Source organism: Streptomyces sp. NPDC033270 (assembly GCF_055576575.1).
In genome coordinates this window covers 288088-377685 of record NZ_JBVIRA010000002.1, presented here as the reverse complement: position 1 = coordinate 377685, position 89598 = coordinate 288088, and the positions used below count along the sequence as shown (strand labels likewise).

Below are 89598 nucleotides of genomic sequence, written 5' to 3'. Positions count from 1 at the left end.
GAGCCCTCAAGGGCGTGGGTAGGGTCGTTAGGAAAAAGTTCTCCTTTGCACTCTTTGTTGGCACGCTCTCCGTGCGGGCCCCCCCTACACCCCCGCCCCCCGGCGCCGCGGAGGCCGAACGGGCCGTGAGCCCGGGGCCGTTGGTCCCGGGCTCACCGTCTGCATGCCTGTTCTTCTCCCTCCTTTCGCGAAATCACGAGGAAAATCCGGTGATTCGCGAGAAATAAGGTGGCCCACGGCAGATGGCAGCCGCCCCTCCTCCGTGAAGGGGGCACTTCTCGACGGCAGGACGGACGACACATCCCATGGACATGAGCGCGGGCGAGCGCAAGGGGCTCAGCCTCTTCGCCCTCATCATGATCGGCATAGGCTCGATCTTCGGCTCCGGCTGGCTCTTCGGCGCCGGTGCCGCCGCCCAGGTGGCGGGCCCCGCGGCGCTGGTCGCATGGGTGATCGGCGCCGTCTTCATCGGCATGATCGCGATGTCCTACGCGGAGGTCGGCTCGGCCTACCCGATCCCCGGCGGCATGGCCCGCTACGGCCATCTCTCCCACGGGCCGGTGCTCGGCTTCCTCACCGGCTGGGCCGTGTGGATCGCGGTCGCCTCGCTCATCCCGATCGAGTCGATCGCCGCCACCCAGTACATGACGTCCTGGAGCTTCGACTGGGCGAAGGGGCTGGTCGACCCGGCCACCCATCAGCTCACCCTCTCCGGCATCTGCACGGCACTGGCGCTGACCGTCGCCCTCTGGCTGACCTGCTACTGGTCGGTCCAGCTGCTGGCCCGTGCCAACACCGTGCTCACCCTGGTCAAGTTCGCCATCCCGGTGCTCGCCGTGCTGGCACTGATCGGTTCGGGCTTCCACACCTCGAACTTCACCTCGCAGGGCGGGTTCGCCCCGTACGGCTGGCCGGCCGTGCTCACCGCCGTCACCACCTGCGGCGTGATCTTCGCCTTCAACGGCTTCCAGGCCGTGGTCAACCTCGGCGGGGCCGCCAGGAACCCGGGCCGGGCCATCCCGATCGCCCTGGTCGGCGCGCTCGCGCTGGGCCTGGTGATCTATCTGGCGCTGCAGACCGCCTACCTCGGCTCCGTACCTCCCGAGCAGCTCCAGCAAGCCGGCGGCTGGCAGGGCTTGAACCTCAGCTCGCCGTTCGCCGACCTCGCCAAGCTGCTGATGCTGCACTGGGTGGTCACGCTGCTGCAGTTCGGCGCCTTCATCTCGCCGGCCGGCTCCAACATCGCCAATGTCGCCTCGGCCGCGTACATGGTGACCAATCTCGCCGAGACCGGCTTCTTCCCCAGGAAGCTGGCGGCCGTGCACCCGCGCTACGGCACCGCACGCCCCGCGATGTGGCTCAACCTCGGCTTCTCCGTCCTGCTGCTGCTCACCGTCGGCCGCAGCTGGCAGGCGCTGGCCGGGGTGGTCTCGGCGGCCATGGTCATCTCGTATCTGATCGGCCCGATCGCGGTGGGCGTCCTGCGGCGGACCGAGCCGGCCCTGCCGCGCCCCTTCCGGCTCCCCGCCGCCGGGTTCCTGTGCCCCCTCACCTTCACCTTCGCCGCCTGCGCCCTGTACTGGTCGAAGTGGCCGGACACCGGCAAGGTCGCCGTGCTGACGCTGGTGTCGGTGCCGATCGCGGCGCTGGTGCTGCGGCGCAAGGGCGAGACGCGGCTGGCCCGGCAGTTCGCCCCGGCCTGGTGGATGGTCCTCTTCCTGGTCTGGATGGCGGCGCTGTCGGCGCTGGGCAGTCCGGACTTCGGCGGCCGTGGCATCATCCCCGGCGGCCTGGACATCGCCCTGGTCGCGCTCTCGGCCCCGGCCTTCTACTTCTGGGCCGTACGCGCCGGAGTCGGGGCGCGGGCGGCGGGCCTGACCGGCTCGTTCTCCGGCACCGTATCCGCTCCGACACCCACTGTTACGCCCGAGGACCAACGCCTGACGGCTTCCGTCTGACGGCACCGCGCCGGGTCCGGGTTACGCTCGACAAACGGCGCAGAAACGCACCTCCTGCCCCATTGCTCCACCGTCCACCACGAGCAGACAAGGGAGTCCGCCACCGTGGCCATCTCCGTCTTCGACCTCTTCTCCATCGGCATCGGCCCCTCCAGCTCCCACACCGTCGGCCCCATGCGCGCCGCCCGGATGTTCGTCGGACGCCTCAAGAAGGACGGCCTGCTCGCCCAGACGGTCAAGGTGCGCGCCGAACTCTTCGGCTCCCTCGGCGCCACCGGCCACGGCCACGGCACCCCCAAGGCCGTCCTGCTCGGCCTTGAGGGCCACTCCCCGCGCAGCGTGGATGTGGAGAGCGCCGACGACGAGGTGGAGCGCATCCGCACCACCAAGCGGCTGCGGCTGCTGGGCGCCGAGATAGGCACCGCGCACGAGATCGACTTCGACGAGTCGACCGAACTGATCCTGCACCGCCGCCGCGCCCTGCCGTACCACGCCAACGGCATGACCCTCTACGCCTACGACGCCGCGGGCGCCCCGCTGCTGGAGAAGACGTACTACTCGGTGGGCGGCGGCTTCGTCGTGGACGAGGACGCGGTCGGCGAGGACCGCATCAAGCTCGACGACACCGTGCTGAAGTACCCCTTCCGCACCGGCGACGAGCTGCTGCGCCTGGCCCAGGAGACCGGCCTGTCGATCTCCGCGCTGATGCTGGAGAACGAGAAGGCCTGGCGCACCGAAGCGGAGATCCGCGACGGGCTGCTGGAGATCTGGCAGGTCATGCAGGCCTGTGTGGCCCGCGGGATGTCCCGCGAGGGCATCCTGCCCGGCGGGCTGAAGGTCCGCCGCCGGGCCGCCACCGCCGCCCGCGCACTGCGCGCCGAAGGCGATGCGCCGGCCCACGCCATGGAATGGGTCACCCTCTACGCCATGGCCGTCAACGAGGAGAACGCCGCCGGCGGCCGGGTCGTGACCGCCCCCACCAACGGCGCCGCCGGCATCATCCCTGCCGTCCTGCACTACTACCTCAACTTCGTGCCCGGCGCGGACGAGGACGGCATCGTCCGCTTCCTGCTCGCCGCCGGCGCCATCGGCATGCTCTTCAAGGAGAACGCCTCCATCTCCGGCGCCGAGGTCGGCTGCCAGGGCGAGGTCGGCTCCGCCTGCTCCATGGCCGCCGGCGGCCTGGCCGAGGTCCTCGGCGGCTCGGTGGAACAGGTCGAGAACGCCGCCGAGATCGGCATGGAACACAACCTCGGCCTGACCTGCGACCCCGTCGGCGGCCTCGTCCAGATCCCCTGCATCGAACGCAACGGCATGGCCTCGGTCAAGGCCGTCACCGCCGCCCGCATGGCCCTGCGCGGCGACGGCCGCCACCACGTCTCCCTCGACAAGGTCATCAAGACCATGAAGGACACCGGCGCCGACATGAGCGTCAAGTACAAGGAGACGGCACGGGGCGGGCTGGCCGTCAACATCATCGAGTGCTGAGGATCTAGGCGGACACCCCCTACCTAGGCCCTGACCAGTGCGTTCGTGTCTTTCAGCGCGGTCAGGGCCTTCCTTGCTTATGCGGCGGAAAGTCCCCGGAAAGTCCCTGGGACAGGCGTGAAAGTCCCTGAGAAGTCCCTGGGGAATCCTTCGTGGATCGGCGTCTGACCTGGGGGTTCGTCGCACCTGCTCGACGACGGCCCCTTCCTCTGGCACCCTTCGAACAGCTCTGCAGTGACGACTAGGTAGGCGCCGCCTGCACGGAGGACCGGGCACGGTAGCCACGGTTAGCGACCCCTCAATAACAAGAGTTTTGTTAAAGTGGGTCCATGGCCACCTCCCCCGCTCCCGGCGAAGGCCCCGTCCGTCCAGTCTCCGTCTCCCTCCACGAAGGCACCATCGCCGCCCTCAAGGCACGTACCGGCAAGCGGGGCATGTCCGCCTACGTCGAAGCTCTCATCGAGCGCCAGCTGGAGAGGGACCGGCTGCGTGAACTCATCGAAGACGCCGAAGCCGAACACGGCCCGGTGGATCAGGTAGCGGTCGAGACCAAGCGGGCCATCCTGCGCGGTGACACGACCGGCTCGGCAGACGCCGCGTGAGCGGGACACTCGTCCTGGACTGCGAGGGGCTGTCCAAACTCGTACGACGCTCCCCTGAGCTCACCGAGTGGCTGGCTGCGGCCGAGGCCGAGGACATCCGCGTGGTCTCCAGCTCCGTCACGCTGGTCGAAGCACGCGATCCCAAGGTCAACCAAGCCCGCTTCGACTACGCAGTTTCCCGCGTGATCATCGTCCCGCCCACCGAAGCCATCGCCCGCCACGCCAGCAAACTCCTCGCCGCTGCCGGCCTGCACGGGCACAAGTACGCCCTCGACGCCATCGTGACCGCCACCGCACTCGCCTCGCCCGCCCCTGTGACCGTCTTGACGTCGGACCCCGAGGACCTCCTCATGCTGTGCGGACCCGGCGTCCGCGTCGTCAAGGTGTGACCGCGAGGCCACGGCTCAACGGAGCGCGGGTATCCCTGCGTGTGGAGCGAGCCGCGCACAGCCCGCAGCCCGTCTTCGTCCCATCTTTCGGCCACGGCCCCGATGGCGCGCCACCGAGGACGTACGACGCCGGGACACCATCGGCTTCCCACTGCCCGTCTCCGTGCACAGGCGCCGGTCTCACCCGGCGCCGGCGGGGTGGACGATGTTGTTCCGCTCAGCGGCGCCGCTGGCGGCCGTTCTTGCCTGCGGGGCGCTTGGGCTTCCGGGTGCGGCCGAGGCGGGCGCCAGGGGTACCCAGTGCCCGTGCCGCCAGTTGCCTGAGCTCGTCGAGTCCGGACCGATCCGGGTGCGCGGAGTCCAGTGCGGCGGCAATCGCGCCCCTGGCCTCGATGCCCTGGGCGCGCAGCGCCTCCTCGGCGCCGCCCCGGCCGACCGCCAGCTCTACGAGCTGGAGCAGGCTCTCGGCGAGCACCAGCAGATGCTCTGCATCGGTCAAGTCCTCCGGCGAGAGCAGTTGACGGTGTGCCAGTTCGCTCAGCGCGAGCGGCGCGAGCTGAACATCGCCACGCAACTGGCGCAGCAGCCGTTCGCCCTCGCCGTCCGGCAACGCCGCCAGAAGTACAGCGAGCATCGCCTCCGCACGCACCCGGAAAGGCATGGAACCTACGGCTTCGACGAGTTGGCGCAGTGCGGCATCCCGCTCGCCGCGTGCCGAAATCCAGCCGGCCAGCTCCGCGCGGGCGGTGTCCGGGGGGGGTAGTCGTCGGCCAGCACGCCCAGCAGGCCGGCCGCCGAGGCATGGGTCAGTTCGCCGACCAGCGGCGCGTCCCGGCCGACCGCCAGGAGCCGCTGCCGTACCGCCCGGGTGCCCAGGTCAGTGAGGCGGAAAAGCTCGACCGGCCCGGCGGTCAGCTCCTCACGCTGGGCGCGCGCACGCTCCTGCGCCGTCGGTTCCGCGGCCGCCCCGGCGACGCCCAGCAGCTCCGCGAGTTCCGGTGGCATGTCCGCGGGCAGCTCGTCTCCGGCGTCGGAGAGGTCGGTATCGAGGAACACCGGATCGGCCATCCCCCGATCGCGCTTGATCGCGCCCAGGTTGACCAGCACGTCGAGCGCCGTGCGCAGGTCCTGGTCGGCGTGCTCGAACCACATCCGGTGCGCGGCGTCTGACCCGCCGTCCAGCTGGAACTGGGCCCGGTAGCCCAGGTATACGGAGTCACGCAGCCGCGGCCAGGGCATCGGGTACGGCAGCTGTAGAGCGTGTTCAGTACGTCCTCCAGCACGTCCTCGTAGAATGCGAAGAGAATCGACTCCAGATGCCAGCCGCTGCGCGCACCGTTCAGGGCCTGCCGCAGCTCGAAGCACGCGTCGAAGGCGCGCAGCCACAGCTGAAGCGGGTCGGCCAGCACCGGCCGGGCCTTGACCACCGCGCAGACCGTCCCTTGACCGCCCGGACCAGCCGCGCCTTCTTCGCCCACTCCACGAGCAACCCCAGCCGGGGCAGGTTGGCCGAGGAGCGTACTCCCTCGGCGTTGTCGCCGGTGCCCAGCACGTCCACCAGCTCGCGGGCATCGGCCATCCGCAGCCGCCCAGCCGCCGTCACCACACGGCCGTCCCGCCCCGCCCACTCGGCGAGCCCGCGCAACTGCGCCACGATCGCTGACTCCTCGGCCCGTCGGCGCAGTTCGCCGTCCGGAGGGAGTGCCACAGGCAGCTGTGGCTCTGCACGGGCCGCGTCGGACAGCGCACAGCCGGTCATCCGCCGTTCCATGATCGCGCCGAGGGCCTGCTCGTCGTAGGCGACCTCCCCTCGCTGGGCCCGCTCCGCGAATCGCTGCAACGCCGCCCCGTTTCGGACGTCCACGCCCTGCTCGGCAGCCGTCGTCGCCCAGAACTTCGCCAGACCCCAACGGCTACGGTCCGCCATCGCCACCGGGTACTGCTCCGCTGCCACGTCGACCGCTGCGAGGGAGTCCTGAAGTGCGGGACCGCGCGGGTCCGCCAGTTGCGCGGCGTGCAGATAGCGCAGCAGCATGCGCAACGTGCCCGGGGCGTCGCCGCGTTCCTCCCCGGGGAGTTCGGTGACCGTCTGCGGCAGCCAGAAGAGCACCAACTCCTCCACATGCCGCGGCTCCCACAGCCCCAGCCGACCGTCGGCACCGGTAGTCCAGCGCCGCCTCGGCCAGGAACTCGTCCACCGGCAGCCCCTGCTCGCCGGCCCACCGGACCAGCCGGTCGACCAGCAACCCGCGCGCCGCCTCGTACTCCTCCTCGGCGCCGGCTTCGAACCGCATCCACATGAGCCCACCCAACGTGTCCGCAGCACTCCTTGCCACGCAACGCTATGGCCCAGCCGCGCCGCGCAACGCAGCCGAGGGCAAGGGGCCCGCTACCCCATGGGCAGCACATAGTGCTAGTTGCTCTCGCCGACCGCGGCTTCGAGCGTCCGGATGACGACAGACCGGGCCTCGTCGTACGGATCTGCGACACAGAACGGCACGCCGTCCCGGCCGAACTCGATCGGCACCGCGCCGCGTGCGACGACCGTAACCTGGTACCGGGACAATGCACATCCTGGTGGCGGGCGTGCATCCCTTGAGCAGGCCCGTTCACCAAGTGCCGGCAGCCAAGCCGCGGGCCTATCCGCCCGCGACCACCACCCGCACCGGAAAGTCCGGACTGGCACTACTCATCCCTTCCTCGAATCCGCGCGGATTATCAATGCGGCGGGCGGGATCGTAAATGACGGCGAACAAGCCGGCGGCTTCCGGGTGGTGTCGATATCCGAAAATGTCGGCCACAAGCTGATCCCGAATCTTCTTGGCGCCCAGCGACGACGAGGCCATTTTCGCTTCCACCGCCACTCTCTCCCTCTTGAGGAGAAAGTCGATGCGATAGAAGCCGCCGGCCCAGCTGGGGGTGGATTCCTCCGGGCGGACATCCACAAAGTACAGTACGAGCAGCGCATGGAGAAAACGCTGTAGGTCGTACTCATCTTCGAGACGAAGTCCAGGTCGCCCCCGGCTCTCGCGCCGGACGATCGCCAGCCCCTGCGCCAACCGCTCCGACATGCCAGCAAGACGCTCCAGCGTCCCCAGCACCCCGGCCTCTGCAGCCACCCGCCCAAGCACCAGCACCAGCACCAGAATCCGCTTCTGCTCCCGAAGCGGCTCGAGGAAGCTGCTGTCGACGGGATACTGTCATGGGCCGTGACCCTTCAAGAATCTTGGAACCTTCGTGTATAGCACCCGCTTCTCGCGGGGATTTTTCATGAAATGCTTGATCTTCGGCCGGATCGGGGAACTTCCTTCATACTCCCCCTGAAACCGCGCACGCAATTCACTCGGCAATGCACCGAGGGCCGCCGCATACCACCGCATATAGCGCTCTTGCAGCTCGCGGACAATTAATTCCACTTCCTCCGCCTGCTCGCCCTGCGACAGTCGCCCGAGCTCCTCCAGCCGCTGCACCTCTTCCACCAGAGAACCGAGCTGGTGGACGCCACCGGGAGATTCCATACAGCGAGGTTACCGCCGGCCACCAGGAGCCCCTCGGGCCAAGTGAACCCGCACCGTCTCCCCCCTTCGGCCTGACGCAGCCATACAACCCCGCACACCATGCACGCCCGCCCCAACGCAACGAACCGGCCAACCCACGCCGCTCCAGATTCGGCCCGGGCGCAGCGCTCACCGCAGCCAACACGCCGTGTTCACGGTTGAGTTACGCGCTTCCTCCGTCCGGTCTCAAGCGATGAGTTTCAGACACCTTGGAATCTCTCCCCGAGAGCCGACAGTCGTGGCCCCTAATCTGGGTCGCCACATCGCGCCCTCCGGGGCGCTGGCGCCACGTGTCAACGGGGGAAGGGACTCCACGGTCATGGAGCCGATCACAGCAACTGCCCTCGCGGCAGCAGCTCTTGTCGCCAAGGGCGCCCTTGAGTCAGCGGGTGGCGAGGCAGGTAGGAGCACGTGGCAGGGAGTGACGCGGCTGGTCGAGCGGATCAGGCAGCGCTTCGGTGGCGACGCGGATGCCACGGCCGCGCTCGGATTTGCCCTCGACAGGCCGGACGATGAACAGGCGGTGGACGCACTGAGGCGCCTCGTCCACGCGTACATGCTGAGGGACCCGCAGTTCGAGGCCGACGTCACGACGATGGTCGACGCGTCCGTGGCGGCCCAAGCCTCCAAGGGGACGGGTTCGGTGAACGCCGCGGTCATCAAGAACGCGACAACCTTCAACGAGAAGGTTGAGTTCCAGGGCGACTTCAACATCAACTGACCGCGGCGTAGTCGACGCCGCGCCTCTCCCACCTCATTTTGCCCCTCAGCGACTTTTGCCTGTCCGCGGGGACACAAGGCCGGAAGGTAGTACATCGATGACCGGCTCCACCGGCACTGAGCCCGGAGCGTCCGAGGAGCGTGATCGTGAGGACGGCGCCCCGGGGCCCGGTGCCGAAGGCGCCTCGAAGGCCGCCTCGGACGCCAGCCTCACCACCAAGGCCACCGAACCCGCCGATGGGGACGGTCCGGTCGACGAGGCCGATGCCTTGCGTCTGCTGACGTCGGGCAGCGAGGACGCGGCCGAACGTGCCGAAGCGGCTCAGGCGGCCTCTCTCGCCGACCTGATCACCGAACGTCTGCAGAAGGACGCGTCCGGCCTCCGCATCGGCACGCTCGCGCTCTTCCAGGACACGGTCTCGTTCGGCGGAGGATTCACCGTGGGTGGTGGGCTTCGCGGCAGCGGTCCCTCCGCCGTCGAGTGTGTCCCTATTGAGGAGGACCAACAAGACGCCCACATCACGGACTTCGTGCCACCCGCCCATTACACCGCGATGCTGGAGTCCTTGCGCGCGTCGCGTCTGCTGATCCTTGCCGTTCCCCCGGGAACGGGGCGTGAGGCCTGCGCGGTCAACCTGCTCGCGGAGGCGCTCGCCGAAGACGGAGCGTGCACCGAGACCACGTGCCACCGCGTCACCGACCCCGTCGCCGTCCTGAGCACCGGCTGGAAGCCGCATCGCAAGTACGCCGGCTATGTGACCGCCCTCGACGAGACGGATATGGAGGCGACCCGTGCGCTGGACCTCAACCAGCTCACCTCCACCGCCGCCGCGCTGAAATCCGCCGACTGCTTCATGGTGGTGGTGACAGGCCCGCCACGGGGCGCCCTCGCAAGGGCCGCCGACCGGTCCTCGTATGTCTGGCGGGAGCTGGGCGCCCTCGACCCGTACCGGATCGTGGAGCGTCGCGTCCTGGGGGCGTCGCCCGACGAGTCGGCAATCGAAGAACTCCAGCACGCCCTGGCCTCATCGGGCGCACGGGATCTTCTGCGCGAGCAGCCTCAGCCCGACATCGCGGCGCGCGTGTCCTCCGCTCTACGCGCCGGCCGGGACCTGGCCGCAGAGGTGGCCCGGATGCGTGATCCCAGCGATCAGGTGCACCAGTGGTTCGTACGGCACGACGACCCGGCCGCGATCTGCTTCGCTCTGGCGGCGGCGGTACTGGAAGGCTCCGGCTATCTGACCGTCGCCGACGCCGCGTGGAAGCTGTACGCGGCGGTGGCCACGGGTCTGGGAGCCTCGCCCGCGCCGTCCCCGGTCGCCCTGCGCTTCAGCGACCGGCTGGCCCATGAACAGCCGTGGATCATCGTGGACCCGCCGGCAGCGGGGAAGGGCTGGCCGCCACAGGTCAGATTCCGCAGCCCGCTGCTGCGGCAGACAGTCCTCACCTATGCCTGGACCTCTCTCGACGGCTACCGGGGGCTCGTCGTGGACTGGCTGCGCCAACTTCTGTTCCGTGGGCGGGACACGGAGGTGCGGGCGAAGGCCGCCGTCGCGGCCGGTGTCCTCGCCTGGAGCGACCCGCAGCACGCGCTCCACCGCTACCTCAGATCCTGGGCGGGAAGTCAGTCGTGGCCCTTGCGGCAGGGCGCCGCCACCGCCCTTTCCGTCGTCGCAGGCCGGCCGGAACACTCCGCATGGGCCTGGGACCTGCTCGACGAGTGGGTGACCCCCGGCGGCTCGGCGGCCGACCGCCGGCTCGCCAAGACCGCGGCGACCGCGGTCGGCGGCCTGCTCGGCAGGCAGGATCCCCGGCGGGCCATGGACGTCTTGCGCACCGCCCTCGGCTGGCGGGACGACTGGGCCAATCTCCTGCCCGTCGCGTGGAGCGCGGTGCATCTGATCGACCAGGGGTGTGGCCGGGACGTCCTGTCGGCCTTCCTGCAGTGGTCGGCTCCGCAGGACCGGTCGCCCATGGTGTCCAAGACCCTCTCGGCGTTCTTGTTCACCGCACTTCAACCGGGTTCGGACACGGGGGCCTCCGGCGCACGGCGCTCCGAGCCGCTGCCGTATCTCCTCGCGCGGTGCTCGCACTTCCAACCGCAGCTCGAGGAACTCTGGTCCCGGTCTCTTGCCCGTAGGCCTGTCCAGGACAGGGCGCTCGAAGCGCTGCGGACATGGGTCACCACGTACGGAAACGGCGACCGGGACGTGCTTGCTTCGCTGCGCCCGTTGGTCACCGGAGTCGCCAGAAGGCCGGGCAAGCACCGTGACCGGCTCGACTACTACCTCGGCCAATGGGCCGCCGACCCCGACCGGCCGTCACCGGCCGCGGCGGAACTCCTGCACGCCGTACGCCGTCTCCCCTGAATTCCGGCCCCCGTTCGCATCCCGACCTCGCCGCCTCTCTCTGCCGGTCCAGCCCCGTCCGGAGGACACCGTGCAACAGACCACCTACGATCCGATCCTGGAGACCGAGGACCTGTCGGCCTTCCGGCTGCTCAGCCCCCTGCGGCCGCCGGCGCCCGGCCGCGCCTTGGTCCTTGTCCCCCACAGCGGACCGGCGCTCACGGTACGGCCTGGTGAGGCCATCCCGTCATCCCGCTTCGGCGCCTACCAGACCGCCTACACCGTCGACACCGGGGACCACCGGCTTGTGCTCGACCTTCCGCTGCTGAGCCGGGACGCCACCTTCGCCTTCCAGAGCTCGGTCGCCCTGACCTGCCGGGTGACCGACCCGGCGGCCGTGGTCGCCCGAGGCATCCGCGATATGAGCGCCGCCCTGGTCGAGCACATGCGCCGCATGCTGCGGCAGGTCTCGCGGCGCTACGACATCGCGGAGTTCCACGAGGCCGAGGAGGCGCTCAACGAGGCAGTGCGGGACTTCAAAGGGGACGATGCCGTCCGGCTCTCCTCCCTCCATGTCGAACTGCTGGTCGATGCAGATGAAGTGTCCTCCAGCGGACGGCAGTTCCGGGATGTCGTACGCGAATCCCGCCTCGCCGGGATGCGGCGCCAGCGTCACTTGGACATGATGCGCGCGGACGGCGTCGAGGGCCTGATCGCCGAGATCCTGGAAAAGGACGGCGCGGCGGCCGCGATGGCATACATCGAGAAGGCGGAGGCCGCCGAACGCGCGGAGCTGCGCGACACCCTGCGCATGATTCTGGAGCGCGGGGACAAGGACCGGGAGCCCTTCGAGATCGCCGAGGCCGAACGGGCCGTACTGGGCCGGGTCCTTGGCGGGTCGGAGGCACCGTTTGGCGGAACGCGGCGAAGCAGGGTCCGGGGCGCCCTGCTGCCATCCGACCCCCCGTCGTCATCCGTCCCGCGGGCGCATGAGTACGCCGCGGAGCCAGAGGTGCCGGCCACGTATCTCCCCGAGCCCGACGAGCCGGGCCACACAAGTGCCGGGGCTCCGGCAGACAGCGTGCACGACGGCGGAACGTACGGGTCGCACGAGGGCCCTCATACGGTCACCGCGCCGCCCAAGGACGGACCGCCCGAGGATGAGCCCATCGGTGCACCACCGGAAGCGGACACGGGCGACGGTTATGGGAAGACGCCGGTCGGCCGCCGCTATGATCCGCGTCGCCGCCCCGGCACGGACGATGCGCCCATGGACGCCGGTGCCGCCCCCGCGGAATCGGGAGGCACGTCAGGCGCCACGGCTCCACCGGCCAGCCGGGTACGCGGCATCCATCGCGGGAGCGGCCGATGACGCTGCCACTGACCCACCATGCTGCCCGGCGCCCGGTCAGCTCCCACACCGAGCCGGGACTCATGGCCTTGGGAGTCTGGACCGAGCGGCGGCCCGGCCAGGGAGAGGACGCCGACCCGCTTCTTCTGCACCACCGCCCCACCCGCTGCGGTGTGCTCGGCGTCTTCGACGGCCTGGGCGGCGCGGGCTCGTCGATTGCGTGGCACGACGCCGACGGCAACGCCCGGACCGACGCCTGGGTGGCCTCGCGCATGGCTCGCCTCGCCACGGAGTCCTGGTTCGCCGGAGAGATGGACGACCGTACGGCCTGGGACAGCGAAACGCAGGCTCCCGATACCTACACCGACCTGGGCGCACACCTTCGGCAGCTGTTCGCGGGCTTCCGGCCGACCGGGCGGCGCAGCAAGGTGGTCGGTACCATGCGCCGCCGGCTCCCCACCACCGTGGCCACTCTCCGGTACACGGCACGCGATTCCGACGTCGTATGCGAGGCGCTGTGGGCGGGTGACTCCCGCGCGTACGTCCTGACGCCTGATGCCGGACTGCAGGCGCTGACCCGTGATCACGCCGACGATCCGGATGTGCTCAGCCAGCTCGTCCAGGACCCGCAGATGACGAACATGGTCAGCGCGGACCGGGAGTTCTTCGTCCAGCGCCAGCCATACGGCCGCATTCCGCTGCCGTGTGTGCTGCTCTGTGCGACGGATGGCTTCTTCGGCTACGTACAGACTCCTGGCGACTTTGAACACGTGCTGCTGAACACGCTGTGCCGGTCCACGGACCTCGACGACTGGGCCGCGCGCCTGACCTCAACCGTTGTCTCGTACACGGGAGACGACGCCTCGCTGGCTCTCGTCGCGCTCGGCTTCCGTACCTTTGATGAGCTGCGTGCGGGGTGCGCGGAGCGCTTCGCATGGCTCGACCGGGACGCGTCGGCCATGCCGGATCCCCACGGCACCGAGGCGATGCGGCACTGGCGCGCTCGGGCCTGGGAACGCTACCAGCCCGGCTATGAAGCGCGGCTGCCGCCTCCGCTCACGTCAGACGCCAGGTCACAGGGACGGACACGGGATGAGGGAGGGACAGCGTGAAGCAAGGGGAGGTCGTCGGCGGTTACCGCATTACCACCCGGCCCACCAATGCGGGCGGCGGTAAGTGCATGTGGGCGTTCGCGGAAAAGAGCGGTGAAGAGTTTTTCATCAAGCAGTTCCTGGCGCCCAAACGTCCACGCCCGGGCGGCGGCAGCGCGCACAGCCGGGAAGCGCGACTGCGGCTGTGCGAGCAGTTCGAGGAGCGGCACCGGTCGATCATGGAGCGGCTCCGACCGAATATGCACGGCGGCGGCCACCTCGTCCTTGCCACGGACTTCTTTGCACACGAGTCGACGTACTACAAGGTCACGGCCCGCATTGACACCTCCACCCTCGAAAAGCCGCAGCTGCTCGCCCCCCGCCACAAGGCGGTGCTGCTCAAGACACTCGCAGTCAGTCTGAACCTGCTGCACGGCATCGACATCGTGCACAGCGATCTCAAGCCGGCCAATGTGTTGGTGCAGAAATACGGGGGCAACGCCTTCCATATTGCGAAGCTGATCGACTTCGACGACTCCTACCTGAGTGGGAATCCGCCTGACCGTGACGTCATCGCGGGTGACTCGCTGTACGGTGCTCCGGAGTGGCGCCGCTATGTGCAGGAGGACGAGAAGGTCCAGCCGCGACATCTCACCACTGCCGTGGATGTGTTCGCGCTCGGCCTGATGATGCACCACTACCTCACGGGCGCGCTGCCGCGCCACAACGACCGCTTCGGCTCGCCGGCCGACGCGGTCAATGCCCGTGAGGAACTCGCGCTCGACAGCCGCCTGACCGACGCAATGCGCAACCTGATGCGGGTGATGCTGTCACGCACCCCCTCAAGCCGCCCCCGCATCTCGACGGTGATCTCGGCGCTTAAGGACCCGGACGTGTGTGCACTGCGACACCGCCGGCCGGGAACGAGCGTGGCGACACCGCCCTCGGCGCCGGAGCCGCCGCTGTCGCGGACGGAGACCCGGGCGGCCACGGAATCGAAGGACTCATCAGCCGCGGACGGCACCCCATTGCGCACCAGTCGTCTGCGCACCAATCTTCCCCGGTCGCAACCGGCCGGAGCCGATCCGCGGCCAGCACCTCCCGAAGGCACCCCCCGGGTGTCGCGCGTCCGCATCAACCTCGGCGGCCGCACGTCAGGAACCCCTGCAACCAACCCTTCCCCGACAAGCAAGGAGAAGAAGAACCCATGAGCTCAACCGCCGGCCAGTACCAGGGCAACCTCCAGTACGCCGTGGACATCGTGCTGTGCATAGACGCGACCGCCAGCATGACCCCGGTACTGGACTCCGTGAAGGAGAGTGCACTCACCTTCCAGCAGCGCCTGGAGGCTGTAATGCACGAAAAGGGCAAGGCCATCAGCCAACTGCGTGTACGCTCGGTCGTCTTCCGCGATTTTGGCGACAACGAGGACGACGCCATTGAGTCGACGGACTTTCTGACCCTGCCCGACCAAGCTGAGAAATTCCGCACGTTCCTCAACAGCGTCGAGGCCCAGGGCGGTGGCGACCGTCCCGAGTCCGGGCTCGAAGCGCTCGCGCTCGCCGTGGATTCTCCCTGGGAGACAGGCCTCGACCGGCGGCGCCACGTGATCGTCATGTTCACGGATGCTCCCGCCCACCCGCTCGGTGGGCCGCACTCGGCACTGCAGTCCTACCCTGCCGCCGTGCCGCGGAGCGCGGATGAGCTGTTCGAGCGATGGGGTTACTCCGGCAGTCAGTTGTCCGTGATGGAGCAGTCCGCAAAGCGGCTGGTGCTGTTCGCTCCGGACGAGGAACCGTGGAACGACATGCAGCAGGACTGGGACATGACGCTCCACTTCCCGTCCAAGGCCGGGCATGGCCTTCAGGAGTTCGAGATGGACGAAATCATCGACACGATTGCGAACAGCCTGTAGCCCATGGGGGATTCAGGAGACACTAACGCGGTCGACACCGGGGACGGGCCAGGCGGCCACCTTGCGGTGTGCACGGGGGCCACTCTCGCCCTGCGCGGTGGATCGCTCCAGGTGGCATGGGCGGACGGCGGTCACCTCGCCCTGCCTGTCACCTGGTGCCGGACCGCAGAGGCCCAGCACGTCGGGGAAGAGACGGGCGCAGGAGTTCAGATCGTCTTGCGATTCGCCCCGCCTCGGACGGCGGGAGGGACGGGCGTCGAGGGCCTGATCGCGGTACGTCTTTCCGCCGACCGGGAACAGGCCCTGGACGCCCACGAGTTCCTCGAGATTCTCCGGATCCGGGCCGGGCTCAAAGCCGCTGCGTACCCCGCCCCCGCACCCCACGAGGGCGAAGCGGGAGCCGAAGCCACAGACGAGGAAGAGGGCGCGTCCGGCAGGGCCGTCGCCATCCCCGGCCCCTCATCGCCGATGCGGCCCGGCATGCGCCGTGCACCGCGTTCCCACCCGGACTGGCTCGTCTTCAACGCGGCCGACAATGCGGAGGCCCTGTACCAGGATGTGCAACGGCAGTTGTCCATGAACGGCGAAGGGTGAGCGCGTAGTGCCGAGCCCGACATGGAAGTGCACCGACTGCGCCACGCACAACTCTCCGAGCCGGCGCACCTGCCTGGTGTGCGACGCGCCGAAGTCCGTGCGACCCAAGGCATCTACCACCATCAGAGCCTGGGACTGCCCCGACTGCAAAACACACAACAAGGCGGGCACTACAGCCTGCGTGGTCTGCGACGCTTCATGGAAGAAGGCGGCAGGAGCCAAGAAGTCTCCCGGACCGAAGGAGTCCGCCGGTCCGAAGACGTCACCCGGCACGTCGCGGCCCGCTGGTCCGCGGGACTCCTCTGGGGCGAAGAAGTCTGCCGGCCCGGCGGGCGGCATGTCCACGGGTCGGCCCGGCAGGCCATCGGCCGACCGGTCCGGCACCTCGGCGAAGCGCACGGGGGGCGGGGCGTCGGGCGGCTCATCGGGCGGATCCTCCACCACCGGGTCCGGGAAGCCGGGCACACCGCGGCGCCCCGCCGGTGCCCGCCCTGCCGGTACGCGGAAGACACCCGCAGGCTCCCGTACCTCACGCCCGCGGAGCAGTGCACCACGCCCCCGCCCGTCCGAGCCCGCCCCGCTCTTCTTCCCTCCCCCAGCGACCCCGGAACCGCCGGCTCCGCCCCCACCACCAACTGCCTATGCAAGGCCGACACCGCCGCCGTACACCGCCGCCCCGCGCCGGCCCGCATCCAACGGATCGACGGGGGTCGGCTGCCTCAAAGCGCTGGGCATCGCGGCCGCCGTGCTCTTCCTCGGTCCCAAACTGCTGAGCGGCTGCGCGTCCATTTTCGACTCGGCCACCACCCCCGACCCGTCGTCCACCACGACCTCGCCCTCCGGGCCGTCCTGCCCCTCACGTATCGCGGCCAAGCTCCCCGACGGCGAGGGCGCCACCCTCGTCCGTGCCTACCGCACGCACAACAAGCAGATCACGCTGTGCCGCACACCCGGTCAACACCTCTACTACTACGGAGAGTTCACCGGCCGCTCCGGCACCGGCATCGCCATGCGGGCCAAGAAGACCAGTGACGGCTACATCGCCTGGAACAAGCCCTATGAGTACGAGATCAATGGGGAAACCGTCACCGTGACCGAGAACGGCCGACGCATAGGCAAGGAGCATCTGCAACGCGTCGCGTCTCCGCACTGACGGCGCTCGGCGCCAGGCGCCATCGCGAGGGATGGTTGAAGGTGGACATGCCCACATCCCGCCTCCATGAAGACTGCTCTGCAGAGCACGTCCGAGACCACGGCCACGGAGACAGCGCGGCGACGGCGCCGCACCGCCACACCCACTGATCCAAACAGCCCCCGCTTAGAGACTTCCTGAGCTGGGGCTTCGCATAGCCGCCTTCGGGATTCGAACCCGAGACCTACGCATTACGAGCACAGCGACCCGATGAACTAATCGAACATCCGCATGGGCGCCAAAGATCCGACCCGTACAGGTATGCCACACGCCGGTCGGATACCTTGTAGACAATTGTCGGCAAGAAGTCCCTGCAAAATCCCTGACGTGACGCAAGGCACGCTCGCCGCGCCAAATTCGCAGGTCAGAGTCATGATCAAAAGCGGCCGACATGAGCGTCAAGTACAAGGAGACGGCACGGGGCGGGCTGGCCGTCAACATCGTCGAGCGCTAGGGAAGCAGGCCCTGACCAGCGTGTTCGCTTTACCCGGGCTACCCCCAGCCCCTGCAGCAGCCCCGACAGCCCCAGCCCGGCCAGTAGCCGACGCCCGCGACCGGCGGCGCGGCCTCAGTCCTCGCCGCGCACTCGCTCGTACAGCGTGGTCATCCGCTCCCGGGTGGCCTCGTCCGACGGTGTGTACGTCACCAGCTGCGGTCCGATGCGCGGGCTCAGCCACAGCCGGGTGTAGTCGAAGGTCATCAGGCCCAGGTCGGTGGTGAGGAACTTGGTGGTGGGCTGGTCCGGCTGCAGCACCTCGTGCCGGTCCCACACCTCGCAGAACTCCGGCGACTCCCGCTGCAGCCGCGCCACCAGGCCCTTCCACAGCGGGTCGGTCATGTGCTCGACCATCGCCGCGCGGTACTTCGCCACCACCTTGGTCACCGTCTTGGTCACCGCCTCCTGGTCGACGAAGCCCTTGCGCCAGGCAGGGTAGAGGAAGCTGAGCACCAGTAAGTTACGGCCCTCCAGCGGGACTTGGTCGAGGTCGATGATGAGACTGCCGTACGTGCGGTTGTACGCCAGCACGTCGAAGCGGCTGTTGAGCACCGCTGCCGGACAGGGCTCGAGCTGGCGCAGCATCGTCTCGATCGCGGGAGAAAGCGCCGGACACTGCGGGTCGGCATGCGGATCGGCCACACCGGCGAGCGCGAACAGATGGGTGCGCTCGGCCGAGTCGAGGAGCAGCGCCCTGGCGATCGAGTCGGCGACCTGTCCGGAGACCTGGATGTCCCGGGCCTGCTCGAGCCAGGTGTACCAGGTGACCCCGACCACGGCGAGCTGGGCGACCTCCTCGCGGCGCAGCCCCGGTGTGCGGCGCCTGCGGCCCGGCGGCAGGCCCACCTGCTCCGGGGTGATGCGCTCGCGACGGCTTCGCAGGAAGGACGCCAACTCGGCCCTGCGGACGGCGGGTTCAGACGCTTCGACCTCGGCACCCGGCCCGCTCCCGCTGGCCCGAGGGCTGCGCGCAGCGCCCTGGGACACGCTCACCGGACTGGGCGTCACCGTCGTCATACTGCCAGGGTGTCGTACGCCTCAGCCCGTTGCCAGGTACTTCTTATACCAGGATGATGACACTCTGGAGACACTCTGGTACCAGGCTAACGAGGCGAGGATCGTAGAGTCGTGAGTGAATCGACCGCGTCGCCCCGTCCTCCCGTCTCCCTTCCCACTACCGCTGTCCGTCCGCATGAACACACCTCCGCAGCGCCCGAGTTGAGCCCACTCGGGCTGTTCACCGTGCTGCTCGGCGCCGCGCTGCCGCTCATCGACTTCTTCATCGTCAACGTCGCCCTGCCCGCGATCGACCAGGATCTCCAGGCGGGCCCCGCCCTGCTCGAACTCGTCGTCGCGGGCTATGGCGTCGCGTACGCCGTACTCCTCGTCCTGGGCGGCCGCCTCGGCGACACGGTCGGACGCCGCCGGCTCTTCCTGACCGGCATGGCCGCCTTCGGCCTCACCTCGCTCGCCTGCGGTCTGGCCCCCGACGCCTGGACGCTGGTCGGGGCGCGGTTCGCCCAGGGCGCCGCGGCCGCGCTGATGCTGCCGCAGGTGCTCGCCACCATCCAGTCCACCACCCAAGGTCCGCGCAGAGCACGGGCGATGGGCTTTTACGGTGCCACGACCGGGCTCTCCATGGTGGCCGGGCAGATCCTCGGCGGTGTACTCGTCGCGGCCGACATCGCGGGCATGAGCTGGCGTTCGGTGTTCCTGGTGAACGTGCCGGTCGCCCTGCTCGGTCTGATCCTCGCGGCGCGCTCCGTCCCGGAGAGCCGCAGCGCACAGCCCGCGTCGGTGGACGTACCGGGCACGCTGCTGCTCGCCGCCTCCCTGATCACCCTGCTGCTGCCGCTGACCGAGGGCCGGGCGGCGGGGTGGCCGGTGTGGACCTGGGTCATGCTGGCGCTGTTCCCGGTCTCCGTGGCCGCCTTCTGCCGGGTCGAGCTGCGCGCCGACCGGGCGGGCCGGACCCCGCTGGTACCGCCGAGCCTGTTCCAATCGGTACCGCTGCGCAGGGGACTTGGGCTGCTCCTGCCGCTCATGCTCGGCTTCAGCGGCTTTATGTTCATGTTCGCCGTGGTGCTGCAGCAGGGGCTGCGGATGGGGCCCGTCGAGGCGGGGCTCGCCCTGATGCCGATGGCGGTGTTCTTCTTCTTCGGCTCCCTCGCGGGACCGCGGCTGACCGCACGGTTCGGCAGCCGGGTCGTGTCGGCCGGCGGGCTGATCCAGGCGGTGGGCGTCGCGCTGGTCGCGGGGGCGGTCTGGCGGAACTGGCCGGGGCTCGGCATCGCGGACCTGGCCCCCGGGGCCGCGCTCGCCGGACTCGGCACGTCACTGCAACAGCCGACGCTCTTCCGCATCGTGCTCTCGGACGTGCCCGCGCACCGGGCCGGTGTGGGCAGCGGCGTCATGATCACCACCCAGCAGTCGGCCCTGGCGCTCGGGGTGGCGACGCTCGGCTCGCTCTTCCTCGCGCTGCTGCCCGGCTCGGGCATGCGGGACGCCCTGCTGATCACGCTGCTCGTCCAGCTGGGCACGGTCGCGCTGACGGTCCTGCTGAGCCTGCGACTGCCGCGCAAGGCGGTCTGAGGGCGCCGGGCCCGCAGACGGGCGGACAGGGTGAAGGCCCGCAACTCCCCGAGGAGTTGCGGGCCTTCACCTCTTGCGCCTTGTCTTCCGCTAGGACGCCATGTCTCGCTCTACGACGCCTTGCCTTGCCCTACGCCTTGTCTTCCTCGTCGGCCTTCTGCTTGCCGAGCGCGCGCTCGCGCATCTTGGCCGCCAGGTCCTGCTTGCGGTCGTCGGCCGCCTTACGGTCTGCCGTGCGTGCGGCGCCGGGGCCCAGCTGGTCGGCGCGGGACGCCTTCTTGCGCTGCCCGCCCACGCCGAGGAGGTTGTTGGAGCTCTTGGTCATGGCTCGGACGATACAGCGCCCTTCGGCGTGCGGCCGCTCCTTTTCTGCTCACGTCCTGTTCCACCCACGTCCTCCCGTTGACCTGCTGGGGCTGTGCGTGCCAGAAGTTGGCCACTCCGAGGTCGAAGGACCTCGCCAACTCGTAGCCGCTCAACTCCCCTTCGAGCAACGCCGCCAGCACCACATGCCGTAGCGCCCTCGGCCGCCCTGCTCCACCGGTCCACTGATTCGGAACCCTGCGCTCCTCTGTTGCCGGACCCTGCGGGGATGTTATTGATGATCAGGAGTAGTCATATTCATGGGTAATACGCGTCCGTACGTGGAGGATCAGCCGTGACCGCCAAGACCACCGCCGAGCGTTTCCGAGCCGCCATCGAACAGGGCGAACTCGCGGCCCTGGACGACCTGTTCGCCGACGACTGCCTCCTCTACAGCCTCGCGAAGCTCAAGCCCCTCGAGGACAAGCAGATGATCCTCGGCCTCTTCGACGTCCTGCTGCGCACCTTCGAGGACTTCCGTTACGTCGCCCAGTACACCGGCGCCGCTGAGACGAGCGCCGATGGCACCGAGGCTCCCTCGGAGGTGCTGGTCTTCCGCGGCACCGTGAACGGCCAGGAGATCCACGGGATCGATCAGCTGCACTTCGGGGACGACGGCCGGATCAAGGAGTTCAGCGTCTTCGTCCGACCGCTGTCCGCCGCGCAGGCGCTGAGCGAGGCGGTGCTCGCCAGGCTGGCGGAGGCGGGGCTCGTGCCGGCGCCGGCCGCCCAGTAGCGCGGGATCGACCGCAGGCCGGTGCGGCGCCGGGCGCGCCAGACTGGCCGGTCCGGCGTACGAGGCCCGGTCCCACACCGGTCACCGCGGCACCCTGTTCAGCTCCGAGCCCACGCTCGGATTCACACCTGCCCGGTTGTTCGACATGACGACCGACATCAACGGTGGCGCTGACCGAAGGGGCGATCAATGCCCACCAAAAAGCTATGGACCCTGGGTTCTCCCCACCACCGTCCTGTACGACATGACATCGCAGGCAAGGAACGGGCCCGGCAGATCGCGGCGGCCCTGCACGCCGCTCTCCACGGCGACCTGGACCCGCTGTCCCGCGCGGTGCCCGCCTCCTGACATCGATGGGGCCCTGGCTGTCGCCCGCCACCGGCCGTACGGTCCGCTCATGGACGACAGCACCGCAGGGCTGCGCTGCTGCCGGTGGCGCGGCGAGCCGCTCGGCGAAGGCTCCGTGAGGCGACGGTACTGCCCGCGGCCGCGGCTGTGCCGGGACAAGGCATACCGGGCCGGATACAGCCTCCAGGAACAGCTGGCGGCACTGCGCGAAGTCCTGCTCCAGGCGGTCTGGCAGGAAGACACCTGGCACGGCGTCTTCGCGCTGGCCGCCGCGGGCATCGAACGCCGCACCGAGGACCTGGTCCGCGTCTGCGTCATCCAGGAACGCGCAGCCGGCGCCTCCTGGGCGGCCATCGGCGAACCGTTCGGCCTCTCGGCGGACGCGGCCCGTAAGAGGTGGGCCCGCTGGGAACTCGCCCCCGCCCCGCACGAAGACGCCGGGCCGTGAAACCGGCGCCCGGACCGTCGGGCGGAACGCCTGCGCAGGTGCGTGTGCCAGGTCCTGGGAGAAACCGCCCGCAGCTGCACCGGCCGCTCACCTGACCGGCAGGGTGAGGGGACCTCCTGCTCCGGGACGGGTCGGGGAGAGCCGGGGTGGCGGCGGTTCCATGCACGGGAGGGCCGCCACCCGGATGCCCCGCAGAGGGCGAAGACGACGAGACCACGCGAGGCAGCCGCCGTGGATGACTTCGAGACCGACGACATCGCGGCCATGCGCGAGCAGGGCGACCTGCCGGCGTTCCTGCGCCTGCAGACCCCGCCCGGTGAGGGCCCCCGTCCAGGTCGTGGCGCTGTGGCAGAGATTTTCGGGGCCCGCAGGACACAAACCCGGCGCCTGGCCGTCCGCCGAGCGACTCAAAGAGGACTACCGACTACCGGCGAGCCCCGGACGCTCGGCGAGGTCGGCCAGGCTGCCTTTCATCGTCGACCAGACCTTCTCGACCAGGTTGAGCTCGGGCGCGTAGGCGGGTAGCTGGTAGACCCGCAGCGGGCGGCGATCGCCGAGCGGATCGCGGGAGTCCTGTGCAGCGACCGGCGGTCCCAGATCAGCGCGATCGGTGCCCGTAGCTGCTGGTGAGCGGGTCCAGCAACCGGATCAGCTCCGGCTCGCGGAACCCTTTCGGTTCGCCTTTACGGCCTCGGTGGAGCAGGGTGCGGTAGATCAGCCGGGAGCGGTCGCCGGGCCGATAGCAGCACAGCCCGGCGACCGACACCCCTACCGTCCCCGCGCAGGTAACCCTGGACCCGGGCCAGGTAGCGCTCGAACATACCGAGCGGTACGGGGGCAAGGCCGAGGAACGCGAGAGCCGAGTCGCCTCGGCCGATGCCGAGCACGGCCCGCGCCCAGACCGCCGCGGCCCCCTGGCAACGTTCTGCGCGCCGCCGCCCATCTGGCCGCCGACCACGGCCTCTTCGATCTGGTCGTGTTCCTCCCTGACGCGCGCCGGTCGTCAGTCGAGGCCTTCGATGATCCGGAAGTCGCGCTCGACGGCGTCACCAAGTACGACCAGCGCCTCCTGGTAGGCCGCACTCTCGCGTGCGGCGACCGCCTGTTCGAAGCTGTCGAACTCGATCAGGACGGTGCGCTCGGCGATTCCGGCGTCGTGTGCGACGACCCGGCTGCCGAGGGAGAGCGTCCGCCCGCCCGCAGCATCGATGGCTGGACCGGTCAGCTTGTCGTAGGCAGCCACCTTCTCGGGGTCTGCGATGGTGCGGTAGACGCTGACCCAGTAGCCCTTGGCCACGGTACCTCCTGTGTTCGGAATGGATGATCAGAAGCATGCTCAGATCCATGGCCGGCGCGCTGTGGGTCAGCGAGCCGACGGAGACGGCGTCGAAGTCGGACGGCTTCGACCAACCGGCTGGGGCTGCGATCGGATGGGTCTCGGGTGAGCGTCGGCGGGCGAGGACGAGCCGGATTCCCGAAGCGGTCGACGATGCTAGCGTGTCGGAATTCGAAGCGTCAATCCTGGAGAGCTGGACATCCCGACATGGCAACACCCAGACCTGGCAATCCTGTTCGCGGCTCGACCACCGGCCGCCCCCTCATGGCCGCACTCGATCTGTTCGGGCGGCGGTGGAGTCTGCGCATCCTGTGGGAGCTTCGCGCGGGTCCGCTTGGATTCCGCCCCTTGCAGAAGCGGTGCGACGACATGTCCTCCAGCGTGATGCGGCAGCGCCTGACCGAACTGCTGGAGGCCCAGGTGATTCACCAACTACCGGACAGCCGCTACGAACTCACCCCGCTGGGACAGGAGGCGCGCCACACCCTGAACCCCCTCGCCCGCTGGGCGGAACGCTGGGCGGCCACGATCGACTCGCAAGGGGCGGACCACGCCGACGACCAGTCCGCCAGCCGCGTCCCACATCCGGACACCGAGGGCGACGGGACGCCGAAGAGGGACTCCGCGGACTGACGCCCCGCCTCGGATCGGAGGCGGGGTGGGACACCACATGGTCACCCCGCGACGCGGCAACGGGGCTCTACCGCCCCATCCACCCAGCGCGACAACTCAGCTAACCCATTGCCGGACAGCCTGACGTCAACAGCACGAGGACCCCGAGGCATGAAAACAGGCCACAGACTTAAGCCCGCGAATTCTGGCGCATCACACTGGCCTCAAGCCGTCTGGAGGAAGGGGTAGTCGGTGTAGCCCTCAGGGCCCTGTGTGTAGAACAGTTCCGGCCGCAGCTCGTTCTCGGGATGCCCGCCCTGCCAGCGCTCGACCAGGTCGGGGTTGGCTATCAGGGCCCGGCCCACGACCACGGCGTCGGCGTGGTCGGCCTCGATCCGCTGCATCGCCTCCTCACGGGTGGTCTGCCAGAGGAAGGCGCTGTTGACGATCAGCTTGCCGTCGAAGCGCTGTCGCAGCTCCTGCACCAGCTCGCCGCCCGGCTCTTTGTGCAGGACGGACAGGTAGGCCAGGCCCAGCGGGCGCAGCTGGTCCACCAGGGTGCCGTAGGTGGCCAGGACGTCGTCCCGGTCGGTCTCGAAGACACCCTGGCGGAGCCTCTCGGAGGTCATCTCCGGCGAGATCCGCAGCCCGACCCGCTCGGCGCCCACGGCCTCGGCGACCGCCGTGACCACCTCGACGACGAAGCGAGCCCGGTTCTCGGGGGAGCCGCCGTACTCATCGGTGCGCTGGTTGGCCCCCGGGTAGAGGAACTGGTGCAGCAGATAGCCGTTAGCGCCGTGGAGTTCCACGCCGTCCGCTCCCGCCTCGACGGCCCGGCGGGCCGCTGCGACGAAGCCCTCCAGGGCCTCCCGGGTCTCGGCGGTGGTCATCGCTTCCGGCACGGGGAAGGGCTGCTCGCCCTTCCCCGTGTACGGAATGTTGGCGTCGACGGCGATCGCGCTGGGGGCGAGGATGCGGCGGCCGCCGTTGATGTCGGGGTGTGTGGCGCGGCCGGCGTGCTGGATCTGCATGACGATGCAGCCGCCCTCGGCGTGCACCGCCTCGAACACCTTCTGCCAGCCGGCCGCCTGCTCGTCGGTGGCGATGCCCGGCCCGCCGACCCATCCCTGCGACGCATGGTCGGGGAAGGTGCCCTCGGTGATGATCATTCCGACGCTCGCCCGCTGCCGGTAGTACTCGACCATCAGGTCCCCGGGGATGCCGGAGGAACCGGCCCGCACCCGGGTCAGCGGTGCCATGACGATGCGGTTGGCGAGCGCCATCTTCCCGAGGGAGACCGGGGAGAAAAGCGAAGGGGCGGGCGAAAGTTCCGAGGTACTGACAGACATGGGTCTTCTTTCATGACTCGGTGGACAACGGGATGAAGGCCATCCCTTCCTCCATAGGAGCGGGTCGCGCGCACGTCACGCAGCAGGCTCGGTGCGAAGACCAGGAACAGGGCGATGACGGGCAGGTTGATCAGGAAGACCGAGCCCCACCAGAACCGTTCGAGCAGGAATCCCCCGGTCGAGGGACTGGTCTCGCGCGGCTCACCGGGGCGGCCCAGGCTCACCGATGCCCCATTCGCCGTTCTGGAATGCGAGGCGGCCGAGGGGTTCGCGTGCGTGGTCGGGTGCGCGTGCGTGGTCAGGTCAGAGGCTGATTGCGGGTGCGGTCCTTCGCAGCCACAGGTCGAGCGAGAGGACGAGCTCGATGGCTGAGCGTCCGGTGTTCGCGTGCTCGCCCTCGGGTGGGGAAACGGCGCGGCGGACGGCGTCCCGGTCGAGGAGCTGATGCACCGGGGCCGTGGAGTCGGAGACGACGTCCGCAAGGGTCCGGCGGAGTTCCGACATGTAGGCGGGGCTCTGCGTGACGGCGTAACTGGCCTTCTTGCGCTGGATGATGGCGTCGGGCACCAAGTCCCGTGCGGCCAGGCGGAGCAGGCTCTTCTCGCGCCCGTCGAAGGTCTTCATCGACCAGGGGATGTTGAACGCGTACTGCACGAGCCGGTGGTCGCAGAACGGCACGCGCACTTCGAGGCCGACGGCCATGCTCATCCTGTCCTTCCGGTCGAGCATCTCCGGAAGCCAGCGGGTGACGTGCATATGGCCGATCTCCCGCATTCTGCGTTCCAGGCCGCTTTCGCCCGGCAACCTGGGCACCTCGGCCAGCGCCTCTTGGTAGGCGTTCTTGGCGTGCGCTTCCATGTCGAGGTCGGCCCGCAGCTCCGGCGAGAGCAGGGTGAGGCGACTGGTGGCGGGATCCGCCAGGCTGAAGGTTTCGAGGCCCGCCCACGGGAACTGCGCGGCGTTCACGGCCTCGGGCCGGTGGAACCACGGGTAACCGCCGAAGAATTCGTCGGCGCCCTCGCCGGAGAGGGCGACGGTCGACTTGCCCCGGATGGCTCGGAACAGCAGGTACAGGGAGGTGTCGAGATCGCCCCAGCCGGCCGGGAGGTCGCGGGCGGCCGCGACGGCCTCACGGGTGCGCGGGTCCATTAACTCGGCGTCTTTCAGGACGAGGTCTGCATGGTCCGTGCCGACCTGGGCGGCGAGCAGCCGGGCGTACGGAAGGTCGGGCTCTCCGCGCAGTTCCGAGGCCTCGAACTCCGCCTCGCTTTCGAAGTCCACAGCGAAGGACGGGATACGGGCGCCCTGCGCCTGCATCGCGCGGGCCGCGATGGCCGTGATGAGACTGGAGTCCAGGCCGCCGGAGAGCAGGACGCACTGCGGTACGTCCGCGACGAGCTGCCTGCGGGTGGCGTCCTCCAGAAGGTCGCGGACCGTTGCGACCGTGGCGTCCAGGCTGTCGGTGTGTTCCTGTGCGGTGAGCGACCAGTACCGGTGGACCCGGCTCCCGTTGTCGCGAATGCGTACGAACGTGCCCGGTTCGACCTCGTGCAGATGTGCGTACGGGGTCCTTCCCGGCGTCCTGGTCAGCGAGAAGATCTCGCGCAGGCCGTCGATGCCGACGTCGCGACGGACGTCGGGGTGCGCGAGGATGGCTTTGGGCTCGGAGCCGAACAGCGCGCCCGCCGGGGTCGGTTGCCAGTAGAGGGGCTTGACTCCGAGCCGGTCGCGCACCAGCAGCAGTTCTTCCGTCCGCCCGTCCCACAGGGCGAAGGCGAACATGCCGTTGAGACGTTCGACGAAGGCGTCACCCCACTGTAGATACGCGCACAGGACGACTTCGGTGTCGCTCTTCGTCTCGAAACGATGTCCCTGCTGTGTGAGCTCGGTGCGCAGTTCCTGAAAGTTGTAGATCTCGCCGCTGTACGAGAGCGCGACCGTGGCCGCGGCGCCGTGGCCGGCGACGTCGCGCCGCATGGGCTGACGGCCACCGGGCAGATCGATGATCGCCAGGCGCCGGTGCCCCAGGAGGGCGTGCCGGCCCTGCCAGATGTCACCGGCGTCCGGCCCCCGGCAGCTCATCGTCTCGGTCATCGCGGCCACGGCCGTCCGATCCGCCGCGCCGAGGTCCCGGTCGAATCGAACTAACCCGGCAACACCACACATGACTTGTCCTTCGGTAGAGCGAGTACTAGATCCTGAAGAGGTTGTTCTGTGGACGGTGGTCGCGTCGCTCAACGACGCCAGGCCGACACGACTGCCACGGCCTGGTCGATGTTGAGGCGCGGGTCGCAGAGGGTGGTGTAGCCCAGCGGGTCGAGGAGGTCGTCGAGATGCGACTCGTCCGCCACACATTCACCGACGTTCTCCGGCGTGGCTTCCAGGTGCAGCCCCCCTGCGACCACGTGCTCTGCGGCGGCCACCTCTTGGAAGAGCTCCACTTCGCGCTTGATGCTGGTCAGCAGGCGGGTCTTGCGGCCCAACGGGCCGAGCTGAGTGTTGCCGTGCATCGGATCGCACAGCCAGATGACCGGATGCCCCGCGTCGCGGACAGCGGCCATCAACGGTGGCAGCCACTCCGCGACCCGATCCGCGCCCATCCGGGAGATGAGCGTCAGTCGGCCGGGCGTACGAGCCGGGTCCAGGACCGAACAGAGTTGAGTCAGCTCGGCGGGTGTCATCGTCGGACCGACCTTGCATGCCACCGGATTCTGGACCCGGGCCAGCAGCTGCACGTGTGCACCGTCCAGCTGGCGGGTGCGGTCCCCAATCCACGGCCAGTGCGTCGAGGACAGCAGCATGCCTCGCCGGCCCTGACGCAGCAACGGCAGCTCATAGTCCAGCACGAGGGCCTCGTGACTCGTCCACACAGGTGCCGCGGCCGGCAGACCCCAGGCGCCGCCGAGTCGGCGCAGGAATTCCGTTCCGGCGTGAGCGGCCCGGTAGCCGCTGAGCAGGCGCGCCGGATCCGGCTGGCGCAGCTGCGGATCGGGCTGCGGATCGTTGACCAAGTGGCCGCGGAACACCGGTATCTCGAGCTCTCCGTGCCGCTCCAGGTCGGCGGAGCGGGGCTTGGCGAACTGACCCGCGATCCGACCCACCCGCACCACGGACAGGCCGGTTCGGGCTTGCATCGCCCCGGCCAGCGCGTTGAGCATGCCAGCCTTGCGGCTGAGCACCTCGGGAACGCAATCCGCGGGGTCCTCGGCGCAGTCGCCCGCCTGCAGGATCTGCAGTCCGCCGGCCGCGACCTCGGCGAGGAGCAGCCGCAGATGGCGCACCTCGTCCCAGGTCACCAGGCCGGGCAATTCACTGAGTTCGCTGCTGAGCCGTTCAGCCAGACCGTGGTCCTTCCACCGCGGTTGCTGATGGGCCGGCAGAGTGCGAAGCCATTGACTCTCGCGCTCCGGATCCGAAGTGAAATCGGTTTCAACTGACGGTGTGAGGGTGAGAGGCGTAGTCACGAATTTGATCCCCCGGTTGGGAAGCTCGTCGCTCCGAAGTTGCGGACATTCCGCCGATGGCCAACCGGCACCTAGCCTGTTCCGGAAGGCGAAGGCGGACAGCTACTCAGGCGAACAGGAGGTCGCACACCAGATCGATGGGAACGGTCATACCGCGCGCCGATCTCCCGCTTCGAGGGGATCAGCGTGATCGATCCGGTATTTTCAATCGTAGGCGTTTCCAGCCATCTTGCGCTTGAATTCATCGCTGTGCTGGACGTACTCGGCGATCGTTCCGTCCGGACTCATGGCGCGCAAGTTGCGCCCTGAAGGAACGACCTTGATATCGTCGATGATCTTGACCCCAGTCTGGATGAAGTATGCGCGCACGGCGTCCAGGTCATCCACCAGACAGGTCAACTTGGTAGCCTCGAACCGCTCAGTGTCAGCCTTGTCTCCCGCGAGCAAGAGAACACTTCCGATCCCTACGATATCGAGCCTAAACTCCTCGTAATGAAATTCGTGGTGTGGACGGTCCACTCCCTGGAGTGCCATGTAGAACTTTTTACATGCTTCGAGTTCCGTCTTTCGAAGGTACGTCCTGTAAAAAGTTTTGACGATCTTCATGGCTACTCCCGACTCAAGCTATTGCTTGTTTCTTGTGTTGCATTTCACCGTCCTGACGGAGCACCGATCCAGGGTGGAAATGAACCGGACGTCACGGTGTCGCGCGAACAGGCGGGCGGCAAAGGCCCCTGGGCACGCGGAATCTGCTCACGCTCCAGGAAAGGACGCGACCGGGTCACCGCACCGCGGACGAGGCGGTGACTGGACCAACGCAGTGCCGCGCGGTGGGGCCGGCGACCGGCTGCCGTCGAGGGTCATGCCGAATTGGCGGCCCACAGCCACACATAGGTCGAGGGCCGCGGTGCGGGCCGGGTCCTGGTGATCGCTCTGGCTGACGCGCGCCGAAGCCACGTTCTTGTTCCGTAGGCGCAGGTCCACGGGAGCAACGATCCCAGCGCACGCTCAGTCAGCATCGTCCGCGCATGCACGATCGTCCCCGCCTCGGAGCAACGCGTCTGTCAGCGACGGGAGACGCTTCCACGTGCAAGACAACATGACGAATCTTTATCTTTCCCTACCGCCGCTGCGTCAGGAAATGGAACGCCTTACCGTTGAGAGTAATGGTCATGTGCATTCCCGATCCTTCTGTGGCCGCCCCCTGCGAGACGAGGTATGGCATGTGCCACTGGTACTGCACGAGGGTTCCCTTTTCCGGAAGGAAGTCCGACCCGTCGTACCGCGAGACGTCGCCGTAGTTGTTGACGCCGAATCGACGGGGGTGCGTGCCTATCCACGGAAACACATCCGCGCCGGCTCGTGCGAAGTCCTCCGGCGTCTCCAACTCCGCGACGGCCTTCTCCGCTTCGACCGCCAGCTCCTTGTAGTAGTCGCGAATCTGATTACCACTGCTCCGTCCGACCGCCTCGCGCGGAACGAACAGGAACATGAGATGGTTTCCGAAGGGAAGGCTTGCGCCGTACGAGGCGTTCTTCATCACGAGAAGGTTCTCGCTGGACCTCTTCTGGAACTCCGCCTTGACCATGTCGAGAAATGAACCGATCTTCCCAGCGGGCTCGACGGTCTCTCGAAGCGTCCAGGGCATGAGCCGCACCGTTTCGTTCTCATCAACGGACGGCTTCCTCGGGGGGAGGTACTGCTCCAGGTCAGCGGTCTGCAGTTGAAGCTCCACTATTGTCTCCGCGATGTGGAACCGGTCCTCGCCCGCCTTCATGGTGCTCATCAACGCCTGGTGGAAGCGGAAGCACCTGTAGCCGTCCTGTATCGACATGGGGAAGGCTGTAAAAATCCCCTGGATGTTGGGGTTCGACTTGTACGTGACGGACATCAACAGGAAGCCGTCGTAGTAATTGGGGTACTCGTCGAGCACGATCCCCTGAAAGGATTCGACCGAGAATTCTTCCGGACTTTCGAACTCCCGCTCGATCAAATGACACTTCGAAAAGAGCGGGTTCTCGTCGAAGAAGTGACCGACTGCGTCTCGAAAATCGTCGAGCGAAAAAGGCTGCTCGACGCTGTACGTTGAAAGCGCCGGGTAGAACTGCGCCACATTAAGAGGGCGCGGGAAAGCCATCAGGTTGAGACGGATCATTTTGTCGGCCATCGACAAAGGCATGCCTGATCACTCCGATAGACAGGTGCGAGGGGTGCTGGAAGACGTTTCGGTCCGGGGGTCCGGCGAAGTCGCGAAAAAATGTCCGAGTCGGTGGCGCCGCTGAACGCCATTCTCGGCCCACCGGCGGGGAGCTGTACTGCTGTTCCATCAGCAGCTCGTCCGCGGTGCGGTCACCCGGCCGCGTCCTCCCCCGGAGCGTGAGCAGATTCCGCGCGCCAGGTGCACCCGTCGCCCGCCTGTTCGCACGACACCGTAACGTCCGGTTCCACGTAGCGGGTGGCGATGGCGGTGTGGAGTTTCTGGCAGTACCCGCACGGTGACTTGAACGTCAGGACGACGCCGGCGCGGGCAGCCTTTTTGCGGTACCGGAGGATCCCGCAGTCGGCGTTACGCAGGACGGTGCCCGAGGGCTGAGGCTCGGTGGACACCGCCGAGTCGTACAGCAAGAGCTGACGTTGCATCCGGTTCATGAAGTGATCGGTAGCCGATACCCCGTCGGGCCGTTGCGCTCGCAGCAGGTCCGCGGTGATGCGGGAGTTCGCCTCTATCCATCCGGCCAGGCCTTCTTCGCCGTGCTCTCCCAGGACGAACTCTTCCGCGGCCGCCTGGGCCTCGAAGTACCGCTGGCGCCACAGGTCGACCTTCTCCGCCGGGTCGAGAGGAGACGTTTCATCGGTCATGGTCCGCGTCCTTCCCGGTGGCGTTGTCCAACTCGGCGAAGACCTCCTGGGCGACGCGCAGTCCGTTGTTGGCGACCGGCCAGCCGCCGTAGTAGGCGAGCTGAATGATCACTTCGACGATCTTCTCCCGCGACATCCCGAGGTTGAGGGAGGCACCGATGTGGCCCCGCAACTCCCAATCGGTCCGCGCCAGCGCGACCGCGGTCAGTGCGACCAGTTCGCGCTCCTCGAGGCTCAGGTGCGGGCGGGCCCAGATCTCACCGAACAAATGCTCGACGGTGATCTGCAGGAACTCCGGGTAGTTACCCGGGCGCGGTTCGCGGCCGAAGACCTCCTTGAAGACGGCTTCGCCCCGCTCGCGCCGGACAGACGGCTCATTCATCGGTCAACTCCTCCATATTGGGGCGCCACGGCTGGCTGCTGTCCTCGGCCCATCACAGGACGATGCTGATCTTGCCGTGCTCGTACAACGTCTCGTGGTCGAGCACCACGACCCGCCTCCGGATCCGGAACGACTCGCCGTCGGGGACGAGTTCGAACCGATACTTTCCGACGTAAGCGTCGGAGCGCCCGTGTCCGAAGCGGTATACGACGACATTCGCCGCCACCTCGAGGTAGCTGCCCTGATCAGCCAGGATCTCCACATTGCTGATCATGCGATTCGTTCGCGACCGCGGGTCCTCGCACCACACCTCACCATTGAGGATCTGCTCGATCCGCTGGCGAAGCCGGGCAGCATCGTCGGCGATGAGCCCGAGCGCGTCGGCCGACTCGCCGCGGACGTCGGTAGCCGGCACCACGTAGCGGACGTCGTCGGTCAGCATCTCGTCGTACCACTCGCGCAGACGCCACTCGTCGAGCAGCCGAGCCTCACGGAAAAGGAACTGGCTCACCCGGTGGTACAGCCTCACCTGGGCTGCATCGTCGACTATCAGTTCGCTGGTCATTTCTTTTCTGCCCCTTGCAACTCGGCCTGGTGAGCGACCTCGAAGTGACCGTCGTCGCCGTGCATCATCCGGTCCCACTGCCGCCAGAATTCGCGGGCAGGGAGCTCGTCGGTCGTCTCGGGGATCTCCTTGTTCATACCGCGTGACAGATCCGAGTAGCGCACCGTGCGATTGAGATAACCTCGCTGGCACGACTCGACGATCTCGATGTCGTCGGGAGTGGCGAAGCCGGCGGGACCGAGGAACGTCAGGTAGTGACTCTTGCGGAGTTCCCTGATCTCCGGATCTTCGTCCTTGGGGGCCAGCGCAACCGAGGTGATGGACATCCGGTCGACGCCGACCGGGTCGATCTTGCGAATCGTGAGCGCAATCGCGTCGATGATCATCAAGTTGGGGAAGATCATCAACGCGCGATTCATGCCGGTGATCCGTTCGGCGCGTTCGGCGCCGAACTTCTCCACGAAACGTGCGGCGGTCGCCTCCATCCGCGGCCGGAGCTCGGGATCGAACATCGGCGTCCAGTGGGCGAGCGGGCGGGCTGCGGCCGGCGGCAGCTCGTTGGCTCCATGACCGAGGCCGAGGGCGCGGCCGAAGCCACCTCGTCGTCGTGGTGGCACCGACCCGAGCGACTGCATGTAGCTGACGTAACGCTTGTGCAGTGCCCGGAAGTGGTAGATGTCGACGCTGTTCTCCATCATGAGCTTCCAGTTGGCCTGAGCCCCGTGGAGTTGCGCGCCTTGGATCACCTCCATCCCGGTCTCGGACTGGTCGGCGACCAGATCGATGTACTCCGTGGCTCCCGCCAGGTACTCGGTCAGGGTGCGCGGCTGCTCCGGATCGAAGGTGACGAAGACGAAACCGCGGTAACTGTCACTACGGTGCTTCGCCAGGCCGAAGTCCGCCTTCCGGAAGCCCGGCCCGTACCCGTCCGGAATCGGAACCCCGGTCAGTTCGCCCTTGTTGGAGAACGTCCAGTCGTGATACGGGCACCGGAACGATTTGACCTGCCCGGCTGGCTGCGAGCAGAGCAGAGCCCCGCGGTGAGTGCAGCTGTTGGCGAACACCCGGATCACCCCGTCGGACCCGTGCGACATGACCACCGGGCGCCCGCCGACGTCGCGTGCCACGAAGGAGCCCGGCTCGGGCACCTCCGATTCGTGCCCGACGTACAACCAGCAGCGATCGAAGATCTTGGCCATCTCCTGCGCGGCCACGTCGTCGTCGGTGTAGGCACGGCGATCCACCCGGAACGAGAGGCGCTCGAGATCATCGACGACAATCGGGTCGTCCACCGGCCGCTGTAGTTCGGTCGTCACTGCTCCCTCTTTCGCTGTAATTTCTGGGCGGTTCTGACGACCACCTCGGCCGTGCGTGCGGCGGCATCGCCTCACTCCGACGGCACGGCGCACACCCGGCCCCGACGTGTGTCTGACCAAATGCACCAGTGCGGGGATGTAAAAACCAACCACCGGGGGCCGTTCACAACTCTGCAGCCCTCCTGAGTGGCGGATTGCAACCACGGGAAGATTGTCAGATCGTCAAGTCGGCCGTACATAGGCCTTAAGACCCATCGCTGGCTGTCGCTATGCTTCGACGCCCGCCGACAGCCCCATAAGCACGGTTTTTGCCGAGGCGCCGACGAAGGCCAGGTCACGAACGTAATCGGCCGCCTATAAAGCCCGGATCCTGCAGGAGTACGCGTCACTCAACAAGGCAGGTAGGGGCGTTCTGCTGCGCCGCGAGGGCCTCTGCACGTCGCTGATCGCGGCGTGGCGTTCCCGGCGTGACGCGGGGGCTCGTGAGGCTCTGGCCAAGCCGGTCGGGCGGTGATCGAGGTGCAGGGAAAACTCTCCGCGCTGCTGGGGCAACTCGCGACCGGCAGCCCGAGCAGCGGGAGCGAGCCGACACCGTGATCGACGAGGCGATCACCGAGCTGACCGGGCTGCTCGGCTCGGTCCGGGGCGCCTGGCACACTCCACATGACGTCCACCACGGACACACCCACGCCGTCGACGCCGTCCGCGCCGAGGTCCTGACCGCCGCCGGGAACAACCCACCCAGCCGCGACCAGCAAGAACGCCGACTCAAAGATTCTCGGACCAACTGCCGCCAAAATCTTGGCAGCTACCTGCCTAATCTTGATAGCTACCCCCCTCTCCCGAGTTCGATCTCGATACAGTCGGCGTGGTTACTACCGGGCCTGGGGCCTCCTCTCGGAGCCGACCGGGCGCGGAACCGTCCATTCGACCACGGGGGAAAGAAGACACGGATGGCTGCGCAAAATAGCGACCGCACACACCCTCTGACCGAACAGCAGACAGATATCCTCGTCGCTCAGGACTCGACGGCGACGCGCCCGCGTCCGCGACGAGCAGAGGCTCGTACCACCCGCGCTCCTCAGGGGAGAGTGACGATCGATCGCGGCGGTGAACCGGCTGGCGAGAAGTCTCCCTCCAGCGCCCTGACACCGCGCCAGCTCGAAGTTCTCGCCCTGCTGACCGACGGCATGACGGACCGCCACATAGCTCGGGCACTCGGTATCACGGAGAAGACCGTCAAGAACCACATGCAAGCGATCTTCGCCCGGCTCAACGTGTCCGGTCGGACCCAGGCCGCGGTCTACGCGGTTCGGCACAACCAAGCGGCATGACGGCTGCTGCCCGGCCGTCACCGCGCCGGGCAGCAGTGGCACCATCGCGCCCGTTCCCTACGGCGCTGGTCAGGGCCGATGCATGCCTCGCGGCGTCGGCCTACAGTTCGAGATGGCCGCGGCGCGAGCCGGCCGGACGGCGCCGATCAGCAGGGAAGGAACGGTTCGAGGCATGGCGCAGCGCGTTCTCGTCACCGGCGGGGCCGGTTTCATCGGATCGAACTATGTGCGCTCGCTCCTGGGCGGGGCGTATCCGGGGTGGGAGGACGCCGAGGTCACCGTCCTGGACAAGCTCACCTACGCGGGGAACCCGGCCAACCTGGCGCCGGTCGGGGGCCGGCACACGTTCGTACGCGGCGACATCTGCGACGCCGGACTGCTCGCCTCGCTGGTCCCCGGCCACCGGGTGGTGCTCAACTTCGCGGCGGAGTCGCATGTCGACCGCTCCATCGCCCGTGCGGACGAGTTCGTGCGGACCAATGTGCAGGGTGTCCAGACGCTGATGCAGGCGTGTCTGGACGCGGGCGTGGAACGGGTCGTCCAGGTATCGACCGACGAGGTGTACGGGAGCATCGACGAGGGCTCCTGGGAGGAGTCGGCACCGCTCGCGCCCAACTCGCCCTATGCGGCCGCCAAGGCGGGCGGCGACCTGATCGCCCTCGCCTACGCCCGCACCCACGGCCTGCCGGTGTCGATCACGCGCTGCGGCAACAACTACGGGCCGTACCAGTATCCGGAGAAGATCATCCCGTTCTTCGTGACCACCCTGCTCGACGGGGGTTCGGTGCCGCTCTACGGGGACGGGCGAAACGTCCGCGACTGGATCCATGTGGACGACCACTGCCGAGGCATCCACACCGTCGTCGAGCACGGCCGGCCCGGGGAGGTCTACCACATCGCGGGCACCGCCGAGCTGACCAACAACACGCTGACCGAGCGCCTGCTGAAGGCGGTGGGTGCCGACTGGGGCCGCGTCGAGCGGGTCGCCGACCGGCCGGGCCACGACCGCCGCTACTCCCTGTCGGACGCCAGGCTGCGCGGCCTCGGCTACGCGCCCGGCATCTCGTTCGAGGACGGTCTCGCCGCCACCGTCCAGTGGTACGTCGACCGGCGCGACTGGTGGGAGCCGCTCAGGACACCCCGCACCGACGCCGTGGCGTAAGCGGGCGACACACAAGCCATGATCGCCGTTCAACGCCGTTGATATCGTGGGCAGTTGATGCTGTGATCACGAACGACCGCAGGCGAGGGACAGAACCGACCTATGGCATCGAGCACGTTCAGCATCGGCGGCGAGCGCACCGTTCGGCGGCTGGGGTTCGGGGCGATGCGCCTGCCCACCGCTCCCGGACCGGCCCGGGAGACCTCCCTCGCCGTGGCCCGGCGCGCCGTCGAGCTGGGTGTCACGCTGATCGACACCGCGCATCTGTACGGGTGGGGTGCCAACGAGGAGCTGCTCGCCGAGGCGCTGTACCCCTACCCGGACGACCTGCTCGTCGCGACGAAGGTCGGGATCGCACCGCCGACCGCCGACCGCGAAGCGGCGGCCCACGGCCGGCCGGAGTTCCTGCGGGAGCAGGTCGAGGAGGGCCTGCGCCGGCTGCGGGTCGAGCGCCTCGAACTCCTCCAGCTCCATCGCATCGATCCGCAGGTGCCGCTCGCCGACCAGCTCGGGGCGCTGCGGGAACTCCAGCTCCAGGGGAAGATCGGCCATCTCGGGCTGTCCGAGGTCACCGTCTCCGAGCTCGAAGCGGCCCGGAAGATCATCGACGTGGTGAGCGTGCAGAACCGCTACAGCATGCTCGATCGCGAGCACGAGGCCGTGCTCGACGCCTGTGCCGCGGCGGGCATCGCCTTCCTGCCCTGGCGGCCGGTCCACCCCTCGACGACCTCGGCGGCCGACGAGATCGCCGCCGTGGCGGCCGAACTCGGCGCCACGGCGGCACAGGTCTCGCTCGCCTGGCTGCTCGACCGCTCGCCGGTCGTGCTGCCGATCCCCGGCACCGGCTCGATCGACCACCTGGAGGAGAACGTCGCCGCGGCGGACCTGCGGATGACCAAGGATCAGTGGCAGCGGCTCGACCGGCTCCAGCCGCAGTGAGCAACGCCGCGCCGGCCCTCCGGCCCAGGGCCCGTCCGACCTTGACCCATCGGACCGGCCCTAGGCCGGTCTACCTGCCGATCTCCCAGGCGAAGGGCGGGAGTTCACGGGCCCTGGAGTAGATGTCCAGGGCGTGGTGCGCGGGGACGAAGGGGTGGACGCGGGCGCCTTCGAGGCCGGCCAGGAGGCGGGCGCAGTGCTGGACGCAGCCGGCGACCTCCTTTCCGTGCCGGTCGACGATGGTGGCGGCGTCGTGCGGCCCCTCGCACGGGGCGGGGTCCTTGGCGGCGGCGGCCGGGCAGCGGCGGTGGCGGCGTGCCGGCGGCGCGGCGCTCTCGCCGGCCGGCGGGTGCGGGATGGCGGCGTCGAACGGCTGGTTCATGCGCATGTCCCCCTGGTGCGGCGGTACGGGCCGTAGCGGTGCCGGTGGCTCGATCGCGTCGGTCCCGGCTCCCAGGACAGTGGTGCTCGGTGCGGGCGACGTCCATGCCGCCTTGGGGAAGACCTGGACCGATCGTCAGCTGTTCATGGGAATGGCGGGCGGCTTCGGGTCCGGGCGGGGGACGGCGTACGGCTCCAGGAGCAGGGCGAGGGCAAGCAGGGCGGCGGCCAGGAACCAGCCGGCGAGGACGTCGACGGGCCAGTGGACGCCCAGGTAGACGCGGGTGAGGCCGACCCCGGCGGCCCAGACGGCGAGCACCGCGCACCAGGTGCGGGCGACCGCGGGGCGGGCGCGGCGCGCGATGCCCCAGGCCAGGATCCCGGCCACCAGCGCCGCGGTGGTGGCGTGGCCCGAGGGGAAGGCGTAACCGGAAGCGGCCTGGGCCCAGTCGGTGACCGGTGGGCGGGGGCGGATGAGCAGCCGCATCAGGCCGAAACGGATCGCCTGGCCCACGGCGAGGACGACGACGGCGCAGGCGACCGCGCGGATCCGGCCGAGCGTGCCCCGGCCGGCCAGCAGCCCCCCGAGCGCGGCCGCCAGATACGGGATCGGGCCGCTCCCGGTGTCCGTCAGCGCACGGGCCAGCGACAGCGCCGGCTCCCCGTGGTGCGCCACGGACCAGCGGACGGCGGCCCGTTCGGGGGCGAAGGGGGCGCCGTGACGTACGGAGACGATGACGGCCGCGGCGGCGAAGAGCGCCGCGCAGACCGCGGCGACGGCGAGCAGCGGGCCGGTACCGGGGCGCGGGCCCGGTACCGGACGCGGCTGCGGCTCCGCCACCGGACCCTGCCCCGGCGCCGTCACCGCGGGGCCGCCTGGGGGTGCGGCCGAGTGGTGCGGACGGTGGGGCCGGCGGGCGGATTCAGGGCGCCGCAGGGCGCGGGCGGCGCGCCGGCGCCGAGGCCGCCGACGGACCGGGCGGCGCCCGTGAGCGGGCCCCTCACCTGCGCGGATGTGGCGGCTGCGGCCATGTCGGTGGCCCCTCCCATAATGGGTTGCGGGCCTGTCGAGCGGCCGGCCCGACCGACTACAGCCCCGTAGACGGTCTACGGCACTGTAGACGACGAACCGGTGAAGGGCCTTCCATGTCGGAGACATCACCCGCCCAGCGGCGCCCCTCGGGCGAGCTGGAGGCGAGCGTGCTCGCGGCGCTCTGGGCGGCCGAGGGGCCGCTGAGCCCCACCGAGGTGCAGAGCGCTCTGGGCGGCCGGCTGGCCCGCACGACCGTGACGACGATCCTGACCCGGCTGCACGACAAGGGTGCGGTCTCCCGCTCCCGGGTCGGCCGCGGCTTCGCGTACTCGCCCATACAGGACTCCGCGGGGCTGACCGCCCGGCGGATGCGCAGCGAGCTGGACAAGCAGGACGACCGCGGCACCGCGCTCGCCCGCTTCGTCTCCCAATTGACCGATGAGGACGAGCAGTTGCTGCGCTCCCTGCTGGAGGGGGCCAAGGACGCCGGTCCGGCGGGCCCGGGTGCCGGGTCCGGGTCGGGCCCCGGGGGCGCGCCGTGATCGTCGCCGTGTGGATTCCGCTGCTGGTGCCGCTGGTCGCGGTGCCGGCCGCCCGCCGGCTGGCCGAGTCGCTGCCGCCGCGCACCGCGGCCTGGCTGCTGGCCGGCTGCTCCCTCGCCCTGGCCGGCTGCACGACCGTGGCACTGGGCCTGCTGCTGGCCGCCGGAGCGCTGCGGCTGCCCCCGGTCGCCGCCCTGGGCCATCTCTCCCTGCCGCTGCTCGGCGGCGATCCCGCCGTGTCGATCCCCGCGGCCTGCCTCGCCGGCGCGCTGCTCGCCCTCTGCGCGATCGCCGTCGCGGACCGCGCCCGCCGGCACCACACCGAGCTGCGCACGGCCCGGCGGGCCACCGACGCCCACCCCGTCCGCGGCGACCTGTGCGTGCTCCCGGACGCCGCGCCCGACGCGTACGCCCTGCCGGGCCGGCCGGGCCGGGTGGTGGTCACCGACGGCATGCTGCGGGCGCTGGAACCCGCCGAGCGGGAGGCGCTGCTGGCCCATGAGCGCGCCCATCTCGCGGGGCGGCACCATCTCTTCCTGCTCACGGCCGCGCTCGCCGCGGCCTGCCATCCGCTGCTCCGCTCGCTGCGCGCACCGCTCGGCTATGCGCTGGAGCGCTGGGCGGACGAGTCGGCGGCCCAGGTGGGCGACCGCCGGGTCACCGCCCGCGCCATCGGCCGCGCCGCCCTCGCCGCCCGTCCCTACGCCCCGGCGCCGCACCGCCCCCGCACGCTCCTCGCCGCCACGGCCGGCCCCGTGCCGCGCCGGGTCGCCGCCCTGCTGGCCCCCGGCCGCCCGCCCGGCCACCCTCCGATACGGACCGGCCCGCGCGGCCGCCGGCTGATCGCCGCGGCCCTGCTCGTCTGCGTCTCCCTGTCCGCGGCCGCCGCCCTGGACGCCGCCGCCGACCTGCACGAGACGGTGGAGGTGGCCCAGGCCCAGCCGGCCCAGGGGCAGTCGGCCCAGGGGCAGTCGACGGCGCGCTGAGCGGCGACCGGGGCACAGCCCGCTGCCCGGTCGCTCCGACACCCGGTCACCTCCGGATGCTCCGCGCCGCCGGCGGCGGACCGGTCCGGGGGCGCGCGCCCGCGCCGACCCCCGTGCCCGCCCCCTTCCCTCTGCCCACCGTGAAGCCCAGGACGGCGCCGCCGCCCGGGCGGTGGGTGACGAAGGCATGGCCGCCGTGGGCGGTGGCGATCTCGTGGACGATGGCCAGGCCCAGACCGGAGCCGGGCAGGCCGCGTGCGGCCGGAGACCGGTAGAAGCGGTCGAAGACCCGGGTCAGGTCGGCCTCCGCGATGCCGGGGCCGCGGTCGAGGACCTCGATACGGGCGCCGGTGACCACGACCTCGATCGGCTCCGTCCCGCCCGCGTCGAACTTCGCGGCGTTCTCCAGCAGATTGCTCAGCGCCCGGTTCAGCGCGGCGGACCGCCCCTCCACCACCGCCGGACGCAGGCTCCGTACGGTGATCTCGCGGCCGGTGCGACGACGGGCCGAGGCCGCCGCCTTGTGCGCGACCTCGGCCAGGCACACCTCGGACAGCGGATCGTCGGCGCGCTGTCCGGCCGCCAGGTCGACCAGTTCGTTGACCAGACCGCTCAGCTCCCTGGCCTCGCCCGCCAGGTCGGTGAGCAGCTCCTCTCGGGCGTCCGGCGGCAGCTCGTCGAACCGCTTGAGCAGCGAGATGTTGGTGCACAGCGAGGTCAGCGGGGTGCGCAGCTCATGGCCGGCGTCCTGGACGAGCCGCTGCTGGTCCTGCACGGCGCCGGCCAGCCGCCCGAGCATGTCGTCGAAGGCCCGCCCCAGCCGGGCCACCTCGTCGCGCCCCGCCACCGGCACCGGGACGTCCAGCCGCCCGTGCTCGGCCACGCTCTCGGCGACCGAGGTCAACCGCACCAGCCGGCCGGTGATCCGGCGTGCCAGCCACCAGCCGGCCGCACCGGACAGCGCGATGACCGCGGCCGCCAGCAGGGCGGTGCGGTGCTGGAGCGCGGAGAGCAGTTCCTCGGTCCCACTGGACTTCCGGGCGACCTGGACGGCCCCGCGGCCGCCGCCGAGCGCGACGGTCGCGACGTGGTACTCCCCGTCGCCGAGGTCCGCCTCGCGCCCGGTGTGCGCGCCGGCCCGCTCGTCCATGGCGATCCGGCGCTCCGCGGCGCCGACGGGCAGGGCCGGGCTCCCCGGCTCCACGATCCGGCCGCCGGCGCCCAGGATCTGCACCTCCGTACGGGTGGGCCGGGTGAGGTCGTCGCGCGGCCCGTCGCGGTCGGGGCGGGAGCCGGCGTAGTCGCCGGGCCCGTACGGCTTCTCCCGGACCTGTGTGCGCAGATCCCGTACGACCTCGGAGAACACCGACTTCTCGTCCACCCGCACCAGCCGGGCCGCCGCGTCGTAACTCAGACCTCCGACCAGCACGCTGACCGCCGCGGCCCCGGTGGCGAACGACACCGCGAAGGCGGTGCGCAGACTGGCGGGTTCACGGGTGCGCGGCCAGCCGGCCGGACGGCCGTGCCGCCATGGTCGGGACACCTCAGTCCGCCCGCAGGACGTAGCCGACACCGCGCACGGTGTGGATCAGCGGCCGGCTGCCCGGGACGTCGACCTTGCGCCGCAGATAGCCCACGTACACCGCGAGGTTCTTCGAGCCCGGCCCGAAGTCGTAGCCCCAGATCCGGTCGTAGATCGTGGAGTGGTCCAGCACGGTCCCGGCGTTCCGGGCGAGCAGCTCCAGCAGTGCGAACTCGGTCCGGGTCAGCTCCAGCTCCCGCCCGCCGCGCCAGGCGCGGCGCGAGGGTCCGTCGATCCGCAGATCGGCCGCCTCGACGATCCCGCCGCCGGGCGCCGGGGCATCCGCCGCCCCGCCTGCCGCCGCCTCGGTGCCGGCGGCGGCCTCGGCGTCGTCGGGCGCGTCGGCGCCGCCCTCCGCCCGCGCCGCCGTCCGCCGCAGCAGCGCCCGCAGCCGGGCGAAGACCTCCTCGACCTCGAACGGCTTGACCACATAGTCGTCGGCCCCGGCGTCCAGACCGGCGATCCGGTCCGCCGTCCCGGCCCGGGCGGTGAGCATCAGGATCGGGGTGCGGTCCCGTTCGGCCCGCAGTGCCTGGCACACCTGCAGCCCGTCGATGCCCGGCATCATCACGTCCAGCAGGATCACGTCCGGCCGCTCGCGGTGCGCGGCGGCGAGCGCCTGGATGCCGTCGGCGACGGCGGTGACCTGATACCCCTCCAGGGTCAGGGCGCGCGCCAGTGCGGTGCGGATGGGCCGGTGGTCCTCGGCGAGCAGTACGGAACGGGTCACCCGGCAAGTCTGCCAAGGGCCCAGGGGCGCGGTGCGGGCCGGGCGCGGCGGCACCGGTCCGCGGCCGGCCGAAGCCGCCGGCGGATTTCCTCCGCACCCTCAATACGCCTGTGCCGTAAGGAACTTCCCGACCACGATCTGGCGTCCTGACTGGCGAGCATGCTGAACTGCTGGAACGAACTGGACGGCACGAACGGGAACAAAACCGCATCGCACGGGGCACACAGAACGTAACGCAGAGACCAGTTCGACCAGTTGGCGCTTCGAATCCGCAGGTCCGATCGGCAGGAGGCCGTTCATGCTGCACGGTGTCGATGTCAGCTCCTACAACACCTCGTATTCCACGGAGGGACTGGACTTCGTTTTCGTCAAGGCCACCGAAGGCCGTTCCTACATCAATCCGCACCAGAACGGTCAGGCCGCAAAGGCCCGTAAAGCAGGCTGCGTGGTCGGTTTCTACCACTTTCTGTGGCCGGGAAATATCGCCGCCCAGGCCCGGTATTTCGTCGAGAAGTGCGCGTCGGTCCAGGGCGACATCCTGGCCTGCGACTGGGAGCGCACCGGCGAGGGCACCTATGCGAGCAATGCACAGAAGGACCAGTTCCTGGTCGAGGTGAAGAAGCTCCGCCCCACGCACCGCGTGATGCTCTACTGCAACCGCGATTTCTGGCTGAACCACGACACCACCTCCTACGCGGCCGACGGCCTGTGGATCGCCGACTACGTCTCCGCCGGGCACCCCCGGATCAAGGCGAAGTGGCGCATCCACCAGTACACCGACCGGCCGCTGGACAAGGACGTGGCGGATTTCTCCAGCAAGGCCGCCCTGAAGAAGTGGGCGCACCCGGCATAATTTCCTACCGGCACGCGGATTCACGTCATCCAGGAACCGCGCGTACGCACCAGGCAACAGGCCGTGCCGCACACCACGCGGCACGACGGGAGAACAAGAGGAGCAAGTCGTGAGCGACCCGGCGTCCAAGGCCCTGCAGCAGGAGATCGCCCGGGATCTCCAGGTGACCGCGTCCTTCGACGCCGAGCAGGAGATCGAGCGCCGGGTGGCCTTCCTCACAGAGCGGCTGACCTCCACGGGCCTGCGCTCGCTGGTGCTGGGGATCAGCGGCGGCGTGGACTCCACGACCACCGGCCGGCTCTGCCAGCTGGCCGTGGAGCGGGCCCGCGCCTCCGGGCACGAGGCGACGTTCTACGCGATGCGGCTGCCGTACGGCGTCCAGGCGGACGAGAAGGACGCCCAGCGGGCGCTGGAGTTCATCCGCGCCGACCGGGAGCTGACCGTCGACATCCGCCCGGCGAGCGACGCGGCGCTGCAGGCCGCGCTGGACGGCGGACTGACCTTCCGCGACGCCCACCACCAGGACTTCGTCCAGGGCAACATCAAGGCCCGCCAGCGCATGATCGCGCAGTACGCGGTCGCGGGTGCCCACGACGGCCTGGTCGTGGGCACCGACCACGCGGCCGAGGCGGTGTCCGGGTTCTTCACCAAGTTCGGTGACGGCGCGGCCGACGTCGTACCGCTGACGGGGCTCACCAAGCGCCGGGTGCGCGCCGTGGCGGCCGTGCTGGGCGCCCCCGGGGAGCTGGTGACGAAGGTGCCGACCGCCGACCTGGAGACGCTCGACCCGGGCAAGCCCGACGAGGACGCGCTCGGCGTGAGCTACGACCAGATCGACGACTTCCTGGAGGGCGAGCCGGTCGAGGCCACCGCCTTCGCGGCCATCGTCCGCCGCTACCGCCTCACGGAGCACAAGCGGGCCCTGCCGATCGCGCCCTGAGACGTGGGTGCGGGACGCCTGGTCGCCTGGTGGTCCACCGGCGACCGGGCGCCCCACCCGACATGTCATGAGCCGGCAAGGGGACGGTCACCGTCGCGGTGCTAAATCATGGGCCGGGGCGGGCATGCATGCGGCCATGGGAAGCCGCGAAGTGAGATCGAAAGATCAACTGTCAGTGGGTCCGCCTACGCTCCAGGACATGGGTTACGCAAACCTGCGCGAACTCCAGACCGCGCTGACCACCGCCTCCGACCTTGCCTCCGCTCTGCAGTCCGCGCCGACCCGGCAGGGCGCGGACCAGCTCGTCGACGTCCTCCGGCAAGCGCTGACCGCCGCCAGCTCGCTGGGCGCCGAGACCGGCCCGACCGGCTGCGCCCTCCATCCGGGCGGCGCGGTCGACCCGCTGTACGGCGATCCGGAGGACCCCCTCCCGCCGGGATACGGCAAGTGCCTGCTCTGCAACGACCGCCGGCGCCGGGCCGACGCCCACCACCCGCACATCCGGCCGCACCCCCGCCCGCACCCGCGCTGGCGGCGGCTCAGCGCCTAGGGGGTGTCCCCCGCCGCTCGGACGCCCCCGCGGCCGGGCGGGGCTACCATCCGCGCATGCGACCTGCCACATACAGCGATGAGGACCTTGAACAGCACTCCCTGCGCCGACGGGTGCCCGACGACGGGCAGCGGTCCGGGTTCGAGCACGACGTGGACCGGATCCTGTACTCGACGCAGTGGCGGGCGCTGGCCGGCAAGAGCCAGGTCGTGGCGAGCGCCGAGCTGGGCGCGTACCACACCCGGCTGACGCATTCGATGAAGGTCGCCCAGCTCGGCCGCCGGATGGCGGAGCGGCTGGAGCGCCGGTACGGCGGCCCCAACCCGGCGCTCGTCGAGGCGGCGTGCATGGCCCATGACATCGGCCATCCGCCCTTCGGGCACGCCGGCGAAATGGCGCTGCGCACCACGATGGACGAGCTGCACTTCGCCGACGGCGTGCTGGACAGCTTCGAGGGCAATGCCCAGACCCTGCGGGTGCTGACCTTCCTCGCCGCCCACAAGTACCCGGGCCATCGCGGACTGCATCTGACCCGTGCCTGCCTGGACGCCGCCACGAAGTACCCGTGGGAGCGGGCACCGGTCGACCAGGATCCGGCGCGGCATGTGAAGTGGGGCGTGTACGTCGCCGACCGGGAGGCGTTCTCCTGGGTGCGGGCCGGCCGCACGGATCTCGCCGTACCGGTCGAGGAGCAGGTCATGGACTGGGCGGACGACGTCACCTACGCCTGCCACGACGTCGAGGACTTCTACCGCACGGGACTGATCCCGCTGGCCGCGCTCTTTCCGCCGGACGGTGCCGCGGGCGGCGAGACCGAGCGGGAGACCCGCCGCTTCCTGGACTATGTGCAGGCCAAGCGGGCGCGGTCGGGTGAGGCCTTCGACCGCGAGGCGGCGCTGATGCTGATGGCGGACATCGGCAAACGGCTCGCGGTGCCCGCCCCGTACAGCGGCAGCCAGGAGGACGCGGTCGCGGTCAACCGCCGCACCGCCGATCTGATCTCGTACTTCACCCGGGGGATCGAGCTGGAGGTGGGCGGCGCGGCGGCGATCCGCTACGGGGCGCGGCTGGTGATCCCGCCGGAGCGGCGGGCCGCCTGCGATCTGCTCAAGGAGCTGGTGTGGTGCTATGTCATCGACCGGCCCGCGCTGGCCACCCAGCAGCACGGCAAACGACGGATCGTCGGCGAGCTGCTGCGCTGGAGCCATGACGCCCCCGAACTGCTGCCGCCGGACCGCGCCGAGGAGCTGGCGCTGCACGGCGACCGGCTGCGTGCCGCGGCCGACCATGTCGCCTCGCTCACCGAGGACCAGGCGCTGGCCCTGCACCGGCGGCTGTCCGGCACGGGCCTGGGCTCGGTGAGCGACAACGTGTGGCGGTGAGGCGGGGCGGTCCGGGGGACGCGGACGGACACCGGTCCCCCGGACCGCCGCCGCCCGCCCCGGACCGCGGCTACTCCGCGCCGGCCCGCGGCTGCTCGGCCCCGTCGCGCGGCTTGCGCTCCTGCCGCAGCGCGATCCGCCCCAGCACCCCGGCGACCAGCAGCGCCCCCACCGCGATCAGCACATAGTCCGGTACGCCGTTGCCGATCCGCCTCGCCCATTCCTCGACCCGGAACTCGGTGTCCGCGTCGAGGATCCCGGGCAGCGCGCTGGTCCCGTTGAAGCGCAGGAACAGCACGCCGATGCCGATGAAGAAGACCCCGGACAGCAGCGAGGTGGTGTGCAGCCGCAGCCTGCCCAGGCGGAGTTCCCGGCCGCGCAGCCAGCCCCGGGTGCCGAGCTCGAAGCGGTCCCACAGCAGTGCCAGGACGAACAGCGGCAGTGCCATGCCCAGCGCGTACACGGCGAGCATCGAGGCCCCGTACACGGCGTTCCCGCTGACCGCGGTCACCGTCAGCACCGCGCCCAGGATCGGGCCGGCGCAGAAGCCGGCCAGGCCGTAGACGCAGCCGAGGAGGAGGGTGGAGACGGCGGAGCGGGGGGTGATCCTGGCCGCCGCCGCCTGGGCGCGCCGGGAGGCGAAGCCCAGGCCCAGTATCTGGGCGAGGCCCATCGCGATGACGACCCAGCCGCCGACGGCGATCAGCAGTTCGCGGTGGCCGTTGAACAGCCGGCTGGCCGCCGTACTGGCCGCCCCGAGCGGCACGAGCGTGGTGGCCAGCCCGAGGTAGAACACCCCGGTGCGGGCCAGCAGCCGGCCCGGAGTGGCGAGGGAGTACGCGAAGAACGCCGGCAGCAGCAGCGCGCTGCACGGGCTGAGCAGGGCGAGCGCCCCGCCCAGGAACGCCGCGAGGTAGCCGATGTCGGTGGTCACTCTCCGGCCCCCGAGCCCTTCGCACCCGCCTTCGCCGCGGCGTCCTCGACGGCCTGCGCGAAGACCTCGGTGGGCTGGGCACCACTGATCGGCCGCCCGTTGACCAGGAAGGACGGCGTGGACTGCACGCCGAGCCGGTAGCCCTCGTCCTGGTCCTTCTTCAGCGCGCGCTCGGCGCCCGCGCTGCCCAGGTCCGTACGGAACCTGTCGATGTCCGGCACACCGCTGGCGCGGGCCAGCTCGACGAGCTTGTCCTCGGCCAGGTCGCTGCCCTTGCGGCTCTTGGCGTACAGCGTGTCGTGCAGCTGCCAGAACCTGCCCTGCTGCCCGGCGGCCCACGACGCGCGGGCGGCCCGCTCGGAGTCGGCGCCGAAGACGGGGAAGTTGCGGAACTCGATCCGCAGGGTGCCCGCGTCGACGTACTTCTTGATCAGGTCCGGCTGGGTCTCGCGGGTGAAGCGGCCGCAGAACGAGCACGCGTAGTCGGCGTACTCGACCAGGACCACCGGGGCGTCCTTCTTGCCGACCGCCAACGGATCGCCGGCCGTCCGCCGGCTGGTCTTCTCGGCGAGGTCGTCGAACATCTTCTGCTGTGCGGCGTCCCCCTGGGAGCCGCTGGAGGCGGCGGCCCCCGATGCGCCGGGGCGGCCGGTGTCGCGGCCGCCCTCGACGGCCTTGCCTACGGCGATGCCGATGGCGATCACGGCCACGACGAGGGCGACGACCGCGCCTACGGCGGCGAGTTTGCGGGTGGGTGAGGCGGAAGTGGGCATGCGGAAGCTCCAGACGTACGAAGAGGGAATGCGGCCTTGTGCGTCGGGGAGCGGCCTAGATCCGCAGTACGGGGAGGAGCGCGGTGTGGTCGACGGCGGACGCGCCGTCCGTCGGCGGCCGGGCGAGCGCGAACTGCGCGGGCAAATCGGCGGCGAGCGGCCCCGGGCCGACGGTCGCGGGGGCCAGTGGCTCACCGCGGTGCGACGCGGGCGGCGGGGCGGACTCCTCGGGGCCGGGCGCGTGCCGGTCCGAGCACCTCTTGGGCGCGTCGGCCACCGGGACATCGGCCCGGCCGTCGACGGCCCGGCTCTCCTGGGCGACGGCGTGCCACACCCGTTCGGCGCCGGCGGCGCGGCCGCCCGCCCGGGCCTGGTCCCCGCCGGCCCGGCACAGCAGCGACCCGAAGGCCACCGCGAGGAGGAGCAGCAACGTCATCGCAGCCGACCGGCGCATGGCGTGCATGTCCCTCCCTCCCTACCGTCCGCGCGTATGAGCAACCCATCCTACGGACCGTCGCCGGATGACCGGAGCCGCGACCGGCGCGCGGCCGCAGGCGCGCGAAGGCCGCTGCTCAGCGGTCGGTGACCCGCATCTCGAACCAGGTGGTCTTGCCTCGGGGCAGCAGGTCCACGCCCCAGCGGTCGGAGAGTTTGTCGACGAGGAAGAGGCCCCGGCCGCTGGTGTCCATTTCCTGGACGGGCATGAGACAGGGCAGGCCGCGGGACGGGTCGCGCACCTCGATGCGGATCCAGCCGCGGCGGCGCAGCATCCGCAGTCCGAAGGTGCGGGCGCCGGTGTGGCGCACGGCGTTGCCGACGAGCTCGGAGACGAGCAGGACGGCGTGCTCGGCGAGCTGGGGCGTCAGGGACCACTGCCGCAGGAGTACGGCGGCGGTCAGCCGGCGGGCGATGCCGGCGGACTGGGGGCGGGAGGGCAGCCGGACCTCGCCGATGTTCGGGTCGCCGACGAGGTCGAGTGCCGCGGACGCCGGGCCGCAGGGGGCCGGAGCCGGTCTCCGGTCCGCACCGGGGATGCCCCACCGTGCGGCGGCCGGATCGCTCCGCGGCCGCGGCTGCTCCATTCCTTCGAGGCCCGCCATGCCCCCCATCATGGCTGCTACTTGGCGGTCACGGGGGCGGAACCGGCGGAATCCTTTGCCCGGAATCGCCGGTTCCGGACCCCCTGCGGGACATATGCCAACGACAGTTAAGGTTCCGGGACTTACGCCCTGACCTGCGATGACACTCGACCTGCGCAGGCTTGGCACGACCTGTCAACAAGGCTGCCTTAAGGCGCAATTAAGTTTTCCGCAATTCGCCCACACGAGGCATCTGGTCCCGGCCAAACCTCATTCGTCCCGCCAACACCAGAGGTTTCAGAGGAACTTGGCCTTGCCGGGCCCCTCCTCGACGAAGCTGCGCATCCCGATCTCCCGGTCCGCGGTCGCGAACAGCCCCGCGAACCAGTTGCGTTCCACCGTTAGCCCGGTGTCGATGTCCGTCTCCAGGCCCGCGTCGACGGACTCCTTCGCGGCGCGCAGGGCCAGCGCGGGACCGGCCGCCAGCCGCGCGGCCCAGGCGTGCGCCTGCGCGTGGACCTCGGCGGCCGGCACGACCCGGTCGACCAGGCCGATCGTGAGCGCCTCCTCGGCCTTCACGTGGCGGCCGGTGAAGATGAGGTCCTTGGCCTTGGAGGGGCCCACCAGGCGGGCCAGCCGCTGTGTGCCGCCGGCGCCCGGGATGAGGCCGAGCAGGATCTCCGGCTGGCCGAGCTTGGCGTTGTCGGCGGCGATCCGGAAGTCGGCGCAGAGCGCCAACTCGCAGCCGCCGCCGAGCGCGTAGCCGGTGACCGCGGCGACCACCGGCTTGGGGATCCGGGCCACGGCGGTGAACGAGTCCTGCAGGGCCTTGGAGCGCAGGACCATGGCCGTGTGGTCCATGGCCTGCATCTCCTTGATGTCCGCGCCGGCCGCGAACACCTTCTCGCCGCCCCAGATGACGACGGCGCGCACGTCGTCGCGGCGGGTGACCTCTTCGGCCAGCTCGCGCAGCCGGTCCTGGGTGGCGATGTCCAGTGCGTTCATCGGCGGGCGGTCCAGGCGGATGGTGCCGACGCCGTCGGCGACCTCGAGATTCACAGTCATGGTGGAAGGTTAGTCCCCGTTAACGAAGTGGGGCCCGGTGCACTTGGTCACAGTGCGGGACCGGGCCCCCAACGGGTCATGCGGCGCGCCCGCCCCTACGGGCCGGCCTTCCACCGCTCCCAGGACATGTTCCAGTCGCTGAAGCCGTTGTCGGGCTGGATCGTTTCATCATGCGAGTTCTGGACCACGACGACATCGCCGACGAGGGAGTTGCGGAAGAACCAGGCCGCCGGGGTGGACCCGTCGCCGCCGCCCCGCTGGTCGAACAGGCCCACACAGCCGTGGCTGGCGTTGCGCGTGCCGAACGTCGGCCGGCCCGACCAGTAGTTGCCGTGGATGAACGTGCCGGACGTGCTCAGCCGCATGGCGTGCGGTACGTCCTTGATGTCGTACTCGCCGCCGAAGCCGACGGTGTCGCCGTTCATCCGCGTCACCACGTGCTTCTCGCTGATCACCATCTTGCCGTTGTAGGTCTCGGTGCCCGGCGCGCCCGACGTGATCGGGATGGTCTTGACCCTCTTGCCGTCGCGGACCACGGTCATCTGCTTCGACTTGGCGTCGACCGTGCTCACCTGGCTGCGGCCGATCGTGAAGGAGACCTCCTTGGCCTGGGTGCCGTAGACGCCGGGCCGGCCCTCGACGCCGTCGAGGTCGAGCTTGAGGGTGACCTTGGTGCCCGGTGCCCAGTACTTCTCGGGGCGGAAGTCGAGCCGGTCGTTGCCGAACCAGTGGCCCTCGATCGGGACCGACGGCCGGGCCGTGACCCTGATGGCGTCCTCGACGGCCTTGGGGGAGGTGATGCCGCGGGTGAAGTGGATCGAGACCGGCATCCCGACGCCGACCCGCTGGCCGTTCTCGGGGCTGTACCGGCCGATGAAGGTGTTCTTGGGGACGAGGGTGGTGAAGCCGGCGTGCTCGGCGGCCTCCCGGCCCTGGCGGTCCACCGCGACCGCGTCGACGGTGTACTCCGTCGAGGCGCCCAGATGGCCGCTGGGCCGCCACTGGGCGCCGTCGCCGGATATCTTCCCGTCGACCTCGTTGCCCTTGCCGTCCTTGACCCGTACGGACGTGAGCCGGCCGTTCTTGGCGGTCACCTCCAGCGCGCCGCTGGTGGCGACGTCGTCCGAGCCGTCCTTGGGCGCAATCGTCACCGCGGCCCGGGAGGCGGCCTTGTCCCCGCCCGCCTTGCCGGCCGGTCCGCGGTCGTCGGTGTCGTCCCCGCCGCACGCGCTCACCAGCAGTAGCGTCGCACCGAGCAGAAGTGTGAGCGGGCCCCGGCCCCCGCGTGGCCACCGGCGCCGGTGAGCCGGCACCCCCGGATTCGGCTGGACGTTCACGATCGGCCCCTTTCCCCCTCGCACGGCCCGCGGTCGCCCGCACGCGTCTGCCCGCAGCCGCGCACTTGCCGTTAGGTAACCACACCGCGGTGACAGTGAACTCCCCGCGGATGTCACCGTTCAGTCCCAAGTGCGAGGGTGGCTCGGGGGTACTCGCGAACGCGTGCGCGCGCCCAGGGGCCCCGGCCCCGGTCAGCCCAGCGCCGAACCGGCCCGCCACTGCTCCCACGGCATGTTCCAGCCGCCCAGGCCGTTGTCGGGTGCGACCGTGCGCTCCGGGGAGTTGTGGACCACCACCAGGTCGCCGACGATCGACTGGCCGAAGAACCAGCCCGCCGGGGTGCCGCGGCCACCGCCCTTGATGTCCCTGAGGCCCACGCAGCCATGGCTGGTGTTTCTGCCGCCGAAGACCTCGGGACGCGCCCAGTAGTTGCCGTGCAGAAAGGTCCCGGACCTGGTGAGGCGCATGGCGTGCGGCACGTCCGCGATGTCGTACTCGCTGCCGAAGCCGACGGTGTCGCCGTCCATCCGGGTCACCGAATGGCGCTCCAGGATCACCATCCGCCCGTTGTACGTGGGGTTCTGGGCGTCGCCCGCGGTGACCGGCAGCACCGCCACCACCCGGCCGTCGCGCCGCACGGTCATGGTGTGCCGCGCGGCGTCGATGGTGCTGACCTGGTCCCGGCCCACCCGGTAGTGGACGGTGCGGTGCTGTGTGCCGTAGGTGTCCGGTCCGGCCTTCACCCCGCGCAGCCGCAGTTGCACGGTGACTTCGGTGCCCGGCCGCCAGCGCTCGCGGGGCCGGAAGTCCAGCCGCCGGTGCCCGAACCAGTGGCCGGAGACCGGTACGGCGGGCCGGGCGCTCACCTGGACGGCCCGTTCGACGGCCGCCCGGTCGGTGACCGGCCGGCTGAAGACCATCGAGAAGATCAGGCCGGTGCCGACCGTGGTGTCGCTCGGGGGCGAGAAGCGGCCGATGACGCGCCGGGCGGGCACGGCCGTGGTGAAGGTGGTGTGGCGGGCCGCGCGGTGCCCCGCCTCGTCCAGCGCCACCGCGTCGACGGTGTACTGCGCACCGGGCTGGAGCGGACCGGGGGCCGGGCGCCAGACCGTGCCGTCCGAGGAGATCCGTCCGGCGACGGACTGCCGGCCGGCGTCCCCGTCGCGGCTGACCTCCACCCGCTCCAGCCGGCCCTGCGGCACCCGGATCTCGAACCGCCCGTCGGTCCGGACGCCGTGGGCGCCGTCGTGCGGGACGATGCGGATCATCTCCTCCACGGTGCGCGGGGTGCCGCTGTCGAACAGCACCGAGTCCGCGCAGCCCGCCAGCGCCACCGCTCCGGCGAGCCCGGCCACGGCGGCGAGCGCGGCCCGCAGCCGGCGCGTGGTACGGGAACCGCCCCGGCGGCCCGACCGGTCCCGCACCCGGGCCGGCATCCGGGCCCGCACACGGACACCGCCGCGGCTCGTCGCTCGGTCTCCTGCTCGGCCCTGGTGATGGACGGTCATATACCGGATTGTGACGGATGATCCCCGGGTCGGGAGGTATGCCGCGTAACGGAATGTCAGGGACATCTCCCAGCAAGGCATGGACAGAACAATGAGCCGCCACGCCGGGAAGCGTGAGGCAACGCCCGGTTGCGGGAAGAACAACGGGGAGGGCGGAGACACACGCACGGCCGGGGCGCCCCAGCTGCCGCTGGGGCGCCCTCCGGTGGGGACCGCCCGACCGAGCCATGAGCCGCAGGAGGCCGGCACGTGTCGAGCGCACCCGAGCAGGAGGCGGTGGCGGACGAACCACTCGCCCCACCATCGGACGTCCGCCCCGGCAGCCCGACGCCACTGGGGGCCCGCTACCGCACCGGGCCCGACGGCGTCGTGGGCACCAACTTCGCCCTGTGGGCGGGCGGTGCCGAGGCCGTGGAGCTGTGTCTGTTCGACGAGGAGGAGCGTGAGACGCGCCATCCGCTCACCGAGCTGACCCATGAGATCTGGCACGGCTTCCTGCCCGGTATCCGCCCCGGCCACCGCTACGGCTACCGGGTGCACGGCCGCTGGGACCCGTGGAGCGGCGCCCGCTGGAACCCCGCGAAGCTGCTGCTGGACCCGTATGCCAGGGCCGTGGACGGCGACTTCGGGACGTGTACGGAGCCGGCCGGCGACGGCGCCGCACTGCCCGCCCGGCTCTACGGGCACGTCCGCGACTGGCCGCAGCAGCAGATCGCGGACACCGTACGCGACGACCGGGACTCCGCCCCTTACGTCCCCAAGGGTGTCGTGGTCGGTGGGGACACCGGGGACGAGGGCGGCGAGGACGAGTGGCGCGACGACCGGCGCCCCAAGACGCCCTGGCCGGATTCCATCCTCTACGAGCTGCATGTGCGCGGCTTCACGATGCGCCACCCCGGTATCCCCGAGCATCTGCGGGGCACCTACGCGGGCCTGGCGCACCCGGCCGCACTGGAGCACCTGGTCCGGCTCGGCGTCACCGCCGTCGAGCTGCTGCCGGTCCATCAGTTCGCCCACGAGGACCATCTGGTGCGCCGGGGGCTGCGCAATTACTGGGGCTACAACTCCATCGGCTACTTCGCGCCGCACGCCGGCTACGCCGCCACCGGCACCCGCGGGCAGCAGGTCGGCGAGTTCAAGCGGATGGTGCGGGCGCTGCACGACGCCGGTATCGAGGTGATCCTCGACGTCGTCTACAACCACACCGCGGAGGCTGGCGAGCTGGGGCCGACGCTCTCCCTGCGGGGCATCGACAACCGCGGCTACTACCGTCTGGCGGGCGACGCCCGGCGCTACGCCGACTACACCGGCTGCGGCAACACCCTGCACGTCGTCCAGCCCCAGGTGCTGCGACTGATCACCGATTCGCTGCGCTACTGGGTCACCGAGATGGGCGTGGACGGCTTCCGCTTCGATCTGGCGGCGGCGCTGGCCCGCTCCATGCACGACGTGGACATGCTCTCCCCCTTCCTCGCCGTGATCGCCCAGGACCCCGTACTGCGCCGGGTCAAACTCATCGCCGAACCGTGGGACGTGGGCTCCGGCGGCTATCAGGTCGGCGCCTTCCCGCCCCTGTGGACGGAGTGGAACGACCGCTACCGCGACACCGTCCGCGACTTCTGGCGCGGCGCCCAGCACGACGTACGCGACCTGGGCTACCGGCTCTCCGGTTCCAGCGACCTCTACGCATGGGGCGGCCGCCGCCCGTACGCCTCGGTCAACTTCATCACCGCGCACGACGGCTTCACCCTGCGCGACCTGGTCACCTACGAGCACAAGCGCAACGCCGACAACGGCGAGAACAACCGCGACGGCACCCACGACAACCGGTCGTGGAACTGTGGCGCCGAGGGCGAGACCGACGACCCGGAGGTCACCGCGCTGCGCCACCGCCAGCTGCGCAACCTGCTGACCACCCTGCTGCTGTCCACCGGTGTGCCGATGCTGGTGGCCGGCGACGAGATGGGCCGCACCCAGCACGGCAACAACAACGCCTACTGCCAGGACAACCCCACCAGCTGGGTGGACTGGTCGCTCCTGGACGACCCCGGCTGGCGGCCGCTGGCCGAGCTCGCCGCCCGGCTGATCGCGCTGCGCCGCGCGCACCCCGTCCTGCGCCGCCGGGCGTTCTTCTCCGGACGGCCGCACCGGCAGGGCGGTCTGCGCGACCTGGCCTGGTTCACCGCGGACGGGACGGAGATGACCGAACAGGACTGGTACACCCCGGGAGCCACCCTGGGCATGTACCTCTCCGGCAACGACATCTCCCAGCGCGACGCCCGGGGCATCCGCATCGTCGACGACAGCTTCCTCGCCGTCCTGCACGCCGCCGCCCAGCCCCGCCCGCTCACCCTGCCCGGCCCGCCGTGGGCGCGGGCGTACGAACTCCTCGTCGACACCGCCCGCACGGACCAGCCGGGGCCGGCGCAGCCGCCGTACGCGGCGGGCGGCACGATCACGCTCGCCGGGCGGTCGGTGATGCTGTTCCGGGCGGTGCCGGGCTGAGGCGGGCGGAAATTCACCGGAGCGTTGTCAGTGGTGCGCCTTACGCTCGCGGGTGATGGCTGACACCGCGCTCACGACGCACCAGACCGACCGGACCGACTTACCCCGACGCTCCGCAGTGCGCACGCTGTTGCGACTGTGGCCCTTCGTGCGCCCGGTGCGGGCGCGGCTGTTCACCGCCGCGTTCGTGGCGGTGGTCGCCTCCTGTCTGAGCCTGGTCATTCCGCTGGTGCTCAAGTGGCTGGTGGACGGTCCGGTGGCGGCGCGCGACACGGGCGGGGTATGGCTGGGCGGCGGATATCTGCTGCTGCTCGGTGTCGCGGAGGCGCTGCTGTTCGGGCTGCGGCGCTGGCTGGTGGCGCGCCCGCTGGCGGGGGTCGAGGCGGCGATGCGTGCCGCGCTCTACCGCCGTCTGCAGCGGCTGCCGGTCGCCTTCCACGACCGCTGGCCGTCGGGCCAGCTGCTGTCGCGGGGCACGACCGACCTGCAGATGCTGCGCATGTTCCTCACCTTCCCCCTGACGTTCCTGCTGGTCAACGGGGTGACCATCCTGGTGGGCTGGGTGGTGCTGCTGGCCCAGCGCTGGACGCTGGGGCTGGTGCTGCTGGCGCCGGTGCTGCCGCTGATGGTGCTGTGCTCCGTCTTCGAGGCGAAGTACGGGCGCGCGGCCCGCCGCACCCAGGACCAGCTGGGTGACCTGACGACGGTGGTCGAGGAGTCGGTGCTCGGCATCCGCGTCGTCAAGGGCTTCGGACGGCACCGCAGCCAGGCCCGCGCCTTCAAGGAGCTGACCCGCTCGCTGCGTACGTCCGAGCTGCGCAAGGCGCGGCTGCTGGCCTGGATCCTGGGGGTCAACACGGCGCTGCCGGAGATCGCGATCGGCGGCGCCCTGGTGCTCGGCACGCTCCAGGTGGCCGACGGCGTGCTGTCCGCGGGCACCCTCGTGGCGTTCCTGTCGACCGCGCTGGCGCTGCGCTGGCCGGTGGAGTCGATCGGCTTCCTGCTGGCCATGAGCAGCGAGGCGGCGACGGCCACGGAGCGCTATTTCGAGGTGATGGACGAGCCGGCGGTCACGGACGAAGGAGACGGGGCCGGGGACGAGGACGGGGCCGGGGCCGACGACGACGGGAGCGACCGCGACCGCGGCCCCCTCGGTGGCCTGGCCTTCTCCGGTGTCGCGTTCCGCTACCCCGACGCGGCGCCGGACAGCCCGCCCACCCTCAAGGACGTCACGCTGCACATCCGCCCCGGCGAGACCATGGCGCTGGTCGGGGCGACGGGCAGCGGAAAGACCACGCTCACGGCGCTGGTGCCGCGGCTGTACGACCCCACCGCCGGCCGGATCACCCTCGACGGCCGCGACCTGGCGACGATCGGCCGGGACGAGGCCCGCTCCCTGGTCGCGGTCGCCTTCGAGGACCCGACGCTCTTCTCGGCGACCGCCGCGGAGAACGTCCTGATGGGCGCGGAGCACGCCCAGGAGGCGGATCTGCGGCGGGCATTGGAGGTGGCGCAGGCCGACGGGTTCGTCGACGCCCTCCCCGAGGGCGCCGCGACCCAGGTCGGCGAGCAGGGCCTGAGCCTGTCCGGCGGGCAGCGGCAGCGGCTCGCCCTGGCCCGCGCCGTCGTCGGCCGGCCCCGCTTCCTGATCCTCGACGATCCGCTCTCGGCCCTCGACGTGCGCACCGAGGCCGCGGTGGAGGCGGCGCTGCGCCAGGTCCTGACCGGCACCACGGCGCTGGTGGTCGCCCACCGCCCGTCCACGGTCCTGCTCGCCGACCGGGTCGCGCTGCTGTCCGGCGGCCGGATCGCCGCCGTCGGCACCCACCACGAACTCCTCCGGGACAACCCCGAGTACGCCGCGCTGATGTCCGGCGGGGAAGAGGGCGCCCGATGACGACCGCCACGACCGGCCTTTCGTCCGACGACCCCGAGGAGCGCCCGGGACCGCATCAGCCGCAGCCACCGCACCAGCCGCAGACGCCCGAGCCCGCCGACTCCTTCGCGCACGACCGGCTGCCCGCCCCCAAGGGCGCCGCCCGCTCGCTCCTCGCCTCCTTGCTGGCACCGCACCGCCCCCGCGTCTGGGCGGCGGCCGTCCTGCTGCTCCTCCAGCAGGCAGCCGTGCAGGCGGGGCCGCTGCTGGTCGCCTATGCGCTGGACCGCGCGGTGCCGGCCGTGCGAGCAGGCGCGTTCGGGCCGCTGATCGCCGTCGGGCTGGCAGCCGCGGTGTGCGCCGCGGCGTCCGGCGGGCTGCAGTTCGGCTTCATCCAGCTCTCCGCCCGGGTCAGCCAGGACGTGCTGCTCGCCCTGCGGGGCCGGATCTTCCGGCACGGGCAGGCGCTGAGCCTGGACTTCCACGAGCGCTACACGTCCGGGCGGCTGATCTCCCGCGCCACGACGGACGTCGAGTCGCTGCGCGAACTCCTCGAAGAGGGGCTGCAGGAGCTGATCACGATCGCCCTCGCGACGGTCTACATCACCGTGACCCTGGTCGTCCTGGACTGGGGCTTCGGAGCGGCCGCCCTGGTCTCCGGCGCGCCCCTGTACCTCCTCATCCGCTCCTACCGGCGCCGCACGCATCGCGTCTACGGCGCGAAGTCCACGGCGATGGCGGACCTCATCGTGAAGTTCGCCGAGACCCTCAACGGCATCCGGCCGGTGCAGGCGTTCCGCCGCGAGCGGCTCAACGACGCCGCGTTCGCCCGGCTCAACCACCGCCACGAACGGGTCAACGGCGACGCGCTGCTGGAGATGGCCCGCTATGTCGTCACCTCCCGGCTGGTGGCGAACACCGCGGTGGCCGCGATCGTCCTGTGGGGCGCCTACCGGGTGGCCACGGGAGACCTGGCGCTCGGCGTGCTGGCCGCCGCGGTGCTGTATCTGCGCCGGCTCTACGACCCCATCGACCGGCTCGGGATGTTCCTCAACTCCTATGAATCCGCGGCCGCCTCGCTGCAGAAGATCGCCGGCCTGCTGGCCCAGCCGGCCACCGTCCCGGAGCCCGCGGCACCCACCGCGCTGCCGGCCCCGGCGGGCGGCCGGCCGGGGCGCGAGGTCGCCTTCCGCGGTGTCCGCTTCGCCTACCGCACGGGCGGCGAGGTGCTGCCGCGCTTCGATCTGACCCTGGCGGCCGGGACGACCACCGCCGTGGTGGGCGCCACCGGCGCCGGCAAGTCCACCCTCGCCAAGCTGCTGGCCCGCTTCTACGACCCCACCGAGGGCCGGGTGCTGCTCGACGGCGTCGATCTGCGCGAGCTGTCCGCCGCCGAGCTGCGCCGGGGCGTGGTGATGGTCACCCAGGAGGCGTTCCTGTTCACCGGGACGGTCGCCGACAACATCGCCATCGGCCGCCCGGACGCCACCCGCGAGGAGATCGAACGCACCGCGAAGCACATCGGCGCCCATGACTTCATCACCGCTCTGCCGGACGGCTATGACACCGACGTCCGCAAGCGCGGCGGCCGTATCTCGGCCGGCCAGCGCCAACTCGTCGGCTTCGCCCGCGCCCTGCTCGCCGACCCCGCCGTGCTGATCCTCGACGAGGCGACCAGCTCCCTGGACATCCCCGGCGAGCGAGCGGTGCAGGCCGCCATGGACACCGTCCTGCGGGGCCGCACGGCCCTGGTCATCGCCCACCGCCTGTCGACCGTGGAGATCGCCGACCGGGTCCTGGTCATGGCCGACGGCAGGATCGTCGAGGACGGCCCGCCGGCCCGGCTCATCGCCGACCGCGGCCGGTTCGCCGAGCTGCATCGCACCTGGCGGGACAGCGTGGAGTAGGGGGGTGGTGGGGCAGCGGGGTAGTGGGGTAGTGGGCCAACGGCCGGTCGTTGAGGATCCGCGATTCTTCGGGTGCCCGGCTGTCAGGGGAGCGTCGAGCAGGTGAGGGCGGTGAGGGCGTGGCGGAGGGGCGCCGCGCTCGGTGGGCGGTCGCGCCAGCGGGCGGCGATGTGGCCGTCGGGTCGGATGAGCAGTGCTCCGTGCGGACGGAGGCCGCAGAAGTCGATGTGCTCGTGCGGAAGGGGCTCGATGCGCAGCGGCCAGGGTGCGGTGGCGGTGGCCTGCCGCTCCCAGTGGGCGGGGCCCGGGGTCAGGAGGGTGAACCATTCGCCGAGGGTGTCGAGCGTGGAGCTGTCGGGTGTGAGCCAGAGGTGTGGCATGCGGTGGCCCGGCTCCGTGGTGGGGAGGTATTCCGTGCCGCTGTCGGACGGCTCGGGTGGGGTGGCGTCGCCGGTGAGGACGGCGGCGGAGCGGTAGGAGACACCGAGCACGAGGCCGAGTTGGGCGAAGAACTCTTCGGACCAGGGCAGTTCGATCCGGGCCGGGGCCGCTTCGGAGCTGTTCGCGGCGCCGGTTCTGCACCTGGAGCAGCAGCTGGGTGTTGGCCACTGCCTGGCGGAGAGCCCGGTGGGCGACCGGTCGTCGTTCCGTCTCGTAGCTCTCCAACAGGCCCGGCCCGGCCCACCCGTGGAGCACGCCCGCCAGTTTCCAGCACAGGTTGTGCACATCGGCGACGCCGGCGTTCATCCCCAGCCCGCCGATGACGGGGATCGCGTGCGCGGCATCGCCGGCCAGCAGGATCCGGCCGTGGTGGAAGCGTTGGGCGACGCCCCCAGCAGCTGCCGGACGGTGGAGTTCGCGCGAGGGACACCACCGGCCGACCCGCCGCCGACGGCCGTCCTCAACTGCGGGGCGTGATCGGCCCCTTGCGCCGATCACGGTGTTCTCGCGAGCGTTAGGGTCCAGGCATCGGCGGACTCGGCAGGGACGAACACGGGGGGGCGGGGATGGCGGACACCTCGGCGGAGCCGGGCGCGAAAGCGCCCCGCCACGGCAGTGCCGGACGGTATCTGTGGTGGCTGGTGACCAGTCAGCGGTGGCGGGTCGCGGCGGGCGCGTCGTACGGGAGTCTGTGGATGGTGGGGCTGATGCTGCCGCCGTATGTGCTGTCGCGGGCGATCGACGAGGGGCTGGCGCCGGGGCGGATGCCGGCGCTCGTCGGGTGGACGGCGGTGCTGCTGGGCGTCGGGGTGCTCAACGCCTGGCTGGGGATCCTGCGGCACCGCACGATGACCAGGATCCGGATGGACGCCACGTTCCGCACGGTGCGGGCCGTGGTGGCGCAGACCCTGCGCCTGGGCGCGGCGCTGCCGCGGAAGGTGACGGCCGGTGAGGTCGTCACGATCGGGATCGGCGATGTCGCGGTGATCAGCCAGACGCTGACGATGACCGGGCCCGGCGTCGGCGCGGTGCTGGCGTACGGGGTCGTCGCCGTCCTGCTGCTGGGCGTCTCCCCGCTGCTCGCCGCGGTGGTGCTGCTGGGCGTCCCGCTGCTCGCCCTGCTGGTCGGGCCGCTGCTGGGCCGGCTGCAGGGGGCGGAGTCGCGCTATCGCGAACGGCAGAGCGGGCTGGCGGCGCGACTGACGGACCTGGTCGGCGGGCTGCGGGTGCTGGGCGGCCTGGGCGGCAAGGAGGTGTTCGCCGACCGCTACCGGCGCGATTCGCGAGCGCTGCGGCGCGAGGGCTATCGGGTCGGCGCGACCACCAGCTGGATCCAGGCGCTCGGGGTGGGCCTGCCGACGCTGTTCCTGGCCGCGGTGACCTGGCTCGCGGCGCGGATGGCGGCCCAAGGGGACATCACCGTAGGTGAGTTGGTGGCGGTCTACGGGTATGCCGCGGCGCTGGTGGTGCCGGTGTCGTTCTTCATCGAGGGCGGCTACGACCTGACCCGGGGCCTGGTCGCCGCCCGGCGGGTCGTGCACTTCCTGCGGCGGGAGCCGGACCCGGCGGGCGGTGCGGGGGACGAGGGCGAGGCGGGGCGGGCGCCCGAGGGGCCGGCCGTGCTGCGGGACCCGGAGTCCGGCGTGGAGGTGGTGCCCGGGCTGCTGACCGCGCTGGTCGCCGCCCGCCCGGCCGAGTCGGCGGCGGTGCTCGACCGGCTGGGCCGGTTCGCGGATTCCGCGGCGACCTGGGGTGCGGTACGCCTCGACGAGATCGGGCTGCGGCAGGTCCGCGACCGCATCCTGGTCGCGGACAACGAAGCGGACCTCTTCGCCGGGACGCTGCGCGAGGTGATCTGCGGGCGCCGGGATCCGGCCGGCGAGGCGATCGACCGCGCCGTCCACGCGGCGCTGGCCGAGGACATCGTCCGCGGTCTGCCGGACGGGCTCGGCTCGCCGGTCGAGGCGCAGGGCCGCAACCTCTCCGGGGGGCAGCGCCAGCGCCTGCGCCTGGTGCGGGCGCTGCTGGCCGACCCCGAGGTGCTGCTGGCCGTCGAGCCGACCTCGGCGGTCGACGCGCACACCGAGGCGGCCGTCGCGGGCCGGCTGCACACCGCCCGCGCGGGTCGTACCACCGTCGTCACCAGCACCTCACCGCTGTTGCTCGACCGGGCGGACACGGTGTGCTTCCTCGTCGGCGGCAAGGTCGCCGCCGTCGGCAGCCACCGCCGGCTGCTCGACGAACAGCCCGCCTACCGCCGTCTGGTGGCGCGCGGCGAGGACGGCACACCGAGCGACGAACAGGGCGGCGCCCCGGGGGCCCCGCCCGCGTCCCTGGCACAGGAGAGCGCACGATGACGACGGCCACCACCCGGCCCGCGCGAGGCGGCGACGACCTGCCCGGCGATGCGGCCCTGCCGGTCGCCGGCCGCGCCACCACCCGACGGGCCGCGCTCCGTCTGATCCGGCTGGACGGGCGGGCGTTCGCCCTGATGCTCGCGCTGAACGCGCTGGCCGCCGGCGCCGGTCTGGCCGGCCCGTGGCTGCTCGGCCGGATCGTGGACACGGTGCGCGACGGCGGCGGGGTGCGCGCGGTCGACCGGCTGGCGCTGGTCATCCTGGTGTGTGCGCTGGCGCAGCTGCTGCTGGCGCGGTACGCCCGGTACGTCGGGCACCGCTTCGGTGAGCGGACCGTGGCGCGGGTGCGCGAGCAGTTCGTCGACCGGGCGCTGGCGCTGCCGGCCGCGACCGTGGAGCGGGCCGGCAGCGGTGATCTGACGGCCCGTGGTACGACGGACGTCACCTCGGTCGCCCGGACGCTGCGGGACGCCGCGCCCGAGGTGTTCATCGCGTCGGTGCAGGCGCTGTTCCTGCTCGGTGCGGTGGTGGTGCTCGATCCCCTGCTCGGGGCGTGCGGGCTGGGCCTGCTGAGCGGCCTGCTGGCGGTGAGGTGGTATCTGCGCCGGGCCCACCGCGCGTATCTGGCCGAGGGGGCGGCGACCTCGGCGCTGGCCGAGCTGCTGGCGGCCACCGCGGCGGGTGCCCGGACCGTCGAGGCGCTGGGGCTCCAGGAGCGCCGGCGGGCGGCGAGCGAGCAGGCGATCGAGCGGTGCCGGCGTACGCGTACCAGGACGCTGTTCCTGCGCAGTGTGCTGCTGCCCGCCGTGGAGGTCTCCTACGTCCTGCCGGTGGTCGGGGTGCTGCTGGTCGGCGGGGTGCTGCACGGGCGGGGCGGGATCAGCCTGGGGGTGGTCGTCGCCGCGGCGCTGTACCTGCGGCAGCTGGCCGAGCCGCTGGCGACGGTCCTGCTGTGGGTGGAGCAGCTGCAGAGCAGCGGTGCGGCCTTCGCCCGCGTCGAGGGGCTGGGCCGGGCCCCGCTGACCCCGAAGTCCGCCCCCTCGGCCGCCGTTCTCCCCGCCGACGACCGCATCGACGTCACGGCCGTCCGCTACGCCTACGGCACCCGGCCCGGCGACGACGGCTCCCCCGCCTCCCCCGCCTCCCCCGGTCGGGACGTCCTGCACGACGTCACCCTCACCATCCGCCCCGGCGAGCGGATCGCCCTGGTCGGCCCCTCCGGAGCCGGCAAGTCCACCCTGGGACGGCTGCTGGCCGGCGTCGAAGCGCCGAGCGGCGGCTCGGTGACCGTCGGGCGGGTGCCGATCGCCGAGCTGGACCCCGAGGTGCTGCGCCGCCAGGTGGTCCTCGTCACGCAGGAGCACCATGTGTTCCTGGGCAGCGTCCGCGACAACCTGCGGATCGCCGCGCCCGGCGCCGACGACGCCGCACTGCGCGCGGCGCTGGCGGCCGTGGGGGCCGCCTGGTGCACGGAGCTGCCGGCCGGCCTGGACACCGAGCTGGGCCCCGGCGGGCACCGTCCCGACGGCTCGCAGGCGCAGCAACTCGCCCTGGCCCGCGTGGTGCTGGCCGATCCGCACACCGTGGTCCTGGACGAGGCGACCGCGCTGCTCGATCCGCGCACCGCCCGGCACACCGAGCGCGCGCTGGCCGCCGTCCTTGAGGGCCGTACGGTCATCGCCATCGCCCACCGGCTGCACACCGCCCATGACGCGGACCGGGTGGCCGTGCTGGAGAGCGGCCGGCTGACCGAACTGGGCACCCACGACGACCTGGTGGCGGCCGACGGCGCCTACGCGGACCTGTGGCGCTCCTGGCACGGGCGGACCGCGGCCGGGTGAGATCAGGCCCAGATCGTCCGGAAAGCGAACGCTGATTCCGCGCAACGGACGTTTTCCGGCCAATTAGTTGATCGGAGCCTGACAACCGGCGGGCTGTGGTGGGACTCTTCCCCGCAACCGCCGCACGGCCCCCACAGCACCACGCCTCGCGACGGCCGGCTCCACCCCCCGTTCCACCAGTACGTCAAGCACCTTTGTGCGTACGTCTCCCCCCACACGCTCCATGAGTTCTGCCTCGCTCTGCCCGGACGGCCGTTCGCCGCCCGGTCCCCCTCGGCCGCACCGTCACGTAGCGGCCACCGCAGAAGGAGTCAGTGTGAGACGCACCCCCCATAGACGCGCCGTCGCAACCGGCGCGCTCGTCGCCGTCACGGCGATGCTGGCCGTCGGTGTACAGGCCGGTACCGGCACGGCGGCCGCCCCGCGGCCGGGCGCCGGGCACGCCGTACCCGACCCCGGCGCCCTGCCGGTCAAGCTGTCCCCGTCCCAGCGTGCGGAGCTGATACGGGAAGCCGGCGCCACCACCGCCCAGACGGCGCGGCAGCTGAAGCTCGGCGCGAAGGAGCGCCTGGTCGTCAAGGACGTCTCGAAGGACGCCGACGGCACCGTGCACACCCGCTACGAGCGCACCTACGACAAGCTGCCGGTCCTCGGCGGCGACCTCGTGGTGCACACGAGCAAGGGCGGCACGCTCCAGGGCGTCACCAAGGCCGTCCGCTCGCAGCTCAAGGTGGCGGGCACCACCGCCAAGATCAAGCCGGCCGCCGCCGAGGCGAAGGCCGTCACCTCGGCGCGGGCCCTGGGTTCGAAGAAGACCGAGGCCGCCAAGGCGCCGCGCAAGGTGGTCTGGGTCGCCGACGGCAAGCCGCTCCTGGCCTACGAGACCGTGGTCGGCGGACTGCAGGACGACGGCACGCCCAACCAGCTGCACGTCATCACGGACGCCACGACCGGCGCCAAGATCTTCCAGTACCAGGGGATCGAGCAGGGCGTCGGCAACAGCGAGTACAGCGGCAAGGTCACCATCGGGACGTCCGGCTCGGCGCCGAACTTCTCGCTGACCGACCCCACCCGCGGCAACCACAAGACCTACAACCTCAACCATGGTTCGTCGGGGACCGGTTCACTGTTCACCGACGCCGACGACACCTGGGGCGACGGTACGCCGCAGAACGCCCAGACGGCCGGCGTCGACGCGGCCTACGGCGCGCAGGTGACCTGGGACTACTACAAGAACGTGCACGGCCGCAGCGGCATCAAGGGCGACGGCGTGGGCGCCTACTCCCGCGTCCACTACGGCAACGCCTACGTCAACGCCTTCTGGGACGACGGCTGCTTCTGCATGACCTACGGCGACGGCAGCGGCAACAGCCACCCGCTGACGTCGATCGACGTGGCCGGCCACGAGATGTCGCACGGTGTCACCTCCGCCACCGCCAACCTGACCTACAGCGGTGAGTCCGGCGGCCTCAACGAGGCCACCTCCGACATCTTCGGCACGGCGGTGGAGTTCTACGCCAACAACGCCTCCGACCCCGGTGACTACCTCATCGGCGAGAAGATCGACATCAACGGCGACGGCTCCCCGCTGCGCTACATGGACAAGCCCAGCAAGGACGGCGCCTCGGCCGACTACTGGTCGAGCAACGTCGGCAACAAGGACGTGCACTACTCCTCCGGTGTCGCCAACCACTTCTTCTACCTGCTGTCCGAGGGCAGCGGCCCGAAGGACATCGGCGGCGTCCACTACGACAGCCCGACCTTCGACAACCTGCCGGTCCCGGGCATCGGCCGGGCCAACGCCGAGAAGGTGTGGTTCAAGGCGCTCAGCCAGTACATGAGCGCCAACACCAACTACGCGGGCGCCCGCACCGCCACCCTGAAGGCGGCGGCGGACCTGTTCGGCCAGGGCAGCGCGTCGTACAACACCGTGGCCAACACCTGGGCGGCGGTCAACGTCGGCGCCCGCGTCCCGGACGGCGCGGTGAGCGTCACCAACCCGGGCAACCAGACCAGCACCGTGGGCCAGGCGGCGAGCCTGCAGATCAAGGCCACCAGCGGGACCGCCGGCGCGCTGTCGTACGCGGCGACCGGGCTGCCCGCCGGGCTGTCGATCGACGCGAACACCGGTCTGATCTCCGGTACGCCGACCACGGCCGGCACCGGCAGTGTGACGGTGACGGTCACCGACGCCGCGAAGAAGACCGGTACGACGTCCTTCACCTGGACGGTCAACCCGGTCGGCGGCGGCAGCGTCTTCGAGAACGCCGACGACGTGTCGATCCCGGACGCGGGCGCGGCGGTCACCTCGCCGATCACCGTCAGCCGCAGCGGCAACGCGCCGAGCACGCTGAAGGTCGGCGTGGACATCGTCCACACCTACCGCGGTGACCTGGTCATCGACCTGATCGCCCCGGACGGCACGGCCTACCGGCTGAAGAACTCCAGCGCGTTCGACTCCGCGGCCGACGTGAAGACGACGTACACCGTCAACGCCTCCTCGAAGGCGGCGAGCGGCACCTGGAAGCTGCGGGTCCAGGACGTCTACTCACAGGACACCGGTTACATCAACGGCTGGAAGCTGACGTTCTGACCTCGCCACAGCACTCAGGCGTCATCCTCGTATGACATAGGCGGGACGGCGCCTCGCGCCGCTCCACAACTCGCCTTCCATGCAGGCACCTTGGGCGTCGTCCCCGGATCTCCGGGGGCGGCGCCCGACTCCGTTATGCGAACAGCGATCACCTCTCTACGAACGATTTTCAGCCAACCTATGAACAAACTCCTGACATGCACGCGTTCGAATGGCAGTCTTCCCGACGCATGTCACACCCGCATCGCTTTGCACCCCCACCACTTGGCAAAGTTGAAGGAGCACGCGTGACCCCCCACATATCCCGTAAGACCCGTGTGACCGGTGGCGCCCTCGCGGCGGCCGCCCTGTTGGCCGCGGGAATCACCGTCGGGACCGCCGGCGCCTCGCCGGCCCCGGTCGCCAAGAAGGACGCCTCTCCCCTCCAGCTCAGCGCCTCGCACCGCGCGGAGCTGCTGCGCGACGCGAGCGCCACCAAGGCGCAGACCGCCAAGGCCCTGGGCCTGGGCTCGCAGGAGAAGCTGGTCGTCAAGGACGTCATCAAGGACGCCGACGGCACCACGCACACCCGCTACGACCGCACCTACGCCGGACTGCCGGTCCTGGGCGGCGACCTGATCGTGCACACCGCCAAGGGCGGCGCGGTCAAGTCGACGACCAAGTCGACGGACAAGACCATCAAGGTCGCCTCCACCACGGCGAAGATCGCCCCGCAGGCCGCCGCGAAGTCGGCACAGGGCACCGCCGCGAAGTCGCTCGCCGCGAAGAAGGGCGACGCGCAGGCCCCGAAGAAGGTCGTCTGGGCCGCCTCCGGCACCCCCGTCCTCGCCTACGACACCGTCGTCAAGGGCGTCCAGAAGGACGGCACGCCCAGCCGGATGCACGTCATCACCGACGCCAACAGCGGCAAGAAGCTGTTCCAGTACGACGAGATCCACACCGGCAAGGGCGAGAGCGAGTACAGCGGCAGCGTCGAGCTGGGCACCTCCAAGGAGGGCAACGGCTTCACGCTGACCGACGGCGAGCGCGGTGGCCACAAGACCTCCAACCTCGAGAACAGCGAGTCCGGCGACGGCAAGGCCTTCACGGACGAGGACGACAAGTGGGGCACCGGCAAGCCCGACGACCCGCAGACCGCGGCCGTCGACGCCCACTACGGTGCGGCCCAGACCTGGGACTACTACAAGACCGTGCACGGCCGCGCCGGCATCAAGGGTGACGGCAAGGGTGCCTCCTCGCGCGTCCACTACGGCGACAGCTACGTCAACGCCTTCTGGGACGACAGCTGCTTCTGCATGACGTACGGCGACGGCGAGGGCAACAAGAAGCCGCTCACCGCCATCGACGTCGCGGCCCACGAGATGTCGCACGGTGTCACCTCCGCGACCGCCAACCTCACCTACAGCGGTGAGTCCGGCGGCCTCAACGAGGGCACCTCGGACATCTTCGGCACCTCGGTCGAGTTCTACGCCAAGAACGACAAGGACCCGGGCGACTACCTCATCGGCGAGAAGATCGACATCAACGGTGACGGCTCCCCGCTGCGCTACATGGACAAGCCCAGCAAGGACGGCCAGTCGCAGGACAACTGGGACTCCAACACCGGTGGTCTCGACCCGCACTACTCCTCGGGTGTCGCCAACCACTTCTTCTACCTGCTGTCCGAGGGCAGCGGCCCGAAGGAGATCGGTGGCGTCAAGTACGACAGCCCGACGGCGGACGGCAAGAAGGTCGAGGGCATCGGCCGGGACAAGGCCGAGAAGATCTGGTTCAAGGCCCTGACCGAGTACATGACCTCGAACACGGACTACAAGGCCGCCCGCGAGGCGACGGTCAAGGCCGCCACCGACCTGTACAAGGCCGGCAGCCCCGAGGTCAAGGGCGTCGAGGCCGCCTGGACCGGTGTCGCCGTCAAGTGACGCGGTGCGCCCACAGGCGCTGATCGTCCCGGGGTGAGGTGACCCCGGAAGAACGAAGGCGGTGCCCGGAGTCTCTCCGGGCACCGCCTTCGCGTGCGCCGGCACGGGTGGCGGGGTCCGGGCAGCGCCCCCGGGAGCCGCTCGCCGGTGCCCGCCCTCCCCCGGGAGCGGCCGCCAGCCGACCGCCCCCCAACCCTCCCCCAACTCCCCACCTCCTATGGCGAGTTGGCTACCTCATCCGCACTTCCCGACACATTGCTACCACCGAGTCCGCCGATATGGCCGATTCCACCCCCTCATGCGCTCTTGTACGTACTCCCTCCTAGGGGGAGGCTTGCGCGACACCGGACATCCGCACACCGCAACTCCGCTGTGATCACACCGAGTTGAGGAGGCGAACGCCGACCGTGTCAGCGCCCCCGCGCAGCCGCCCGCGAACGGGCGGGCGCGTGTCCGCCGGGTCACGACAGACCCGTGGTTACGAACCGGTAGTTCACATTCCACCGGATTTCCGAGCCGCCGCACGAGGGAAGGCTCACCGAGTGGACCCCGGCCGGCCGTGCCATCCGCCAGCCGAGTGAAAGCGGGCTGGAGCGCACCTGCCCGCGCCCGGTTCCCCCGCCGCGAAACGGATACAAAGGACAAAATCCCGCAAAGCATCACAAGCCCAGGTGAGCCCATGATCGGTCGCATCCCTGTTCTGGACATCCGCCCGCAGATCGATTGCGGCCGCCGCCCGGCGAAGGCCGTGGTGGGCGAGACCTTCGAGGTCTCGGCCACGGTCTTCCGAGAAGGCCATGACGCGGTCGCGGCCAATGTGGTGCTGCGCAACCCCGCCGGCCGCTGCGGCCCCTGGAACCCGATGCGGGAACGGGCCCCCGGCACCGACCGGTGGAGCACCGAGGTCACCCCGGACCTCGAGGGCCGCTGGACCTTCACCGTCGAGGCCTGGTCCGACCCGCTGGCCACCTGGCGCAAGCACGCCTCGATCAAGGTCCCGGCGGGCATCGACACCGAGCTGGTGCTCGCCGAGGGCGCCGAACTGCACGAGCGGGCGGCCGTCGACGTCCCCAAGAGCGACGGCCGGGAGGCGGTGCTGGCCGCCGTGGACGCGCTGCGCGACCGGGACCTGCCCGCCGCCGCCCGCCTCGCCACGGCGCTCGCCCCCGAGGTCGTCGAGGCGCTGGACCGCCATCCGCTGCGCGAACTGCTCACCGTCTCGCGCCCGATGCCGCTGGTCGTCGAGCGCCGGCGGGCCCTGTACGGCTCGTGGTACGAGCTCTTCCCGCGCTCCGAGGGCGCCGTCGTCACCCCCGCCGGCACGGCAGTCAGCGGCACCCTGCGCACCGCCGCCGAGCGGCTGCCGGCCGTCGCCGCGATGGGCTTCGACGTGGTCTACCTCCCGCCCGTCCACCCCATCGGCACCGCCTTCCGCAAGGGCCCCAACAACGCCCTTTCGGCCGGCCCGGACGACGTCGGCTCCCCCTGGGCCATCGGCTCGGCGGCCGGCGGCCATGACGCCCTCCACCCGGACCTGGGCACCTTCGAGGACTTCGAGCACTTCGTGCGGACGGCCCGCGACCTGCGGATGGAGGTGGCCCTGGACTTCGCGCTGCAGTGCTCCCCCGACCACCCCTGGGTCACCCTGCACCCGCAGTGGTTCCACCACCGCCCGGACGGCTCGATCGCCTACGCCGAGAACCCGCCGAAGAAGTACCAGGACATCTACCCCGTCGCCTTCGACGCCGACTTCCGCGGGATCGTCCGCGAGACCCAGCGGCTGCTGCGCTTCTGGATGGCCAAGGGCGTACGGATCTTCCGGGTGGACAACCCGCACACCAAACCCGTGGCGTTCTGGGAGAAGGTGATCGGCGAGATCAACCGCACCGACCCGGACGTGCTCTTCCTCGCCGAGGCGTTCACCCGCCCGGCCATGCTGCACACCCTCGCCCAGGTCGGCTTCCAGCAGTCCTACACGTACTTCACCTGGCGCAACACCAAGCAGGAGCTGACCGACTACCTCACCGAGCTGTCCGGCGAGTCCGCCGCCTATCTGCGGCCCAACTTCTTCGTGAACACCCCGGACATCCTCAACGCCTACCTCCAGCAAGGCGGCCGCCCCGCCTTCGAGATCCGTGCCGTGCTGGCCGCCACCCTGTCCCCCAGCTGGGGCGTCTACGCCGGATACGAGCTCTGCGAGTCGACGCCGGTACGCCCCGGCAGCGAGGAGTACCTCGACTCGGAGAAGTACCAACTCAAGGCCCGCGACTGGGATGCGGCGGCGAAGCAGGGGCGTACCATCGCCCCGCTGATCACCGCGCTCAACCGCATCCGCCGCCGGCACCCTGCCCTGCAGCAGCTGCGCAATCTGCGCTTCCACCAGGTCGACAACGAGGCCGTGCTGGCGTTCTCCAAACGCGCCGGGCACGGCGAGGGGTCCGACACGGTGCTCACGGTGGTCAACCTCGACCCGCACCACACCCACGAGGCGACGGTGTCGTTGGACATGCCGGAACTCGGCCTCGGCCGGCACGAGTCCTTCCCGGTGCGCGACGAGCTCACCGGCGATACCTACCACTGGGGCAGGGACAACTATGTGCGCCTGGAGCCGGGCCGCTCACTGGCGCCCGCCCATGTGCTGTCGCTGCGACCGTCCTCACCGATCGGAGGGTCACCCAATTGATCGTCAATGAGCCAGTCCCCGACACGTTCGAGGACACCCCGGCGAAGGACCGCGATCCCGACTGGTTCAAACGGGCCGTCTTCTACGAAGTCCTGGTGCGCTCCTTCCAGGACAGCAACGGCGACGGCATCGGCGACCTCAAGGGCCTCACCGCCAAGCTCGACTATCTGCAGTGGCTGGGGGTGGACTGTCTCTGGCTCCCGCCGTTCTTCAAATCCCCGCTGCGGGACGGCGGTTACGACGTCGCCGACTACACCGCGGTGCTCCCGGAGTTCGGCGATCTGGCGGACTTCGTCGAGTTCGTGGACGCCGCGCACCACCGCGGCATGCGGGTCATCATCGACATGGTGATGAACCACACCAGCGATCAGCATCCGTGGTTCCAGGAGTCGCGCACCGACCCGGAAGGCCCGTACGGCGACTACTACGTCTGGGCGGACGACGACAAGCAGTACGCCGACGCGCGGATCATCTTCGTCGACACCGAGGCCTCCAACTGGACCTTCGACCCGGTCCGCAAGCAGTACTACTGGCACCGGTTCTTCTCCCACCAGCCGGACCTCAACTACGAGAACCCGGCGGTCCAGGAGGAGATGATCTCCGCCCTGCGGTTCTGGCTGGACCTGGGCATCGACGGCTTCCGGCTGGACGCGGTGCCGTACCTCTACGCGGAGGAGGGCACCAACTGCGAGAACCTGCCCGCCTCGCACGCCTTCCTCAAGCGGGTCCGGGCCGAGATCGACGCGCACTACCCGGACACCGTGCTGCTGGCCGAGGCCAACCAGTGGCCGGAGGACGTCGTCGACTACTTCGGCGACTATGCCGTCGGCGGCGACGAGTGCCATATGGCCTTCCACTTCCCGGTCATGCCGCGCATCTTCATGGCGGTGCGCCGCGAGTCGCGCTACCCGGTATCGGAGATCCTCGCCAAGACCCCGGCGATCCCGTCCGGCTGCCAGTGGGGCGTCTTCCTGCGCAACCACGACGAGCTGACCCTCGAAATGGTCACGGACGAAGAGCGCGACTACATGTACGCGGAGTACGCCAAGGACCCGCGGATGCGCGCCAACATCGGCATCCGCCGGCGACTGGCCCCGCTGCTCGACAACGACCGCAACCAGATCGAGCTCTTCACCGCCCTGCTGCTGTCGCTGCCCGGCTCGCCGATCCTTTACTACGGCGACGAGATCGGCATGGGCGACAACATCTGGCTCGGCGACCGCGACGCGGTACGCACCCCGATGCAGTGGACGCCCGACCGCAACGCCGGATTCTCCTCCTGCGACCCGGGCCGGCTCTTCCTGCCGACCATCATGGACCCGGTCTACGGCTACCAGGTCACCAATGTCGAGGCGGCGATGAGTTCCCCCTCCTCGCTGCTGCACTGGACCCGCCGGATGATCGAGATCCGCAAGCAGAACCCGGCGTTCGGGCTCGGCAGCTACACCGAGCTGTCCTCCACCAATCCGGCGGTGCTGGCCTTCCTGCGCGAGTCGCCGGGCACCGGCGGCGCGGACGACGACCTGGTGCTGTGCGTGCACAACTTCTCGCGGTTCGCCCAGCCGACGGAGCTGGACCTGCGCTCGTTCAGCGGCCGGCATCCGGTGGAGCTCATCGGCGGCGTCCGCTTCCCGGCCATCGGTGAGCTGCCGTACCTGCTGACGCTGGCGGGCCACGGCTTCTACTGGTTCCGGCTGCGCAAGAACTCCGCCTAGCCCCGGGGCCCTGACCGGGCACGGGCGCCGAGCATCCCGCCCGTACGCGGCCGCATGGCGCGTACGGGCGTTTTTCGACCTTTCGCTCGGGCAGTCTCCCTACTAACGCACGGCCGGGCGAACCATCGCCGGTCCCCCGGCTCGGGAGGGTGACCGCCGCACGGCGGAAGCGCGCACGCCAAAGACACTCCCGAAGCCGCTCCCTTCGGGGGGACCCGCACCGCCTCCGTACGGGGGTACCGCCACCGCGCCACCGCATAGTGAAGGCCGCATTCCGGGACACTTTGCCCTACCTGTCGTGTGCCCGGGGAAAGGACGCGACGCCATGTCGGACACCGCCCCGACCCGTGCCACCCGTAACACCCCTGACCGCCGCCCGCTCGTGACCGCCCCCGATCTGCTGTCCTCGCTGGTCCCGCTGCTCGCCGAGTGGGTGCCGCACCAGCGCTGGTTCGCCGGCAAGGGGCGGCCGCTGACCGGGTTCACGCTGCTCTCGGCCACCGAGCTGCTGCCGTGCACCGGCGCGGGCACCACTCCGGGGCTGCTGCAGTTGCTCGTGCGTGCCCAGCAGAGCGCCCCGCCGAGCCGTACACCGGCCGGCGGCGACTGCTACCAGCTTCTGCTGGGGGTGCATCCGGCGCCGGCACCGCAGCTGGCACCGGCGGTGATCGGCCGGCCGGGGGGCGGCCCGCTGCGCGGCCGTACGGTCTACGACGCGCTGCTGGACAACCGGCTGTGCGGGCTGCTGCTGGAGCGGCTGCGGGTACCGGGACGGCTCGGCGGGCTGCGGTTCTGCCGCGAGCCGCGGGTGGACATCCCCTCCGGGCTGCCGGCCAGGCCGATCGCCGTCGAGCAGTCCAACTCCTCCATCGTCTTTGGCGATTCGTTCATCCTGAAGGTCTTCCGGCGGGTCGAGCCGGGCGTCAACCCGGATCTGGAGCTGCCGCGGGCGCTGGCGGACGCCAAGTGCGCGCGGGTGCCGGCGCCCGCCGCGTGGTTCGAGTCGGCGACCGCCGAGGAGAGCGGCGAGGCGACGACGCTGGGCGTGCTCCAGCCGTTCCTGCCGGGGTCGGCGGACGGCTGGCAGCTGGCCCGGGGCGCGCTGGCCGTACGCGCCGACTTCACCGGCTCCGCGCGGGCGCTCGGGCACGCCACCGCGGAGGTGCACACCGCGCTCGCCCAGACACTGCCGACCACCGAGCTGCACCGCCCGCAGCTGGAGGTGATCGCCGCCCAGATGATCGAGCGGCTGGAGGCCACCGCCCGCGCGGTGCCCGTGCTGCAGCCCTACCGCACCCGGCTGCGCACCGCCTTCGACGCGCTGGCCGCGATGGGCCGAGACGGCCGCGGCTGGGCCGCCCAGCGCATCCACGGCGATCTGCACCTGGGGCAGACCCTGCGCTCCGCCGACGAGGGCCGCTGGTCACTGATCGACTTCGAGGGCGAACCGGCCCGCCCGCTGGCCGAGCGGCGGCAGCCGCAGCCGGCCGTGCGCGATGTCGCGGCGATGCTGCGCTCCTTCGACTACGCGGCGCGCGGCGGACCGGCCGGCGGGGACCCCTGGGCGCTGGAGTGGGCGCGGCGCACCCGTGCCGCCTTCTGCCGGGGCTACGCCGAGGCCGGCGGGCTCGATCCGCGCTCCGCGCCCGAACTGATGCGCGCCTACGAGACCGACAAGGCCGTCTACGAGGTGCTCTACGAGGCCCGCCACCGGCCCGACTGGCTGGCCGTCCCGATGGCCGCCGTCCGGCGGCTGGCGGCGGGCGGGGAGCCGGCCGTGGGGGCCCACCCTTACGACTCGCCGTGATCCCCACCCACCCCACGCCCCACCGACTTCCCGCCCCGAGGAGGCCCTCTCGTGACCGCCCGCCCGTCTCCCTCCACCGGACCGCCGCCGTCCGGCCGTACCCCTTCCGCCCCCGCACGCACCAAGCAGGCCGCGGCGACCGGGGCGGCCGCCGGGCCCGAGGCCCGCTCCCGCGCCGGCAACACCAAGCCGCCGGCCGGCACACACGGGGTGCGGCCCGCCGCCCCACTGCCCGAGGAGGACCGCGCCCGGCTGCTGGGCGGCGCACATCACGACCCGCACGCGCTGCTCGGCGCGCACCCCGTACGCGGCGGGCTGCTCATCCGCGCCCTGCGGCCGCACGCCCGGAGCGTCACCGTCGTGGCGAAGGGGCTGCGCGCCGAGCTGCCCCCCGAGGGCGACGGGCTGTTCGCCGGAGTGCTGCCGCTGCGCACCGCCCCGGAGTACGAGCTGCTGGTCGACTACGGCGAACACACCCTGACCGTCCACGACCCCTACCGCTTTCTGCCCGCGCTCGGCGAGCTGGACCTGCACCTGTTCGGCGAGGGCCGGCACGAGCAGCTGTGGCAGGCGCTCGGCGCGCGGACCATGGAGCACCAGGGCGTGACCGGCACCCGCTTCACCCTCTGGGCGCCCAACGCCCGGGGCGTCCGGGTCGTCGGCGACTTCAACTACTGGGACGGCACCGCCGGCCCGATGCGGTCGCTGGGCTCCTCCGGCGTCTGGGAGCTCTTCCTGCCCGGCATCGGCGCCGGCGAGCTGTACAAGTTCGAGATCACCCGGCCGGACGGGTCCCGGACCGTGCGCGCCGACCCGATGGCCCGGCGGACCGAGTGCCCGCCCGCGACCGCCTCGGTGGTGGACGAGTCGCACTTTCGCTGGCAGGACGCCGACTGGATGGCCCGGCGCGGCAGGCGGCCGGTGCACCAGGCGCCGTTCTCCGTCTACGAGGTGCATCTGCCCTCCTGGCGGCCCGGCCTCACCTACCGCCAGCTCGCCGAACAACTTCCGGTGTACGTGAAGGACTTGGGGTTCACCCACGTCGAGTTCATGCCGGTGGCCGAGCACCCCTTCGGCGGTTCCTGGGGCTATCAGGTGACCGGGTTCTACGCGCCGACCGCCCGGATGGGCACCCCCGACGACTTCCGGTTCCTGATCGACGCGTTGCACCGGGCCGGGATCGGCGTCCTGATGGACTGGGTGCCGGCGCACTTCCCGCGCGACGACTGGGCGCTGGCGGAGTTCGACGGCCGCCCGCTCTACGAGCACCAGGATCCGGCCCGGGCCGCGCACCCGGACTGGGGCACCCTGGTGTTCGACTACGGCCGCACCGAGGTCCGCAACTTCCTGGTCGCCAACGCGGTGTACTGGTGCGAGGAGTTCCATATCGACGGACTGCGGGTGGACGCCGTGGCCTCGATGCTCTACCTCGACTACTCGCGCGAGGACGGCGGCTGGACGCCCAACGTCCACGGCGGCCGCGAGGACCTCGACGCGGTGGCCTTTCTCCAGGAGATGAACGCGACGGTCTACCGCCGCTGCCCCGGAGTCGTCACCATCGCCGAGGAGTCCACGGCCTGGGACGGCGTCACCCGCGCCACCCACCACGTCGGGCCCGGCGGCTTCGGCGGCCTCGGCTTCGGCCTGAAGTGGAACATGGGCTGGATGCACGACTCGCTCGGCTATGTCTCCAAGGAGCCGGTGCACCGCAAGTACCACCACGGCGAGATGACCTTCTCCATGATCTACGCCTACTCCGAGAACTATGTGCTGCCGATCTCCCATGACGAGGTCGTGCACGGCAAGCGGGCGCTGGTGTCGAAGATGCCCGGCGACTGGTGGCAGCAGCGGGCCAACCACCGGGCCTACCTCGGCTTCATGTGGGCCCACCCGGGCAAGCAACTCCTGTTCATGGGGCAGGAGTTCGCCCAGGGCGCGGAGTGGGCGGAGAGCCACGGCCCGGACTGGTGGCTGCTGGACTCCTCCTACGAGGCGGAGCCGGACCACCGCGGCGTACGCGATCTCGTCCGCGACCTGAACCGCCGGTACGCGGCCGCCCCCGCCCTGTGGGAACGCGACACCGATCCGGCCGGCTTTTGCTGGATCGACGGCGACGCGAGCGAGGACAACGTCTTCTCCTTCCTGCGCTTCGCCGCCGACGGCTCCCCGCTGATCTCGGTCAGCAACTTCTCCCCCGTCGTGCGCCACGCCTACCGGCTCGGGGTCCCCGACGACATCCCCGCCTGGCGCGAGGTCCTCAACACCGACGACTCGCGCTACGGCGGCAGCGGCGTCGCCAACCCCGACCTCCTCAAGACCGAACCCACCCCCTGGAACGGCCGCGGCTCCTCCCTCACGACCGTCCTCCCCCCGCTGGCGACGCTCTGGTTCACCCCGGCCTGAGCGCCTCTCCGCTGCGCTTTGCTGCGGCCGACTCGTCTGCTTTCGCGCCGTTGCGCCTGCGGCGGGCGGTTGTTTGTCGGCTGCGGCCCCGTGGTGGTTGTTCGCCGTTGCGCCTGCGGCGGGCGTGGTGTTGTCGGCTGCGGTGACAGCCCTACGGACTCCGGCCTACGGTCTGTCCCCTCCCGTGGGTGGATGGTGAACAGGCCGGTGGGGGCGGGCCCCGTCCGTCGACTACCGGCACACGAACGCCGACGTTCACCCCCACCGGTCTCCTCTTCCCCCACTCACGGGAGGGGGCGGACCGCAGGACGAAGTCCGGAGGGCCGCACCCGCTGCCGAAAACGCCCCGCGCAGCGGCACCAGCCCGCCGCAGGCGCAACGGCGCGAAAGCCAGACAAGTCGGCCGCAGCAAAGCGCAGCGGAGGGGCCCGCCGCAGGCGCCACGGCGCGAAACCACCACGGCGGGAAAGCCAAAAACGTGGGAAGCCAAGCCAAGCGCAGCGGAAACCTAGACCTTGGCCGACTCCTTCGCGCCCCCGTCGCGCCGTTCGGCGACCTCCGCGCCGAGCGGCTCGGCATGGGCGTCGTCGACCAGCGTCTTCTCGTCGAACGGGATCCGGCCGGCCAGCACCTCGGCCGCCCTGGCCTTGTCGATCTCCTTGGTCCAGGTGCCGACCAGGACGGTGGCCACCGCGTTGCCCGCGAAGTTGGTCAGGGCGCGCGCCTCGCTCATGAAGCGGTCGATGCCGACGATCAGGCCGACGCCGTCGACCAGTTCGGGGCGGTGCGACTGCAGGCCGCCGGCGAGCGTGGCCAGGCCCGCACCGGTGACCCCGGCCGCGCCCTTCGACGCGATGATCATGAAGACCAGCAGCGAGATCTGCTGGCCGAGCGAGAGCGGCTTGCCCATCGCCTCGGCCACGAACAGCGAGGACATCGTCAGGTAGATGGCGGTGCCGTCGAGGTTGAAGCTGTAGCCGGTCGGGACGGTGATGCCGACCACCGGCTTGCTGACGCCCAGGTGCTCCATCTTGGCGATGAGGCGGGGCAGCGCGGACTCCGAGGAGGAGGTGGACAGGATCAGCAGGAACTCGCGGGCGAGGTACTTCAGGAGGATGAAGATGTTGATCCCGGCGACCAGCCGGAGCAGCGCGCCGAGCACCACGAGCACGAACAGCAGACAGGTGACGTAGAAGCCGACCATGATGATGGCCAGGGACTTCAGCGCGTCCAGGCCGGTCTCGCCGACCACCGCCGCGATGGCGCCGAAGGCACCCACCGGCGCCACCCACATGATCATGGCCAGCACCCGGAAGACCAGCTTCTGGACGTGCCCGATGCCGCGCAGCACCGGCTCGCCCGCCGAGCCCAGCGCCTGCAGGGCGAAGCCGACCAGCAGCGCCACCAGCAGCGTCTGCAGTACCTCGCCCTGGGTGAAGGCGGAGACCAGCGTCTTGGGGATCATGCCGAGCAGGAACTCGGGGAGCGACTCGCCGCCGCCCTCGGTCTGGGCCTGGCCCGCGTGCCGTACGGTCTCGGTCAGATGCAGCCCGGAGCCGGGCTGCAGGATGTTGCCGACGACCAGGCCGATGGCGAGCGCCACGGTGGACATCACCATGAAGTAGCCGAGGGCCAGTCCGCCCACCGCGCCGACCTTGGCGGCCTTACGCACCGAGCCGACGCCCAGCACGATGGTGCAGAAGATGACCGGCGAGATCATCATCTTGATCAGGTTCACGAAGCCGGTGCCGAGCGGCTTGAGCTGGACCGCCACGCCGGGGGCGGCGAAGCCCACGATGATGCCGAGCAGCACCGCCCCGATGACGGCGATGTAGAGGAAGTGGGTCCGGTCCCGCTTGGCCGGCGCTCTGTCCTCGGTGGTGCCCCCGGACGGCGGGGTCTGTGCAGCCACGGCTGCCTCCTCGGGTCTACGGCTCTGCGCCTGATCTGGGCCCCCAGGCCGTTCAGGCACTGGGGGGAGGCTCGGCGCACGACAAGTCCCGGCGACTATGCACGCCCGTGTGGCGCCCGTCACCCTTACGTGCATTTCGTTCACGCAAAAGTGACCGTGCAGACTGTTCCGCATGCGACTCCCCCGACCCCGGCCGCCCCGCCGGCTGCGCGGCCCCCGCAGCCTCGCCGGGCAGCTCTTCGCGATGCAGGTCGTGCTGGTGGCGGCGGTCGTCGTGGGCTGCGCCGTCTTCGCGTACGTCAGCGCCGGCCGGCAGGCGGAGGAGACCGCGCGGCGGCAGGCGACCGCGGCGGCCACCGCCGTCGCCGACTCCCCGGCCGTCGTCGCGGCGGCCCGCGCCAAGGACCCCACCGCGGCGCTCCAGCCGTACGCCGAACGGCTGCGGCGCGATGCGGGCGTCGACTTCGTGGTGGTGATGGCGCCGGACGGCACCCGCTGGACGCACCCGGAGCCGTCCGCGATCGGCGGGACGTACCTGGGGCACATCGGCCCGGCACTGCGCGGCGAGATCTTCCCCGAGACGCACATGGGCGTGCTCGGCCCGTCCGTGCGGGTCGTCGCGCCGGTCCACGACCCGCGGCGCGGCGGGAGGATCACCGCGCTGGTCAGCTCGGGGATCACCATCGAGACGATCAGCGAGCAGCTGCGCGACCAGGTCCTGGCGCTGGTCGGGGTGGCGGCCGCGGCGCTGGCGCTCGGCGGCGCCGGCACGTATGTGATCAACGCCCGGCTGCGGCGGCACACGCACGGGATGAACGCCCAGGAGCTGAGCCGGATGCACGACTACCACCAGGCCGCGCTGCACGCCGTGCGCGAGGGGCTGCTGATGCTCGACGGGCAGCGCAGGGTCGCCCTGATCAACGACGGCGGACGGGAGCTGCTGGGGCTGCCGGGGGACGCGGTGGGAAGGCCGGTCACCGAGCTGGGACTGCCGCAGCCGCTGGCCGAGGCGCTGCACTCGCCCGGCCCGCGGGTCGACGAGCTGCATCTGACCGGCGAGCGGGTGCTGGTGGTCAACTCCTCCCCGATCTCCGGCGGCGAGCAGCGCGGCAGCGTCGTGACCCTGCGCGATCACACCGAACTCCAGGCGCTGTCGGGCGAGTTGGACTCGGTACGCGGCTTCGCCGAGGCGCTGCGCTCCCAGGCCCACGAGGCCGCCAACCGGCTGCACGCGGTGGTCTCGCTGATCGAGCTGGGGCGGGCCGAGGAGGCCGTGGAGTTCGCCACCGCGGAACTGGAGCTGGCACAGGCGCTGACCGACCAGGTCGTCGGCGCGGTCGCCGAGCCGGTGCTCGCCGCGCTGCTGCTCGGCAAGGCGGCGCAGGCCAACGAGCGCGGCGTCGAGCTGGCGCTGACGCCCGACAGCCGGATCGACGACGGGCTGCTGCCGCCCGGCCTGCCGGCCCGCGATCTGGTGACGGTGCTGGGCAACCTCCTCGACAACGCCATCGACGCCGCAGCCCCGACGCAGGGACACGGCGCCGGCGCGCCGCCGCGGGTGCGGGTCACCGCGCGGGCGGCCGGCGGCGAGCTGCTGCTGACGGTGGCGGACAACGGGCCGGGGGTGGCCGCGGACGACACCGAGGAGATCTTCCGGCGCGGCTGGACCACCAAGCAGCCGGCCCCCGCGCCCGACCGGGGCCCCGGGCACGGCCACGGCCTGGGCCTGGCCCTGGTCCAGCAGGCGGTACGGCGCAACGGCGGCACCCTCGCGCTGGACCACGCACCGGAAGGCGGCGCGCGGTTCACCGTACGGCTGCCGCTGCGGACGGAGGCGACGGCATGAGCGGACCGACGGATGGGGGCCGCCCGGCCGCGAGAGGATGTGCCCGGTGAGCCCCTCCGAGATCCGGGTCCTGGTCGTCGAGGACGACCCGGTGGCCGCCGCCGCGCACGCCCTGTACGTGGGGCGGGTGCCCGGCTTCGCCGTCTCCGGCACCGTGCACTCCATGGGCGACGCCCGCCGCCACCTCGACCAGCACGCCGTCGACCTGCTGCTGCTGGACCTGTACCTGCCCGACGGCCACGGCCTGCAGCTGGTGCGTACGCTCCGGGCGGCCGGGCACACCGCCGACATCATCGCGGTCACCTCGGCCCGCGATCTGGCCATGGTGCGCGAGGGCGTCTCGCTGGGCGTGGTGCAGTACGTGCTCAAGCCGTTCACCTTCGCCACCCTGCGCGACCGGCTCACCCGCTACGCCGAGTTCCGCGCCACGACCGGCGAGGCCAGCGGCCAGGACGAGGTGGACCGGGCGATCGCCGCGCTGCGCGCACCGCGCCCGGCCGCGCTGCCCAAGGGCCTGACCGCTGCCACCCTGCGGGCGGTGACCGATGTGCTGCGGGCCTCCGGCAGCGGGCTGACGGCGACCGAGGCGGCCGCCGACGTGGGTATCTCCCGGATCACCGCCCGCCGCTACCTCGAACACCTCGTGGAGAGCGGCCGGGCCGCCCGCGCCCCGCAGTACGGCCAGGTCGGCCGCCCCGAATTGCGCTACCGCTGGTCGGGGCATTGACCCACTGTGATCGGTGACTTACTTTCAGCTGGCAGTACACCGTGGCCAGTTGACCGTCGCCGTTGACCGTGGTTCGTCGCTGGAGGTCGTGCCGTGCGCCCCACCGCCCCGCTGATTCTGCTCGCCGCCGCCGTCGTGGCCGCCGGTACGCTCACCGCCTGCGGCGGCGGGTCCGGGAGCGACGGCGACACCGTCAAGGTCGCCTTCATCAAGGACACCAACGCCAAGGTCACCGTCCGGGACGACTACATCCGCCTGGTGGCCCGGCAGTTCGAGAAGGCCAACCCCGGCAAGAAGGTCCGGCTCATCCCGATCCAGGCGTCGGAGAACGACTACTACACCAAGATCCAGCAGATGATGCGCTCCCCGAGGACCGCACCGGACCTGGTCTACGAGGACACCTTCCTGGTCAACTCCGATATCAAGGCGGGGCTGTTGCGGCCGCTGGACCCCTACCTCGACGGATGGGACGACTGGCGGCGGTTCCAGCCGGCCGCGAAGGCCGCGGCCAGGGGCCAGGACGGCAAGACCTACGGCGTCCCGGACGGTACGGACACCCGCGGGCTGTGGTTCAACAAGAAGATCTTCAAGAAGGCCGGACTGCCCGCCGACTGGCGGCCCCGGAACTGGGCCGAGGTTCTTCACGCCGCCCGGACCGTCAAACGCGAGGTCCCCGGGGTCGTCCCGCTGAACGTCTTCACCGGCAAGGGCGCGGGCGAGGCCGCCGTGATGCAGGGCTTCGAGATGCTGCTGTACGGCACCGGCGAGCACCAGCTCTACGACCCGGCGAGCAAGAGGTGGGTCACCGGCACCAAGGGCTTCAAGGACAGCCTGACCTTCATCGACACGGTCTACAAGGAAGGGCTCGGGCCCGAGGTCTCCGACGCCCTCAGCCCCAACATCCAGACGAACGTGGCCGCCGAGCTGCTGCCCGAGGAGAAGCTCGCGATCGACCTCGACGGCTCCTGGCTGGGCCAGCAGTGGCAGAAGACGGGCGGCGGCAACCCCTGGCCCGAGTGGTCGACGACGCTGGGCCAGGCGCCGTTCCCCACCCAGCACGGCGCGCCGCCCGGCAAGGTCAGCCTGGCCGGCGGCTGGACCTGGTCGGTGCCCCAGAAGGCCCAGCAGCCCGAGCTGGCCTGGAAGTTGATCAAAACCTTCCAGACGCGGGCCAACGCGCTGGAGTGGTGCGTACGCGGCGCGCAGATCGCGGTCCGCAAGGACGTCGCGGCCGATCCGCGGTATCTGAAGTCCGTACCCGGCATCGGCTTCTTCACCGGCCTGGTCGAGATCAGCCGGTACCGGCCGGCGCTGCCCGCCTACCCGAAGGTCGCCGCGGCGATCGGCGAGGCGATGGAGGCGGTCACCGCCGACGACGCCTCGCCGGAGAAGGCCGCCAAGGACTACGACCAGGCGCTCGGGTCCCTCGTGGACGGCCGGACGGTCGCCAAGCCATGACGGCCGGCGCCGCCGCGCGGGCCGCGGCCGCCGCCCGTACGCCTCGTGCCGTCCCGGTGCGCGGCCGGCTGCTGCGCTGGTCCCCGATCGTCCCCGCCACCGTCCTGCTGCTGCTCTTCCTCGCCGGCCCGATCGGCTACTGCGTCGGGATCGCCTTCACCGACACCCAGCTGACCGGCCAGGAGTCGGCGTCCTTCGTCGGGCTGGCCAACTTCCGCCACGCCCTGGGCGATCCGGCGTTCCGCAACGCGGTGGTGCTCACCCTGGTCTTCACCGTGCTCTCCTCGATCCTCGGGCAGAACACCCTGGGGCTGGCGCTGGCCGGCCTGCTGCGCCGCGCCTCGCGGCCCGTACGGTCGCTGACCGGCGCGATGGTGATCACCGCCTGGGTCCTGCCGGAGATCGTCGCGGGCTTCTTGCTCTACACCTTCTTCGAGCGGCGCGGCACCCTCAACGCCCTGCTGGAGTGGCTCCATCTGCCCACCCAGAACTGGCTGTTCACGCTGCCCGTCCTGGCCGTGTCGTTCGCCAACGTCTGGCGCGGTACGGCGTTCTCGATGCTGATCTACTCCGCGGCGCTCTCCGGGATCCCGCGGGAGGTCACCGAGTCCGCGGAGGTCGACGGCGCGGGCGGGCTGCGGCGGCTGTGGCACGTCACGCTGCCGATGATCCGCCGCTCCATCGGCACCAATCTGATGCTCAACACCCTGCAGACGCTCTCCGTCTTCGGCCTCATCTGGGCGATGACGCGGGGCGGCCCCGGAGGCCGCAGCCAGACGCTGCCGGTGTTCATGTACGACCAGGCGTTCATGAAGTCGCTGATCGGCTACGGCACCGCGGTGGCACTGCTGTTGCTGCTGGTGGGCGCGTTGTTCTCGGTGGTCTATCTGCGCCTGCTGCGCGAGGAGGTCTGAGCCGTGCCGCTGCCCCGCCGGGTCCGCCACCGGATCGCCGCCGACGCCGGAGCGCTCACCGCGGCGGCGGCGTTCGCCGTGCCGCTGGTCTGGCTGGTGCTGTCGTCGCTGGACGCGGAGGCGACGCTGCGGGTGCGGATCCCCACGTCCCCGACGACGGCGAACTTCTCGGCGGTGCTGACCGACGAGATCACCTTCACCCCGATGCTCAACAGCCTGCTGATCTGCGGTGGGGCCACGCTGCTCACGGTGGTCTGCGCGGCGCTGGCGGCCTATCCGCTGTCCCGCTACCGCTCGCGCTTCGCCCGTCCGTACCTGCTGACGATCCTGTTCGCGACCTGCCTGCCGATCACCGCGGTGATGGTCCCGGTCTACGGGCTGTTCGTGCAGGTCGACCTGATCGACACCCGTTACGGCACCGCGCTGTTCCTGGCCGCCGCCCAACTCCCGTTCGCCATCTGGCTGACGAAGAACTTCATGGACGGGGTCCCGAAGGTCCTGGAGGAGGCGGCGTGGACGGACGGCGCCTCCTGGCAGCAGACGCTGCTGCGGGTGATCCTGCCGCTGATGGGGCCAGGTCTCGGCGTCGTCGCGATCTACACCTTCATCATGATGTGGGGCAATTTCTTCGTGCCCTTCATGCTGCTGCTCTCGCCGGAGCAGCTGCCCGCTTCGGTGAGCATCTTCAATTTCTTCGGCAATTACGGCGCCATCGCCTTCGGTGAACTCGCGGCATTTTCGATCCTTTACTCGACACCGGTCGTCCTGCTGTACATCCTTATTTCGCGGCGATTGAGCGGCGGCTTCGCGCTCGGCGGGGCGGTGAAGGGCTAGTGAAGGCCGGTGAAACTTCCGTGACCTCGACGGCGCCGGCGAGCGGTGCGATGCCGAAAATCGGCTCCCTGCCGACCGGGTAAAACCGGCCAGCTAGTAGCTTCCTACGACATTCAACCTTGGCTATCCGCACCATAGGTATTCAGCCACTCCGTCACTTACCGTGTGCCGGTGAACACGCACGCCGCAGAGCCGCGCCGGCCCCCCTTCAACGCCGAGGCCGCCCGCCGCTTCCGCGAGAACCTCGGCATGACCCCCGCCCATGTCGCCTACGGAATTTGGGCCGCCTTCGGAATACAGATATCGCCGGCGACGGTGGCGTCCTGGGAATTGGGGGAGGCCGCCCCCACCGAGTCCGAGCTGACCGCGCTCGCCGGCGCCCTGTGGTGCGCGCCCGGCGACCTGCTGGGCGCGCCGGGCACCCTGCGCGAATACCGCCTCGCGCACGGCCTGTCCCCGGACGGCCTGGCGCTGGCCGTCGGCATGGACCAGGCCGCGTACGAGCGGCTGGAGGCCGGCGGGACCTGGCGCGGCAACGACCGGCAGGCCGCGGCGCTCGCCCGGACGCTCCAGCTGCCACTGCCCGCGCTGCTCCGCTTCACCGGCCGCGCCGAGAAGCTGACCGAGCTGCTGACCAGCGCCGTCACCACCCGCTGGCAGGCCTACGTCCGGCCGGTCGGCAAGCTCACCTCCCTCCCCAAAGAGGACGTCCAGGACGTCCTGCAGGAGCTGCACGCCGACTATCAGGCGTCGATGGCGGCTACGCTCAACTGGGGCGGCGGGGGCGGCACCGAGGTGTCCGGGCAGGCGGGGCGCGCCTTTGTGGACGACATCCTGGCCGAGTTCTGGAAGCGGGTCGGCCAGTAGCGGCCCCGGGGATCCGGGGCATCCCCGAGGGATCATGTCGGCCCCAGGGCGGAGCGGCGTCCCCCCAGAGAATGACGTCGGGGGCGGTGATGGCACTTCCGGCCGGTGCGACTTTCGGTCCTCCCGGCTGAGGTAGGCGCTGACCTGCACCGAAAGAATGGGACGGTCGAATCGTCCGTCCCCTTCCCAGGAGTACCCGTGTCCCACGCGGCAGCCGTTCCCGGCTTCCCCACGTCCACCCGCGGCACCGCCGCCGTCGCCGCCCGCGCGACGGATCTGAGCAAGGTCTACGGCCAGGGGGAGACCCGTGTCGTGGCGCTGGACTCCGTCTCGGTCGAGTTCGGCAAGGCCCGGTTCACCGCCATCATGGGCCCGTCCGGCTCCGGCAAGTCGACGCTGATGCACTGCATGGCGGGCCTGGACACGATCTCCGCCGGCTCGGCCCGGATCGGCGACGTGGAGCTGGCGTCCCTCAACGACAAGCAGCTGACGCGGCTGCGCCGGGACAAGATCGGCTTCATATTCCAGGCGTTCAACCTGCTGCCGACGCTCTCCGCACTGGAGAACATCACGCTGCCGATGGACATCGCGGGCCGCAAGCCCGACCGGGAGTGGCTCAGCGCCGTCATCGAGACCGTCGGGCTGTCCGGGCGTCTCGCCCACCGGCCGGCGCAGCTCTCCGGCGGCCAGCAGCAGCGGGTCGCGGTCGCCCGGGCACTGGCCGCCCAGCCGGAGATCATCTTCGCGGACGAGCCGACCGGCAACCTCGACTCCCGCTCCGGCGCCGAGGTGCTGGGCTTCCTGCGGGAGTCGGTGCGGGCGATGGACCAGACGGTGGTGATGGTCACCCATGACCCGGTCGCGGCCGGCTATGCCGACCGGGTGGTCTTCCTCGCGGACGGCCGGATCGTCGAGGAGCTCCACGAGCCGACCGCGGACGCCGTCCTCGACCGGATGCGGCTGTTCGACGCCAAGGGCCGGACGAGCTAGCCGGGGGCCGAACGAGCCCACGCGGGCGCCGCGCGCCCCCCGCCGTGCCCCGGGCGCGGCCCTTCATCCCGAGAACCGGACCCAGGACTGACACCACCACCATGCTCCGTACTGCCCTGCGCAACGTCCTTGCGCACAAAGCCCGATTGATGATGACCGCGCTGGCGGTCCTGCTCGGCGTCGCCTTCGTCGCCGGCACCCTCATCTTCAGCGACAGCGTCGGCGAGGCCGTCAAGAACGCCTCCGCCAAGAACCTCAAGGACGTGGCCGTCTCCGTCCAGGCCACCGACAGCGGCCCCGACGCGCCCGATGCCGCCGCCGCGGAGAAGGACGGCAAGCGGGCCACCGCCCTCGACGACAAGCTCGCTGACCGTATCCGCGCACTGCCCGGCGTCGCCTCCGTCCGCGCGAACGTCACCGGCGAGGCCACTCTCGCCGGCCCCGACGACCAGCCCGTCGGCAACGGCTGGCAGAACCGCGCCGTCAACTACCAGCCGGGCAAGGACGGCAAGGACGCCCGCTATCCGCTCCTCCAGGGCCGCGGGCCGGCCGACGGCGGCGAGATGGCGCTGGCCGAGAGCACCGCGAAGGCGGCCGGCGTCAAGCTCGGCGACACCGTGCGGTTCGCCACCGACGGTCCGGTGCTGAAGAAGAAGCTGGTCGGCCTCGTGGCCAGCGACGATCCGCAGGTGACCGCGGGCGGCAGCCTGGCGCTGTTCGACACCGCCACCGCGCAGAAGCTCTACCTCCACCCCGGCCAGTTCGACGAGCTGGTCGTGGCCGCAGCGCCGGGCACCGACGAGCGGGCGCTGACCGCGAAGGTCCGCGAGGTGCTGCCCAAGGACCGGGCCGAGGCGACCAGCGGCGCCGAGCTCGCCGCCGAGCAGTCCCGGATGATCGCCGCGCAGAACAGCGCGCTGAGCAAGACGCTGCTGACGTTCGCCGGTATCGCCCTGTTCGTCGGGGTGTTCATCATCGCCAACACCTTCACCATGCTGATCTCCCAGCGCAGCCGCGAGATCGCGCTGCTGCGCGCGGTCGGCGCCTCGCGCCGGCAGGTGGTGCGCTCGGTGCTCGCCGAGGCGGCGCTGCTCGGCCTGATCTCCTCGGTCGTCGGCTTCGCGCTCGGGCTCGGGATCGCGGTGGGGCTGCGGGCGGTGCTGGACGCCAACGGCGCGGGCTTCCCGGACGGGCCGGTCGTCATCAGCCCGTCCACGGTGGGCGCCGCGCTGGCGGTGGGCGTCGTGGTGACCGTACTGGCCGCCTGGCTGCCGTCCCGCAAGGCGGCGAAGATCGCGCCGGTGGAGGCGCTGAGCAGCGTCGAGGCGCCGCCCGCGATGCGCAGCCTGGTCCTGCGCAACACCATCGGCGCGGTGATCACCGGGCTGGGCGTCGCGGTGATGTTCTATGTCTCCACCCTGAAGTCCGGTGACGATCTGCCGATCGCCATGCTGGGCTCGATGCTGACGCTGGTCGGCGTGATCATCCTGGCGCCGCTGCTGTCCCGTCCGCTGGTCTCGCTGGCCGGCCTGGTCACCACCCGGCTGTTCGGGATCGGCGGCAAGCTGGCCAAGGAGAACGCGCTGCGCAATCCGCGCCGTACGGCGGCGACCGGGTCCGCGCTGATGATCGGGCTCACCCTGATCACCGGGATGACGGTCGTGGGGCACTCCGCCCAGCTGGGCATGGACAAGATGGCCGCCAACGGGGTGAGCGCCGACTACAAGGTGACGACCTCGACCTATGTCGGCCTGGACCCCGCCCTGTCGAAGAAGGTCGCGAAGGTGCCGGGCGTGGCGGCGATGGCCCCGCTGCGCGGCACGGGCTTCAGCACCGGCGACGGCGCCCCCGGCGACGGCGGCTTCGGCTACCTGCGCGGCACCGACCTCACCCAGATCGACAAGGTCGCCCGGCTGACCTTCACCCAGGGCTCGCTGGACGCCGTCCGGGCCGCCGGCGCCATCGCCGTCTCCGAGAAGGGCGCCAAGGAGCACGGCTGGCGCGTCGGGGACACGGTGAGCGTCAGCTTCGACGAGAAGAAGAAGACCAAGCTGAAGGTCGCCGCCGTCTACAAGGAGAACGAGGCGCTGGGCGAGACCTTCGGCGATGTGTCGCTGGTCGACCCGCATCTGTCCCGGTTCAAGAACGAAGAACTGCTGGTCAAGGCCACCGACGGCACCTCCCCCGCGCTGGTCGCGGACATCCGGCACGCGCTCGGCGACAGCCCGCTGCTGAAGGTCCAGAGCCGCGAGGACCTGCGCAAGGAGAACGCCGGCCAGATCGACACCGTCGTGAACATGGTCTACGGGCTGCTGGGCATGGCCGTCATCATCGCGGTGGTCGGCGTGGTCAACACCCTGGCGATGTCGGTGTTCGAGCGGACCCGGGAGATCGGGATGCTGCGGGCGATCGGCCTGGCGCGCAGCGGCATCAAGCAGATGGTGCGGCTGGAGTCGGTGGTCATCTCGCTGTTCGGCGCGGTGCTCGGCATGGGCGTGGGGATCTTCCTGGCCTGGGCCGGCGGCAGCCTGGTCGGCTCGTCGTTCCCGACGTACGAGATGGTGCTGCCCTGGGGCAGGCTGGGGCTGTTCCTGCTGATCGCGCTGGTCGTAGGGGTGCTGGCGGCGCTGTGGCCGGCCCGCCGGGCGGCCCGGCTGAACATGCTGGAGGCGATCGGGGCGCAGTAGGGCCCCACGTGCGACGGCGGGGGGGGGGGGCCGCCGGGGGGGGGGGGGGGGGGGGGGGGGGGTGTGGGTGGGGGGGGGGGGGGGGGGGGGGGGGGCGGTTGGGTGGGTCGGGGGGGGGGGAGGGGAGAACCATA

At 70.8% G+C, this 89598-nt stretch carries 78 protein-coding genes and 2 pseudogenes; 46 read left to right on the top strand and 34 right to left on the bottom strand.

The window, feature by feature from the left end; genetic code table 11:
* Positions 1–305: 305 nt before the first annotated feature.
* The 4 genes from ACZ5XZ_RS05190 (at position 306) to ACZ5XZ_RS05175 (ending at position 4437) form a co-directional block, all read left to right on the top strand.
* Positions 306–1958 (top strand): APC family permease, encoded by a 1653-nt coding sequence (locus ACZ5XZ_RS05190; RefSeq protein ID WP_468974738.1) that lies wholly within the window; start codon positions 306–308, stop codon positions 1956–1958.
* Between the two features lie 105 nt (positions 1959–2063).
* Positions 2064–3446, top strand: coding sequence for an L-serine ammonia-lyase (locus ACZ5XZ_RS05185; protein WP_468974737.1), 1383 nt, complete (start codon positions 2064–2066; stop codon positions 3444–3446).
* A gap of 329 nt (positions 3447–3775) precedes the next feature.
* Positions 3776–4048, top strand: coding sequence for a hypothetical protein (locus ACZ5XZ_RS05180; RefSeq protein WP_468974736.1), 273 nt, complete (start codon positions 3776–3778; stop codon positions 4046–4048).
* Positions 4045–4437 (top strand): type II toxin-antitoxin system VapC family toxin, encoded by a 393-nt coding sequence (locus ACZ5XZ_RS05175; RefSeq protein WP_468974735.1) that lies wholly within the window; start codon positions 4045–4047, stop codon positions 4435–4437. The genes ACZ5XZ_RS05180 and ACZ5XZ_RS05175 overlap by 4 nt, the downstream gene beginning before the upstream one ends.
* A gap of 217 nt (positions 4438–4654) precedes the next feature.
* Here ACZ5XZ_RS05175 and ACZ5XZ_RS05170 read toward each other — a convergent pair whose 3' ends face one another.
* The 6 genes from ACZ5XZ_RS05170 to ACZ5XZ_RS05145 form a co-directional block, all read right to left on the bottom strand.
* Positions 4655–5071, bottom strand: a complete 417-nt coding sequence (locus ACZ5XZ_RS05170) for a hypothetical protein (RefSeq protein WP_468974734.1) — start codon at positions 5069–5071, stop codon at positions 4655–4657.
* Positions 5072–5103: 32 nt separating this feature from the next.
* On the bottom strand, positions 5104–5676 hold the full coding sequence (locus ACZ5XZ_RS05165) for a hypothetical protein (RefSeq protein WP_468974733.1): 573 nt from the start codon (positions 5674–5676) through the stop codon (positions 5104–5106).
* Between the two features lie 100 nt (positions 5677–5776).
* Positions 5777–6559 carry a hypothetical protein gene (locus tag ACZ5XZ_RS05160; protein ID WP_468974732.1) on the bottom strand — a complete coding sequence of 261 codons (783 nt, stop codon included), beginning with the start codon at positions 6557–6559 and terminating at the stop codon, positions 5777–5779.
* 291 nt (positions 6560–6850) lie between these two features.
* Positions 6851–7003 (bottom strand): hypothetical protein, encoded by a 153-nt coding sequence (locus tag ACZ5XZ_RS05155; RefSeq protein WP_468974731.1) that lies wholly within the window; start codon positions 7001–7003, stop codon positions 6851–6853.
* A 73-nt stretch (positions 7004–7076) separates the two neighbouring features.
* Positions 7077–7580, bottom strand: coding sequence for a PD-(D/E)XK nuclease domain-containing protein (locus ACZ5XZ_RS05150; protein WP_468974730.1), 504 nt, complete (start codon positions 7578–7580; stop codon positions 7077–7079).
* A gap of 57 nt (positions 7581–7637) precedes the next feature.
* A complete protein-coding gene (locus tag ACZ5XZ_RS05145) occupies positions 7638–7955 on the bottom strand; it encodes a hypothetical protein (RefSeq protein WP_468974729.1) in 318 nt (105 codons plus the stop codon).
* A 358-nt stretch (positions 7956–8313) separates the two neighbouring features.
* Between ACZ5XZ_RS05145 and ACZ5XZ_RS05140 the strand changes: the two genes are divergently transcribed.
* From ACZ5XZ_RS05140 to ACZ5XZ_RS05105, 8 genes are all read left to right on the top strand, one after another.
* The gene (locus tag ACZ5XZ_RS05140) at positions 8314–8715 is read left to right on the top strand and encodes a hypothetical protein (RefSeq protein ID WP_468974728.1); all 402 of its coding nucleotides are present in this window, start codon (positions 8314–8316) and stop codon (positions 8713–8715) included.
* A 97-nt stretch (positions 8716–8812) separates the two neighbouring features.
* The gene (locus ACZ5XZ_RS05135) at positions 8813–11083 is read left to right on the top strand and encodes a hypothetical protein (RefSeq protein WP_468974727.1); all 2271 of its coding nucleotides are present in this window, start codon (positions 8813–8815) and stop codon (positions 11081–11083) included.
* A 70-nt stretch (positions 11084–11153) separates the two neighbouring features.
* Positions 11154–12434 (top strand): hypothetical protein, encoded by a 1281-nt coding sequence (locus ACZ5XZ_RS05130; protein WP_468974726.1) that lies wholly within the window; start codon positions 11154–11156, stop codon positions 12432–12434.
* On the top strand, positions 12431–13525 hold the full coding sequence (locus ACZ5XZ_RS05125) for a serine/threonine protein phosphatase (RefSeq protein ID WP_468974725.1): 1095 nt from the start codon (positions 12431–12433) through the stop codon (positions 13523–13525). Before ACZ5XZ_RS05130 ends, ACZ5XZ_RS05125 begins: the two co-directional genes overlap by 4 nt.
* Positions 13522–14715: a protein kinase domain-containing protein gene (locus tag ACZ5XZ_RS05120; protein WP_468974724.1), complete on the top strand. Its 1194-nt coding sequence runs from the start codon at positions 13522–13524 to the stop codon at positions 14713–14715. The genes ACZ5XZ_RS05125 and ACZ5XZ_RS05120 overlap by 4 nt, the downstream gene beginning before the upstream one ends.
* Positions 14712–15419, top strand: coding sequence for a vWA domain-containing protein (locus tag ACZ5XZ_RS05115; RefSeq protein ID WP_468974723.1), 708 nt, complete (start codon positions 14712–14714; stop codon positions 15417–15419). The genes ACZ5XZ_RS05120 and ACZ5XZ_RS05115 overlap by 4 nt, the downstream gene beginning before the upstream one ends.
* A 111-nt stretch (positions 15420–15530) precedes the next feature.
* Positions 15531–16013 carry a hypothetical protein gene (locus ACZ5XZ_RS05110; protein WP_468974722.1) on the top strand — a complete coding sequence of 161 codons (483 nt, stop codon included), beginning with the start codon at positions 15531–15533 and terminating at the stop codon, positions 16011–16013.
* Between the two features lie 745 nt (positions 16014–16758).
* Positions 16759–17166: a hypothetical protein gene (locus ACZ5XZ_RS05105; protein ID WP_468974721.1), complete on the top strand. Its 408-nt coding sequence runs from the start codon at positions 16759–16761 to the stop codon at positions 17164–17166.
* A gap of 607 nt (positions 17167–17773) precedes the next feature.
* Here the strand turns inward: ACZ5XZ_RS05105 and ACZ5XZ_RS05100 are convergent.
* Positions 17774–18718, bottom strand: coding sequence for a helix-turn-helix transcriptional regulator (locus ACZ5XZ_RS05100; RefSeq protein ID WP_468974720.1), 945 nt, complete (start codon positions 18716–18718; stop codon positions 17774–17776).
* Positions 18719–18919: 201 nt separating this feature from the next.
* Between ACZ5XZ_RS05100 and ACZ5XZ_RS05095 the strand changes: the two genes are divergently transcribed.
* Positions 18920–20293, top strand: a complete 1374-nt coding sequence (locus tag ACZ5XZ_RS05095) for an MFS transporter (protein WP_468974719.1) — start codon at positions 18920–18922, stop codon at positions 20291–20293.
* Positions 20294–20423: 130 nt separating this feature from the next.
* Here the strand turns inward: ACZ5XZ_RS05095 and ACZ5XZ_RS05090 are convergent, their stop codons facing one another.
* Together ACZ5XZ_RS05090 and ACZ5XZ_RS05085 are read right to left on the bottom strand one after the other, a co-directional pair.
* Positions 20424–20618 (bottom strand): DUF6243 family protein, encoded by a 195-nt coding sequence (locus ACZ5XZ_RS05090; RefSeq protein WP_468974718.1) that lies wholly within the window; start codon positions 20616–20618, stop codon positions 20424–20426.
* A 78-nt stretch (positions 20619–20696) separates the two neighbouring features.
* A pseudogene (locus tag ACZ5XZ_RS05085) lies at positions 20697–20802 on the bottom strand (PadR family transcriptional regulator); the annotation flags it as partial.
* A 149-nt stretch (positions 20803–20951) separates the two neighbouring features.
* On the opposite strand from ACZ5XZ_RS05085, the gene ACZ5XZ_RS05080 reads away from it, so the two are divergent.
* The 3 genes from ACZ5XZ_RS05080 (at position 20952) to ACZ5XZ_RS05070 (ending at position 22188) form a co-directional block, all read left to right on the top strand.
* Positions 20952–21392 carry a nuclear transport factor 2 family protein gene (locus ACZ5XZ_RS05080; RefSeq protein ID WP_468974717.1) on the top strand — a complete coding sequence of 147 codons (441 nt, stop codon included), beginning with the start codon at positions 20952–20954 and terminating at the stop codon, positions 21390–21392.
* Positions 21393–21581: 189 nt separating this feature from the next.
* Complete coding sequence (locus tag ACZ5XZ_RS05075) at positions 21582–21740, top strand: hypothetical protein (protein WP_468974716.1); 159 nt, start codon at positions 21582–21584, stop codon at positions 21738–21740.
* A gap of 49 nt (positions 21741–21789) precedes the next feature.
* Positions 21790–22188 carry a hypothetical protein gene (locus tag ACZ5XZ_RS05070; protein WP_468974715.1) on the top strand — a complete coding sequence of 133 codons (399 nt, stop codon included), beginning with the start codon at positions 21790–21792 and terminating at the stop codon, positions 22186–22188.
* A 598-nt stretch (positions 22189–22786) separates the two neighbouring features.
* On the opposite strand, the gene ACZ5XZ_RS05065 is transcribed toward ACZ5XZ_RS05070, so the two are convergent.
* The gene (locus ACZ5XZ_RS05065) at positions 22787–22954 is read right to left on the bottom strand and encodes a hypothetical protein (RefSeq protein WP_468974714.1); all 168 of its coding nucleotides are present in this window, start codon (positions 22952–22954) and stop codon (positions 22787–22789) included.
* A gap of 237 nt (positions 22955–23191) precedes the next feature.
* The gene (locus tag ACZ5XZ_RS05060) at positions 23192–23485 is read right to left on the bottom strand and encodes a DUF1330 domain-containing protein (RefSeq protein WP_468974713.1); all 294 of its coding nucleotides are present in this window, start codon (positions 23483–23485) and stop codon (positions 23192–23194) included.
* Between the two features lie 192 nt (positions 23486–23677).
* On the opposite strand from ACZ5XZ_RS05060, the gene ACZ5XZ_RS05055 reads away from it, so the two are divergent.
* The gene (locus ACZ5XZ_RS05055; RefSeq protein ID WP_468974712.1) at positions 23678–24157 is read left to right on the top strand and encodes a winged helix-turn-helix transcriptional regulator; all 480 of its coding nucleotides are present in this window, start codon (positions 23678–23680) and stop codon (positions 24155–24157) included.
* Positions 24158–24360: 203 nt separating this feature from the next.
* Here the strand turns inward: ACZ5XZ_RS05055 and ACZ5XZ_RS05050 are convergent, their stop codons facing one another.
* From ACZ5XZ_RS05050 to ACZ5XZ_RS05010, 9 genes are all read right to left on the bottom strand, one after another.
* Complete coding sequence (locus ACZ5XZ_RS05050; RefSeq protein ID WP_468974711.1) at positions 24361–25485, bottom strand: alkene reductase; 1125 nt, start codon at positions 25483–25485, stop codon at positions 24361–24363.
* A 303-nt stretch (positions 25486–25788) separates the two neighbouring features.
* Complete coding sequence (gene asnB / locus ACZ5XZ_RS05045) at positions 25789–27651, bottom strand: asparagine synthase (glutamine-hydrolyzing) (protein WP_468974710.1); 1863 nt, start codon at positions 27649–27651, stop codon at positions 25789–25791.
* A 68-nt stretch (positions 27652–27719) separates the two neighbouring features.
* Entirely contained in the window at positions 27720–28865 is a 1146-nt protein-coding gene (locus tag ACZ5XZ_RS05040) for a 3-deoxy-7-phosphoheptulonate synthase (protein ID WP_468974905.1), read from the bottom strand.
* 288 nt (positions 28866–29153) lie between these two features.
* On the bottom strand, positions 29154–29555 hold the full coding sequence (locus ACZ5XZ_RS05035) for a VOC family protein (RefSeq protein ID WP_468974709.1): 402 nt from the start codon (positions 29553–29555) through the stop codon (positions 29154–29156).
* A gap of 514 nt (positions 29556–30069) precedes the next feature.
* Entirely contained in the window at positions 30070–31116 is a 1047-nt protein-coding gene (locus tag ACZ5XZ_RS05030; RefSeq protein WP_468974708.1) for a hypothetical protein, read from the bottom strand.
* Positions 31117–31298: 182 nt separating this feature from the next.
* Positions 31299–31808 carry a hypothetical protein gene (locus tag ACZ5XZ_RS05025; protein WP_468974707.1) on the bottom strand — a complete coding sequence of 170 codons (510 nt, stop codon included), beginning with the start codon at positions 31806–31808 and terminating at the stop codon, positions 31299–31301.
* The gene (locus ACZ5XZ_RS05020; protein WP_468974706.1) at positions 31798–32190 is read right to left on the bottom strand and encodes a carboxymuconolactone decarboxylase family protein; all 393 of its coding nucleotides are present in this window, start codon (positions 32188–32190) and stop codon (positions 31798–31800) included. The genes ACZ5XZ_RS05025 and ACZ5XZ_RS05020 overlap by 11 nt, the downstream gene beginning before the upstream one ends.
* 52 nt (positions 32191–32242) lie before the next feature.
* On the bottom strand, positions 32243–32755 hold the full coding sequence (locus ACZ5XZ_RS05015; RefSeq protein ID WP_468974705.1) for an aromatic-ring-hydroxylating dioxygenase subunit beta: 513 nt from the start codon (positions 32753–32755) through the stop codon (positions 32243–32245).
* Entirely contained in the window at positions 32752–34071 is a 1320-nt protein-coding gene (locus ACZ5XZ_RS05010; RefSeq protein ID WP_468974704.1) for an aromatic ring-hydroxylating oxygenase subunit alpha, read from the bottom strand. The genes ACZ5XZ_RS05015 and ACZ5XZ_RS05010 overlap by 4 nt, the downstream gene beginning before the upstream one ends.
* A gap of 593 nt (positions 34072–34664) precedes the next feature.
* On the opposite strand from ACZ5XZ_RS05010, the gene ACZ5XZ_RS05005 reads away from it, so the two are divergent.
* From ACZ5XZ_RS05005 to ACZ5XZ_RS04995, 3 genes are all read left to right on the top strand, one after another.
* Positions 34665–35405, top strand: a complete 741-nt coding sequence (locus ACZ5XZ_RS05005) for a response regulator transcription factor (RefSeq protein WP_468974703.1) — start codon at positions 34665–34667, stop codon at positions 35403–35405.
* A gap of 172 nt (positions 35406–35577) precedes the next feature.
* Positions 35578–36567: a dTDP-glucose 4,6-dehydratase gene (rfbB, locus tag ACZ5XZ_RS05000; RefSeq protein WP_468974702.1), complete on the top strand. Its 990-nt coding sequence runs from the start codon at positions 35578–35580 to the stop codon at positions 36565–36567.
* 102 nt (positions 36568–36669) lie between these two features.
* On the top strand, positions 36670–37506 hold the full coding sequence (locus ACZ5XZ_RS04995; protein ID WP_468974701.1) for an aldo/keto reductase: 837 nt from the start codon (positions 36670–36672) through the stop codon (positions 37504–37506).
* A 70-nt stretch (positions 37507–37576) separates the two neighbouring features.
* Here ACZ5XZ_RS04995 and ACZ5XZ_RS04990 read toward each other — a convergent pair whose 3' ends face one another.
* Complete coding sequence (locus tag ACZ5XZ_RS04990; RefSeq protein WP_468974700.1) at positions 37577–37888, bottom strand: hypothetical protein; 312 nt, start codon at positions 37886–37888, stop codon at positions 37577–37579.
* Between the two features lie 135 nt (positions 37889–38023).
* On the bottom strand, positions 38024–38728 hold the full coding sequence (locus ACZ5XZ_RS04985) for a phosphatase PAP2 family protein (protein WP_468974699.1): 705 nt from the start codon (positions 38726–38728) through the stop codon (positions 38024–38026).
* A gap of 305 nt (positions 38729–39033) precedes the next feature.
* Here ACZ5XZ_RS04985 and ACZ5XZ_RS04980 point away from each other — a divergent pair, with 305 nt between their 5' ends.
* A complete protein-coding gene (locus ACZ5XZ_RS04980) occupies positions 39034–39462 on the top strand; it encodes a BlaI/MecI/CopY family transcriptional regulator (protein WP_468974698.1) in 429 nt (142 codons plus the stop codon).
* Positions 39459–40448, top strand: a complete 990-nt coding sequence (locus ACZ5XZ_RS04975; protein WP_468974697.1) for a M56 family metallopeptidase — start codon at positions 39459–39461, stop codon at positions 40446–40448. The genes ACZ5XZ_RS04980 and ACZ5XZ_RS04975 overlap by 4 nt, the downstream gene beginning before the upstream one ends.
* A gap of 46 nt (positions 40449–40494) precedes the next feature.
* Here the strand turns inward: ACZ5XZ_RS04975 and ACZ5XZ_RS04970 are convergent, their stop codons facing one another.
* Positions 40495–41991, bottom strand: a complete 1497-nt coding sequence (locus tag ACZ5XZ_RS04970) for a sensor histidine kinase (RefSeq protein WP_468974696.1) — start codon at positions 41989–41991, stop codon at positions 40495–40497.
* Between the two features lies 1 nt (position 41992).
* Entirely contained in the window at positions 41993–42760 is a 768-nt protein-coding gene (locus tag ACZ5XZ_RS04965) for a response regulator transcription factor (protein ID WP_468974695.1), read from the bottom strand.
* Between the two features lie 298 nt (positions 42761–43058).
* Here ACZ5XZ_RS04965 and ACZ5XZ_RS04960 point away from each other — a divergent pair, with 298 nt between their 5' ends.
* From ACZ5XZ_RS04960 to dgt, 4 genes are all read left to right on the top strand, one after another.
* Positions 43059–43613 carry a GH25 family lysozyme gene (locus ACZ5XZ_RS04960; RefSeq protein WP_468974694.1) on the top strand — a complete coding sequence of 185 codons (555 nt, stop codon included), beginning with the start codon at positions 43059–43061 and terminating at the stop codon, positions 43611–43613.
* 109 nt (positions 43614–43722) lie between these two features.
* The gene (gene nadE / locus ACZ5XZ_RS04955; protein ID WP_468974693.1) at positions 43723–44553 is read left to right on the top strand and encodes an ammonia-dependent NAD(+) synthetase; all 831 of its coding nucleotides are present in this window, start codon (positions 43723–43725) and stop codon (positions 44551–44553) included.
* A 199-nt stretch (positions 44554–44752) separates the two neighbouring features.
* A complete protein-coding gene (locus ACZ5XZ_RS04950; RefSeq protein WP_468974692.1) occupies positions 44753–45103 on the top strand; it encodes a hypothetical protein in 351 nt (116 codons plus the stop codon).
* 56 nt (positions 45104–45159) lie between these two features.
* The gene (gene dgt, locus ACZ5XZ_RS04945; RefSeq protein ID WP_468974691.1) at positions 45160–46485 is read left to right on the top strand and encodes a dGTP triphosphohydrolase; all 1326 of its coding nucleotides are present in this window, start codon (positions 45160–45162) and stop codon (positions 46483–46485) included.
* A gap of 70 nt (positions 46486–46555) precedes the next feature.
* Here dgt and ACZ5XZ_RS04940 read toward each other — a convergent pair whose 3' ends face one another.
* The 7 genes from ACZ5XZ_RS04940 to ACZ5XZ_RS04910 form a co-directional block, all read right to left on the bottom strand.
* Positions 46556–47419 (bottom strand): cytochrome c biogenesis CcdA family protein, encoded by an 864-nt coding sequence (locus ACZ5XZ_RS04940; RefSeq protein WP_468974690.1) that lies wholly within the window; start codon positions 47417–47419, stop codon positions 46556–46558.
* Entirely contained in the window at positions 47416–48192 is a 777-nt protein-coding gene (locus ACZ5XZ_RS04935; RefSeq protein WP_468974689.1) for a DsbA family protein, read from the bottom strand. The genes ACZ5XZ_RS04940 and ACZ5XZ_RS04935 overlap by 4 nt, the downstream gene beginning before the upstream one ends.
* A 55-nt stretch (positions 48193–48247) precedes the next feature.
* The gene (locus tag ACZ5XZ_RS04930) at positions 48248–48655 is read right to left on the bottom strand and encodes a hypothetical protein (RefSeq protein ID WP_468974688.1); all 408 of its coding nucleotides are present in this window, start codon (positions 48653–48655) and stop codon (positions 48248–48250) included.
* Positions 48656–48764: 109 nt separating this feature from the next.
* Complete coding sequence (locus ACZ5XZ_RS04925; RefSeq protein WP_468974687.1) at positions 48765–49304, bottom strand: ATP-binding protein; 540 nt, start codon at positions 49302–49304, stop codon at positions 48765–48767.
* 264 nt (positions 49305–49568) lie between these two features.
* On the bottom strand, positions 49569–50336 hold the full coding sequence (locus ACZ5XZ_RS04920; protein WP_468974686.1) for an enoyl-CoA hydratase/isomerase family protein: 768 nt from the start codon (positions 50334–50336) through the stop codon (positions 49569–49571).
* Positions 50337–50431: 95 nt separating this feature from the next.
* Entirely contained in the window at positions 50432–51673 is a 1242-nt protein-coding gene (locus ACZ5XZ_RS04915; protein WP_468974685.1) for a L,D-transpeptidase, read from the bottom strand.
* A gap of 192 nt (positions 51674–51865) precedes the next feature.
* Positions 51866–53182, bottom strand: coding sequence for a L,D-transpeptidase (locus ACZ5XZ_RS04910; protein WP_468974684.1), 1317 nt, complete (start codon positions 53180–53182; stop codon positions 51866–51868).
* A gap of 249 nt (positions 53183–53431) precedes the next feature.
* Here ACZ5XZ_RS04910 and glgX point away from each other — a divergent pair, with 249 nt between their 5' ends.
* The 3 genes from glgX to ACZ5XZ_RS04895 are packed head-to-tail and all read left to right on the top strand — an operon-like array spanning position 53432 to position 59470.
* Positions 53432–55687, top strand: a complete 2256-nt coding sequence (gene glgX / locus ACZ5XZ_RS04905) for a glycogen debranching protein GlgX (protein ID WP_468974683.1) — start codon at positions 53432–53434, stop codon at positions 55685–55687.
* A gap of 55 nt (positions 55688–55742) precedes the next feature.
* Complete coding sequence (locus tag ACZ5XZ_RS04900; protein ID WP_468974682.1) at positions 55743–57584, top strand: ABC transporter ATP-binding protein; 1842 nt, start codon at positions 55743–55745, stop codon at positions 57582–57584.
* A complete protein-coding gene (locus ACZ5XZ_RS04895) occupies positions 57581–59470 on the top strand; it encodes an ABC transporter ATP-binding protein (RefSeq protein WP_468974681.1) in 1890 nt (629 codons plus the stop codon). The genes ACZ5XZ_RS04900 and ACZ5XZ_RS04895 overlap by 4 nt, the downstream gene beginning before the upstream one ends.
* 83 nt (positions 59471–59553) lie before the next feature.
* Here the strand turns inward: ACZ5XZ_RS04895 and ACZ5XZ_RS04890 are convergent, their stop codons facing one another.
* Both ACZ5XZ_RS04890 and ACZ5XZ_RS04885 read right to left on the bottom strand, forming a co-directional pair.
* The gene (locus ACZ5XZ_RS04890) at positions 59554–59961 is read right to left on the bottom strand and encodes an aromatic-ring hydroxylase C-terminal domain-containing protein (RefSeq protein WP_468974680.1); all 408 of its coding nucleotides are present in this window, start codon (positions 59959–59961) and stop codon (positions 59554–59556) included.
* A 181-nt stretch (positions 59962–60142) separates the two neighbouring features.
* Positions 60143–60265: pseudogene (locus ACZ5XZ_RS04885) on the bottom strand (FAD-dependent monooxygenase); the annotation flags it as partial.
* On the opposite strand from ACZ5XZ_RS04885, the gene ACZ5XZ_RS04880 reads away from it, so the two are divergent.
* The 9 genes from ACZ5XZ_RS04880 (at position 60245) to glgB (ending at position 77229) form a co-directional block, all read left to right on the top strand.
* Positions 60245–60388: a hypothetical protein gene (locus ACZ5XZ_RS04880; protein WP_468974679.1), complete on the top strand. Its 144-nt coding sequence runs from the start codon at positions 60245–60247 to the stop codon at positions 60386–60388. The pseudogene ACZ5XZ_RS04885 and the gene ACZ5XZ_RS04880 overlap by 21 nt on opposite strands.
* 89 nt (positions 60389–60477) lie before the next feature.
* Positions 60478–62268, top strand: a complete 1791-nt coding sequence (locus tag ACZ5XZ_RS04875; RefSeq protein ID WP_468974678.1) for an ABC transporter transmembrane domain-containing protein — start codon at positions 60478–60480, stop codon at positions 62266–62268.
* Positions 62265–64109, top strand: a complete 1845-nt coding sequence (locus ACZ5XZ_RS04870; RefSeq protein ID WP_468974677.1) for an ABC transporter ATP-binding protein — start codon at positions 62265–62267, stop codon at positions 64107–64109. The genes ACZ5XZ_RS04875 and ACZ5XZ_RS04870 overlap by 4 nt, the downstream gene beginning before the upstream one ends.
* A gap of 316 nt (positions 64110–64425) precedes the next feature.
* Positions 64426–66702: a M4 family metallopeptidase gene (locus ACZ5XZ_RS04865; RefSeq protein WP_468974676.1), complete on the top strand. Its 2277-nt coding sequence runs from the start codon at positions 64426–64428 to the stop codon at positions 66700–66702.
* 287 nt (positions 66703–66989) lie between these two features.
* Positions 66990–68621 (top strand): M4 family metallopeptidase, encoded by a 1632-nt coding sequence (locus tag ACZ5XZ_RS04860; protein ID WP_468974675.1) that lies wholly within the window; start codon positions 66990–66992, stop codon positions 68619–68621.
* A 679-nt stretch (positions 68622–69300) separates the two neighbouring features.
* Positions 69301–71304, top strand: a complete 2004-nt coding sequence (locus ACZ5XZ_RS04855; RefSeq protein ID WP_468974674.1) for an alpha-1,4-glucan--maltose-1-phosphate maltosyltransferase — start codon at positions 69301–69303, stop codon at positions 71302–71304.
* Positions 71301–73019, top strand: coding sequence for a maltose alpha-D-glucosyltransferase (gene treS / locus ACZ5XZ_RS04850; RefSeq protein ID WP_468974673.1), 1719 nt, complete (start codon positions 71301–71303; stop codon positions 73017–73019). The genes ACZ5XZ_RS04855 and treS overlap by 4 nt, the downstream gene beginning before the upstream one ends.
* A 325-nt stretch (positions 73020–73344) precedes the next feature.
* Positions 73345–74826 carry a maltokinase N-terminal cap-like domain-containing protein gene (locus ACZ5XZ_RS04845; protein WP_468974671.1) on the top strand — a complete coding sequence of 494 codons (1482 nt, stop codon included), beginning with the start codon at positions 73345–73347 and terminating at the stop codon, positions 74824–74826.
* Positions 74827–74877: 51 nt separating this feature from the next.
* Positions 74878–77229, top strand: coding sequence for a 1,4-alpha-glucan branching enzyme (gene glgB, locus ACZ5XZ_RS04840; RefSeq protein WP_468974669.1), 2352 nt, complete (start codon positions 74878–74880; stop codon positions 77227–77229).
* 508 nt (positions 77230–77737) lie between these two features.
* Here the strand turns inward: glgB and ACZ5XZ_RS04835 are convergent.
* Positions 77738–79141 carry a cation:dicarboxylate symporter family transporter gene (locus ACZ5XZ_RS04835; protein WP_468974667.1) on the bottom strand — a complete coding sequence of 468 codons (1404 nt, stop codon included), beginning with the start codon at positions 79139–79141 and terminating at the stop codon, positions 77738–77740.
* Between the two features lie 172 nt (positions 79142–79313).
* Here ACZ5XZ_RS04835 and ACZ5XZ_RS04830 point away from each other — a divergent pair, with 172 nt between their 5' ends.
* The 8 genes from ACZ5XZ_RS04830 (at position 79314) to ACZ5XZ_RS04795 (ending at position 89464) form a co-directional block, all read left to right on the top strand.
* Complete coding sequence (locus ACZ5XZ_RS04830) at positions 79314–80987, top strand: sensor histidine kinase (protein WP_468974665.1); 1674 nt, start codon at positions 79314–79316, stop codon at positions 80985–80987.
* Between the two features lie 37 nt (positions 80988–81024).
* Positions 81025–81714 carry a response regulator gene (locus ACZ5XZ_RS04825; protein ID WP_468974664.1) on the top strand — a complete coding sequence of 230 codons (690 nt, stop codon included), beginning with the start codon at positions 81025–81027 and terminating at the stop codon, positions 81712–81714.
* Positions 81715–81807: 93 nt separating this feature from the next.
* On the top strand, positions 81808–83172 hold the full coding sequence (locus ACZ5XZ_RS04820) for an extracellular solute-binding protein (protein WP_468974662.1): 1365 nt from the start codon (positions 81808–81810) through the stop codon (positions 83170–83172).
* A complete protein-coding gene (locus ACZ5XZ_RS04815; protein ID WP_468974660.1) occupies positions 83169–84086 on the top strand; it encodes a carbohydrate ABC transporter permease in 918 nt (305 codons plus the stop codon). The genes ACZ5XZ_RS04820 and ACZ5XZ_RS04815 overlap by 4 nt, the downstream gene beginning before the upstream one ends.
* Positions 84087–84089: 3 nt before the next feature.
* Positions 84090–84920 carry a carbohydrate ABC transporter permease gene (locus ACZ5XZ_RS04810; protein WP_468974658.1) on the top strand — a complete coding sequence of 277 codons (831 nt, stop codon included), beginning with the start codon at positions 84090–84092 and terminating at the stop codon, positions 84918–84920.
* 165 nt (positions 84921–85085) lie between these two features.
* Entirely contained in the window at positions 85086–85787 is a 702-nt protein-coding gene (locus tag ACZ5XZ_RS04805; RefSeq protein WP_468974656.1) for a helix-turn-helix domain-containing protein, read from the top strand.
* Positions 85788–85985: 198 nt separating this feature from the next.
* Positions 85986–86777, top strand: coding sequence for an ABC transporter ATP-binding protein (locus tag ACZ5XZ_RS04800; protein WP_468974654.1), 792 nt, complete (start codon positions 85986–85988; stop codon positions 86775–86777).
* 101 nt (positions 86778–86878) lie between these two features.
* On the top strand, positions 86879–89464 hold the full coding sequence (locus ACZ5XZ_RS04795) for an ABC transporter permease (RefSeq protein ID WP_468974652.1): 2586 nt from the start codon (positions 86879–86881) through the stop codon (positions 89462–89464).
* Positions 89465–89598: the final 134 nt, after the last annotated feature.

What these genes read in the sequence shown, in the direction of transcription:
- ACZ5XZ_RS05190 (WP_468974738.1), top strand. Translation starts at nt 306, where the DNA reads ATGGACATGAGCGCGGGCGAGCGCAAGGGGCTCAGCCTCTTCGCCCTC.
- ACZ5XZ_RS05180 (WP_468974736.1), top strand. Translation starts at nt 3,776, where the DNA reads ATGGCCACCTCCCCCGCTCCCGGCGAAGGCCCCGTCCGTCCAGTCTCC.
- ACZ5XZ_RS05170 (WP_468974734.1), bottom strand. Translation starts at nt 5,071, where the DNA reads ATGCTCGCTGTACTTCTGGCGGCGTTGCCGGACGGCGAGGGCGAACGG.
- ACZ5XZ_RS05165 (WP_468974733.1), bottom strand. Translation starts at nt 5,676, where the DNA reads ATGCCCTGGCCGCGGCTGCGTGACTCCGTATACCTGGGCTACCGGGCC.
- ACZ5XZ_RS05145 (WP_468974729.1), bottom strand. Translation starts at nt 7,955, where the DNA reads ATGGAATCTCCCGGTGGCGTCCACCAGCTCGGTTCTCTGGTGGAAGAG.
- ACZ5XZ_RS05140 (WP_468974728.1), top strand. Translation starts at nt 8,314, where the DNA reads ATGGAGCCGATCACAGCAACTGCCCTCGCGGCAGCAGCTCTTGTCGCC.
- ACZ5XZ_RS05135 (WP_468974727.1), top strand. Translation starts at nt 8,813, where the DNA reads ATGACCGGCTCCACCGGCACTGAGCCCGGAGCGTCCGAGGAGCGTGAT.
- ACZ5XZ_RS05125 (WP_468974725.1), top strand. Translation starts at nt 12,431, where the DNA reads ATGACGCTGCCACTGACCCACCATGCTGCCCGGCGCCCGGTCAGCTCC.
- ACZ5XZ_RS05115 (WP_468974723.1), top strand. Translation starts at nt 14,712, where the DNA reads ATGAGCTCAACCGCCGGCCAGTACCAGGGCAACCTCCAGTACGCCGTG.
- ACZ5XZ_RS05100 (WP_468974720.1), bottom strand. Translation starts at nt 18,718, where the DNA reads ATGACGACGGTGACGCCCAGTCCGGTGAGCGTGTCCCAGGGCGCTGCG.
- ACZ5XZ_RS05090 (WP_468974718.1), bottom strand. Translation starts at nt 20,618, where the DNA reads ATGACCAAGAGCTCCAACAACCTCCTCGGCGTGGGCGGGCAGCGCAAG.
- ACZ5XZ_RS05075 (WP_468974716.1), top strand. Translation starts at nt 21,582, where the DNA reads ATGCCCACCAAAAAGCTATGGACCCTGGGTTCTCCCCACCACCGTCCT.
- ACZ5XZ_RS05070 (WP_468974715.1), top strand. Translation starts at nt 21,790, where the DNA reads ATGGACGACAGCACCGCAGGGCTGCGCTGCTGCCGGTGGCGCGGCGAG.
- ACZ5XZ_RS05055 (WP_468974712.1), top strand. Translation starts at nt 23,678, where the DNA reads ATGCTAGCGTGTCGGAATTCGAAGCGTCAATCCTGGAGAGCTGGACAT.
- ACZ5XZ_RS05050 (WP_468974711.1), bottom strand. Translation starts at nt 25,485, where the DNA reads ATGTCTGTCAGTACCTCGGAACTTTCGCCCGCCCCTTCGCTTTTCTCC.
- asnB (WP_468974710.1), bottom strand. Translation starts at nt 27,651, where the DNA reads ATGTGTGGTGTTGCCGGGTTAGTTCGATTCGACCGGGACCTCGGCGCG.
- ACZ5XZ_RS05035 (WP_468974709.1), bottom strand. Translation starts at nt 29,555, where the DNA reads ATGAAGATCGTCAAAACTTTTTACAGGACGTACCTTCGAAAGACGGAA.
- ACZ5XZ_RS05030 (WP_468974708.1), bottom strand. Translation starts at nt 31,116, where the DNA reads ATGGCCGACAAAATGATCCGTCTCAACCTGATGGCTTTCCCGCGCCCT.
- ACZ5XZ_RS05025 (WP_468974707.1), bottom strand. Translation starts at nt 31,808, where the DNA reads ATGACCGATGAAACGTCTCCTCTCGACCCGGCGGAGAAGGTCGACCTG.
- ACZ5XZ_RS05020 (WP_468974706.1), bottom strand. Translation starts at nt 32,190, where the DNA reads ATGAATGAGCCGTCTGTCCGGCGCGAGCGGGGCGAAGCCGTCTTCAAG.
- ACZ5XZ_RS05015 (WP_468974705.1), bottom strand. Translation starts at nt 32,755, where the DNA reads ATGACCAGCGAACTGATAGTCGACGATGCAGCCCAGGTGAGGCTGTAC.
- rfbB (WP_468974702.1), top strand. Translation starts at nt 35,578, where the DNA reads ATGGCGCAGCGCGTTCTCGTCACCGGCGGGGCCGGTTTCATCGGATCG.
- ACZ5XZ_RS04995 (WP_468974701.1), top strand. Translation starts at nt 36,670, where the DNA reads ATGGCATCGAGCACGTTCAGCATCGGCGGCGAGCGCACCGTTCGGCGG.
- ACZ5XZ_RS04990 (WP_468974700.1), bottom strand. Translation starts at nt 37,888, where the DNA reads ATGAACCAGCCGTTCGACGCCGCCATCCCGCACCCGCCGGCCGGCGAG.
- ACZ5XZ_RS04980 (WP_468974698.1), top strand. Translation starts at nt 39,034, where the DNA reads ATGTCGGAGACATCACCCGCCCAGCGGCGCCCCTCGGGCGAGCTGGAG.
- ACZ5XZ_RS04960 (WP_468974694.1), top strand. Translation starts at nt 43,059, where the DNA reads ATGCTGCACGGTGTCGATGTCAGCTCCTACAACACCTCGTATTCCACG.
- ACZ5XZ_RS04950 (WP_468974692.1), top strand. Translation starts at nt 44,753, where the DNA reads ATGGGTTACGCAAACCTGCGCGAACTCCAGACCGCGCTGACCACCGCC.
- dgt (WP_468974691.1), top strand. Translation starts at nt 45,160, where the DNA reads ATGCGACCTGCCACATACAGCGATGAGGACCTTGAACAGCACTCCCTG.
- ACZ5XZ_RS04935 (WP_468974689.1), bottom strand. Translation starts at nt 48,192, where the DNA reads ATGCCCACTTCCGCCTCACCCACCCGCAAACTCGCCGCCGTAGGCGCG.
- ACZ5XZ_RS04930 (WP_468974688.1), bottom strand. Translation starts at nt 48,655, where the DNA reads ATGCACGCCATGCGCCGGTCGGCTGCGATGACGTTGCTGCTCCTCCTC.
- ACZ5XZ_RS04925 (WP_468974687.1), bottom strand. Translation starts at nt 49,304, where the DNA reads ATGATGGGGGGCATGGCGGGCCTCGAAGGAATGGAGCAGCCGCGGCCG.
- ACZ5XZ_RS04920 (WP_468974686.1), bottom strand. Translation starts at nt 50,336, where the DNA reads ATGACTGTGAATCTCGAGGTCGCCGACGGCGTCGGCACCATCCGCCTG.
- ACZ5XZ_RS04910 (WP_468974684.1), bottom strand. Translation starts at nt 53,182, where the DNA reads ATGACCGTCCATCACCAGGGCCGAGCAGGAGACCGAGCGACGAGCCGC.
- ACZ5XZ_RS04900 (WP_468974682.1), top strand. Translation starts at nt 55,743, where the DNA reads ATGGCTGACACCGCGCTCACGACGCACCAGACCGACCGGACCGACTTA.
- ACZ5XZ_RS04895 (WP_468974681.1), top strand. Translation starts at nt 57,581, where the DNA reads ATGACGACCGCCACGACCGGCCTTTCGTCCGACGACCCCGAGGAGCGC.
- ACZ5XZ_RS04875 (WP_468974678.1), top strand. Translation starts at nt 60,478, where the DNA reads ATGGCGGACACCTCGGCGGAGCCGGGCGCGAAAGCGCCCCGCCACGGC.
- ACZ5XZ_RS04870 (WP_468974677.1), top strand. Translation starts at nt 62,265, where the DNA reads ATGACGACGGCCACCACCCGGCCCGCGCGAGGCGGCGACGACCTGCCC.
- ACZ5XZ_RS04855 (WP_468974674.1), top strand. Translation starts at nt 69,301, where the DNA reads ATGATCGGTCGCATCCCTGTTCTGGACATCCGCCCGCAGATCGATTGC.
- ACZ5XZ_RS04845 (WP_468974671.1), top strand. Translation starts at nt 73,345, where the DNA reads ATGTCGGACACCGCCCCGACCCGTGCCACCCGTAACACCCCTGACCGC.
- ACZ5XZ_RS04830 (WP_468974665.1), top strand. Translation starts at nt 79,314, where the DNA reads ATGCGACTCCCCCGACCCCGGCCGCCCCGCCGGCTGCGCGGCCCCCGC.
- ACZ5XZ_RS04825 (WP_468974664.1), top strand. Translation starts at nt 81,025, where the DNA reads ATGTGCCCGGTGAGCCCCTCCGAGATCCGGGTCCTGGTCGTCGAGGAC.
- ACZ5XZ_RS04815 (WP_468974660.1), top strand. Translation starts at nt 83,169, where the DNA reads ATGACGGCCGGCGCCGCCGCGCGGGCCGCGGCCGCCGCCCGTACGCCT.
- ACZ5XZ_RS04795 (WP_468974652.1), top strand. Translation starts at nt 86,879, where the DNA reads ATGCTCCGTACTGCCCTGCGCAACGTCCTTGCGCACAAAGCCCGATTG.